This window comes from Acetobacterium wieringae (assembly GCF_001766835.1).
Lineage (GTDB): Bacteria > Bacillota > Clostridia > Eubacteriales > Eubacteriaceae > Acetobacterium > Acetobacterium wieringae.
Map to the genome: position 1 here is coordinate 1 of NZ_LKEU01000010.1, position 115,343 is coordinate 115,343.

Genomic DNA, 115,343 nt, shown 5'->3' on the forward strand with positions numbered 1-115,343 from the left:
AGATTTCATTCCCCCGAAGGGTCATTCCATCTCGTCTCGTTCGACTTGCATGTGTTAAGCATACCGCCAGCGTTCGTCCTGAGCCAGGATCAAACTCTCAATAAAAAGTTTGTATTTAAAGCCGTTAAGCTTTTAAATGCTGTCTCATTTTGAATAAAGCGTATTTTATACTCTACCGAGTTAATGTTTTATAGAGTTCATCTCTCTGTTTCTATTTAGCCGCATTCACCCTCGCGGATGTTTTGGCTGTTTTACAGGTTTTATGGTACTATTCTCTTTTCTATGACCGTTGCCACTCCGTCGTTTTTTAAGTGTTTCCGACTGAAGAAGCTTTTCTATTATATCGTCGTTTCCTGTGATTGTCAAGCTGTTTTTTGAAATTCTTTTTTGTTGTTTTCTATGTTGCTGTGTTTTCGTTGCCGCTGTTTTTGACGACTTTGTTAGTATAAAGACTTTTCAACTCTTTGTCAATAAGTTTTTGAAAAAATATGTCTTTTATTTTACTGTTTATAAAAGACTTTTTCGAGCCGAAACATCCTAACCAGTTTATCTCCATCAGTGAGATTAATAAAGGATCCAAACAATATAAAAATCAGTCCAACCCCGATATTTAAGGTAATCGCTTCTCCCAGGATTACCAGTGCAAAAATCGGCGCAACCATCGGTTTAATGAAGAACGCTACTGAAGCTGTCGACGGGCCAGCGACTTCAACGGTTTTTAGATAAAAGTAATAGCCGATCCCCGTCACACAGACACCCAAATAAAATAACAATGGTGCGGTTCCCAGACTAACACCTTGAAAAACTGGTTGTCCACTAGCAATCAACATAATCAATAATACCGCCGAACCCATCAGAAAACTAAAACTGTTCTGAGCCACACCACCGATTACACCAATTCTTTTTTTGCCATAGGCAGTGTACAGTCCAAAGGCAATCGCTGCCACCAGAGTCATTAATAAAAACCAGATATTATTTTCACCGGAGATGAACTTTTGGGGGTTCATCACAATGATCAAACCGACGATACTAATGGTCAAGGCGATCGCCTTTTTTTTCGTGAATTTTTCATGGACGATAAAATGGGCAAAGACCATCGTAAAGACCGGATTGATCGAGAATATTAGCGCTGCCAGACTGGCGTTAATCCCCATTAAGCCAATCTGAAAAAGTACCATGCTAAAGCAGATACAGATTAAGCCCAGTGTAAAGAGATACCCCAGGTCACTCGTGCTGAGTTTAATCTGTTTTTTCTTGAGATCACTGATCGCAAAGGGCAACAGAAAAAGTCCTCCAATTAAGAAGCGGATAAAAGTCAGCTGAATGGGATTAAATGTAGCTCCCCCAATTTTTAGCGCAACTTCCATCGATCCGAACAGCATTCCGGTTAAAAAAACATAGAGATAGATTTTCTTCATTATTTCCTCGTTTCATTTTTTGTTATTGCCACCTGTACCTGGCCGCTATTTTTTGTGTTTATTTAAACGGTTGGTACCGAATGTTGAACCGGCAGTTTAAAGAAGGCTTCATAGGGCACATAGTCATTCCCATAGACCTCCACATAAACCATCACTTCCTGACTGGGGTTTTTCAACCCGAATGCTTCCTGAGATCCCAAACTCGATGCCCCAATCGGAATTTCCTGAGGATAGGACATTCCAGTCACTGGATAGGTTTCTGCAATCTCGCCATTTTCATCGATCACATAAAAGCTGACTGATGAAATATATAAATCCATCACATCTTTTTTATGGCCAATGTTTGTATAGTCATAGGTCAGTACCACTACCTGGTCCGGATTTATTTCTGCATACTCATTTCGATAGTCTGTCTCATTGGCGGCTTTAAACGCCAACGAAAAATCCCCGTCAACTGTCCATGTTTCGCCGGGACCATAAATCCTGGCTGGCTCCTGGGTCAGCGTTTCTTCGCTTTTTATCTGCTCTGAGTAGTCATAATCATACTGGCTTTCTTCTTCATCCATCAGAAAAGCAACACCAAAAAAGATCCCAGAAATAATAACAATACTGATCCAGATGATTGCAAACACCCCTGACTTTCGAGGCGACTTTATTTTTTTATCTTTTTTTGTTTTCCCGTGAATATTGCTATTTCCCCAGACATCTTTGTCTTTTGATTGTTTTTTTATCTCAACTTTCCTTTTGCCCCAGGATCTTTTCTCGTCCCAACCGTATTCCATGTCATCTTCATTCTTGGTCATCAAGCCATTTACCAGAAACACAATTCCCGCTAATACCGCATACACAGTCGTAACTGCCGTCATACTGTCATTTCCTGCAAACAGAAACGTAACAATGGCACATCCAAAATAAAATTTTGCGGCCGTCAACAAAATTTTACGATCTTCATTATTTATTGATGCAACCCCAATTGTTCCGGCGATGAGCAACAAAGACAGCCCAGCCAACCATCCATAGGCATAAATATCCGGATTTTGAGCTGAAAAGTCCAGACTTCCATTAACCATGGACTGGTAAATAAAAGCAAAGGTCAGCATCATCGCAATGACACTGGTCAGCAATTTTGTAAGCTTCATTTTATCTCTCCTTACACGTTTGTTAGCAAATGGTACTTCCCGATCAATTCCACCGTGGACTCGACAATCGTTGCGGTCATCCCCCAGATCACATCCTCTTTATAAGAATAGAAATTTATCTCATAGCTACCTTTAACCCAGGGATAGTTCTTTCCGCCAGGAATACATTCATAGGGAAAATCCTTTGGTTGTTCGTGACTCAAATGATTAAAATACTTTTTTGGTGCATGCTCCTGAAAATATCGGACTGGTACAGTAAATACATCGGCTACTTCTTCATGACTGAAACCATAATTATAATCTCTTAGTATCGCAATAAACGGATGGATCATCATATTAAATGGCGAAATAAAAACATCTCCTGGTCCCAGTATTTCGATTTGCCCACGATCCACCAACAATTCTTCCATGGTTTCCCGGATTGCCGCTTCCTGGGGCGTTTCACCTTCTTCCAGTCGTCCACCCGGAAAACAGATTTCACCTGGCTGACGATTCAATGTCGCAGAGCGTTTTTCAAAAAGTAATGCCGGCCCTGTTGCAGTATCCACCAAAATCACCAGTACCGCATACTGACTGAAATTTCGTTCGCCAATCATTCCCGGGCGGCGGTTGTAAAAGTCTTCTCGTTCCAATTTATTCCACCTCAACACTCTATTTAAACTGTGCTTGATTATTATAACACTACCAATTCGTCTTCTTTTATTTTATACGTTCTATTCTAACATAGAATCGCACCCTTGAAAATCAACCGTTACAATCGCAATTGCAAAAAGACTTGCATTACCTAGAAGTTCTATGTATAATACAAGCATACCTAATAGATCTATGTATTCAGGAGGTTATTAATGAATGTATCAAAGGATTTAATTGCCGCCTCGGCAACCCCCTTTATTCTATCCATTTTAAAAGAGAATGACAGCTATGGCTATGCGATTATCAAGAAGGTTAAAGAATTAACCGGAGACGAACTCGTCTGGTCCGAAGGAATGCTTTATCCGGTTCTTCATCGTCTTGAAGAAAAAAATTTTATCGAGTCGTATTGGAATAATTCTGATGGTGGCCGGAAGCGAAAATATTATAAACTTAAAGAGGAAGGACTGGTTGAACTGGAAGTACAAAAGAAACAATGGGAAATTATCCATACTGCCCTCTCTAAAACCTGGTTTGAAATTATCAACAAGGAGGTCTGCTTGCCATGTATGATTTAGAAAAAAACGTCCACGCCTGGAGTGACTGCCTGAGAAGTCAGGGGCATTTTAAGGAAACGGACATTATTGAATTGGAAAGCCATCTGCACGATGAAATTGAAGATCTGATTAACGCTGGATTATCAGCCGAAGAAGCCTTTTTAATCAGTGTAAAACGTTTTGGCGATAGCCATTTGGTTTCCCGGGAATATTCTAAAGTAAATACCGAAAATCTCTGGAAACAATTGATGCTAGAACCCGAACCCACCGGCATTTCAAGCGAAAACAAGCGCACTATCGGGCTGGTCATTCTGTTCTCGTTTCTGGCTGGCACCTTTTTCAAAATTCCGGAGCTTTTCGGTTATAGCTTCAACGACCCCCAATACCAACTGTTTTATTTCAAAAATTTGAGTTTTTTCATCCTACCATTGATTGCCCTGTTTTTTCTATATAAAAACAAAGCGAATTTGAAAATGACCGCCGTGATTTTAGGCATTTTTGCCGGTGCAGCCCTCCTGATCAACGCTTATCCTTCGTATCCCCCAAATAGTACCGAGTTACTGACCGCCCTGCATCTGCCATTATTTTTATGGCTCGTCACTGGGGTTGCCTATCTCGATATACAATGGCGTAGCAGCCAGGGACGGATGAATTTTATTCGTTTCACCGGTGAAGCCATAATCTATGGCACCCTTATTTTTTGTGGACTTATCGTTTTGGCGATGTTTACCCAGGCGATGTTTTTTGCCATTCAAATTGATGCCAGTTGGTTTATTCAGAATTATTTGATTGTCTATGGAGCCGCTGCGGTGGCGATGATCACCGTCTATCTGGTCGAGATCAAGAAGAGTGTGGTCGAAAATTTTGCTCCGATTCTGGCCAAAATATTCAGTCCGCTTTTCCTGTTTATCATGCTTGCCTTTCTGCTGGTTCTGGTCGTTTCCGGGAAAAGTCCTTTTATGGAAAGAGATTACCTGATCGCCTTTGACTTTATGCTGGTATTGGTTCTGGGATTGGTTCTTTACACCATATCGGCCCGAAATCCCTACGCCAAAAACAAGCTCTTTGATTATCTGAATCTGGCCCTGATTGTTGTCGCAATGATTATCGATGCGGTCGCCTTATCCGCCATCCTCTTGCGCTTATCCGCCTTTGGAATCACCCCAAACAAACTGGCGGCACTGGGCGAAAATCTGATTCTGTTAATTAATCTGGCCGGTTTGGCTTGGCTTTATGGCCGCTTTTTCGCTAAAAAAATTGATTTCACCCAAATCGAAAACTGGCAGACATCCTATCTCTATGCTTATGCCATCTGGTTGGCTATTGTCGCCTTTATTTTCCCGATTGTTTTTGGCTTTAATTAGCCACCTGCAGCTCACTGATTCAATTGAATCAGTGACTAAAAAAACTGACCAGCCTGTCCGGATGGGATGGCTGGTCAGTTTAAATTAATATTTATTTCTTATCATTTTAACTTAACAGGATCAAACCTGCACAATTGCAAGCATAATGCAACACGTGTTTTTCGATGAACTGGATCAGTTAAGCAATTTACCGACTTATTTCAGCGCATCCAATCCCGCTTGAGCAACGGTCATATCTTCAGCCACGCTTCCGCCACTGACGCCGATTCCTCCAATGATCTTACCGTCTTCGACGATTGGGAAACCACCCCCAAATACGACCATTCTGCCTTTGTCACAGGACGCAATTCCAAAAAGCTGACCAGCTTCTTTAGCTAGCTCTGCGGCTTGATCAGTACCCATCTTAAGCGCTACTGCAGTATAGGCTTTATTTGTGGCAATGTCCATGCTGGCCAATAAAGAATCTTCCATTCGGTTAAACAATACCATGTTTCCGCCTGCATCACAAATTGCGATAACCATAGGCACATCAATTTGGATCGCTTTTTCAGCAGCCGCTTCTGCCATTTTCTTTGCCATGTCTAAAAATTTCCCTGTTTTTGTCATTTTTTTCCTCCACTTTCTTAGTAAGCATTCTTTTTTTACTTTCCTGATTCAACTCATGTATGCTCATAGTATACCCATAAAAACCATTTATTATCAGAAGCCGATTAAAAAAGAATACTCATGCCTAAGCTTAAGCAATTCTTGTGCCAACAAAAAAAAGACAATATTTTACCATGAATTTGACATTCCGCATCAAAAAATGTTCATTTTATACGCAAATTACCGTTCGTTTTGCTAACACTTGTTCACTTTTAAATCACTTTCGATGCAGCACGACTTTCGGACAACCCTCAAAAGCCTTGTCACTGATTTCCTCGATGGTCGCTGGTAAATAGACATCCACTAAATTATTACAGTCTTTAAACGCCCAGGAAAGAATTTTTCTGGTTCCCTCATTGATTCTTACCGTTGTTAGTTGATCACACTGATTAAAGGTAAACGAAGCAATCCGGGTCACACTTCCCGGTATTTCGATGTCTTCAATCCCACAACGGGTCATGGCATATTGCCAAAAATCTCTAAGGTTAGCTGGTAGTTTGACCTGCTTCAGGTTTTTACACCCATCAAAAACAAAACCACCAATCTCGATAACCGTATCCGGAAACTCAACCCGCACCAATTCTTTATGGCCTTTAAAAATGTCATCGGCAACAATTAATATATCTTTGTCCGCAGGAATAAGCGCTTCTTCACCCTCACCTTTTGCCTCCGTCAGACACATGCCAAAATCTTGCTTTTTGTAATAATATTCATACATAAAATTTGCTCCTCTTCATTCGTTTTTAAATTTGTCACTCACTATAAAATTCAAATCAACTCACATCATTAAGCGGTAAGCATTTATATTCTTTTGTGAGTATAGCATAAAACGGTTTTGAATAAAATATTTATGCTCAGTTCGTTTTAAATCATATTTATAATTGCTATTGACAAGCAAACAAACTTGCATTACAATAGCACTATGGTTAGTTAGTCAACTAACTAACCAATATTCCGAAAGGGGGTATCCCTTTGCAAATAAATTTTGAAGATGAACGGCCGATCTTTGTTCAAATTGCCGATGGCATTGAAGACGCCATCTTAACCGGAGCGTTTGAGGAAAGCGGTCAGATTCCATCCATAACTGAATTGTCGGTCAGTTATAAAATCAATCCGGCCACGGCGCTCAAAGGCATCTCGATATTGGTTGATGAGGGTATTATTTTTAAAAAACGCGGTGTCGGGATGTTTGTCGCTCCCGGTGCAGTTTCAAAACTGCGGGACAAACGCAAAGAATTATTCTTCGATCATTATATTAAAAAACTCATCGAGGAAGCAAAAAAATTAGGTATCACCAATGAAGAAATATTGGGAATGGTAGAAAGAGGTTATCAGGAATGAACGGAATAGAAATAAATGATGTAACAAAAGGATTTGGAGACACATTAGCTTTAAATCAGGTAAACCTGACATTTGAGCCCCACAAAATATATGGACTATTGGGTCGAAACGGCGCTGGAAAATCGACGCTTTTGAATATTATCACCAATCGGCTCTTTGCCGACAGCGGCCAAGTTACCATCGATGGTCTGGTAAGCGTTGAAAATGATATGACCCAAGGGCTGCTCTATCTGATGTCAGAAAAAAATCTGTATCCCGAGAGCATGACCTGTAATGAAGCCTTCAAGTGGACGAAACAATTTTTCAAGGATTTTGATTTGGACTATGCACTCAACTTAGCCGGGCAATTTAAACTCAACACCAGGAAAAAAATCCGCTCGTTGTCGACTGGTTATACTTCCATTTTTAAAATCATCATAGCCCTTTCGGTTAACACCCCCTATGTCTTGTTTGACGAACCGGTTTTGGGCCTGGATGCCAATCATCGGGAAATGTTCTACCGGTTATTGATTGAGAAATATAGCGATAATCCATTCACAGCGATTATTTCCACCCATTTAATCGATGAAATCGCCAATCTGCTGGAGTATGTCATGATTATCAAAAACGGTGAAATTCTGGTGAATGAATCCTGTGAAGCTTTATTAAGCAAGGGTTGCTCCGTTACCGGAGCAATCACACAAGTGGATGCCTTTATTGCCGACAAGGAAGTGATTGGCGCCGATGTACTGGGCGGATTAAAAACCGCCACTATTATTGGATCTCTTGATAAGCGTACCGTGCCTGATGGAATTGAGATTACCAATTTAGATTTACAGAAATTATTTATCAAACTAACCAATGAGGAGTAACGTAATGAAACTACATGCAATTTATAAATATCAGCTTGCGGATCACCGAAACGCTGTTTTAATCTTCTGTGCCGTCATCCTGGCGGTGATGGCGCTGGTTCCGATGCAAATCACCTTTTCATCGGATATCCTGACGACGAATCAATCCAGCCAAATAGCCGGTCTCGATATGGCACCCGCCGTATTTCTGTTCGTTTGCGGCCTGAACGCTTTTAAGGAAAATTTTCTGTTTGCCCTGCAAAACGGTATCTCCCGAAAATCTTTATTTGTGAATCGGATCTACGTCGCCGTAACATTGGCTGTGACGATGGCCTTGTTTTCACTGCTGCTATTGGCGCTTGGAAAGTTAATTGATTCGCCATCAAGCGGCATTGCCTATTCCAGTTTATTGAGTATGATCTATCAATCCACAGGAACTATTCAATTTAGCGGTCTATCTGAATATCTTATCAGTTTTCTTTTTCTGACGGTGCTTTTTATTGCTGCGCAAGCCCTCGGTTATTTTATTACCGTCGCCCTCTATCGGATGGATAAAAAACAGAAAATCTCTTATATCGTTGGTTTTTATATCATCGTCTTTGTGGTCTTGCCACTCATCGATATGTTCATCTCTGGCCAGATATCAACCATCCTGCTGAAGTTTTTAGACATGGCCATGGGTGTTTCCGCCCATAACCCCTTTATCGGCATGTTCTCCTTGCTAATTTTTAGTATGATCGCAACTGGATCAACCTGGGTACTGATTAGAAAAATCGGAATTAAGAATTAATCAAAAAAAGTAGTCGTGATGGTTCATTTTATCTGAGACCAGCACGGCTACTTTTTTCATTCGTTTCGTTCGTATTTCTAAAAAAACGCTTTCCATGCTGGCAGTTGACGCATCATGTTCTCCACCGCCTTTTCTGCAACAGCTTTGTCAAGTCCCTGGGTTTTGATGGTAAAATTTACCAGACTCTGTTTTTTTTCTTCAAATGATTGCATCGAGCCATCTTCCTTTGCGCAATAGATACAGTACGCCTTACTGGTGTCACCCATCGCAAAGTCGCTTTCTTTCTTCATCGGCATTCCGCATGCTATACAAGTTTTCATCTGTTTCCTCCTTTTATTTTCTAATTAATTTTATATAGTTCAAAATCAATTCATCTTTATGGTCCGTAAGCACTGACCCAGCTGCAAAAAGATAGCTATTGGTCAGATAATAGTGTATCAAACCTAACCAACTGTTAAAGACTATGTGCATCGGTATTTCTTTGATGGTCTCTTTTTCCTGATCACGCTCAATCACCTGATTAAGATGAAATGAAACCACTGATTGGATATTTATGAACACATACTTTGCTTCCTGAGGCAGAACATTAATCTCGGAAATTAGCCGTTTATAAAAATCTTCATACCGGATCAGAACACTAATATGGGCCGCCAAAAAAGTCTCCAGACTTTCATCCTTTTCCGCGAGAAGGTGAAACTGCGCATTGATTTCTAAACCAAAACGTTCAAGCAGGCAAATAATGAGATTCTCTACCGTTGGAAAATGAACAAAGATGGTACCATGGGAAAGATTAGCCGCCCTGGCTATTTGATTGGTCGTAGCACTAAACCCTTCACTTGCATACACTTGGTAGGCGGTATCCAAAATCAATTTTCGGGTTGCCTCTTTTTGGATTTGACGTTTCGTTTTCATTTCACTGACTCCAAACTCATTGACTTTGCACTTATTGTAATTGTTTTTGTCCACGATGTCAAGGACTTACTTTTTTTTGTTGAGTTTCTTCAAAAGTTTAAACTGATCAAGGTTAGATTAGCTGCTGTTATGTTATTGTATAGGCAGGTAAAAAAAATGAACTATTTTTTAGCCATAACTAAAATAAAAATGATATGGAAACCGAAACGATGAGCCATTTAAAGCAAAAATTAAACCAGATACCCGCACTTCCAGGTATTTATAAGATGTTGGATTCCACTGGTCAAATTATCTATGTCGGAAAAAGCAAATGCCTGAAAAAAAGAGTACAATCCTATTTCACTAAATCCCCCAAGCAACCCAAAATTGAACGGATGGTCTTTTTTATTGACGATGTCGATTATATTGTCACCGATACCCATTTAGAAGCCCGACTGCTGGAATGTCAGCTGATCAAGGAGCTCAAGCCTTATTTCAATTCACAAATGAAAAATGACCGGCGCTATTTCTATCTCAAACTTGCCAAGTCAGGAAACTCTCATACGCTGTCCATTGTACTGGAACGAGAAGATGATACTTTTGGACCTTTTCGAAGAAAACAATTGATTCAAACAATGATCGAGGTGTTTACGCATCTCTTTCCCATTGTTCAAGATACAAATCGTTTTACTTTTAAATACCACACGCTGCCCGAGGTCATGAGTCCAGACGATTTTTTCAAAAATCGGGAATCCTTAAGCCAGGTTTTTTCAGATGAGAAAAAGATGCAGCGTTTAATCAATCAATTGACGCTCTGCATGAATAAAGAGGCTACCCAGTTTTATTACGAAAGAGCTTCTCATTATCGTGATCTTATCTCGGGACTGACTTATATTAATCATGTTCTGCATGATTATAAACAGCTCGTAACAAGCGATATCCTTATACGGATACCGGTTCGTGATGGCCAAAAACTCTTTTTTGTTTCAAAAAGTAACATCATCCTGAAAAAATATTTTTCGACACTTACACCGGCTGAAATTGATACCTTTTTCGATGAAGGCCTCAAGACAAAAACTAAATTTGCCTGCAAATGGGACGAAAAAGCCAATACTGATTTTCAGAACATCCTCTTTTCAGAACTTCAATCTTTGCCAGAAGAGTGTATTTTAAAAATATTATAACGCTCTCACTATTTCAATGTGCTTAAGACTTCCAAACATGTGTTAGGGGTTAAGTTTCTACTTTTTCACAATAAAAAACAAGTGGTTATGTTTGATCAGAGAAACCGATCATTCTAACCACCTGTTTTTTTGTAACTCAGTTTAGACAAACAAATTTAATGCGAACGTATAAATTCCCGTGCCAACCTCACTTCAGTCTGGCAACACCCGAATCCACTGCTGCCTGGTATACGGCCTCAGCCACCGCTTTTCCTACCCGGGGATCAAAGGCTGGTACAATAATATAGTCAGCACTTAATTCATCTTCCGCAATCAAGTCAGCAATGGCTTTTGCCGCAGCAACCTTCATCGCTTCATTGATGTCACTGGCTCTGGCATCCAATGCTCCTCTGAAAATACCCGGAAACGCCAGCACATTATTAATCTGGTTGGGATAATCCGACCGTCCGGTTCCCACCACCCAGGCCCCGGCCTGAATGGCCAGTTGAGGGTCAATTTCCGGATCGGGATTGGCCATCGGCAGGACAATAGCATTTTCAGCCATGGTCTGAATCATTTGCTCCGTGACGATACCCGGTGCTGAAACCCCGATAAAAATATCAGCGCCACTGATGGCGTCGGCAAGAGTCCCTTTCTTGTGATCCTTATTGGTCATCTCAGCGATTTCCTGATGAACCCAGTTACTGTACTGTTCGTCTTTTGAGAGGATACCCTTGCTGCTACAGGCGATGATATCCTTAACCCCCATATTGAGAAGCATCTTGATAATCGCCGATCCGGCTGCTCCGGCGCCGCTCATGGCCACGGTTACCTGGTCCCATTTTTTACCGACAACCTTTAATGCATTCATCAACGCTGCCGTCGTCACCACTGCCGTACCATGCTGATCATCATGAAAAACCGGAATGTCCAGCTCCTTTTTTAAACGTCTTTCAATCTCTGCACATCTGGGCGAGGCAATGTCTTCCAGATTAATACCACCAAAAACCGGTTCAATCATCTTAACCGTCTTGATGATCACTTCCACATCTTTCGACGGTATACAGATCGGGAAAGCATCCACGCCGCCAAATTCCTTAAACAAAACCGCTTTTCCTTCCATCACCGGCAGGGCGGCTTCCGGGCCAATATCGCCCAAGCCCAACACTGCCGAACCGTCAGTGACTACGGCCACCATGTTGCCCTTACCGGTATACTTATAGACATCTTCTTTATTTTTATGAATCATGCGGCAGGGCTCCGCTACCCCTGGGGTATAGGCCACTGACAGATCGTATTTTGTTTTGACCGGAACCTTGCTGTCAATACTCAGCTTACCCTGCCATTCTTCATGCAACTTTAGTGCTTCTTCCTGAATTCCCATTGTAATCTCCTTTTTATTCACCAATCATTTCTTCTTTTTATCGATATCTGTTTTCTTTCTCAATTGATTTTTTGTTTTATTCCGATGGTTTTGTCACTTGATTTCCTCCGTCATGCTTATCATTTTGTGTTTATTATACCATTTCTCCGATTATAACATTTAATATTATAACAAACTGTATCGTTTTTTGTTCTTTGACTTTGAATCCAAGCTACTATATAATAATTTCATTGAGATCATATCCTGATGAACTTCTTTCGCCAAATGGTGCGATTGATGAATTCTCACAGCAACGATTGTTTGTTTGATCTTAAAATCACTTATCTCAGGAGGCACAAATGTCAATTTTCACACTGATTATTCCAGTTATTGTCGTATTGTTGGTTATCTCCCTGCTAATGATGAGCTATGTCAAAGCGCCGCCCGATACGGCCTATGTCATATCGGGTATCAAGCGGCGGGTCATTATCGGTAAAGCGGGAATCAAGATTCCTTTTCTTGAACGCGTTGATAAACTGGATCTCAAAATGATGTCTGTCGATGTCAAAACCGGGGAATCGGTACCAACCAATAACTTCATCGATGTAATGGTGGATGGCGCGGTAAAGATCAAGATCGGTTCATCGCCAGAGGCCATTTTACTGGCTTCCGAGAATTTCTTGAACCAATCAACTGATTCAATCATTCCTCAGGTTAAAGATGTCCTTGAGGGAAATGTCCGAGAAATCATTGGCTCACTTGACCTCAAAGATATGTTGACCGACCGAAAATCCTTCTCCGAAAAGGTGCAGGAAAACGCTGTTCCGGATCTTAAACGGATGGGTCTTGAAATAATTTCCTTCAATATTCAATCAATCCGCGATCAGGCTGGCGTGATTGAAGATCTTGGTACCGAAAACAAATCGCAGATCAAAAAAGGCGCCGCGATTGCCCGCGCCAACGCCGAGAAAGAAGTTGCGATTGCCGAATCAGAAGCTGCTAAAATTGCCAACGATGCCAGAATAAAAGCCGATCTGGAAATTGCCCAGAAAAATACCGATCTGGATATCCGCAAAGCCGAATTAAAACGTCAGTCTGATCTGACGAAGGCCCAGGCCGACGCCGCTTACCAAATCGAGCAGGAAGAACAGCGAAAAACAATTGAGACAAAGACCCAGGAAGCCAATATTATTAAACAGGTAAAAGAAATTGAGTTGGCCGCCAAAGAAGTTGAAGTTCGCGAACAACGATTAAAAGCAGAGATCAACAAAACTGCCGATGCTGAACGCTACCAGCGTATCCAAAAAGCTGAAGCCGAATTATTTGAGAAACAAAAAGATGCTGAAGCAAAGCTGTTTATTGCCACCAAAGATGCTGAAGCCAATCGATTAGCGGCCGAAGCTGATCGCTATGCCAAAGAGCAGGAAGCTGCCGCCATTGAAGCCCGGGGTTTTGCCGAGGCTGCCGCCATCAAGGCCAAAGGTCTGGCCGAAGCTGCCGGAATTGATGCCAAAGCTGAGGCAATGAAGAAATTCAGCGATGCCGCCATCATGGAAATGTACTTCAATGCCCTTCCCGAAGTTGCCCGCAATGTTGCTGCTCCACTTAACAACGTCGATCGCATTACCATGTATGGCGATGGTAATTCTACCAAAATGGTCAAAGACATCGTCAATACCATGTCCCAAGTGACCGAAGGAATCTCCGAAAGCACTGGCATTAATCTGCAGTCGTTGATTTCGGGATTCTTAGGCGGCAAAATGGCAACACCGACTGAAACCCCCACTATAACTGTCAGTACAACAACTGCAGCCGCAGATAGTGAACCGTTTAGCCCGGATTTATCAACTGAGCTTATGGCCCAAATCCAACCCGTACCTTCAGAAACCAGCACCGTAGACCCGGAAGATGAAGTCTAATTCCGGTATTTTGGATAAATTTTTCACGATTCAGGAATTAATGCGCTCAGGTCTGGTACTTCCCTTTGCTACAAGCGCATTTCACCAAAGAAAAGCACCTGCGTTTGGTGCTTTTCTTACTAAATGGTAGCATAACCTTATCGTTAGAATGATCCATTAATCCATATCAGGGGGTATCTCTATCATGGACACTTCAACCTTTTTCAGTAATCTGTTTGCTTTAGAAAATTCACCAATTGCCTTATTGTCCCTTTTTGTCGGCGGCGCCTTTTTAACGATCCTATTCGTTTTTGTGATCTACTATGTCGTTTTTCGGGTAAAACATGAACCACCAGAAAAAATCAAGCGCCCAACTATCGAATCCCCTTCCCAGGATCTTGTGATGTTTGACGCAGCTGAAAATCCCAATTTATCAGCTCTTCAGGATCGCAACATTGCGGAACAGGCAAGGCTTCAAAAACTAATCGGTTTATTAAAAACTGCCAAACGGCGGGAATCGCTCTATTCGCAGGAGGTCATCCTCGAAGATCTGGAAGCGGTTATTTCAAAAGTTCGGGATAAAATCAGCAAAGAGCCAGACCTTCAGGTTTTTCCGCAATATGCCAGTCATCATGCTGAAACCGCCATTCAACTCCTGAACACCTACCTTGACTTAGATCGCACCCCAGATGATTCGATGGAAAACATCAACAAGATCAGAAATGAAATCATCGCGTCCTTTCCGCCACTCCTTGAATTTTATCAGGATTATTTAAACCGTTTGTATGATGCTCAGTATTTTGATGTGGCCAGTGATGTTGAGGTGGTCAAGTCGATTTCTGCAGACAAGCAGGATTTTTTGAGGAAGTGATTTAATCTCTGAGTGCGCCAGGGACTGTCAAAAGGAAACATCACTCATATCGTTTTCCTCTTTATTTTTATTGAGATCTCATTAGTATTGTAATCACTTTCATTAAGAAATGAGGTGATGTCAATTGGACATAAAATAAGAGGCATGTCTCAAAAAGAACTTGGTATCAAATCTGGATTTTCAGCCGCTACTGCCGATGTTCGAATCCGACAGTATAAAAGCCATAAAATGATTCCAAAAGAAACTAAGTCAAATGAGATTGATACTACTCTAGAATTAGATGTATCTCCACTTAAAGATCATGACATCTATTCTAATTTGGATCTGATGCAAATTTTATTTAAATCGGAGGAAAATCACGGACTGTTAATGGAAAAAGAAACTAATCGGTATGTATCTGTCATTTGACGAGTCCCACCCATTGTTTCGTTACATCTTAAAAGCTATGATGATTAAAAACTATTTCAGAATACTAAAAAACGAGGTAAACTTACATGAATTTTAACAATGTATACAATTTCAGAAATCCTATAAGACATTTTGTTAATATTGATTCTCTAAATTACCCAAGCGATATTACTACATTTCCCATAAGTAATTTATCATGGACACTTCCGATTCCGTTCAAAATACAAAAAGAAGGAGAAAAGTTCCGTACAATAAAACTCCCTAATCCAATAAGTTTTAAGTGTGCTTATCATTATTATTCTTCTTTGCCAAATTTTTTAGATCTACGTTTAATTGACCCCGATCACAAAAGATTATCTGCAAATCTTGATACTGGTGATTTTGTTTCAGGAGAATATGATCGGCACTTAAATAATGATTTTATGAATCTCTGTTTATATGATTCTCTTCTAAAACTAGACATAGAGGAGTATTACGGGAAAATATATACTCACTACTTAGAATTAAACGGCTTAGAAGATTTTGTTCTAGCAGGTTTAAATAACGGACGTACTGGTGGCATAATCATGGGAAATTATCTTTCTTTATATTTTGCTGAAAGTATGTTGCAAAAAATATCTGCAGATTTTAAAGTTAAATTGACTGCTAAGAACATTCCATTTCACTTTGAATATTTTTCAGATGATTTCTATATCTTCTGTAACTCGAAAGATATCAATTTGATTACTACCATTTTTGATGAAACCTTACAGTCTTACGATTTTAAGCGAAACGAGAGTAAACAAGAAATTTGGACTTACGAAGATTACAATAGTTATAACCTTTTAACACGGTATTGGAAATCTATTATACGTCACTGGAATCTTGAACTTTTAAAAGACTATGAAATAGCGAACAACAAGAAAACTACTGTTTCACATACACTTTCATTTTTAAATCAAATCATTTACAGAATTTCATCTTTATCTGATTTAAAAAACAAAAAATCACTAATTGTTAACTTTTTTAAGACAAAACATTTCCAAGAAACAAATTTTAACGAATATACTATAAAATTATATGATTATCATCAATTGTGCTTCCTATTAAGTCTAGCTCCAGAATCACTTTTGTATACTTCTCACATTTTTAATACTATGAACTCTTTCAATAACGAGCTGATTAAAGAATTTTTGTCATTAAGATATAAAGCCGCTTTAGAGTCTCCATTAAATGATGTTCAGCTTTATTATTATTATGCAATCAAGTCCTATGGTTTTTCTGACTTACTTTCCTCAATGTCATCCTTGGTAATGAATTCAGAAAATCAAATACTTATATCCTATTACCTTAAAGATACTTTATTCAGTCAAGATGAAATCATGGCTCTAAAATTATTGGAAGCTGAACAGTATTGGTTTCAAAATTATCACTTAATTCTCTATTCCCCAGACCTTGTGTCTGATTTAGGTAATAGTATTGCGAAATATTTGGTTCCCAAAAATGCCATATCAAAAACTGCAAAAGAAGATACATATAAAAATTTCTACAGTGATAATTTAACATCTGGAATTGCACTAATACAAGAAATTCAAGATGTCACAAGTAATATACAATCCTATCTTTCATTACGTCATCAGGAAACTGCTGTTGATTTTACTCATTCAGATTCTGAAGATGATATTGATTCTGTAGAGATATTAAGCCTATAAATTATGCCGATTGCTGACGTAGAAACTGGGAAGTCGCTTATTTAGCACTTTCTAGCGTTTGTTTCTAGTGTTACAGAGCGCATTTATCCTACCGGGCAAAGTGATTTATTCTGTAACCAAAATTCTTCCCATGGAATCAATATAATAATTTCAATAATCTCTCTTTTAAAAATTGTGGTAATTACAAGGCTTCGAGCCACATTATGAAGAATAAAAAATGACCTCGGAATGAGAAGTTGGACGACTCATTTCAAGGTCATTTATCATACTTTATTTTATTGGAAAGGCTAAACGATTTTGTCCCAAACAGGATAAATCACTTTGCCTTTTAACATTATTGTTATTCCCACTCAATCGTTGAAGGGGGCTTGCTGGTAATGTCATAGACAATCCGGCTGACATGTTTTACCTCGTTAACAATTCGGGTTGAGATGCTTTCCAGCACATCATACGGGATGCGTGCCCAGTCGGAAGTCATACCATCAACCGAGGTGACGGCTCGCAGGCCAATGGTATAGTCATAGGTTCGTTCATCACCCATAACACCAACACTGCGGTTTCCCGGCAGCACGGCAAAGTATTGCCAGATTTCTTCATCCAGACCGGCTTTGGCAATCTCATCTCTAAAGACAAAATCGGCTTCTTTTAAGATATCCAATTTTTCTTTGGTGACCTCGCCCATCACCCGAATGGCCAGACCTGGCCCCGGGAAAGGTTGCCGCCAGACCAGATCGTGATCCAGTCCAATTTCTTCACCGACGGCCCGAACCTCGTCTTTAAAGAGGTTTCTAAGTGGTTCAATCAGTTCGAAATTGACATCATCCGGTAATCCGCCAACGTTGTGATGACTTTTGATGACCGCTGCGTTTTTGGTGCCGCTTTCAATCACATCCGGATAAATGGTTCCTTGAAGTAAAAAGTCGATGTCGTTTAATTTACCTGATTCTTCCTCAAAGACCCGGATAAACTCTGTCCCGATGATTTTTCGTTTTTGTTCCGGATCACTGACACCAGCTAATTTACCAAGGAAACGATCTTCACAGTTCACCCGGATAAAGTTCATGTGAAAGCGGTTTTTAAAGATCGCTTCAACCTGATCGCCTTCATCTTTTCGAAGCAGGCCATGATCAACAAAGATACAGGTCAGCTTGTCACCAATGGCCTGGTGAACCAGAGTCGCTGCCACTGACGAATCAACGCCGCCGCTAAGGGCACACAGCACTCGCCGGTCACCGACTTGTTCTTTGATGGCTTCAATCTGTTCCTGGGCAAAATTATGCATGGTCCATAACCCTTCGCAGCCACAGACATCATAGATAAAGTTATTTAAAACTTCTTTACCGTATTGGGTGTGTTCCACCTCAGGATGGAATTGAACCGCATAGAGCTTGCGTTCATGACATTCCATGGCCCCGGTCGGACACGAGTCGGTGGTGGCAGTGATACAAAATCCTTCCGGAATGGTCTGGATATAGTTGGTATGACTCATCCAGCAGGTTGATCCATCCGGAATATTTTTAAACAGCACCGAGTCTTGTGAAAAATTCAAGGCCTTTTTACCGTACTCCCGAATATCGGCTGAGTCGGTAACCCCTTTTAGCTGTTCCGCCATCAGCTGAGCGCCGTAGCAGATCCCTAAAATGGGAATGCCCATGTTATAAATTTCCGGATCACATTGGGGAGCTCCTGCTTCATGAACACTGGAAGGTCCGCCGGTAAAGATAATCCCTTTGGGATTTTTCTGGCGAATCTCATCGGGGGTGATGTCATAAGGAACAACTTCTGAATACACTTTAGCTTCACGAACCCGTCGAGCGATCAGCTGATTGTATTGTGCTCCGAAATCCACTATGAGAATGATCTCATCTTGATAATGCTTTTTTATCATAAATTCTCCTAAAATTGAGCGCTATTGTAGTTGGGTGATTCTTTGGTAATGGAAATATCGTGCGGGTGACTTTCAATCAGACCGGCACTGGTTATTTTCATAAACTGCGATTTTTCTCGTAGATCCTTGATGGTCGGGGTACCACAATAGCCCATCCCGGAACGAAGGCCACCGACTAATTGATAAACGGTATCGGCCAGCGGTCCTTTGTAGGGAACCTTACCTTCAACCCCTTCAGGCACCAGTTTTTTCTGGCCTTCCTGGAAATAGCGATCCGAGCTGCCGTCTTTCATGGCCCCTAAAGAGCCCATGCCACGGTAGGTTTTAAAGCTTCGGCCCTGATAAATGATGGTTTCTCCCGGACTTTCATCAGTACCAGCAAAGAGACTACCAATCATCACCACATCAGCTCCAGCTCCAATGGCTTTTACGACATCCCCGGAATACTTGATCCCACCATCGGCAATTACCGGAATATCATATTCTTTGGCGACTTCAACCACGTCCAGAATGGCCGTGATTTGCGGAACCCCAATCCCGGCAACAACCCGGGTTGTACAAATGGAGCCGGGGCCAATCCCGACTTTAAGAGCATCCACACCAGCCTCGATTAAATCTTTAGCAGCAGCACCGGTAGCAATGTTACCAACAATCAGCTGTACATCAGGGTATTTTTCCTTGATCGCTTTAACCGTTTTAACGACCCCAATGGAGTGACCATGGGCGGTATCCACGACGATGACATCAGCCTGAGCTGCTACCAGAGCATCGACCCGTTCAAAGGTGTTGCTGCTAATGCCTACGGCACCACCAACAATCAGTCGTCCTCGATAGTCTTTAGCGGCATTCGGGTATTTAATGCTTTTTTCGATATCTTTAATGGTGATCAAACCCTTAAGATTATTTTCGGAATCCACAATCGGAAGCTTTTCGATCTTGTATTGTTTCAAAATGGCTTCAGCTTTTTCCAGAGTGGTGCCCTCTTCCGCTGTCACCAAATTATCTTTTGTCATGGCGTCTTTGATTTTCTTTTTCGGGTCACTTTCAAAACGCAGGTCACGGTTGGTGATGATTCCCACTAATTTTCCTTCGATGGTAATCGGAACACCAGAAATTCGGTAGCGGGACATCAGTTCCAGCGCATCGCCAATATTATGTTCCGGCGACAGGAAAAACGGATCAACGATAACCCCGTTTTCTGAACGCTTTACCTTATCAATTTCAAACGCCTGTTCTTCAATCGTCATATTCTTATGAATAATCCCGATACCACCTTCTCTGGCCATGGCAATGGCCAATCGTCCTTCGGTGACCGTATCCATGCCGGCGCTCATAATGGGAATATTCAGGGCAATTTTCTTTGTTAGACGGGTGCCGGTGTTAACATCTCCTGGCAACACTTCGGACTTTCCTGGGATTAACAATACATCATCAAAGGTAATGCCTTCCTTTAATATCTTCTCCAACCTTGTACTCCTTTCAAATTTAACATTCGCTTAGATACAAAAAAAGCAGACAATTGGCCATTGCTTTTCATCTGCTTCATGTATGTTCTGTAATCTTATATTATGCTGTTTAGTCTAACACAATTTGCTTAAATGTGACAATGATTATTTTTTTGGTAACGTTATCTTTTCTTGATTCTGACAATTTTTAAGACTAAAACAATAATAGTGAGGGATTCTCCATGTCAGCCTTAATCGCCTGGAGGAATTTTGCACCATCGACCCCATTGGCCACCCGTTGATCAAGATTCAGACTGATTTTCATCACTGACCGAACCACCGGTTCACCCTGGAAAATCCGGATTCGTTGAACCACTTCGCCAACACTGAGAATGGCACTGTTCGTCGGGTTGATGATGGCAGTAAATTCCCGGATCCCATACATCCCCAGGTTTGAGATCGTAAAGGTGCTGCCTTCCCGTTGCTCGTACGAAAGATGTTTGTTTTTAACAGCTTTTAAAAGATCACCCCGGCTTTTGACGATTTCCACAAAGCTCATCGTCTGCGTGTCTTTGATCACCGGAACAATCAAACCCTCTTCGGATTCCACTGTCAAACCCATATTGACATAATCCTGGGGCACGACGATTGCGTCTTCCCGCCGGGCGTTAAGAAGCGGATGTTTTACTAATGCCCGGGATGTTGCCAACAGCAGAAAATCGGTATAGGTACAGCGGTATTTAGCCTGCTCCTCAATTTTTTTGGTAATCTTCTTGCGGAGATCCTTGATTTCAGTCATATCAATTTCAGTCGTTAAACTGATGACTGCTGTTTCTTCCTCGCACTTAATCCGATATTTTCTGATTATCCTGGATCGAACCCCATGGCTCCGATTATTCTTCGCCCGACTGATTTCATTAGTGACAAGCTCTTCCGCTTCCCCAGGCAGTTCTTTTGCTACTTCACTAACTTGCTCTGCTGGTGCTTGAAGCACTTCGTTGCTTGCAATGCTTTGTTCCGTTGCAACAACCGCCGATTCTGATCCCGGATTTTGCGTGTCAACGGCTATCGATTGATCTTGGATCTCAGAATCTGCTGTTTCCAAAGAAATTGAAAGCTCAACTTTTTCGGATTTACTATCCGTGTTTTTCTCAGGTTCCTGTTTTTTTCTTGATAACCCCCGGGATTTTTTATTTTTTTTACCCAGCGCTTCCTGCTCATTTTCACGAAGAAGGTGCATTGGCGTTGGCTTGACAATGATTTCTTCCCGGAGTGGTTCTGCTTTAAGATCAACAAACGGGACAAAATCCAGCTCTGAAATTTTTGTAACCACATCCGTATCTTTTTCTTCCTTGCCTATATCATTGGCATCCACAAAAGGAACAAAGTCCAGCTCCGGATTCGGTAGCCTTTCGACTTTCTGATTCATCTCGCTCAGTTTTTTTCGGGATTTGGTTTTGTTGACCGGGATTTCTTCCAGCTTTCCGGGTGTTGTAAACAGATTTCTGGGATTTCCGGCTATTTTATCCAGACTGGTACCGATCACCACCGGTTCTTTTGACTTGTAGTCAAAGGTTCCCGGTTGAATAACCACCAGTTTTTTCACATCATCAACTTCAACTCGACCATTTGGTCCGGTTCCAGTGGCCTTTTCAATGTCCACCTTAAATTCCCGGGCAATCCGTCTGGCCGCCGGGGTCGCCCTGACCTTCCCCACCCGGGGATCAGACTCCGTCATTACTTCCTGCGGATCTTCAATCATTTCATCATTGATGATGCCTTGAATGGCTACAGTTGGTTGCTGCTTTATCCCTTCCTTAATGGTTTCTTCCAGATTTCGTTCCAGTTCTTCAATGGCGGCCGTTAGTTTTTCTTCCAGATTTTCTTCCTGTTGACTATCGTCACAACGCTCTGCTTCTTGATCTACCATTTTTTTACCTGCCACTACGTCTGTTTGGCCGGTTTCTTCGTTATCAGCATTTACTTCTGACAACGCTTCCTCACTTTTTTGATCATGTTCCAGGGTCGCTTCTTTAATCGTTTCGGCATTTGTCGAGTTTTCTATTGTCATATCCAACGTCTCTTTCGGTAAGATTATTTCATTTTCCATCATTGAGTCCGCTCCCTATTCCCGATTCAGAAGACGATAGACGCTATGAACGAAATCATTGCGCTGGGGCACCGCAGCTGACTCTAATTCCTGATTAAAGGGAATCGGAACATCCAGGCCACCCAGACGGACAATCGGCGCTGTGAGATAGTCGAAGGCTTCACTCTCAACGACTCGCGCGACAATTTCGCCACCGACCCCGCCGGTTTTAGTAGCCTCATGGGCAACAATCAGACAACCGGTTTTGATAACCGATTCGATGATCGGTTTCATATCCATGGGATATAAGGTCAGGGGATTGAGAATCTCCACCCGAATTCCTTCCTCTTCTAAAAAATCAGCGGCTTCAATGGCTTTAGCCAGGGTGGTTCCATAGGCGACGATGGTGACATCTTTCCCGGGCCGCTCAACGATGGTTTTTCCGATTTCCAGGGTATACTCCTCGTCAAGGGGAACCAGACCCACCGAATCGTAGAGCATCTTATGTTCAATAAAACAGACCGGATTGTTATCCCGGATGGCCGCTTTGATCAGGCCTTTGGCCTGAGCCGGGGTTGATGGGGTCACCACCTTCAGTCCCGGTACATGGCATAACCAGGCTTCCAGGCTCTGACTGTGCTGAGCCGCACCACCAGCGCCGGAACCGGCTGGCAATCGCAATACCATCGGCACCTGGGACTGGCCGCCAAACATGTAGCGCATTTTAGCGCCCTGATTCACCAGAGCATCCAAACCCAGGGTGATAAAGTCCATAAACATAATCTCGCAAACCGGGCGCAAGCCGGTGGTTGCCGCCCCCACGGCGGTTCCGACAATCGCCCCTTCAGAAATCGGGGTATCCAGAATTCGCTCTTCACCAAACTCTTCCAATAAACCTTTCGAGACTCCAAAGGCGCCACCATAAACACCAATATCTTCACCTAAAAAAATGACATCCCGATCCAAACGCATTTCTTCGGTTATCCCCAGACGGATGGCATCGCGGTAGGTCATTTTTGTCATATCATTTGTTTTCATTCTTCAACCTCTCACGCATATACATCTGCTAAAATTGTATCAAGCTGCGGTGATGGACTTTTTTTAGCAAATTCCACCGCCTGTTCAATGGAAATAATGGCTTCATTTTCCATTTTTTGAATCTGCTTTTCAGTAAAGATCCGATTTTCCCGGAGGTACTCTTTCATCTTCAACAGCGGATCTTTTTTTCGCCATTCCTTTACTTCCTGTTCTTCCCGATAAAGCTGTTTATCACTTTTGGAATGGCCACTGAAGCGATAGGTTATAGCTTCAATCAGCACCGGCCCCTTCCCGGCTCTGGCATAACGCAACGCTTTCGTAACGGTATTATAAACATCGAGAAAATCGTTACCGTCAATGGTGAGACCCGGAATGTTATAGGCTTCGCTGCGGTCAGAAATATTCTCAACATTCATGTGGTTTTCGACCGGATTTGACATCCCGTATTGATTATTCTCGATGAAAAAAACCACCGGCAGCTTCCAGATCGAGGCCAGATTCAGGGATTCATGAAAACTGCCCGTATCGGTGGCACCGTCCCCGGCAAAGCACAATACAACCTTCCCAGTCTTCTGGTATTTCTGCGTCAGTGCCGCCCCACAGGACAGGCCAAAACCGCCACCAACCACACCATTGGCCCCCAGATTGCCATTTTCGACATCAGCGATGTGCATTGAACCGCCTTTGCCCTTGCAATAGCCGGTTTCTTTCCCCAGACATTCTGCCATCATCAGATTGACATCCAGGCCAAAGCCAATCGCCTGAGCGTGACCCCGATGACTTAATGACACCAGATCGCCTTCTTCCAACGCCAGACAGGCCATCACCCCAGCAGCTTCCTGACCCATAGCCAGATGAACCGTACCATGAACCTGACCTTTTTCCTCCAGTTCCCCCAGCTTTTCTTCAAAAAATCGGGCCTGATTCATTTTATAATACATTCTTAATAGAAGTTCTTCTGATAATTCAATCATGGTTTCCTCCACATTTTCACTATTTATTTTTAAAAAGGTGAATAACCCTTAGCATTTTGTTTCATACTTTTCCATTATATCTTTTATTCCCCAATAAATAAAGAATGAAGCGAAAAACTGCATAAAATAACAGCATTTTTCACCTCATTCTTTATTTCTATTAATAAACTTTTAATTTTTTTGCCTGATCATTGGTTTTCGGCCATTCGTTTAATGATCGATTCAGCGATGGTTAAATCCTCCGGGGTGGTGATTTTGATATTGGTATAGTCACCAACCACGATTTTAACCGGAACCTTCAGCCATTCCACCAGAAAGGCATCATCTGTCCCGGATACTCCCGATTCAAGCGCTTTTTGATGGGCCTCTTTGATCAGATCGTAGTCAAAGGTTTGGGGGGTTTGGATTTCCACCAGATAATTTCGATCCGGGGTCGCTTCGACAAAGCCATCGTCACTTATCACCTTGATGGTGTTTTTGGCTGGCACCCCCACCACCGTCGCTCGATACTTAATAGTTTCTTCAATGCTCTTGCAAATGACCGACTCGCTGATCAGTGGCCTGGCGCCATCGTGGATCAGGACAATCCGGGTCTGCTGATTCACCGCCTTTAGTCCGGCATAAACCGACTCCTGCCGGGTCTCGCCGCCAGCCACTAATTTGATCTTGCTATAGGAATAGACCCCGATGACCTGATCCTGACACAGCTGCCGCTCTTCAGGATTGATGACCAGCACAATTTCGTCGATCAGCGAACATTTTTCAAAAACGTCCAGGGTATGGGCTAAGATCGGTTTTCCGTTTAACTGCAGATACTGTTTGCTGACAGATGCCTTCATCCGCCGACCCAATCCAGCAGCAGGGATGATCACACTGGTTAACACGTTTTCCATATTTGCCACCTTATCATTCATTATTCACTTAACACGTTTAGTCACTGACAACCTCCCGGTTATGCCTGCGTTTTTGCCGACTGATGCTTTGCAATTTTTCTACAGTGCATTTAATACCTGCGCCACTTTCTGATTATCGGTTCTCAAAATTATTTCCCGTTGCTCAGGCGTCTCCAGCCTTGATTCCAATCTGATTTCCAACCTGGGTTCAAACGCTTCGTCCAAGACCAGATCCGGCCACTCCAGCAACAGCGTACACCCCCGGCTGAGGTAGTCATCAAAGCCCATCTCATAAAGCTCATCGGGATCCTGAAGCCGGTATAAATCAAAATGAAAAACCCGGGGTGGATTGCCATATTCGTTGACAATGGTATAGGTGGGACTGGTAACCTCATCCGAAAGACCCATACCGGCAACAAAGCCTTTTGAAAACAAGGTTTTTCCAGCACCCATTCCACCCTGTAAAAAAATAATCAGGGGGAAGCGCATCGCTTCCCCCAACTGTTTACCAAAATCATAAGTATCCTGGCTTGATTTTGTAATGATTCTTTTCTCAAACATCTTAATCAACCTTTTCTTCGGATCCCGTCTTTTCGTTACTAAAATCAATGATCTCTTCGTCGCTGTTGTCATCAATAATTTCATAATCCACTTCAACGACATCCTGATTCTCAATCCGCTTATTCCCGGGGAGAACCACTGCCAGGAGAATATAGACAATGATGCTGAGGATTCCCGGCACGAATCGGAGCACAAAGGGCAACAGGAAAAGCCCTCTGAAGACCCAGGGTGAAATGTTGCAGTATTCGCCAAGACCAGCACAGACACCGGCCAGAATGGCCCTTTTTTTACTTTTCACTAATTGTTTTTTCATTATTATTCCATTCTTAAACGTTACTCTTGACGGTAGGTTGCCATAAACCGTTCCAGCCGATCCATGGTTTCAATCAGATCTTCAGGGTGTGGTAAAAAGACGATTCTGAAATGATCCGGGTGAGGCCAGTTAAAACCGGTACCCTGAACCATCAGGACATGTTCTTCTTTTAGAAAATCCAGGGCAAACTGGACATCACTGGTGATATTAAACATTTCGGTATCAATTTTAGGAAAGACATAAAATCCGGCCTTGGGTTTGACACAGGACAAGCCCGGAATCGCATTGATCCGCTTACAGACAATCTCCCGCTGTTCATAGAGCCGTCCGCCGGGCTTGAGCAGGTCATTCATGCTCTGATAGCCACCGAGTGAGGTCTGGATCGCATGCTGTCCCGGAACATTGGAGCACATTCGCATATTGGAAAGCATCTTGATGCCTTCGATATAGTCCTTTGCCCCCTCCTTATTGCCGGTTAAAATCATCCAACCGACCCGATAGCCAGGAATCCGATGGGATTTGGACAAGCCGTTGAGGGTTACCACCAATACATCTTCGGTGAGCGTTGACATCGGGATATGAACATTATCATCATAGAGAATCCGGTCATAAATTTCATCGGCAAAGATAATCAGATCATTTTCCACCGCCAGATCAACGATTCCCTCTAAAATTTCCCGGGGATAAAGGGCGCCAGTGGGATTATTGGGATTGATGACGACAATCCCCTTGGTATTGGGGGTAATCTTACTGGCAATATCCGAAAGATTGGGATTCCAGTCGTCTTCTTCATCACAAGTATAATAGACCGCATTGCCACCCGACAGGTTGACGGCAGCCGACCACAGCGGGTAATCCGGTGCTGGCACCAGAATTTCGTCCCCGTTGTCCAAGAGCGCCTGCATACAAAAAAGAATCAGTTCGCTGACCCCATTACCCAGAAAAACATCATCGACCTTCAGATCCATCAGTCCCTTGGTCTGATAATGCTGAACCACGGCCTTTCGGGCCGAAAAAATGCCCTGGGAATTACAGTATCCTTCAGCGGTTTTCATGTTATATTTAATATCCTGAATAATTTCATCCGGGGCATTTAAATTAAAGGGGGCTGTATTGCCCGTATTGAGCATAATAATGTCAATGCCGTCCCGCTCCATGCGATCCGCCTCTTCGACCACCGGTCCTCTAATATCATAACAAACGTTGTCCAACTTCTTCGACTTTTTCACAGCTTTCATCACTACACTCAACTCCTTTAATATTAAATTTTAGATAAGACTACTCCAATGTACGGTCCTTTTTCATTTTTTCGATGATGTTGCGGTAGCCTTTGCCGTGTTTGAGGCAGCGGTTGACCCGGCTGATGGTGGCCGAACTGGCTCCGGTCAGTTTTTCGACATCAATAAAGGTTTTTCCCTGGGACAGCAAGTAGGCAATTTCAAAGCGGTGAGCCATGTCTTCGATTTCTTTGATGGTACACAGGTCTTCCAGTAACAGATTACAATCCTCTTCGGTTTCAAGGGCTAAAATCGCCTGGGCCAGGACTTTTCTTTTTGCATTTGCTTCCATGGAGATTCCTCTTTCATTTCTTGTTATTCATCTGGGATGATAAAGAAATTTTCTTCCTAAAAAATTTTATCCATTGACACTTAATCTTATCTTTAGTGTATAATATGTTATCATAACACATTGCTGTAAATAAATAAATTGAAAGGTTGAACTTTATGAAATTATATAATACCTTGACCCAGCAGAAAGAAACCTTTGTCCCGATTGAAGCGGGCAAGGTGCGGATGTATTCCTGCGGACCGACTGTTTACAACTATTTTCATATCGGCAACGCCCGTCCCTTCATTGTTTTTGACGTGCTCCGCCGATTTTTGGAATATACCGGCTATGAGGTCACCTTTATCCAGAATTTTACCGACGTCGATGACAAAATCATCAATCGCAGCCACGAAGAAGGGATTTCGCCGGGCGATGTTTCTGAAAAATACATCCAGGAATACTTCACCGATGCCGATGCCCTGGGCATCAAACGGGCCTCGGTCCATCCCAAGGTTAGCGAGCACATGCCGGAAATCATTGAAATGATCAAAACCCTGGAAGAAAAGGGACTGGCCTATAACGTCGATGGCAATGTCTACTACCGTGTCGATGCCTTTAACGATTATGGTAAATTGTCCAAACAATCCATTGATGATTTAAAATCCGGTGCCCGAATTGACGTCAATGACGAAAAAGAAAGTCCTCTTGATTTTGCCCTCTGGAAAAAGAAAAAAGACGGCGAACCCTATTGGGAAAGTCCCTGGGGTCAGGGACGACCAGGCTGGCACATTGAATGTTCGGCGATGTCCAAAAAACATCTCGGTGAAACCATTGATATTCACGGCGGCGGCCAGGATCTGATCTTCCCCCACCACGAAAATGAAATTGCCCAATCGGAAGGCTGCTGCGGCAAACCCTTTGCCAACTATTGGGTCCACAATGGCTACATTAATATCGACAACGAGAAAATGTCCAAGTCCAAGGGCAACTTCTTCACCGTCCGGGATATTGCCAAAACCTTCGATCTGGAAGCGGTTCGGATGTTTTTACTGATGGCCCATTACCGCAGCCCGGTCAACTTCAGCGAACCGCTGCTAAAACAGGCCGCCAGTGCCCTGGAGCGTTTATATACCGCCAAATTCCAGATGGACTTCCTGCTGGAAAATGCCACTGCTAAGGCAGCCACCGAAGCCGAGCAGGTTTGGATTGATTCCCTGGCCAAATACAAAAACGATTTTATTGCTGCCATGGACGACGATATCAACACCGCCGATGCCATTGCCGTAATTTTTGAGCTGGTTCGGGATTTAAATTCCAACCTTGATGCCACTTCTTCCCAACCGGCAATCATGGCTGGCCAGAATACTTTTGCCGAACTCACCGGTGTTTTAGGGCTGGCGGTAAAAGAAAAAGAAACCAATCTGGATGAGGCGGTAGAAGATCTGATCGCCCAGCGCCAGGCCGCCCGTAAAGCCAAGGATTTTAAGCGGGCTGACGAAATCCGCGATGAACTGCTGGCAAAAGGCATTGTATTGGAGGATACCCGGGAAGGTGTTAAATGGAAAAAAGCCTGACCCTTACCCCCGAACCCACCGAAAATCTCAAAACTATAAAGGCCACCATCGAAAAAAGCTATACCATCGAACAGGCCGCTGCCATGAATCCCCTGGCTTTGGCCTATCTCGGCGATGGGATATATTCCGATATGATTCGAAAATATCTGCTTGGCTGTGGTCACCAGAACGTCAACTTCATGACCAAAACCTCCATCCACTATGTCCGGGCCAGTGCCCAGGCCCAAATCATCCGGGAACTGCTGCCAGAGCTTACCGAAGCCGAGCAGCGGATCTTTAAACGGGGCCGTAATACCGCCTCTCAGGTTCCCAAGAATGCCAACCCGTCTGACTACCGCTATGCCACCGGGTTTGAAACCCTGATTGGCTACCTTTTTCTTTGCGGTGAGACGGAGCGGATGAATGCCCTGATTGTTCAGAGCATTGCGATCATCAATCAAAGCCTCAACTAACAAAAGATCTGCATCAGGCCAATGCCTGATGCAGATCTTTTCGTTTTTATTGCATTAGTTTTGTACGGTGACCGGAGCCGCCTCCCAGGTATCAAAGATGGTTCGCTGATACCACCGGAACATAAACAGTTCGTAAGCCAGACAAACGATTTCCGAGATGAAGAATCCATACCAGAGCCAGTCCAGACCGCCAGCCTGAGCCAGCAGGTAAGTAACCGGCAAGAGCACCACCATCTGGCGGATAAAGGAAGCAATCATACTGACATAAGCTTTCCCGATGGCCTGAAAACTGACACTGAGCATAATCGAAATTCCCGCCAACGGAAAAGCCAGACTGATGCTGCGCAGACAGTTCACCCCGATTTCCATCATTTCGGATGACGGATTAAAAGCCATCATAATCTGAGCCGGGAAAATCCAGAACAGTACTGTGCCTATGATCATGATCGAGAGGGCAGCAGTAATTGCGACCTTTAGGGTTTCATTGAACCGTTCCCGGTTTCTGGCCCCAAAATTAAAGCCGAAGATGGGCATGGCCCCCTGTCCCAATCCAAAGATGGGCATAAAGATGATCGATTGAATTTTAAAGTAAACACCGAAAACTGCCACCGCTGACATCCCAAATCCGGCCAGGATCAGATTGTATCCGGTAATCATCAGCGAGGCCAACCCCTGCATAATCGCCGCTGGCAAGCCGACTTTAAAGATGTCCTTGACGATTTCTGTTTCATAGTGAAACACCTGATAGTCCAGTTTGAGATATGACTTTCCGCTTTTAAAGACAATCAACAGCATATAAACCATCCCCAAAAGCTGACCGATGACCGTGGCAATGGCCGCACCGGCTACCCCCAGGGCAGGGAAACCAAACCACCCGAAAATCATAATCGGATCCAGAATAATATTGGTCACCGCACCAATAATCTGGCCCACCATCGGTTGGATCATTTCACCGGTTCCCTGTAAGGTTGAAAAAGCAGCCTGAGTAATAAAACTACCAAAACAAAACACCGTAACAATCATCAAATAAGCGCGACCCTGAGCAATGATGTTGGCGTTATCGGTGAACAGACTGATAAACGCTTCCGCCGTAAAGAATCCCAGGATTCCCAACCCGGCGGCGATTAAAACCGCCAATAGGAAACCATGCTCAGCCACGTTGGCCGCCTCGCTGTTTTTATTTTGACCCAGCCGCCTGGATATGGCTGAATTAATCCCAACTCCCAGGCCCACAAAGCAGGAGATAATAATCATCTGAATCGGAAACGCCAGAGAAACCGCCGTTAGCGCTTCTTCCCCGATTTGTGCCACAAAGATACTGTCGACAATATTATATAAAGCCTGAATCATCATCGAAATAATTGCTGGTATGGACATTGAAAAAAGCAGCTTGGGAATGGGAACGACGCCCAATTTGTTCCTTTTTTCTGTTTTTGTGTCTTTCATAGGGCACCTCCTCTGATTTTTTCTAACTATTGTATCAAAAAACCCGGATCCAAGGACAATGTCAGCCTCACACCCAGGTTCCATTTAAGATCTAATTACTTCTTCTTTTTAGAAATTTCTACTTTTACTTTACGTTCTTTGATTATTTTGCCGTTTAGTTTCTTTTCGACTTTTTTAGCTTGCTCTTCATCCACATCGACAAAGGTAAACTTGTCATACATGTCAATGTTACCCACTGCTGACGATGGAATTCCGCATTCACCGCAGATCGCTCCCAGAATATCCCGTTTTTGGGCATGATCCTTTTCACCGACACTGATAAACAACCGTTTGGTTTTTTCTGGGCCAGCCCGACGAGAACCACCATCTCTGGATCCGCCATCACGACGGCTGCGTCCATCCCGACCATCCCGGCGAGGACCACCATCATTCCGTCTGGGACGTCGTTCGACAGTATTAAGATCTTCAGCTTCTGACAGCGGTAACTGGGCCTGCAACAACACAGCAGCAATGGTTTCGGCCGTATATCCTTTTTCAACCAGTTCGTCAATAATTTTTAAATAGGTATCCAGACTGCCCTTTTCAGTACCTTTATCAGCCCGAATCTTAAAACGTTCGTGGAAATGGGCAATTTTAATATCATTGATGACTTCACTGGTAGGAATCAGATCCCGTTCGATACTTTTTTTAGTGTAATCGGTAATCTTCTTGAGTCTGAACTGATCTCTTGATCGTGCCAGGGTCAGGGAAATTCCGCTTTTTCCAGCCCGGCCGGTTCGACCAATTCGGTGCACATAGTATTCTTCATTATCCGGTACATCATAATTAAAGACGATATCAACGTCATCCACATCAATACCCCGGGCCGCCACATCGGTTGCCACCAGGATATTTAGTTTACCGCGACTGAAATCTTTTAATACCGCCATTCGGGACATCTGGCGCATGTCACCATGAATCTTATCGACTGAATAACCCAATTTTTTCAGATCATCGGTGATTTCATCGACATATTTTTTGGTGTTACAGAAAATCAGTGATCGCTGGGGTTTATACACATCCAGCAAACGGGTTAACGCTTCAAACTTATGGTGATCGCTGATATTGAAGTATTTCTGCTCAATGCTGGTTGCGACCATGGTTTTTGGCGAAATTTCGATCATTACCGGATCTTTCTGATAGGTTTCAGCAATTTTTAAAATCGGTTTTGGCATCGTTGCTGAGAATAACACCGTCTGAATATCATGGTCAATTTCATCGAGAATCAGTTCGATATCTTCCCGGAATCCCATGTTTAACATTTCATCCGCTTCGTCCAGTACCACCATCGAAACATCACTCAGTTTCAGTGTTTTTCGACGCATATGATCCATTACCCGGCCGGGGGTGCCAACAACGATCTGAACCCCGGATTTAAGGTCTCTGATTTGACCTTCAATGGACGCCCCTCCGAAAATCGGCAGAACTTTTACGCCTTTCTGGTATTTTATTACTTTTCTAAACTCGTCTGAGACCTGTACTGCCAACTCACGGGTTGGGCATAGAACTAAAACTTGTACTTTCTTTATGGAAGGGTCAAGCTTTGTAATGGCTGGAATTGCAAAGGCAACAGTTTTTCCTGTTCCGGTTTGCGATTTTCCAATGAGGTCTCCTCCCATCATCAATTGTGGTATCGCTCGCTCCTGGATTTCGGTCATTTCTACAAAGCCCATTTCTTCGATGCCTTGCAGTAGTTGTTCATTAATTTCTAATTCTGTAAATTTCATTTAGTATCCTTTCTCGAATATATAACATCTTATTTTAAACCAAACTAAAGAATAAAGCAAGTTTGTTTTAGATTCATTAAGAAATAGTGCTTCTGTTTCATGTGGTATTTGAATTATTTCCGGTTTTGCACCTTTGTATAAAATTTCTGGCCATCAAGTATACGAATAGTGTATAATATGGTTATACACATATCATGTGTTTATCTTATTCGTTCATACTGAGTTTATGAATATTTTTTGGAGGAAACACGATGTCTACTTTTGGTACCCGATTAAAACGACTACGCATTAATAAGGACATGACCCAGCAAGATTTTGCTGAGCATTTTGATTTAAACAAGAGCTCAATTTCCAAGTATGAGAAGGATAAAAACCTTCCTGAAAACCAGTTGCTGGTTGAAATTGCCGATTATTTTGATGTATCGGTTGATTATCTGCTTTGTCGGACTGACAATGCCACATCTCTCAATGATGCTAAACTCAAATCTGAGGGTTCATTAAACTCAGCTGAACAATTAGTTAAACCATTGGATATGAAAGACCTGCTGGGGCTGTTCGGATACGCCATGACCAGCGAAGAAGGCAAGCGGGAAATTCTCGATTTTATTAACTTCAAACACGAAGTTTTGCTCCAACATTACGCCAAAAAAGAATCCTAAAAAAAGAAGCTGTTTTCGGACAGCTTCTTTTTTTATCAACTTAACCGATTGGTTCCATTTTTTCCAGGCTCTTAAGCCATTGGGTTGCATGAGCATCCGAGGGCATCCGCCAGTCACCCCGTGGCGAAAAGGAGACCGACCCGACCTTGGGTCCATCGGGGAGACAGTTTCGTTTAAACTGCTGGCCAAAGAAACGGTGATAAAAGTTTTTCAGCCATTTAAAAATGACTGCCTTTTGATAGACGCCGTCAAAGGCCTTGCAGGCCAGAAAATAGACTTTTTCCGGTGAAAAACCATGACGAACCATTTGATACATGAAGAAATCGTGAAGTTCGTATGGTCCCACGGTTTCTTCAGTTTTCTGGGCAATTTTTCCATCAGCATCAGGCGGCAGCAGTTCCGGAGAAACCGGGGTCGCCAGAACATCATAAAGAATTTTGCGAATGTCTGCTTCGGGCGAATGGTCGGCCACCCACTCCACCAGGTAGCGGATCAGGGTTTTTGGCACACTGGCATTGACACTGTACATCGACATATGGTCGCCATTATAGGTGGCCCAACCCAGTGCCAGTTCCGAAAGATCCCCGGTCCCAATAACAATTCCCCCCAGTTTATTGGAAAGATCCATCAGAATCTGGGTGCGTTCCCGAGCCTGGGAATTTTCGTAGGTGACGTTGTGAAGATCAATGGGGTGGCCGATATCCTTAAAGTGAGCGGTACAGGCCGCCACAATCGAAATTTCATGGAAACTGGCACCGAGACCCTTAATCAGGGCTACGGCATTGTCGTAGGTGCGGTCAGTGGTGCCAAAGCCCGGCATGGTGACGGCATGAATTTTTTCCCGGGGAATACCAAAGCGGTCACAAACAGAGACACAGACCAGCAGCGCCATGGTGGAGTCCAGTCCCCCGGAGATCCCCACCACCATCGGGGCGTTACCGATATGAGCCAGGCGGGTCGCCAAACCAATGGTTTGAATATTAAAGATTTCTTCACAACGTTCACTGCGACGGTTGGGATCTGCCGGAACAAAGGGCTGCGGGTTGACCTCCCGATCAAAATCATTGGTGCCCGAAGTTTCAAAGGTAATGGTTCGGTAAAAACGGTTATTAAGCAGATCCACCGAATCGCCAAAGCCATGCTGCATTTGGCGGTCATGATTGAGTGATTCCACATCAATATCGCAAATCAGCAATTCATTACCCAGGTTAAATTTGGGCAGTTCTTTAAGTAGTATCCCCCGTTCACAGATCATCGCATTACCACCGAAAACCAGATCACTGGTGGATTCCCCAAACCCTGCTGAGGCATAGAGATAAGCTGCATTGCAGCGTCCGGATTGGGAGCGGATCAGTTCCCTGCGATAATCACTTTTGCCCACCACCTCATTGCTGGCAGAGGGATTAAGAATCACCGTGGCACCAGCCAGAGCGTGAAAGCTGCCCGGTGAGATCGGCACCCATAGGTCTTCACAAATTTCGACGGCCACCACAAATTCTTCCCGATGAACATGCTTAAACAGCAAATCCGTCCCAATCGGAACCGCTTGGGAACCGATTGGAATTTCTGTCTGATTCAATGATTTTGCCGAAGCAAACCAACGTTTTTCATAAAACTCCTGATGATTGGGAATATAGGTTTTGGGCACAATCCCCAGAATTTTACCATCGTTTAGCAGCGCTGAACAATTGTACAAACTGCCATTAATGGCCAGGGGCAGACCCACCACCAGCAGCATTTTTTTTCCGTCTGACCATTGGCACAGGCTGTCCAGAGCCTTGACGGCGTTTTTCTGTAGCTCCCGCTGAAAAAACAGATCACCGCAGGTATAGCCGGTAATCCCTAACTCCGGAAACAACAGCACTTCCACGCCCTGATCCCAGGCCTTTTCTGCCAGACTAATCATTTGCCTGAGGTTATATTGGCAGTCTGCCAATTTAAGTTTGGGAACAGCGCAGGCTGTTCTAAAAAAACCATATTTATGCATTTAATTCACCTTGTATCTTTTTAATTTTCAACGTAACTGTTTGAATGACCTTCATTATATCCCCATTTCAGCTCCAAAACAATCATATTTTATTTTCCACAGCCTGTGTCTAATCAACTATTTTTTATTAACAATTGACCTGTTCATTGTTTTCCCATTACATTGGCGCTATTGGGGGGTTCTCCCAATAGTCAACAAGGTTATCCACATTGTCCACAGGTAAAACCAATGTTCTCCACAGCTTTATCCGAATCCTATCCACATTTTGTAAGTTATCCACAGTTTTTCTGTTAATATATCTTGTGTCTTCACCCATAAAAAAAATCAAGATCTGGGATCTTGATTTTTTTATCCACTATTTTTTTGTGGCTAAAGCAGCTTTGACGAAACTCTGAAACAGGGGATGCGGTTTGTTTGGTCGGGATTTAAACTCCGGATGCGCCTGAGTGGCCACAAACCAGGGATGATCCTTGATTTCAATCATCTCAACAAGCACCCGGTCAGGTGACATCCCTGAGAAAACCAGCCCTTTTTCTTCTAATTGGGGAATGAAATCATCATTCACTTCGTAGCGATGACGATGTCGTTCGCTGATATTTTTCTCGCCATAAGCTTCCATGGCTTTGGAGCCTTCCAACAATTCGCAGGGGTATAATCCCAACCGCATGGTGCCGCCCATATCAATAATTTTTTTCTGCTCTTCCATCAGGTTAATCACCGGATAAGGCGTTTCCGGATCCAGTTCAATGCTGTGAGCTCCGGTAAGTCCGGCTACATTACGGGCAAACTCAATGACAGCTAACTGCAGACCCAAACAGAGTCCTAAAAAAGGTACCTTGTTTTCTCGAGCATATTGAATGGCGTGGATCTTGCCTTCCACCCCGCGGTGACCAAAGCCGCCCGGAACAATGATGCCGTCCAGATCTTTGAGCACCCGGTCAACATTCTCTTCATTGATGTCTTCGGAGTGAATCCACTTGATGACTACTTCGGAATTATTGCCGATCCCACCATGACGCAGGGCCTCAGCCACCGATAGATAGGCATCGTGAAGTTCCACATATTTTCCGACTAAGCCGATGGTTACCTTGTTTTCCAGACTTTTAGCCTTTTTTACCAGATCTTTCCATTCGGTCAAATCCGGTTCTTTGCACTCGATATGGAGTTTTTCACAAACCAATTCGGCCAGGCCTTCTTTTTCAAGCATTAAGGGCACTTCATAAAGTTCAGCGGCATCCATATTAACAACCACCGCTTTTTTATCGACATTACAGAACAGTGAAATTTTCCCCTTAAGGCCTTCTTCGACCTCTTTTTCAGAACGGAGCACAATAATATCCGGCTGAATCCCGATACTTCGGAGTTCTTTTACCGAATGCTGGGTCGGTTTTGTTTTCAGTTCACCAGCTTTTCCCAAAAAAGGCAGCAGGGTTACATGGATGTACAAAACATTTTCAGCCCCCAGATCGCCCTTGAATTGTCTGATCGCTTCCAGATAAGGCAGGCTTTCAATATCACCCACGGTGCCGCCGATTTCAGTGATGACGACATCGGGATGACTATACTCCGTGACCCGCAGGATACCATCTTTTATTTCATCGGTAATGTGAGGAATAACCTGAACCGTTCCGCCCAGGTAATCGCCGCGACGTTCTTTTGAGATAACATTCCAATATACTTTTCCGGTGGTGACATTGCTGTACTTGGACAGGTTTTCGTCGGTGAATCGCTCGTAGTGACCCAGATCCAAATCGGTTTCGGCGCCATCATCAGTCACAAAAACTTCCCCATGCTGATAAGGACTCATCGTTCCAGGATCAAAATTTAAATAAGGATCAAATTTCTGAATCGACACTTTAAGCCCTCTGGACTTAAGCAGCCGTCCCAATGAAGCACTCGTAATGCCCTTTCCTAAAGAAGATACTACACCACCAGTGACAAAAATATACTTTGTTTGCATTAATTTACCGACTCCTTTTTCTTTTACATTTTCGTATTATTTCAACAAAAAAATCACTGCAAAAAATGAGTTTTTTTTTTGCAGTGATGCAATTAACAATACTACTAGTTTAACAGTTTTTTTATAAAATACAATAATAATTTTGTTTTAACTATCAACTTTTTTATGATACCATTTTTTTCTTAAAGAATAAAGAAAAAAACACAAATAAAATGACACAGCGAACCCAATATTACAAAAATGTGAAATAATTCGTGAAAGCCGAAGTTCTTGCCGAAGTTTGGCTTTTTGACGGCGTAAATCACCCCGCCGATGGTATACATGACCCCACCGCCAACCAGCAGCACAAAACCCGGCCGAGGCAAAGCCTGATACAGCGGCCCTAACACAAATAGCGCAAACCACCCCAGAAAAATATAGAGACCGGTGCCCAGCCACCGGGGCATATTGATCCAGGCCACTTTAAGAATAATCCCGACTAGAGCCACCCCCCAGATTGCCACCATCATCGCTACCCGCATGGTTCCCGTTAAGCAAAGCAGACAAAATGGGGTATAGGTTCCCGCAATCAGAATAAAGATCATGGCATGATCCAGTTTTTTCAGATGCAGAATTTCTTCCTTACTGCCATATGATGCATGGTATCTAAAGCTGGTGCCATAGAGGCAGATCAGTCCCACTCCAAAAGCCAGTACCGAAATGAGTGTCAATGGGGTCAGATTATCCTTTGCAACAATTAAAATCAACATCGCAATAATGCCAAAGATGGATAATATTGCACCAATTAAATGGGTTAATGCATTCATCGGTTCTCTAAACTGATTCATATTTTGTCCTTTCTGTTACTCAATCATTCGCTTTTATCACTATACCATACTTTTAAAATTTTGTGAAATCAGGTCTCACATCACAAAAACACCTATTTCAATCATGCAAAGATCAAAACAGGTGTTTATCCAACCAAAATACTATTATCCTACCTGTTTCGAACTGTTACCTCATCAAAGTCATCGTGGGTGGTCATTTGACCAGGTGGAATAATACAAAAGCCCTCCTGCCACTGGCCGGTTACCAATTTTTCAAGCGGTGAAATGCTCCCCTGATCAACCACCACTTCCAGTCCGATGAGTTCACCAATATCATTCACCCGGGACAGCGAATTATCGACTGAGTAGGCGCCAGTATCAATCAACATCAGGTTTTTATAGTTCCGAAACATAATATCCATGACTTTCCTGGCCCGACTTTCGCCGTACTTTTCCCGGTTATGCGCAAATTCTTTATCAAGGGACTTTCCCCCCCGCAACCAGCCCTCAGTCAGGAAATAGGTCGATGTTCGAATCCGCTCCAGCTCTTCTTTTTCTGAAAGCAGGATATCAATGCAATCCCCATAACGGGGAATAATCAAAGTGGCCGTGTTACTTTTTAAGCCCAACAATCCATTGCCGCAATTGCCATAGGCAAACAAGAGTTGATCATATTCCTCTTCAGCTTTGTCTATTTCTTCCTGAAGGGCGTTTTTCAATCGTTCCGGAGAGTCATGGAGCATATTGGACATCCAGACAGTCTCCAATTCTACACTGTTTTTTTTCAATGCCAGTTCAACCTCATCCTTGATGGTTTCGCAGGCAATTAATAATCGCTTCATTTATTTTTTACACCTTTTTTCTGTTTACGCTTTCAAGCATATTATTTATGGACTATTTTTCTGCACTATTTCCAGTATAACCAAGAATCCCTGTTTTTCAAGAAAAAATACAGATAAAATTTCCCCTCGATAATTTTTTGTCGGCAACCGACTTTATGTTATAATATCATCGTCAATTAATCTTAATATTAGGAGAAGAAAATGGATAAAAGTATGTTCCGAAAAGAAGTTCTGGCACGCCGTAAAGAAATTTATTGTGCCGATACCGATGCAAAAATTATCGAACAATTCCTGGATAGTGATCTTTATAAAAACGCCGATTGGATTATGGCCTATGTCAGCTTTGGCACTGAAATCTATACCCATGATTTTATCAAAAAAGCCCTGGCCGATGGTAAACACATCGTGGTTCCCATCTGTAACATCGAAGATCATACCGTTACCCTGTCAGAGTTGATTAATTTTCCCGAAGATCTGGAAGAGGGCCACTATGGAATCCTCGAAGTTCGTGCCGAATGTATGCGAATTGTCGATCCTAAAAAAATTGATCTCGTGATGGTTCCCGGTTGTGCCTTCTCACCCTCCGGCCACCGGATGGGCTTTGGCGGCGGCTATTATGACCGTTTTCTGGAAACTGTCAGTGACGATTGTATCACTGTTGCACTGATTCGTGAAGACTTTATTTTTGACAAAATCCCCATGGAAGAGCATGATAAAAGCGTCCAATTCATGGTTACCGAAAAATGTGTCAATTGTTGTCCAATTCAGGAGGCCTAATTTAACATGAACGTTACCGAAGCCATCAGCTACATTGAAGCAACCCATAAGTTTGGCACCCGGTTAGGGCTGGACAGCATGAGACTCCTACTGAATGCCATGGACAACCCCCAGGATAAGCTTAAATTTATTCACATTGCCGGTACCAACGGCAAAGGATCCACTTCCACCATGATCGCCACCGTCTTAAAAACCGCCGGATACAACACCGGTCTGTTTACCTCTCCCTTTCTGGAAGCCTTTAATGAACGGATCCAGTTAAACAATGAACCGATTGATGATGACAGTCTGGTCGCCGCCACTACCTTTGTCAAGGAACGGATCGAAGTGCTACTGGAGCAAGGCGAACCCCACCCGACCGAATTTGAAATGGTGACCGCCGTTGGTCTTCAATACTTTTATGAAAAACAGGTGGACTTTGTTGTGCTTGAAGTTGGAATGGGTGGAAGACTTGATGCCACCAACATCATCAAAGATCCATTGGCGGTAGTGATCATGGGGATCAGCAATGATCACACCGACTACCTGGGAAACACCCTGGCTGAAATTGCCTATGAAAAAGCTGCCATTATCAAAGAGGGCTCTGATGTCGTTGTCTATCCTCAGGATCCCGAAGCCCTAAAAGTCATTCTTGACTTTGCGGAGTCCAAAAATGCCAATACGGTTTTGGTTAACCCCGATGACATTTCAATTCTAAGCCATACCACCCACAATCAGACCCTGAAATATCGGGGTGATCATCTCTATCTGGATGGCTTCTCCTTAAAACTGCTGGGTGATCATCAATCCCTGAACTGCCTGACCGCTCTGGAAGTCATTGCCCTACTGATTCGCAAAGGCTATTCAATCAACTCCAGTCAGATAAAAAAAGCGCTGGCTAATGTTGTTTTTCCGGGGCGTTTTGAAATTTTTCGGGAAAATCCGGTGATCCTCATCGATGGTGCCCACAACAGTAATGGGATCCAGGCCTTTGTCAATAATATGAAGCAATATTTTCCCAACCGCACAATCAACCTGTTTTTCGGAATGCTGGAAGATAAGGACATTGAAGAATCCTTATCTTATCTGGTGCCCATCGCCAGCACCATTCACACCCTGACGCCTAACAGTGACCGGGCCATGCCAGCCGATAAAATGGCCGCATTAATCAGCACTAGCTATGGCAAAAGCGTCGATTTCTACGACAATATGGATGATGCCGTAAACAGCATTAACCTGACCCGAACAAACGAGGTCAATGTATTTGTGGGTTCCCTTTATATGATTGGTGAAGCCCGCACCCTGATCCGGAAAAATTTACTATCAAACTAAGTTTAAAATTTTCACAACATTAATTAAAAAGTAGGGGCGATCTCGGATCACCCCTACTTTTTTTGTGAGGTCACTCTTTTTATTATTTCAGTGCGCAAGTCAGCAATTGGATCACCGCTGCTTTATCCGGAGCATGAAAGAGCTCGTTGCGAATCACCGTGGCATGGGGAAGACCTTTGGTATAGGCCGCCAGATGTTTACGCATTTCCCGGAGTCCAGCCTCCTCGTTTTTTAGCAGCCCCAACAAATCAATGTGTTTAATGGCGACCTGGACCCGTTCTTCAGGCGTCGGTTTGGCGAGCACTTCGCCGGTATCTAAATAATGCTTAATTTCCCGAAAAACAAAGGGGTTACCAATGGCTGCCCGACCAACCATCAGCCCATCGACCCCGGTTAATTCAATGGCCTTTTGGGCCGCTTCACCACTGTTGATATCGCCGTTTAAGATGATCGGAATCCCGGCATTTTTTTTGACCTCAGCAATAATCTCCCAATTGGCCAAACCGGAGTAATAGGCTTCCCGGGTGCGGCCATGGATCGTTAGGGCCGCCGCCCCGGCAGCTTCCACCCCCTCGGCGATTGCCCGGATATTGATGCTCTGATCATCCCAGCCAATACGGGTTTTGACAATCAGCGGCTTCTGGGAGGCCTCTGCCAATGCACTAACCACCGCAAAAAACAACTCCGGTGTTTTTAACAGGGCTGAGCCTTCGCCATTTTTGGTAATCTTGGGGGCCGGGCAACCGGCGTTAAAATCCAAAAGGGCATAATCGGTGGCATTAATATAATCCCTGACGACCTGTGCCAGAATATCCGGATCGGAGCCAAACAGTTGGATTCCCGCCGGTGCTTCCTGCTCACAGGTCAGCATTAAATCAGCCGTCTTGTGATCCTTATAGTATAGACCCTTACCGCTGATCATTTCTGAAAAAACCACTCCAGCCCCAAACTCTTTGGCCATCAGCCGAAAAGGCAGGTTGGTGTAGCCAGCCATTGGCCCCAAAAAAAGAGGGGTTTCAATTGAAACATCCCCAATTTTCAGAACGCTATTTTTTTGTTCACATGCAGATTTTGTTTTCTTCATTGATTCTGTTTACCGGAAATTCTTATCATGGATAATCTTCAGCCCTTTAAGGGAAAGTTGGGGATCATAAACGTTAATGGATTTTGTTTCCTGGTAAAACAGACGACCATACCCACCGGTTGCCACCACCTTCATATCCTTAACGCCGGTCTCTTTTTTAATCTGTTCAATGATATACTCCACCTGACCAATATAACCATAAACCAAACCCGCCTGCATACTGGTTACCGTATCACGGGCCAATATTGACGACGGTTTTTTAATTTCGATATTGGGCAGCTTGGCGGCATTTTTCCACAAAGCATCAATGGAAATCTGAATCCCCGGGGTGGTTACTGCTGCTGCAAAAGCCCCTTCTTTGGTGACATAATCAAAGGTAGTGGCCGTTCCAAAGTCGGTAACGATTAACGGTCCGCCATAAATGCTGTAGGCAGCTACCGCATCAACGATCCGGTCAGCTCCAACTTCCGATGGATCCGAGGTATTAATGGGCATTCCGGTTTTAATACCCGGCCCCACCACCATCGGTTCCACCCCGATATATTTTTTTATGCCATTGATCAGTGAGTACATGATGTTTGGCACTACTGACGCAATAATGACACTGCTGATTTTGTCCACCGATATTTCTGAATTTCTGAAAAAGGATTTGATCAGCACTCCGTACTCATCCGAGGTTCGCGGTGTTTTGGTGACAAAGCGCCAGGAATAGGGGATTTCATCGCCGATCAGAACTGCCAGTTCCGTATTTGTATTTCCGACATCAATACCTAAAATCATGTTTCCTCCTAAAGATTGGTTTCCAGTTTTTTTGCAACCTTCTCGTTGAAGCGGGCTTTATCCACAATAAAACGCTGATGAATCGCTTCGCCAATTTTTTCCACGCTATCCCATGCATCGATATCAAAATTCAAGGCCCGTTTTTCAATCGATACCAGCGTCGCCTTAATCCGAATTTCGACTCCCACTGGTGAAGCTGATAGATGTTTTAATTCGATGAAGGTTCCCACGGTGGTACTGTTATCGGGTTGAGTCGTTTCCACCCCTTCAAAGGCTGTATTCTCCATCCAGGCTACCAGTCGGGGCGTGGCCAGCACCGCTTCGCCGCCACTGCCTAAGGCCAGGGCCGTATCTTCTTTATTTACAAAAAATTTCTTTTCAAAACTGGTTCCAACTTTCAGTTCTTCCATTTGATCCTCCATGTCTTTTTGTCAAATTCAACTGATTACATAGTTGTATTTTAACATCTTATCTTAAAAAAAGCCGTTATATGAACGGCTTTTTTACTTGTTAATTATTCAATTTCAGCTTCTATCTCAACTTCTACCATTTTTTCTGATTCCGGCTGTTCTTCAAACAGCGCTTTGAATTCTTCACCGGTGACGGTTTTATCTCTCAGCAGGCGAGTGGCAATCTCTTCGAGCTTTTCCTGATGTGTTTCCAGAATCGAGCAGGCCCGTTCAAAAGCATTTTCCACAATCATACGGATTTCCTTATCAATGACCGCTGCAACTTCCTCACTGTAATTGCGGGAACGTCCCAGATCCCGACCCAGAAAGACTTCGCCGCTGTCAGAATGTCCAAAAGTCATTGGCCCCAGATGCTCACTCATGCCCCATTCCGTTACCATACTTCTGGCAATCTTGGTTGCTCGTTCAATATCATTGCTGGCGCCGGTGCAAATATCATCCAGAGCGATTTTTTCAGCCGCCCGTCCACCCAGCAGACCGCAGATATTTTCCAACAACTTACTTTTACTCATATGCTGACGATCATCATCCGGCAGTGACAAGGTATAACCAGCTGCCATCCCCCGGGGAATAATCGAAATCTCATGAACCGAGTCACAATTGGGTAAAAGATGCATGACAATCGCATGTCCGGCTTCATGATAAGCCGTGATATGTAAATCATCCTCGTTGATCACTTTGCTTTTCTTTTCAGGACCGGCAATCACCCGTTTGATGGCTTCTTCCAACTCGACCATAGTAATCAATTTACCACTATGTCTGGCCGTCAGAAGGGCAGCTTCATTCATCAGGTTTTCCAGATCTGCCCCGGTGAAGCCCGGTGTCCCTTTGGCAATGGTAGCCAGATCGACCTCAGGTGCCAGGGGTTTATCTTTTTTATGGACATTGAGAATTTCTTCCCGACCTTTTACATCCGGTACACCAACCGTTACCTGGCGGTCAAAACGCCCTGGTCTCAGTAAGGCTGGGTCAAGAATATCCGGACGGTTTGTAGCGGCAATAATGATAATGCCTTCGTTGATACCAAAACCATCCATTTCAACCAGTAACTGATTCAGGGTTTGCTCCCGTTCGTCATGTCCGCCACCCAGACCAGCGCCACGATGTCGACCAACCGCATCAATTTCATCAATAAAAATGATACAGGGGGCGTTTTTCTTGGCATTTTCAAAAAGATCCCGAACTCGGGACGCTCCGACCCCAACAAACATCTCGACAAAATCCGAACCACTGATGGTGAAAAACGGCACTGCCGCTTCACCGGCCACCGCTCTGGCCAGAAGGGTTTTCCCAGTACCCGGAGGTCCAACTAATAAAATCCCTTTGGGAATCCGGGCGCCCAATTTCCGGTAGCGATCCGGAGCTTTCAAGAAATCAACAACTTCTTCTAACTCTTCTTTTTCCTCATCGGCACCAGCGACGTTTTTAAAGGTCACCTTGGTTTCCCCTTCAACGTGAAGTTTTGCCCGACTTTTTCCAAAGGACATTACCTTCCCGCCGCCACCGCCAGCCTGTTGGCTGAAGACAAGAAAAAACACCACCATTAAAACAATCAACACCACTGATGGAATTAAGGAAATCCACCAGGAATCCTGCTGCTTGGTAATGGTTACTTTCACATCGTTTTTCAAAATATACGGTGTTACCTGTTCGTCTATTACATATTGCGGTACCACTGCCTCAAATTCTTCGCCACTTCGTAGAACGCCGGTGACATTTGAGTTGTTTATTTCCAGTTCTGCTACCTGATTATTCTCCAATTGGGTAAGCAGCTCACTATAAACAATCGTTTTAACCTCTTCTTTCATGGGGTTTAAAAAGGTTACAGCGACAATAATGATCAATAGAATTACTAAATAAAACCCAATCATCTTAAGGTATTTATTCAAAAAACATCACTCCTCTCATGTTCAAATTCTTCTTTTTTCCACTATGCTTATTCATATACTTCTCGTTTTAAAATCCCAATAAAGGGAAGATTCCGGTACTTTTGAGCATAATCCAATCCGTATCCAACTACGAATTCATTGGGTATTTCAAAGCCGATATAACCCGCTGTTCCCGACGCTCCGGTTTATCCAGTAGCGAACAGACCTTCACATCCGCGGCCCCCAGACTTTCAAAGCGATTCAATAAATATTTCAGGGTATTGCCAGTATCAACGATATCTTCAATCAGCAAAATACTCCGGCCTTTGACATCCATCGATAGATCCGCTTCCAGTTGAACAATTCCAGAGCTCCGGGCTTCGGCGCCATAGCTGGAGGCTTTTAAGAAATCAATCTCCAATGGAATCGGAATTTTTCTAATCAAATCGGCCATAAAAACCGATGATCCTTTCAAAATACCAATCAAGATGGGATACTTTCCCCGGTAATCTGCGGTAATCTTTTCTCCAAGTTCTGCGACACGCTTTTCCAATGCCTTTTCATCAACCAAAATTTCCTGAATATCGGCTATCACATTTTTCTCCTAACATAAGGTATGTTACCCTAATTATTTTTTTTGTATCATCATTGGCCAAAAATCGTTGATTGATGGCATAGCCCAAAATCCATAAGACCTCGTTGTCCACCACCAGTAGCGGAATTTCATTTCTGCGATTGCGATCGATTTTCTTGTCAATAAAATATTTTTTTATGGATTTTTTTCCCAGTAGACCGGGAGGATAAAAATAGTCTCCTGATTGACGACTACGCAAAACCAATATGCCTTTTATTTTATCATAATCAAAATATTTTTCACAATGATTTTCCACTTCTTTCGAAAAAAAACACCTTTTATCCTTAAATTCAGCCGGAGTAACCCGTTTCGTTTCGACGATCAGATGCTCTTTAGCAAATAGGTAGGTTTTGTTTTCCAGAATCGGTTTGGGTGTTATAATAACATCTGTCTGCTTTTCTTTTTTTGATACCATAACCCGATCATAACGGCGGCTAACTTGAATGTCATGCGGGAAGTGGATTTCCCAGATCGTTTTGTCGCTCTTTAATAAACTATAAAATGCAGTGATATGATTGTACTCAATTTCCTTTAAACTACCCTTAAATTTAAAAATAGCCCGCCGTAAAATTTCTTTCTGAACCACCGGTTCCTCACCCAACCACACGTCACGATTAATAACTACCCGGTTTATTTCAGAAGCCAGAATCCGATCTTCAATCAGATCCACATATTTCTCAAAAAACGCTTCATATTCATAGGCAATTTTTGTAAATTCATTAAAATGGACTTCCGCCCGGGGATTGATTTCTAAAACCATCGGCATAATATCCAAACGGATTTTATTGCGGGTATAGTCTCGCTGAAAATTGGTAGCGTCGGTTCGAAAAGCCAGCTCATGAATTTTACAATACGCCAGAATTTCTTTTTTCTCCAGACACAGAAAAGGCCGGATATATAAATTGTCCCGACTGGATTTTATGCCCGAAACACCCTTGACCCCGGTACCCCGAATCAGTCGCATCAGCATCGTTTCCGCCTGATCATTGATATGATGGCCCATCGCGATCCGATTATAACCATGGGCTTCTGCGATGACACTAAAAAAGTCGTAACGTTCTTTCCGTCCCGCTTCTTCTACTGATATTTTCTCGATTCGTGATATTTGCCGGATATTTCGTTGTCGCGAAAAGAAGGGAATGTTCCGCGCTCGACAAAATTCTTTTACAAACTCTTCGTCGGCATCAGCGGCAGCTCCCCGAAGACCATGGTGAAGATGAGCCACACCGAGGGTTATTTCAAATTGGTTGGCATATTTGTCCAAAAAATACAATAAAGCCAGCGAATCTGCTCCACCGGATACGCCGATGAGAACATGATCGCCAGCCTCTAAAATTCCCTGTTCTTCAATGTATTGAATTACTTTTTTCTCCATGGTTTCACCACTTCAATAAAATTCTCGATTCTAATTTTTTAACAAAAATAGATAAAAAAAATGGTGGTCGCAACAGGGCTCGAACCTGTGACCCCCTGCTTGTAAGGCAGGTGCTCTCCCAGCTGAGCTATGCGACCACGAAATAATCTGGAAACTATTCGGTTGTGATGATACAAATTAATTGGTGACCCCTAGGGGACTCGAACCCCTGTTACCGCCGTGAAAGGGCGGTGTCTTAACCGCTTGACCAAGGGGCCACTGATTTATTTTTTTTATGGTAGCGGCGAACGGAGTCGAACCGCTGACACTACGGGTATGAACCGTATGCTCTAGCCAACTGAGCTACGCCGCCATGAAAAAAAAGGATTTGTATATTTGGTTGCGGGAGCAGGATTTGAACCTACGACCTCCGGGTTATGAGCCCGACGAGCTACCAAGCTGCTCCATCCCGCGATGTGAGTAATTGAGCAAGTTTATCAAGTGACCATTTTAAAAAGTGGTGCCGAGGACCGGAATCGAACCGGTACGGTCGAAAGGACCGCAGGATTTTAAGTCCTGTGCGTCTGCCAGTTCCGCCACCCCGGCACTTTTTCGTCCGTCCCCTTGCTCAAGGGACAAGTGTTATTATACGCCCATCCATAGATAATGTCAAGCTTTTTTGAAAAAAATATTTCTATTTATTTTCCATGACAAAATGGCGGTATGCTGCGCCTTCGAGGTTATCATAATCACAGACGGTAAAAACAGTTTCCCCGGTGATTTTAAAAATATTCAAAAGTAAAAAAGCCCCGGCTAAAATAATATCAGCCCGTTTGGCTTCCAGCCCCACCATATTTTGTCGCTCCTTGATGGTTTTACTGGCTAAACTATCAATCATACGTTCCAGCTCATCTTTAGTAATGGTACTCTGATGAACCATTTCACTGCAATAGGTCTTCAGTTCCTGTTTGATCGTTGATAAACTGGTGGCCGTTCCACCAATACCAATGAGTTTATAGGGTTTGGTCGGCAAAAATCCATGTGTCTTTTTTTCAAACTCGGCATAAATTTTCTCATTCATCCGCTCCAATTCCTGAAAGGTTGGTGGATCAGAAAAAATAAATTCTTCGGTACAGCGAACACAGCCCAGATTAATACTCATCATTCTTTTTATTTCATTATCTTCGCCATAAATAAATTCGGTACTACCGCCACCAATGTCAAAAATCAGAATTTTTTCTTCAAAGCACTGAGACACCCCAACAAAACCAAGCTCTGCTTCAGCTTCACCAGAAATCACCTCAATTTCGAATCCCAGTTTTTCTTTAACTGCCTCAAGATAGGCCGCTGTATTATCGGCGTCCCGCATGGCACTGGTACCAAACAAATAAAACGCTTCCACCCCATAATCGGCGGCGATATTTTTGTACTCTTCCAGGGCTTCCATATTTCTTTTTTCGGCATCGGGATGAAGCCGTCCGGTTTGATTGACTCCCTGGCCCATCCGGGTATAACGAACCGATTTGTTGACCCGCACCAGTTTTCCCTGGTCATTTCGAAAAATCAGCATTCGGGTGGAATTAGTTCCTATATCAATCACCGCCAGATGGCGTTTTTTTTCTTTTCGTTCAATCAAATCAAGTTTACTACCATCTAAATTACTGTTGCATTTATTGTTCAACTGTTTGCCCATCGCTTTCTGCAGCATCTTTCTGGGTTTCCACAATGACGATGGTTTCATCCGGATAATATAAACCTAGATATCGCCGTGCAAAATTCTCCACATAATTCTTGCTGCCCATCTGTTTAACCTGTTCATCTAATTGATTACTTCTTATTTTTTCATTTTCGATTTCTTGGCTAATTTGGATCTTTTGCTGATCCAACTCATAGATTTTTATGGCATTGGCCAGATAGATGTAGACGGTAAACAAAATTGTCCCGATAATTGCCAGGGCAATGATGATTCGACGTCTGATCAGGTTTCTCGTTTTTTCATTCATCTTCGCTTCTTCATTTCCGGCAGGCCTGCCCTACAATTCCCGATACATATCTCCTGCTTTATCTTTAGGAGCATGTTCCAGGCATTCAAGAACCTCCACCTTTTGTTCTCCGTCACCATAACGGATGGTAATAATATCTCCGGGTTTCACCTGGTCACCCGGTTTAGCCACCTTGTCGTTAATGGATATCCGCCCGCCGTCACAGGCGTCTTTTCCCACGGTTCGACGTTTAATAATTCTGGCGTTTTTTAAATATTTATCAATTCTCATGTAGTCCTCATTATTCTAAATCAAAAAGCTTAAAACTAAAACCACTGATAAAACAAAAAGCCAGAGCATCGCCCCGGCTTCTGTAACTTTGCTTACTTATTTACTTCATCCTTAAAGCCTTTACCCGCTTTAAAGCCAGGGGCTTTAGAGGCTGCTATTTCGATGGGCTCTTTTGTTCGTGGGTTAAGACCTGTACGTGCTGCACGTTCTCTAACCTCAAAGGTTCCAAAACCTACTAATGACACCTTGTCTCCATTTTTCAAGGTATCTACCACTGTGTCCAAAAAAGCACCTAATGCTTTTTCTGAATCTTTTTTTGATAAACCCGACTTTTCTGCCATTTGGGCAATTAATTCTGATTTGTTCATTTTTTCCTCCATCTGATAGTTTCCAGTATTCTATTGTAATATTATAAGCGTGTTCACCAGCAAATTACAAGTTTTTTTTGCTTTTTTCGGCTTTTTCCACTATTAAAGCCCTTTTGACCGATTCCAGGCCTCATCTAATTCCTCAAAAGTATAGTCATTTAGTGATTTATTCTCTTGACTGGCAACTTCTTCCATTTTTCCAAAGCGCGCAATGAATTTTTCTGTCGCCTTTCTTAATACCAGTTCGGGCTGTAATTTGAGTAATCGGGATACATTAACCACTGAAAAAAGCAGATCTCCCAGTTCTTCAGCAACCTTTTGGGGATCATTTTCCGCCATTGCTGCTCTTAGTTCAAGGGTTTCCTCATCGATTTTTTCCAGGGCAGCCGTTGGCTCCGGCCAATCGAAGCCGACTTTAGCCGCCTTCTTCTGAACCTTATAGGCCTCCATTAAAGCCGGCAGAGCTTTGGGAATTTTTTTCATTTCAGATGCCAGTCCGGGATTTTCCTGCGCAGCTATCGACTCGCCCTTTTCCAGCCGTTTAATGGCATCCCAGTTGGTTTCGACCTGATCCGGATCAAAGCTGGCCTTGTCGATAAAAACATGGGGATGGCGCCGGATCATTTTTTCATTGATTCCAGCAATCACCTGGTTGATGTTAAAACGACCGGCCTCACTGGCAATTTCAGCATGGAAGACAATCTGAAACAAAACATCGCCCAACTCTTCAGCCAGATTATCCCAGTCCTGATTATCGATGGCTTCCAGTACCTCATAACTCTCTTCCAGCAGATAGCTTCTCAAGCTTTCATGCGACTGGCTGCGATCCCATGAACAGCCTTCCTTTGCCCGCAGTGCTTTCATCAGCTCGACGGTGCCCTGAAATCCCTGATAGACATCAATTTCGGCGGGAATGAACAGGCTGGTCAAATGATTGATGTCATCGATGCGATCAAGTTCATAAAGGTAAACTTCCATTGATTTTTCAGCCCCGGGAATCCCGGAGTTAATCAACAAAACCACCCTTTTTTCCGGGTCATAGATTTCCATTAATTGGAGTTTGAGCTCCGAAGCCATATGTCGATCGTACACCTGGGTCACTAAGGTGCCAATTCGAGGATCCGGAGGATTTTTGAATAAATCAAAGGCATCAATGATTTTTAGCCCATTGATCGGATCCGCTTCCAGACTGTTGAGCGTCACGTCGACAAAACTCACCCCGGGATAAATCCGATAACTAATGCCAGCAGCTTTGGCTGCAACGATCAATTTCTCAACGGTTTTTTCACCAAACAGCGGGTTTCCGGGAACTGCATAAACCAATTTTTCATTTGTCTTGGCAGTCTCAATCAGAGTCGCAACGATTTGATCATAAACCGCTTCAAACGAGTTTTCCTGCTCATAATAACAGTCAAAACTTTGGTAAGTGATGGCTTCCTGCCGAATAAAATCCATCACCGGATGGATTGTTGTTCTAAAAAAATTAGGACTTGCGTCTTTTAATAACGTTAATGTTTCCAGGGTGATCTGGCCGGGACTACCCGGGCCTAATCCAACAATATCAATATGATGCATGTGTTTGTTTCCTTTCTTGATCGGTTATTGATGTCTGATCCGCCTTTTTTTACGACCGGGCACCAATCGCTCGAGCCAATGAAAAAAGCGAAGCAGGGTGCGACTTCCCGGCAATACTCTGATTTCGTCTGCCGTTATACCTTTGATTAAAACCAGCACAAAGGAGTAAATAAAGACACCAATGGATACCGCAATGATAATCCCCATAAATCCACCCAGCAGGGCTGCAATTCCCTTGTAGACAAAAAACACGGCAATTCCCATCACGATGGCAGCAACCAATGGTTTTAAGGCAGTGTGGATAAAATCCACCTTGATATGGGTGTAACGCTTAACCGAGGCGTAGTTGGCCGCTGTCAGATAAATAAAGGTAATCATGCTGCTGATGACAATCCCCTGAATATTGAAAAAGGGAATCGACAAAAATATCCAGCCGGTGATAAAGCGGATAATAATGGCCACCCCCAGATTGATCAGCGGAATGCGAAACCGGTCGATGGATTGAAGGATGCTCTGAAAGGTATTGGAAAGCATCATAAAAATCGTTGCATAGGAAAAGGTGCATAAAATAAAGCCCCCATAGGGTGATCCCGGAAAAAGCAGATCAAAAATGCCGTAGGATAGCACCGACAAACCAATACAGGAGGGAAAAGCGACCAACAGAATGACCCGGATCGCCAACACAATTTTTTGATTCATGGCTTTGCGGTCCCGCATCGCAAAGGATTCCGAAATCGCCGGGATCATTGCTACTGCCAGATTACCGCTAATAATCAGCGGAATGGTAATCAATATTTCAGCATTGGTAAAATCACCAAACATCATTGTGGCGGTAACCTCATCAATACCAGCAACCGCCAAGCGGGATACGTAGATAAACGAATCAACCGTCGAAAACATCGCTACCAGGGCCGATGTCAAGGTCACCGGAATCGAGATGATCACCAGCCGTTTCAGCAGGGCCCGGTTGGAACGCTGCCGTTTTTTGGTTCTTGTTTTAAGCAGCCGTTTATTTTTTGTTGCAAAATTGTAGTACAGATACGCTAAAAAAATAGCCGCCACCAGACCACCGGCAGTCGCCCCAAAAACCGCTCCACCGACGCCAAGGCCAATGCCAAATTGACCCACAAAAACCCAACATAGCAAAACACCCAGAAAAACCCGGACAATCTGCTCAAGAATCTGGGAAACAGCGGTCGGAGTCATGATCTGGAATCCCTGAAAAAAGCCTCGAAAGGCCGATACAAAAGCGATAAACAAAGGCGCCAGAGCAATGGCCACCAAAGCCGGATAGCTTTCTGCCGTCCAGTTTGCCGTTTCGATAATCCATTCCGCTCCAAAAAATAAAAATAAACTCGATAACGTCCCCAAAACTGTCAGAATCAGGATCGACAGCTTAAATACCCGATGGGCGGTGGCATATTCATTTTGAGCAATGCTCTCAGACACCATTTTAGAGATGGCCACCGGAAAGCCCACCGTCGAAACCATCAACAGCAGGTTATAGATACTGGTGACATTTCCGTAAATCCCATTTCCATAGCTACCTACCATCTGGTACAGGGGAATCTTAAAAAAGAGGCCCAGCAGCCGCGATAAGATCCCTGCCGCAACCAGGATACTGGCACCCTTTAAGTAATTTGATGTTCGCTCAGACATAGATAAACCTCTTTTTTACAGTGTTGCAAACACCCAATAGCGTTTTGCAGATTGTTTTTTATTATATCTTATCAACTATTCATACACAACCAAAAAGCACTGAAACTCAGTGCTTTTTGTGGGTTATGCTTAGATGATACTAGATTTTATTTTCATATACTTTGACATTTAATTCAGTTTTTAACTCTTCCAGATAAGCGTCAGCCGGAGTAACAATGTCGTTAATTTTTACTTTGAATTTGTTCATCAACTTGGTTTTAAGCTTATCAAATTCTTCCGTAACTTTTTCGCTTTTTAATGTTTCGGTTATTTCTTCTTTTTTATCTTCCAGACTCGGAGTTTCTCCATCTTTTTTATCATAGACATAAATGACATGGTAACCATAGTCGGTTTTAACTGGCTCGCTGACGGTATTGACATCCATACCAAAGGCGGCATCTGAGAACTCAGATACCATGGTTGACTTGGTAAACGCCCCCAGATCGGCAGCTTCCTGAATTCCCTCGGTGGTCTGGTATTTAGCCATAATCGCATCAAATTCTTCGACCGTTTTAGCATTTTTGGCTTCAGCGTAAACCTGATCCGCCAAGGCTTGCTCGCTGGCTAAAATATGTTTGGCGGAAACGGTGCTGGTATCGTAGGAAGCTTTGTTTTCATCGTAGTATTTTTTGATTTCGCCATCCGTCACTTTTACAGTACTTTCCAGATCTGCCTGTACTGCTTTAGAAACGGCTGATGCCGTGGCATCCTGTTTCATAAATTCTTTAAATTGAGCAATGGTCAAGAATTTTGTATCGAGAAACTGTTGCAGTGCTTCGTCCCCTGGCAACAGATAATTGATAAACGCTTCCTGGGTAGTCACATAGCTATCAATATTTGTCTGATCCGTTGTCAGTTTCTTTTCTTCGGCATACTGAGCCAGCGCTTTTTGTTCGGCAATGGTGTTAAAGATGGTTTCATTGGTTGTTTTCATGGTTTCATCATCAGTTTTAAGGGCCTGTTGCGTCTGATAATAGGTCAGTAATTCCTCGTTGGCCAACCGATAGTTATAAACATCTTTTTTTACTTCATCCTTACCAACGGTTCCAACAACTGTATTTAGCTCTTTACTGGGGTCCGCCTTTAAGGTGTTGTTATAATTGGTTTCCATGGTGTTGGCATAGCTGTAATCCAACAGGAATTTATTTAAAAATGCCTCGAAAGAAGCGGCATCCGTGTTATACGTTTCTAAAACAGAGGCATATTTTTCTTCGCCCAGGGTTGTTTTTAGTGATTCCAGCATACTGGTTGCATTGGCCGCGATCCCGGTTTCATCGACGGTCACCCCATCTTTTTTGGCTTTGGCGGTGAGGGTTTCAACCCGTACCAAATCGTCCAGGATATCTTTTTTCAACTGGGTCAGCTCTTTATCGGTGGGGAATGTCATACCACTGGCATCAAAATACATCTGGTAATATGCCATGTAGTTGTTAAAATTCTCTTTTAACAAGGGGGTACCATCAATAACGGCGATCTCCACCTTCTTATCCTGTTCAGGATTTACCTTAACCAAACTGCAACCTCCGGCAAAAAGACTGACACTGATAACACCAGTCAGCAACAAAGCCAGAATACGAGATTTCTTCATTTTTGTTGTTCTCCTCTTCTTTTATTAATATCATATAATTAAGACCTTGCCCAGTTTAACACACGACAACTGGACTTTACCTTAATTCTTCGCCGGAACCAGTTGGCCCAGAAATTCACCCAGGGCTTTGAGATAGGTCTGGTCCCGCTCATGTTTTAATACGATCCGCCAACGGATCTGATCGCCTTTACCGGCATTAAACTTAATATTATAGCGATTAAACAGTTCCTTCATCAGTTCCGGATCAGGAATGGGTATTTCTCTGGCACTGTCAAAGGTGAATAACACTGAATTGCCGCGCTCCCGGATTTCAGTCATTCCCAGCATTCGGCCCAGGTGTTTAATCATTGCCAGTGACATCAAGTTATAAACCCCATCCGGAATTTCCCCAAAGCGATCCAACAGTTCATCTTCCAGTTCGTCATAATCTGCCTGGGATTTGACATATGACAGCTTCTTGTAGATATCATATTTTAATTCCTCATCCGCAATATATTTTTCAGGAATATAGCTGCTGACATTGAGGTTGATTAATAGCTCGCTGGCTGAGAAATCCATTTCTTTTCCCAACCGTTCGTGGATGGCCTGATCCAAAATCCGACAATAGAGTTCATAACCGATGGTGGCCAGATTACCGGACTGGGCTGCTCCCAGAATATTGCCGGCGCCTCTGATTTCCAGATCCCGAAGGGCGATTTTAAAGCCCGAACCAAAAGCGGTAAAGTCTTTGATGGCTTTTAAGCGTTTCTGGGAAATTTCCGAGAGCACCTTGGGCCGATGGGTCACATAGGTATAACCCTGAACATCCGATCGCCCGACCCGTCCCCGGAGCTGATATAATTGGGACAGCCCCATATAATCACCATTGTCAATAATCAGGGTATTGGCATTTTTTATATCCAGTCCCGATTCAATAATGGTGGTGGTCACCAGAACATCAAATTCCTGTTCCAAGAAATCAACCATAATGTCTTCCAGTTCCTGACCAGTCATCCGACCATGGGCCACGACAATTCGGGCTTCCGGAACCAGTTTTTGAATTTTTCTGGACACTTCAAAGATATCATGAATCCGGTTGTGAACAAAATAGACCTGACCCCGCCTGGCCAGTTCCCGTTCAATCGCATCTTTGATAATGGCTTCGTTGTATTCCATTACGTAGGTCAGAACTGGTCGACGGCCCGCCGGGGGCTCGTCGATAACGCTCATATCCCGAACCCCGATCATTGACATGTGCAGGGTCCTGGGAATCGGGGTGGCACTGAGGGTAAGGACGTCGACATTTTCTTTGAGTTGCTTGATCCGCTCCTTATGACCAACCCCAAAGCGTTGTTCCTCATCAACAACCAGTAAGCCCAGATCTTTAAAGATCACGTCTTTTGATAAAAGCCGGTGTGTACCGATGATCAGATCCACCTGACCGGCAGCCAGTTGTTTTAAGGTTTTATCCTGATCAGATTTTGACCGGAAGCGGCTGAGCAGGCCAATGCTGACTGGATATTTATTAAAGCGCTCCAGCGCCGTCTGGTAATGCTGCTGCGCTAAAATAGTGGTGGGCACCAGAAAAGCTACCTGCTTGCCCTCCATCACCGCCTTAAAGATCGCCCGCAAAGCGACCTCGGTTTTACCATAACCGACATCCCCGCAGAGCAGCCGATCCATCGGTCGGGGAGATTCCATATCTTCCTTGATTTCATCCACCGCCTGAAGCTGGTCGTTGGTTTCCTCATGGGGAAATGAATCTTCAAACTCCTGCTGCCAGCTGGAATCCGGACCAAAGGCATAGCCCTTTAAATTCTGGCGTTTGGCATATAATGCAATCAGCTCATCGGCCATTTCTTCAACAGCCGCTTTGACCCGGGATTTAGACTTGCTCCAGTCATTCGTCCCCAACTGGTTGATCTTCGGCTTTTTCTCGCCGGTTCCCACATAAACCTGGATGGCATCGAGCTGATCCACCGGACAGTAAAATTTGGCTTCATTGGCATATTCAATGACCAATAAATCTTTAATCGTCTCATCGATTTTTAATTGTTCAATCCCCCGGTAGACCCCGATGCCGTGGGTATCATGAACTACAAAGTCCCCTTGATTCAATTGGGTAAAGGAATCGATCTTACGCCCCTTTTGACGGCGGCGCTTTTTCCGCTGGGTCGATTCTTTGATGATTTCACTTTGATTGATACAAATCAGCTTTTCATTTGTCAATTCAAACCCGCCACTGATTTCGCCAGTGACCAGCTGAACTCCCGGCAGGGCCTGATTGGTAAAGCGGTGAATATCCGCATCCGTCAATATTTTTTTTAGCTTTTCGATACCCGCTTCATCCTGGGCCCGTAAATGAATGATCGCATCCTGTTTGAGCTTTTTTTGAACAAATTCAATAAATAGCGGCATTTGACCTAAAAACGCATCGTTTTCTTTGACCGCTAAATCCAGGCTTATTCCTTTTTTGCCCCGGGACGTAAATAAATGGAGCTTTAACTGCGCCTGGATCTCCAGCACTTTCTCAATTTTTGAAAAAGAATTAAATTTGTTTTTTTCTTCTGAAAACATCAACTGTTCGTCCATCAGGGTCTGAAAATCACTGTGCAACTTATTGACAAAAACGGTCTGGGCTTCCTTAATGCGGGGCGGCTCATCCCAGATCACCAGCGCAGCTCCCAGATAATCGGTGAGCATTCCCTCAGACTTGATAAAGGCAAAGAGCGTTTCGTCGTGGCTTCCCGGATCTTCGTTGAGCCGTTCAACCAGCGTCTGATAACCGGGAATATCACCATAATTTTTTTTAATCTGCTTTTGGGCTTTTACGCGCTCATCATCCGCCAGAATAATTTCCCGCCCCGGAAAAATCGTCACCTGATTACGCGAGTCGGTTGATAACTGGGTTTGGGGATCAAAGGTTCTAAGCGATTCAATGGTATCACCAAAAAAATCAATCCGGTAGGCTTCCCCACCGGTCGTGGAGAACACATCAATGATCCCGCCCCGGCGAGCAAACTGGCCCCGGGCCTCGACCTGGGATACTGACTCATACCCCAATTCATAGAGGCGCTTCGTCAATTCAACCGGATCCCAGCTGTCCTCCACTGCCAGGGAAAAACTCAGCTCTTTAAATCTCTCTCGGGGCATTTGTTTTTTTAACAATGTTTCTGCGCCCATCACCACCACAAAATGGTCATCAGATAATAACTTTTCGAATACCCGCAAACGCTGATGATTAATTTCCTGACTGTGGACATCAGCAAAATAATCATGAATTGGCTCGGCCGGGAAATAAAGCACCTGATCCCCGAGTAGTCTCTCCAGATTCTCAGCTGTCTTCTGGGCCTGATAATCGGTTGCCGTAACATAAAGAACTCGCCTTGACTGCTGGCTTACAATCAGCCCGGTCAGCACTTCTTTAAAGCTGTTGTTAACATTAGAAAGATTAATGATTTCTCCCGGGGTCAGGTTATTCAAAATGGTTTGGATCGTTTCACCCTTTAACAGGTTTTGATAAAGTAATTCCATACTCTCTTCTTTCATTTTAAAACACGGATAGCCCGGGTTTTAAACCCGGGCCCCTGTTTTGTATTCTTTTTCGCACGTCTAAGTCCTGCTCTTTTATCGTCTTTTACTCTGATATTTCCGGTACATTGGATTCTTTAGTCTTATCTTCTTTAGATCTTTCAGTCTTTTTTCGCACATTGATCTGGTTCATCGCCAGATCAACACCCTGCTTGACAAAAATATCCACCCCTTTGGCCGCTTCCAACACGGCGTTTTCCATGGCTGGAAATTCGCTTTTAGGAAAACGTCCCAACACATAGTGCACCAACTCCGAACCCAGTCGGGGGCGGCCGATGCCAATCCGGATGCGGGGAAAATCGGGATTGCCCAGATGCTGGATAATCGATCGCATCCCGTTATGGGTTCCGGCGCTGCCCCGCTGGCGAATCCGTACATCCCCAATCGCCAGGTCGATATCATCATAGATCACCAGCAGATTCTCCAGCGGAATCTGATAAAAATTCATCAGCCCAGCCACGCAAAGTCCACTGTTATTCATGTAGGTAGTCGGCTTGGCCAGCATAATTTTATGCCCTGCTTCACGATAGACCCCGGTTAAGCCATGCTGTTCTTTCTTGGTGATGGCAATCCCTTTTTTATCACTGAGATAATCAAGGGTTTCAAAGCCGATATTATGCCGGGTTCCATCGTACTCTTTGCCAATGTTTCCCAATCCAACAATCAGATGCATTGCAAACCCTAAACGTATCTTCCCACAAAAAGCTTACTCAGTGATCGACCAAAATGGACATAGTCAATCGCCCGACCAAAAAGAGTTCCAGTGGATAAAATCTTTATCTTGTCGATCTGTTTTTCCTTGGGAATAATCAGGGTATTGAGGGTAACCAGTTCTTCAATAGCCGAATCCTGAATCCGCTGAATCGCCGGACCGGAAAACACCCCATGGCTGCAGGCCGCAAAGACCGAACTGGCGCCCAAATCAATCAGCGCATTAGCACCGGAGGTGATCGTTCCCGCTGTATCAATCATATCATCAATCATGATACAGTTTTTCCCTTTAACATCCCCAATAACATTCATAACTGCGGTTTCATTGGGACGGGGACGTTCCTTGTCGATGATCGCAAACGGGCAATTCAAACTTCTGGCCAGCTTTCTGGAACGCTTGACGCTGCCCACATCCGGGGAAACCACAACCATGTTTTCCAGTTTCTTTTCACGGTAATACTCTGTAATCAAAGCGCTACCGGACAAGTGATCCAGGGGAATATCAAAGAAACCCTGAATCTGGTTGGAGTGAAGATCCATGGTGATAACCCGGTCGGCTCCAGCGGTGGTTAACAGGTTTGCCACCAGTTTAGCTGTGATGGGATCCCGGGATTTAGCCTTCCGATCCTGTCGGGCATAACCATAATAAGGAATTACAGCATTAATTCGTCCGGCCGAAGCACGTTTCATGGAATCAATGAGAATCAGTAATTCCATCAGATTTTCATTTACTGGGGTTCCAGTCGACTGAATCACAAAAACATCGGCCCCCCGAACCGATTCAAAGACATTAACGCCGATTTCCCCGTCACTAAAGGAAACCACCTCAGCGTTACACAGCTGAACTTCTAAATATTCGGCAATTTCCTGTGCCAAAGCAATATTTGAGTTCCCAGCAATAATCTTAATTCCACTATACTTTCCATCCATGCGTTTCTTACCTCTTCTTAATTTTCTCAATTTTTCTATTATAAATGATGTGAACGGCTATTTTTTTAAATAGCCTACCTTGTTGACCTGTCGGGCTCTGGCAATCGCCAGACTATCTTCCGGAACATCGTCAGTGATGGTCGATCCGGCGGCGATATAGGCCCCCTCTTTTACCGTAACCGGGGCAATCAGATTCGTGTTACAGCCAACAAAGGCATCTTTTTCGACAACGGTTCGGTATTTTTTCTTGCCATCATAATTGACAAACACCGTCCCGCAGCCGAGGTTGACATTCTCACCAACATCCCCGTCCCCAATATAGGTCAGGTGAGAGGCTTTGGCGCCATCTGCCATGGTGGAATTCTTAACTTCCACAAAATCACCAACCTTGCAATGCTTACCAATCTGGCTTCCCGGCCGAATATATGCATATGGTCCAACGCTGGTGTACTCGTCAACGCTACTATCCAGTATTGTGGAATTCTGAATAGTAACATTATTCCCAATTTTTGCGTCAACTAACCGACTATTTGCACCAATGACACAATCTTTTCCAATTTTCGTCTGACCTTCCAGTATGACCCCGGGATAGAGCACCGTGTCCTGATCAACAATAACCCGAGCGCCAACATAGGTGGTGGCCGGATCGATAAAGGTCACGCCCGTCTCCATCAGTTTATTATTGATCCGTTTTCGCATCACTGCTTCAGCTTCAGCCAGCTGTACCCGGGAATTAATGGCCTGGATGTCTTCGGGATCCGGCGTCACATAGGTGCCGGTCGTTTTTCCCATTCTCCGCAGGATTTCAATAACGTCGGTGAGATAATACTCACCCTGAATATTGTCGGTTTTTAGTTCCTTAAGCGCCAGAATCAAACTCTGGGCATCAAAACAATACATCCCGGAATTGATTTCTTTGATCTGTTTTTCAACCGGAGTCGCATCTTTTTCTTCAACAATTTTAAGCAGCTCCCCGGCGCTGTTTTTGATCATCCGGCCATAGCCGCTGGGCTCTGCAAATTCTGCCGTCAACACCGTGGCGGCATAGCCACCGTTTTCATGGGCAGCAATCAGACCGGTCAGGGTTTCTGCTTGAATCAGTGGCGCATCGCCGACCAGCACAATCAGATTTCCCTGCAGTTCTTCAAAAAAAGGCAACGCCTGAATAACTGCATGTCCCGTACCCAATTGTTCCTGCTGGAAATAGGTGGCAATCTCTGGTGACAGGCTTGCTTTAACCTGTTCGGCTTGAAACCCAATAATTACGCCAATTTCTGAAATTCCTGAAGCCTTGCTGACCGCTATCACATAATCCAGAATATTCTCCCCACAAACCTGATGAAGTACCTTGGGCTTCTGGGAGCGCATCCGGGATCCTTCTCCGGCTGCCAAGATAATAACTCGTGAATGGTTCATATTATTCTCCAAACATTTATAATAATTAACAACAAAAAAAGGGAAACGCTTCCCCCTTTTTAACTTTTTTTGTTTAATTTTTATTCTTCTTCGTAATCTACTTCTAATTCAACTGCTGCTTCTTCTTCATTGGTTACTTGATTATCCTCTTCTATGGCCTTTTCGTAAGCGCGCAGGACACTTTCCTGCATTTCACGACGGGTACCCATGTTAATGGGATGTGCGATATCCTTGAATTCGCCGTCCGGCGTTTTTCGACTGGGCATCGCAATAAAAAATCCGCTTTGACCCTCAATTACCTTAATATCATGAACAACAAATTGGTCATCAAAAGTAACCGAGACAATCGCTCTCATTTTACCCTCTGGATACGTTTTCCGTACTCTTACGTCTGTTATTTCCATCTCGTAAGCCTCCCCTTTGAAATAAAGTCACATGTCTAGGTATATACTAACACAAATTCAACTATATTAAAACAAAAACCTTGAAATTTTTCCATTCTTACTTATTTTCTAAAAGGGTAAAAAAACAAATAATTTCTTTAATTTCAGGTACTGCCAATCGATTGAATTATAAAATGTGACATCAATCTTATTTCAATTTTCAGCTTTCTAAATGCAGAGAAACCCGCAATCCCGATTCCAGGTTTTCATCATCCATCCAAATCAGTGGCGTGAACTGTTCAACCAGTTTTTCCGCCGGGGATCGGGTCACAAAAATAACACAGATTCCCATTACTTCAGCACCCACCTCTTCCATCAGGTTGGTCATCCCCTTGGCGGTTCCGCCGCCCTTCATAAAATCGTCGATGACCAGCACTTTTTTATCCTTAAGATCAATCCGGCGGCTGAGATACATGGTTTTGATTTTATTGGAGGAGCCGGAAATATAATTGACACTGGTGGTTGCCCCTTCAGTTACCCGGTTGGAACGACGGATCAGCCCCATCGGCACATTGAGATAATGGGCCGTTTCCATAGCTGCCGGAATACCTTTAGTTTCAGTAGTGACAACATACTCAATCCCCATTTGACCATATTTTGAGGCAATGATCCGGCCAATATTTTTAGAATAGCGGGGATTTGAGAGGATGTCGCTGTAATAAACAAACCCCCCCTGAATTTTTCGGGCTGGCGACTGAAGCTGGTCAGCTATTTCTTTGAGGATGCTGACCTCCTCTTCTCTGGTGACCTGAGGATGATAAACCACCCCGCCAGATGCTCCGGAATAGGTTTCGACATAACCGGTACCAGTCAGTTCTATGGCATTTTTGACAATCGCCACATCTTCGCAAACACTGGATTTACCAGCCTCCAGCAAGTCGGTAAAATAATTATAGCTGAATACCTCGTTGGGATGGTCTGACAATATTTTTGTGATAACACTGATTCTTTCATTTTTTTTCATTTTCCACCTATGAAGGATTCGATTAAAATCCGAACATTATTCTCAATATCTATAATATTATTCATATTTCCGCAAAAGTGCAAGTTTTTTTTAATCTTTACTCAGCGGAAACACCTATGTTATAATTCGATTTAAAGTGTTTTTCCTGATTTTGGATGATATTTCGATTATTTCGTTCCCGTCCTTAACCAACAAGCGAACACTTACAACTAATTCATTAAGAAATGTTTAAGATTTTATCACCAAATAAAGGAGCTGATTATTTGAAATCACAACTAGAAAACAAATTCAACCGACCCATCAATAAATTATTCTTCATTGGAATTGGCGGGAGCAGCATGAGTGGCCTGGCTACGATGGCTTTGTCCCAAGGTTTTTCCATTGAGGGTTCGGATATGATTGCTTCCTCCTATACTGAAAAACTAGAAGGTCTGGGCATCACGGTTCATATCGGACACAGTTATGATAATATCCCCGCTGACACCGACTGTGTTGTTTATTCTGCGGCCATCCATGATGACAACCCGGATATGGTCAAAGCCACCGATTTGAATCTTCCCAAAATTGAACGTTCAAGTTTCCTGGGACTCTTTTCCCATATCTTTGATAAAACCATTGCGGTTTCCGGAACCCATGGCAAAACAACAACTTCCTCAATGGTTGCCTGTCTACTCCATCACGCCGGTCTGCGGCCCAGCCTGAGCATTGGCGGCAAACTTGATGAATTCGGCGGCAATGCCGTCATTGATGGCAAAGATTTTTTTGTAGTGGAGGCCTGTGAATATGTGGACAGCTTCCTGACAACGTCTCATTCCATTGGCATCATTACTAATATTGAAGAAGACCATCTGGATTACTTTAAGGACGGCATCAAACAAATCAAGGAGTCCTTTACTAAATTCGGTAAAATCCTGCCAGCTGATGGTCTGATGATTGCCTACGGCGATTCTCAGGATGTGCTGGACGTGGTGGCTGATTTAGCCTGTCCGGTGGTTACCTACGGTTTAAATAAAACCAACGACTGGTACCCTGCCAATATTGTTTATGATAAGGTCGGTAAGCCCAGTTTCGATGTCTATAAAAAGGGTGAATATTATGGTCACTATCAACTCATTATTCCCGGTGAGCATAATGTTCTTAACGCCCTTTCTGCCATTATTTGCGGGGATTTCCTCACCATTCCGTTGGAAACATCTGTTGCTGCCATGGCAAAATTCAGCGGTGCCAAGCGCCGTTTCGAATTCCGGGGGGAAGTCAACGGCATCAACGTTTATGAAGACTACGCCCATCACCCAACTGAACTAAAGGTGGTTGTGGATGCCTGTCTCAATTATCAGCACAACAAACTGTGGGTTGTTTTTCAACCGCATACCTATTCACGAACCTTCTTTTTCTTTGATGAGTTTGTCGATGCTTTTGCCAAAGCCGACTATGTCATTCTCAACGATATTTATTCCGACCGGGAAGGCAATGACTGGAACATCTATTCCGAAGATCTGCAAAAAGCCATTGAAGCAAAATATGGCATTCCGACTGTTACCATTTCGGCTTTTGAGGATATCGTCAAGCACCTGACTGACCACCTCTGCCCGAATGATCTGGTGCTGGTGGCCGGTTCCCAAACCATCAATCACGTCGCCTTTGATCTGGTGGATAAGTTAAAAGAGATTCATAATTCTTGACATTTCTTCCTAATAGGAGTATCCTAAAGAGAGTACTATTTTTACTTTAGGAGGCTTATATGGAACAGTATAATAATAAGGCCATCGCATCCATGGTTTTGGGAATCGTATCCCTGGTTTGTATCTTTTTGGGCTACTTTACCATTATTGGTATTGTCTGTGCCATTATCGGTTTGATCTTTGCCATCCAAATTCGCAAAGCCGGAGAGCTGGAAGGTTTTAAACCAAATGGCATGGCCACTGCCGGTTTAGTCCTCAACATCATCGGTCTGGGCTTGTGTGCACTGGCCTTTATTGCCTGTGTGGCCTGTGTCGGCATCATCGGTACGGCGGGTCTTTATTCCTGAGCATTAATTTTCTAAAAGGACGAGCATTCGTCCTTTTTTTATATCATGAGGGACGATTATGCATCCAATTATTCATTTCTTTAACGTTGCCATCCCTACCTTTGGCGTTTTATTTTTGCTGGGAACCGGCGCTGCGTTTTTATTGGGCGTCTACACCGCCCGAAAATATGGCATCACCACCATGGATGCGATGTTTTTCGGTCTCTTTGGGATCATCGGCGGCATCTCCGGGGCCAAAATACTCTACATTATTGTCGATTTACCCAACCTGCTCGCCAACCCCGAAACCGCCCTGATTCGCCTTGCTACCGGTGGTGCGGTGTTTTATGGGGGACTGATCGGCGGCATTCTGGGAGGCTATTTTTATACCCGTATTTATCATCTGCATACCATTCAATTTTTCGACATCGCCGTTCCCTGCCTGGCGCTGGCCCAGGCCTTTGGCCGGATCGGCTGTTTTTTCAATGGCTGCTGCTATGGGATTCCCTACGAGGGGATCGGAGCCGTTTACTATCCAGTGGGGGCTTATCCGCCATCGGGAATCGGTCTGTTCCCAGCCCAATTGTCAGAATCAGTCTTTCTATTTATTCTGACGCTGGTTCTTATCACCGTGCTGTGGAAAAGCAACGTTCCTGGTCTGACCACTGGTGTTTACTTGCTCGCCTCAGGACTGTTTCGTTTTATCAATGAATTTTTTCGGGCCGATCCCCGAGGGGCCATCGGATTTCTCTCAACTTCTCAATTTATCAGCCTGCTCGTTATTGGTTTGGGCTTCTTATTTGTAATGAAGATCCCCCAGCAACTTTATGAAAAACAGATCAAACAATAGTTATTTAAATGACTTTAGGGTATAATGAGGATATTAGATTTTTAAGGAGGTTTTGTTATGCATATGTATGACGATTATCTGGGAGATATTTCTTCCCAGCCTGACAGTTTTATGGCAATTATGCCAGTTATTATGTCCGTTCTTGGTATTATTTTAGTCGTCAGTCTGGTGATCGGCCTGATCTGCTACGTTTTTAATTCCCTTGGTCTTTATACCATGGCCAAAAACCGAAATCTTGATAACCCCTGGCTGGCCTGGATTCCCTTAGCCAGCAACTATCTGATGGGCGAACTGATCAACGATGATGTTTCCATCAGTACCTGGCACATTCCTTATGCCAAGCTCTTTCTGCCGCTGATGGGGTTGGCTCTAACCGTGGTCATGACCATTCTGGGATTTATTCCCTATTTGGGGGCCTTTATGGGGATTTTATTATCCCTGGCGTTAAGCTTTTACTATTATGCTGCTCAATTCTGGCTTTACAGCATCTATGACAAGGATCACCGGGTGCTTTATCTGGTTCTCAGCATCATTTTCCCTTTCCTGGGACCGATTTTTGTTTTTATTATCCGCAATCGGGATGCCTACGATGAACGTCATCCGGAAGAAGTTATCGCTGAAACTTACGATTCCAAGTCAATCCTGGCCCTGACCCTGGGGATCTTCTCGATTGTCAGCTTTATCACCCTGATGGGTAGCGGCCTGCTGACCGGTGCTGTGGGCCTGATTTTTGGAATGATCGCCATGAAAGAGCGAAAGCTGCAGGGCCTGCCCACCGGAATGGCGATGGCTGGTTTGATTTGCTCCATCATCGGGATGGCCTTTACGGTACTGATGATCTTTGCCTGCATTGCCTGTGTGGGACTCGGCGGCATGGGCATGCTGGGTGGTCTGATGAACGGGATGTATTACTAATCGAAACGGTTCTTTAACTTTCATTTCTTGATTACAGCGAGGTGAATATTCAATGTCGCAACAACAGTATGGTCTGGTTCTCAGTGGTGGCGGTGCCAAAGGTGCCTTTGAAATGGGTGTCTGGAAAGCCCTTAAAGAATGTGATTATTCTCTAGGGGCTGTCATCGGAACCTCGGTCGGGGCCCTAAATGCTGCCATGATTGCCCAGGATGATTATGACATTGCCATGGAATTCTGGTCCAATCTCACCATCAACCAGGTGCTTGATTTAAATGAAATAATGACCAATACCTATGTTGATCAGTGGTCAAAAGAGAGCTTTGATGTTTTTCGCAATGGTTTTTTAACAGCGCTATTCTCAGACGGTTTGGATATTTCGCCATTGCGCGACAATCTGACCCGATTAATCTGTGAAGATAGCATCCGAAACTCACCGATTCGTTTCGGACTGGTCACGGTTGACATTACCAGTCTGAAACCACGGCAGTTGATGATTGACGATATTCCCCAGGGCCAGCTGATTGACTACCTGCTGGCCAGTGCTGCCCTGCCGATTTTTCAAAAACAAGAAATCGATGGTAAAACCTATCTCGATGGGGGATTCTTTGATAATGTCCCAATTAATTTTATGCTGGAACAGAATTTTTCTCAGATTATTTCAGTGGAATTCCCGGCTCCCGGGATGCGCAAATGGGTGCGGGATAATAATGCTGAGATCATTACGGTTAATAACTCCGAATTTCTTGGCGGGATCTTGAATTTTGATACCCGTCAGATTGAACAGAATATCCAACTCGGCTATCTGGATGCCATGAAAGTGTTTGGGGCACTCAATGGTAAGCACTATTATCTGAATACACAGAAAAGCAATACCTTTTTCAGAAAATTTATCGATACTTTGGGACAGCCGCTTTCAAATAAAAAACAGTTGCAAAAAATGCTGGCCTTACTTAACTTACCCGGTGCCGCCAGCCAACGTGACGTTTTGGACGCACTGGAAAATTTGTTAAAGAAAACATCGTTTAAAAATCAACCGCTTGGCCTTGGGATGCTGGAAATTACCGCAAAAAGCATGGGGGTACCCCGTCTGGAAAATTATTCCATTGATTTTTTCATCCAGGCTATTCTCAAAGAATTGAATCGCCTTCTGGATGAAAATCTCACCCTATTGGATAACCCCAAAATTATCGGAACTTTTTTAACCCCTTCTAACGGCAGTTATCTCCGCTACAATTTCATCACCTTTTATATCGTCTTTTTAAGCATCCGGGGTGATCTCAGTCCCGAGCGGATGTCGACCTTTTTGAGCAAATTTTCGCCGGATATTGCCCTCTCCATGATCACTATTTTCTACATCCATGAAATTATCAACCACTAAAAAAAGAGCTATCGCTCTTTGAGGTTGTCGATAAACTACCGTACCGACCAATTGTTAATCTGTTGTACGCTGCGGAATCGGACAGGCGATGCCGTGTCCGCTCCGATGCGTACAACATGATCTAACAATTGTCGGTACTGGGTTAGCTTTTTGACAGTCTGAAAGAGCTTTCGCTCTTTTTTTATGTACTAACGGCCGCAGCACTTTTTATATTTTTTTCCGGAACCACACGGACAGGGATCGTTGCGGCCCACCTTCACTTCGTTCACCACCGTTTTTGAACGCTTGTATTCTTTTTCCAGCTCAAGGCGTTCATCCTCGGTAAAAAAATTGTTCCATTCTTCCAAAGTATAAAGCCACTCAGCCGGCACTGCCAGCATATTTTTATAAAGTTTTGCAAAATCGATTTCCAGTCTGATTTGCGAATCCAGTTCAATCGATTCCAGATCAATGGGGGTTATCAGACTTTCGCTGATTCCATCCAAAAAACCCATGTATTGGGGTGGAACCATCTTGCTCTCGTTAGCCAGATCTTCAAACCGGCCTTCAACGACTGTGATTTTCTCACCCAGAATCTTCTGGTAGAGGACTTTTTCCTCAGCACAGTATTTTTCCCAAAAGGCATTTTGCTCTTCCTGAGTATTGCAATTCTCTTCGATGTAGTTCTTCCACGCTTCGTATAAACTCATTCAATTTCTCCTCATAGTAATCTAAGCATATTATATCCCAAAAACACCAGGAGTTAAACCATTTTCTGCTAAACCCCGCAATTACTTCACCAGTTCGATGGTGACGGGATTTACAAACGGTGGCTCGCTCATACCGACCTGATTTTTGATGGTCAGTTTAATCGTCTGACCCTTCTCCGGCACAAAATCAAGGCTGTCAAACCCCTGCATATTAACCCGGGCCTGATTAAAATTCTCATTATCCAACACCGTGACCAGCAATTCTGTGTCACTGACTTCGTCAATGGTAGCAGTAAAGCTGATACTATCCGCCAGTTCATCGTTTGTTGCCTTGGAATTGCTGTTACAGCCAACCAATAGCCCCATTGCCACAATAACTACGATACATAATCCAATTCTTTTCTTCATTTTATCCTCCTATTGAACCCTTCTTTGTTCATCAGCATTCAGCCAACACCTGTAATTAAGTTAAAGCAGTTGTTGATAATAATCCCATTCCAGTTTACAATGATTATATGATCAATACATGCAGAAAGGAATAATAAATTGAAAACTAACAACCCTGACCAAGCCCAGATAAAAAGCAGCCAACCTCAACACGATGAAGAATTGGTTCCCGTTTTGATACGCTATCTGAGTCTGACTTTAATCAGTGCGGCGATCATTAGTGTGTTATTAATTCTGATCCCCCTACCTATTTTAGAGGGCAACCCACTGATCAGCATTTTGTTTATATTTATACCCAATTTATTGGCTTTTATTATCATGTCCCGTCTCATTCGAAAAAAATTAAGCTATCTAAAGACGCTCCAAAAAGGATCTGAACGCGTTGCCACAGCAAACTTTGAATCTTATATCCCGCTACAGGGAAATAATGAGCTCACTGACCTTGCCAATAATATCAATTTGATTCAAGATCTGTATGAGGCTAAATCCAAAGCTGAATCCTTGGCTAAAATGGAAAATCATCATATCATCACCTCTGTTTCCAATAAAATCCACGCTCCCTTGTCTGGTATCATCGGATATCTCGAACGCATTCAGAACCCTGATGAACATGACGTCTCAAAAAAGGAAGCTTATTTAAAGATTGCTCTGAAAAAAGCTTATCAGGTCATCAATTTTATCGACGATCTTTTTGAGCACGCCTTCACTGACAATGGCAAGGGCTACTATCAGTTTAAAGTCTATAACGGAAAACCCCTAATTCATCAATTACTGAGCGCTTCCACCAAGGCTCTAGAAGAAGCGGGCTATGAGGTGATCCAGGAAAACTGTATTGAACGGGATTTTTCTTTATGGGTTGATCTGGAACAGCTGCAACGGATTTTTGACTATCTGACTTCCAATATTATTAAGTACGCCGACCCCGATAAACCCATTGATTTTGGATTGATCCTCAATAAAAACGAACTCTGTCTGATTCTGCGTAATAAAACCATTAATAATCCCGCCGCTGTCGGCAAAAAAATCATTGATGCTGAAGGTTCCAGTCTGGATTCCTGCCGAAAAATCATCACCCGCCATCAGGGCCGGATCGACTATTATCAGCTAAACCAGCTATTTAAGGTCGAACTGATTCTGCCGATTCATCAGTAATCATCCAAAGATTCAAGACTCTCATTCGGAGTCTTTTTTTATTGTCAAAAAGTCTTAAGAATTTGAGTAACTTGCTCTTCATAATTAACCATTATACTTAAAGTCATTGGTAATCATGTGTTTTGCTGTAGCAGCAGTTGAAAACACTAAATAAAATTATAAAAAGTGCTTGACAATCATCACGATTCGTATTATTGTATTAATTACTTAATACAATAATACGAATCGTGATAGCGACGAACTCGTTTTCCAAATCCCAAACCAAGAAACAAAGAAGGAGAAGTTATGAAGAAAAAAGGAATTATTTTATGTGTTGTGCTCGGGGTAGCCCTATTGGTTGGCGGGGGTGCCTATGTTTATGCCAATTCTCAGCCCGCCCCGGCGGTTGCGGTTAAAACCACCCCCCTTTCCAAGGCCACCCTGCAAAACACAATCTCAGCCACAGGCGTGATTGAAAGCTACACCAAGGTCAAAGTTAGTGATACCAGCAATGATAATATCGAAAAAATTTATGTTTCGGTTGGTCAATGGGTGGCTAAAGACGATTGGTTATGTCAGCTCTATAACAAAGCCGATGACAGCTACAGCTATGTGAAAGCCACCACCAGCGGAACCATCACAGCCATGAATGCCGTTAAAGGGAACCCTGCCAATGGTGAACTGTTTACCATTGAGGACACCAATGACCTGAAGGTTCGTGGCAAGGTTAAAGAAGCCGATCTGAATCACATCCATGACAATATGCCAGTACTGGTTAAAGCCGATGCCACCGGCGACAAGATCTTCCCGGGAAACCTGTCTAAAATCGCCCCCACCGCCATTAAAAGCGAAGCTGCTGCGAATGCAGCCGCCACCAAGGCCGAATTTGAAATTGAAGTTGATCTACCGGCTGACGTTACTGGACTAAAAATCGGAATGACCACCCGTCTAAACATTATCAGCGAAGAACGGGCGGATGTTTTCTGTGTGCCCTTTGAGGCGCTGGTGGTGAATGATGCCGGACAGACTTCAGTTTATGTCGCTAAAGAAAACCCTGTCGAACAAGGCTCCTATACCGTCGAAGCGATTCCGGTCACCACCGGGCTGGAAACCGATTCATTAATTGAAATCGCCGGCGATCAGCTCAGTGAAGGACTGGCCATTATTTCCCAACCACAAACCGTATCACCGGGAATGGCTGTTTCTGTGGAAGCCGGGGTCTAAACAATGCGCAAGAAAATTATTGAAATGCGGGGGATTGTCAAGACCTATTATCAGGGAACTCCCAACGAGCTGGAAATTCTCCATGGCATTGATTTGGATGTTTATGAAGGCGAATTCTTATCGATTGTCGGCGCTTCCGGTTCCGGCAAATCCACTCTGATGAATATCCTCGGAGCCCTGGATCGCCCCACTAAAGGACACTATTATCTGGATCATCTACCGATGGAAAATGTCAAGGACGATGGCTTATCGCAAATCCGTAATAAAAAAATTGGCTTTGTCTTTCAGACCTTTAATCTGATCCCCCGTTCCACCGCCTTAAAAAACGTCGCTCTGCCAATGCTATACGGCGGGGTGCCCCGCAGTGAACGGTCGCGGCGGGCGGCGGATTTGCTGCAACTGGTGGAAATGAGTGGTCGTTCCCATCACCGCCCCAATGAATTATCCGGTGGTCAAAAACAACGGGTGGCGATCGCCCGGGCGATGGCCAACGATCCGGCCATTATTCTGGCCGATGAACCGACTGGTGCCCTGGATAGCCATACCGGTCGTCTGGTTATGGACATCTTCCATCGACTCCATCAGGAACAAGGAAAAACCATTATTCTGATCACCCATAATGCCGAACTGGCTGAAGAAACCGAACGAACCATCCGTCTCCGGGATGGTTCGATCGTCGATAACCGTAAAAATAATCAATATCAATTGGGGGGCTACTATGAATCTGTTTGAAAATATTCGACTGGCCCTGGAGGGCTTGCGGGCCAACAAGATGCGGGCACTGCTTACCATGCTGGGGATTATCATCGGGATTGCTTCGGTTATGGCCATCTCCACACTGGGTTCAGCCATGACCGGATCGGTCACCAAAACCATGGATAAGATCGGCGGCAAGAATATTATGGTTTCACTGTCGCCTAAAAATTACGATACCCAATCCACCTTGCAGGAAGACGATCTGATTACCCAGGAAGAACTGGATGCATTTCGAAACACCTATGCCGATCAGATCAAGGCCATCAGCTTTTCGACCGGGATGGGCTCGGGGAGACTCAACAGCGGCTTCATCCATAAAGATGTCAGCATCACCGGCGCCAGCCCGGACTATGGTCTGGTTAACAATGTCAATCTGGTTCAGGGTCGTTTTATCAGCAACCGGGACATGGATGGGAACCGCAACGTCATCATCATTGATACGACGCTACGAAATAACCTGGTTGGTGTAGATGGCGACGTGATCGGTAAAGAAGTCCAGGTCGACACCAAGTCCACTAACGAAACCTATACGGTCATTGGCGTCTACGAAAAAATGGTGATTGACAATCCCTTGTTTTACATGGGTGACGATACCCGGGTCGAGTGCTTTATTCCCATCACGACCGCCAAATCACTGAATCCCGATACAGCCAACACGGTTGGTTATGAAAGCTTCACCATCATGGCCACTTCCAACACCGACTCCGCCGCCTTTGCTCAGACCACCAAAGATTATTTTATTAAGGGAATGAGTCCATTATCCGACTACACCATTGAGGCCCAAAGCCTGGAAGCCATTGCCAGTGAAGCCACCGGTATGCTCGGCACCTTATCCCTGGGTATCTCAGTAATTGCCGGTATCTCGCTACTGGTTGGCGGCATCGGGGTGATGAACATCATGCTGGTATCCGTCACCGAGCGAACCAAGGAAATCGGTATCCGCAAAGCTTTAGGAGCCCGTAATTCGGCGATCCGCAGTCAGTTTATCATCGAAGCGATGATTATCTGTCTAATCGGTGGAATCATTGGCGTTGGCCTCGGCTCCGTTTTGGGGATAACAGGCAGTACCCTGATGAAATTCCCATCAACACCACCCATTGGCCCAATGATCATTGCCCTTTGCTTCTCGATGGCCATTGGCGTCTTCTTTGGTTTTTATCCGGCCAATAAGGCCGCCAAACTGGATCCGATTGATGCGCTACGATATGAGTAGTTCCTCTGCTTTATCTGAATTGCGGATTTTTGCAAAATTGATCTGATAATTTTAAAAGCTTCACCCAAAGCTTCAATTCGAGCTATGGGTGAAGCTTTTATTTTTTGATCATTCGTTTTATGATCCTGACAGTATTTTTTTTAACCTAAGCCTCTCAAGCGCATTAATGATCTCATCCATCTCTTGATAATAAGCGGGAATCCTATGCCTTTTGATCATTTTTATTAACGCTTTTCCGTCTTCAGGGCTGTATTCTTCCCAGCCTTCATTGAGCGTTTCGCTTTCAATGATTCCTTCAATCACGATGCTTCCGTTTGGTCGCCGCTTAATAGTCTTCACCTGCCAGATAAAAACGGTGTCGGCGAAAAGGTATTCCGCCTTGCCGTCTGCGGCAAAGCTTGTCTCCTTGGCTGTCTCCACCTGCCAGTGGGACATGCGTGTCCTCAAGAGGTAATGAACGACCACGTCTTTTTCAAGCCGCACATAGCTACGCAAACGCATCTTTTTTGTATGCCAATAAATATACAACGACACACCCTTCACAAACACCAGGTTGATGAAGCACAGGAACGCAAATCCGACATCCCAGTAATATTTTGCCTCCGGGTTAACCCCAGTCTGCCAGATTCCGATCAGTATACCATCCACAGCAAACGACAGAAACAAAACCAGCAGCAGCCACGGAAGCCTTATGCGTCGATAGGCAACTGCGTCAAATTGGTATGTGTCCATGCTACTATCTTTTATCTGGTTGCATTTGACATCTAGTGTGGTCTCCATTTAATGGCCTCCGGTAAACCGGCTTTGGCGGCTTTGTTTATCCAGCGTCGGCCTTCTTCCTGATTTGGCGGTGTGCCGATGCCATAAAAAAGCAGTCGACCGGCACCAAACATCCCCCATTTGTCACCCAGCTCCGCTGACTTGCGATACCAGGCAAACGCCTGTTCTTCATCCTTTTCCACGCCATACCCGTTTTCATAGGCGTCGCCGATATTATACATGGCGCTGGCCTGTCCTTGGGCCGCCGCCTGGGTAAATAGATTAAATGCTGTTTTATAGTTTTGCCTGACACCACGCCCCTGGTGGTAGTAAAAGCCCAGTTTAAGCTGGGCATCACGGTGACCCTGCTCCGCTGCTTTTTCAAACCAGCAAGCCGCCTTTTTAAAATCAGGCGGTGTGACATCATATCCATAAATATAACCCAGCATGTACTGGCTATGGCTCGAGCCCTTTTGAGCGGCCTTGTGATAAAATTGCTGGGCTTTCTGCAGGTTTTTTTTAGTACCGTAGCCCCAATAATGGCAGTAAGCTGCCCATTCCCAGCCGAGGCTGTTATCCGCCTGCGCTGCCTGGTTAAAATATGAAAAAGCCTTTTGTCGATCCGGTGGGTTCGTACCGACGCCGTGTAAATGCATGGTTCCCAGTCGCACGAACGCATCCGTCTGTCCAAAATTTGCCGCTTTTTCAAAACAACTAACCGCTATCTCATAATTAAATAAGGTCTCATCATAGCCGTAAATCATCCCCATCATGTAATAGCTGTTATAAAGTCCATACTTGGCCGCTTTTTCATACCACCTCAAGGCTTCACACCTGTTTTTCAACACGCCTTTGCCTTCATACAAGCAGTACCCCACCAATTCCCAACCGCGGGGAACATCTTTCTTGGCGGCCTGGGTAAAATAGTTGAAAGCTTTTTCCTGATCCGGCATCATTTCTCCCGCACCGTCAAAGTACAAATTCCCGAGTTCAACCAGTGCCTGATCATCCCCTGCAGCCACCGCCAGCTCCAGGCTTTTTATTGCAAAATCTATCTCTGGTTTTTCAGACTTGTACAATGCTATGCCCAAACCAGTCATTAATTTTGCATCGACCATTTTGGCCGCCAGCAATAAATAATGAAGTGCTTTATTTGCATCTTTGGGCGTGTGTTTTCCTTTGATCAAGCATTCAGCCAGTGCGATCTGGGCGCTACCGATGCCCTTGTCGGCAAGCTCTGTGAGAATTGACAGGCCTTTTTTACTGTCCTGCGGTGTGCCATCATTATCCAGATATCGTCGTGCGACACCAATAAGCGGGGCGTGTTCACCATACTCGAGCGCTTTTTTCGCCCAGACTTCGTTGCGCTCAATACCATATTCACTTTTCTGCGCAAGCTCAAAGACAGCTGCCCGAAATCCTTTTTTTGCGGCCTTTTCCATCCAGCCGATGGCTTTTGCATGATCGATCGCCCCAACAAGACCGGCACCATGTAGCCATCCCAGCAGATACTCTGCATAGCCTTCCTGCACCGCCATCCAGCGCTCATCTTCATCGAAGCATTCTATTACATGAGGAAAGTCCGCAGACAGCGACTCAGCGTTTTCATCAGTAACTTCTTTATGAACCGCCAATGTGAGCAACCGGTAGGCCTCAGCATAATCCGTTAGCCCATTGTCTTTATCAATATGCAAGCAAGCGGCAGCAATTTGGGCGGGTGCGTAGCCATGGTCCGCCGCACGAAGATACCAAAAAAGCGCCTTTTCGTTGTCCCTGTCAACACCAAGCGCATTTTGATAAAGAATTCCAAACAGATATTCCGCCTGTGGGTTTATGCTTCTAACGGCAACCTCAAGCGCCTGTTTCGCATCCTCGTATTGGCACTCTGAGAGATAGTCTTTTGCGAGCTCCAGATACGCTTCGCTTTCAATTGTGAGCTCGATTGGGCCTGAAGGTAGATGATTCCAGTTTTTCATTGCTTCGTTCCTTTGGTATTCTGATGGGATAAAATTATTTCTTTGTAATCGACTAGATTCATACTAATCAAAAAATTTAACGAGCGGCCTTAATCCCATCTAAAGATTTCTCATCATTTCATAGAGCTTTCGGGCAGTGTTTACATTTCGTACCGTCATTTTTTTATAAAGATCGGTGCCGACAATTTTGGTCAAGCTGCTACGGGTGACATTTTTTCTTGCGACCGACCAGATAATTGCACCGGTGACTTGTAAGGCTGTATCAATACCGGGTTTGACAGTCAATTTTTCCATCACTGCAGTTTCGTCCAAGCCACTTTCCAAAAACAACACATCGCATTTCATGGAATCATCATTTTTCCAGTCAGCTGGCAAGATTTTCATTAAGCACTCAAAATCATTCAGACTGCGAATTAATACCGGAATATCCAGATCATACTCCCGATAAATCTCCTGACGCAATTTCTTTTCCAACACATCTTTGGTCTGGTGATCGACAAAAACTACATTGCCGGAATTAATATACGTCACCACCGATTCCAGACCTAAGCGAAGAAAGGTCTCTTTTAACTGTTTCATTCCGATTTTATTTTTTCCGCCCACGTTGATACCTCGTAATAAGGCAACATACACCATAATAATAGCATCTCCTTTTTATTGAGTCGCTTCGAATGGCTTTATTGTATCACTAAAGAGAAACAAATGATAGAAAAAAACGCCCAACAAACAGTCAGACGTTTAAAATCGCTATTCAAAAAAACACTTACACTCAAACTCTTAACCCCGTAAACAACCTGTGAAACTTTATTTATAAGACAGTGCCTAATAAATATAAAGTGTTCACATCTAGCTTAAACCTTCAGTAAAATATCATCACCCAAATAAGTCAGCAGTTTGAACGACATCATCAATGAAAATTTAATTTCACTATCTGCCAGTGACACTGCCATAATTTCCTCGATTTTTTTGATACGATATTTCATCGAATTGCGATGAATTTGAAAATACTGGGCGGTCTTGGTCACATTACCGTCGTTCTGCAGATGGATGATCAGATTATGGCAGTAATTTGTTTGGTACTTTTGATCGTAGTCCATTAAATCAGTTAATGCGCCACTGCAAAAGTCCTTTAAGCGGTTTTGATCCCCCGCCATTTCAAGCAAATAATAAAAGGCATACGCATCATAATAAAAAAGCTTCTGCTTGGGGTTGATTGAGACCCCCAATTCCAATGCTTTTATGGATTGATTGTAATGGTCTTTAAGCCCTGCCAACTCCGAAAAACAAGCGCTGACACCGGCATTCATCTGATTGCTGGTTAAGAATTCAGTCAGTTTACTTTTGGCAGTAGCCGAAAGGGCTTCTTTTCTGTCACATAGTAACAATACCGTAATTTTATTCTGATACAAAATAGATTTTTCAGTCCCCAGGATACGATTGATTATGCTTCTGATATAACTCAGCGACATTCTTTTTGCTGTGTTTAACTCCGGACTGACTGTGACCAGACAACAATATTTTTTTGCCTTTAAGCCTAGTTTGTTTCCCTGTTTTTTAATTGTTTCTGCTTTGGTGATTTTTTCTTCAAGCATACCAACCAGAAAATGCTCAAACTCGCCAGCCAACTGACCACTCCGAATCGGCTCTTTTTGCAGCTCATTGGCTACGATTCGGGACAGCCATTGCAGGAGCTCAAAATCCATTTGCGTAAAGACTTTGTTGGACTCCACCACAGCAACATGGCCGATATTGTCTCCATTGATTGCAATTTTTGTAGCCATCCAGCGGGTCGGAGCATAATCAAAATGTTCAATACAGGGGCTTTCGCTGCTATAGAGCCTTTCAAATACACCGCTATCATTAAGTTTTTTGATCCGTTCATAGGCTGCAAATTCTTCTTCCGATTTGGCGGCCGGCCAGGACGGATCACCAACTACCGCATTTTTATTAAACGCCAGCACATTGTAGCCCATATCGCTGACAAACATCGGATTTCCCAGCACCTGATAGCCGATATCAATGATCTGCTGCAGACCCCCGCATGATAATAAGGCCTCGGTCAATTTCGCTTTTTTGGCTTCGAAACGCCGTTTTTGTAAACAGTAGCCTCTAAGCTTATAATTTTCTTCCGGATCATCCCCAAAACTTTTCTCCCGAATTCGGTATGTATTTTTGCTGTCTTTACTATTTTTCATCTTTAACCTGCTTTAAACCGCATATTTTAGCTCATATTATACGCATTTAATGATAAAAATGCAAATTCATTCATTGTCATTTTGCAATAAATATACTTGATTTATTTTTCTTTATTGACATTGTTTTAACTGATATTCCTGATAAAATTAATTTAAGTAAACGATTTACAAAAAGAAAGCAGGTTTAAAATGAATTCCAAATACGCAAAGATCTTCACCCCGATTAAAATTGGTAATATGATGGTAAAAAATCGGATCGAAACCGCTCCGGCGGCGCCGCGGTTGGCTTCCCCGGAAGGACTGGTGACCCCGGAGCTGATCGAGTGGACCCGGGCTCTGGCCAAGGGTGGCGCCGGAATTGTCACTGTCGGAATCTCCATGGTCACCCCGCCCTTTGGACACATGAACGGTTTTTGTGTGAACATCGGCGATGACAACGTGGTCCCCGGTTTAGCGGTTCTGGCCGACACGGTTCATCGTTATGGCGCCAAAGCCTCCATTGAACTGGCAGGCTTTGCCATGGGACATGACATGCCTGAGGAAGGCAAATCACCCATTGACATGATGTCCCAGGAAGAAATAAATAACTGGATTAACCTGTTTGCCAATGCCGCCGAGCGGGCCATGAAAGCCGGTATGGACATGGTGCTGATCCACGGCGGCCATGGCATTCTCGTCAGTAATTTTTTCTCACCCCTCTTTAATCACCGCACCGATCAATATGGTGGCAGTATCGAAAACCGGGCCCGCTTTGCCTGTGAACTCTTCGATGCCATTCGCCGCAAGGTCGGCCATAAGCTGGCCATTGAATTTCGCCTGAGTGCCGCTGAACTGGTTCCCGGTGGTGTCGAACTGGACGAAACCATTGAATTCATTAAACTTATCCAGGACAAAATCGATCTGATTCATGTCTCCGCCGGGATGCTACTGGATGACGAAATGGTGCCGATCACCACCCAACCGACCTATCTAAAACGTGGTTATAATGCCCATTACGCCGCCAGTATTAAAAAAACCCCAGGCATTCATGTTCCAGTCACCACCGTTGGTTCCATTGATCTGGATCTGGCAGCCGATATCATTGAAAACAACGAAGCCGATATGTGTGCGATGATCCGCACCGTTATTGCCGATCCCGATAGTGTCGATAAAGCCCGTACCGGGAATGAAGCAGAAATCCGTCCCTGTATCCGCTGTGTGCTGTGCCTGAATCGTACTCATGGTATGGAACCGCTGCGGGTAGCCTGTGCCGTTAACCCCCAGGCGGGCCGGGAATGTGAGTTAAAAGATATCAATAAACTGGCGGATCACAAGAAAAAGGTGGTCATCATCGGGGGAGGGCCGGCCGGGATGGAAGCCGCCAGAACAGCCGGAGACCGGGGTCATGAGGTGGTTCTTTTTGAAAAAAACGACTGTCTCGGGGGGACGCTGCGATTAGCGGTTGCTCCGGATTTCAAGGCTGATCTTAAAAGCTATCTGGCCTGGGCAATCCGCATGACCAGCCGTCATTCCAATGTTTCGCTGCGATTATCCACCACGGCGACCCCTGAAAACATTCTGGCCGAGTCTCCGGATGCCCTGATTATTGCTGTCGGTGCCGAAACCAATATTCCCGCCATTCCCGGTTTGGACGGAAGCGATGTGGTTTGGGTCGGTGATGTTGAATCCGGAGCGGTTTCTGTCGGGCAAAATGTCGTCATTGCCGGTGGTGGCTTAACCGGATGTGAAACCGCTTTGGATCTGGCCCGAAAAGGAAAAAATGTCACGATTGTCGAAATGGTCAGTGAAAAGAAAATGCTTGAACCTTCACCAATTCCGATGACGGCTTTGCTGCAGCTGCTTAAAAAAGAAAATGTGACCATCCTGGCAGATCACAAACTGATTAAGGCCGGGGATCATACCGTTCTGATTGAAGAGAGTGCCGGTCAAAAAGAAATACCTTTTGACACCCTGATTCTTTCCCTGGGGGTCAAACCAAATCTGCCGGAAGTATCCAAATTTGCCAATCTGATTGATACGGTTATCTGTATCGGTGATTGCACCACCAGCCAGGGAACCCTTTATACCGCCACCACCGCCGGTTATAACGCCGGATTGGATATCTGATTACTGATTATCATTATTTCTTTTTTCGTTTCATAAAGCGTATCCGCACCTTCATCTCCGGACTAACCTGCCGCGATTCTATGATTTTCTGTAAGGCCTTATTATAGGTAAAGTCATCCAGATCGTTGGCCTTCAGATAAATCATCGTCATTTCCGGAAAAACTGTAAAACAGCTGGTTATGGCCCAGGCCACGGCCATTTTGACGTAGTAGTTGTCGCAGTCAATGGCATTGAAATTTCGAAACATCGGCTCCAGATATCGGTCTTCCACAAAATAAGTAATAAACATCACCACCCCAAAACGGATCTCATAAACTTCTTTTGACTGGAGGTAGGGTTGTAAAAACAGCCATACCTCCTCTTTATGTTTTTTTGTGAACTTCAGACCCGTACAGAAACTGTCACAAATTGACCAGTTGTCAATCTTGGGGATGAAGGATTTGATTAGTGCCAGCTGTTCATCCAGTTCCACGTCAAGATAACCAATTACCATTCCCTGGAGCAGAGTTTCTTCAAAGCTGTCATCCCGGGCGGTTTCCAGATAAGCCCGCCAGTCGGCTTTGGCAATCCGTTTGGCGATCTTCCGAAGCGCTGGCAGGCGTACCCCTAAGATCGTATCCGTTCCCGGTGTCAAACGACTGGAAAATTTTTGATACTTTTCTTCGGATAAAGCCACTAACTCATCTCGTAATTCTTTTTGATTCATGATCTGCTCTCCCTGTTATTTCAGACAAAACAAAAGCCCTTTGCGCTGGCAATCGTGATTGCCAGCGCAAATAGGCTCCTGCTGTCATTTATTTTAATTTCATTGGTAAGCCCGCTACCAGTAAATAGGCTTCGTCGGCTCGACCGGCCACCAGCTGATTCATCCGTCCGGCAATGTCCCGGAAATAACTGCCCAGTTTGTAAGCTGGCACCAGGCCCAGACCGACCTCATTGGAAACCACAATCAGGGTTTTATCCTGACAAACATCCAGCAGCTTTTCGACTTCCAGCTTGATCGCCGCTTCAATTTCGCCGACCGTCTCCATTGAACACGTATCATAATCGACCGGAAAATCGAGCATATTATTAGTCGTCATCACGGTCAGGCAATCAAAAAGGACGACCCTGGCTTGCTTAAAAATGGGATTCTCGGCAATTGTCTGAAAATCCTTATATTGTTCAATCGTGCCCCAATGATTCGGCCGCTGCGCCTGATGTTTGGCAATCCGGTCTTTCATGCCATCATCAAAGGCAATCGCCGTGGCAATATAAGCCACGGGCTGGCCTGATTCCCGGGCTAAATTTTCGGCATAGGTACTCTTGCCGCTGCGGGCCCCGCCGGTGACAAATATTAACTGTCCCATTACTCATTCCTCCAGTTTTTAAGAAAAGTCAACAGCTTGGTATTCTCTGCTTCTTTTTTGATCGCAATCCGAAAATAGGAGTCGTCAAGACCCATAAAATCTTCACAGGTACGCAGCGACATGCCTTCTTTTTCCAGGGCAATCTGCAGCTCTGCCACCGTGCCCTGTAACAGTCGGCAGAGATGAAAATCAGTCCCGCTTTGATAAACCTTGATGGTGTTAATCTGGCTCAAGGCTTCAAAAACCCGGTGGCGTTCCTTCTGAATATAGGTTTTGGTTTTGGCCGCATAGTCTTTTTCGTCATATACCCCGATCGCTGCAATCAAACCCAGGGCATTGATGGTCCAGGGCTCTTTGAAGCTTTCCATCTTCTTAATCATCGACGGTGTTCCGACCCCATGACCAATGCGGAGCCCTGGCAGCGCATAAAACTTTGTCAACGATTTGAGAATAAAGACTGACTGCTTTGCTTCTTTAACCAATGCCAGACTGCTGCTTTGCTCAGAAAAATCCAGAAAGGACTCATCCAGAAACCAGCTGATTTCTGGCGTTGAATGCTCTAACATTGCTCTGATAAAGTCACTGCTATAAACCCGACCAGTGGGATTATTGGGATTGCAGATAAAGACTGCCTGGGGCTCTTCTTTTTTAATCACTGACACTAATACTTCCGGGTCAATGGTAAACTGGTCTTTCTCTGATAAAACATGATGAGTGACCTCCCAACCGTAAAGCTTCAAGGCCCGTTCATATTCATTAAAGGTAGGCTGCACAATCAGTGCCTTTCCTGGCCCGATGCTGCGGGCAAAAAGATAGATCAGCTCGATGGCGCCATTGCCAAGAATAATGTTTTCAGGCAGTACCGCCAGATCAGCGGCAATCTTTTTTATCGCCGATACCCCAGTGATCTCCGGATATTTTACCAGCTCATCAATGCCAGCAATCAGTTTTTCCCGGATGCCCTGGGGTATTCCCAGAGGATTGATGTTGACACTGAAATCCAGCATTTTTTTATTCTCACCCTGATATCCGCCGTGTTTATTCATCGTGACGCTCCCATAATTTTAGTTTCGCTGCTTTTACCAATTGTCTTATAAAGAAAAGATAATCACCGCCATCAAGGTGGCAAAAACCATCAGGACAACCTCACTGCCGTACATGATCGTGATGGTTTCCCGGATATCGAGAATTTCCAGTGGGCTTTTGGGGTCACCGATAGTCGGCTTTTCCAGCACCTGTCCAAAATACTGATTGGTGCCGCCCAACTGAATACCTAAAAGTCCAGCCACCACCGATTCGGGGTGGGCCGAGTTGGGACTCTTGTGGTTGTGACGATCCCGTTTAAAAATACGACAGCCATCATTGAAAGTATAGCCCAAAAACATTCCGGCAACCAGCATAAAGATGCTGCCGATGCGGGCTGGAATCCAATTGATGAGATCGTCAAATTTTGCCGAAGCATAGCCAAAGTCCTTATAGGGTTCCTGGATGTAGCCGACCATTGAGTCCAGGGTGTTGGTTGCCTTATAAAGCATGACCAGCATCACGGGATTAAGCCAGGGCACCGGTATTAAGGCACCCAGCAGCAGATAGAAAATTGGTGCCAGAACCCCATCAATGGTATTTTCGGCGGTGGTTTCCACCGTCGCCCGGATGATTTCTTTTTCTTTGAGTTCCGAGGTATCCCGTCCCACCAGATAGCCAACCTGAACCCGGGAGACTTCAATATCGCCGCCCATTAAGGCGGTCATCACTTTTTGTACTTCAACTGCCAGGGTTTTAGCGGCCAGGGCGGTGACAATCAGATAGAGGTTAAAGAGGATGTAAAGATAAATGTTGATGCTGTACAAAAGCCACTGCAGCCCAAAAACGATTGCCCCGGTTAGGCCCAGCACTAAAAATAACAGCAAAAAGCCTTTGGCCTTGCGATGCTTGCCGTGATTCAGTTTTTTATTTAAAAAGCCGATGGTTTTACCGATGGCAATGATCGGATGGGGCAGCCAGGGAGGATCCCCGATCAGCCAATCCAACACCACGCCGATGAGGATCAGTAAAAACCAAAAGCCTCCCCCTAAACCCAGGGGAAGTCCTTCGATCAGATTCACTTTTCTATTTCTCCAATGATTTCCATTATTTTATTCATATCCAGATTCGCTTCCACTGTCTGGGCCAGCAAATCATACTGTTCTTCTTTAAAAGCCTTAAAATCAAAGGCCGCTGGGCCAGCTTCCAAATTCTTTTTGATCCGTAGCGCTTCAATGATTTTTTCCCGTAGGCCATCATTGTCAAAGATACCATGAAGATAGGTTCCCATGACTGTGCCATCTTCGGCAATCACGCCATCGATGGTGCCGTCATCAAGAATGGCAAACGGTTTGGCATGATCCAGCGCTTCGCTGATGCCCATGTGAATTTCGTAACCTTCCACTTCCATGTCAGCCAGCTCCATTCCCATGAAGTTCCCCTGAACCTTGCCAGCTGTCCTAACGGTCCGCTTTTCTGCTTCGATGGTGGTGACAATGTTTAACAGCCCCAAGCCTTCAATACTGCCCTTGGTTGATTCGACCTGGAAGGGATCGCGAATTTCTTTGCCCAGCAACTGATAGCCGCCGCAGATGCCCACAATCGGGACGCCGCAGTCATGAAGCCGATGGATTTCATCACCCATCTTGCTGTTAATCACGTGACAGGTGTCATCAATGGTATTCTTGCTGCCGGGAATAACCAGCAGATCCGGGTTGGCCAACTGTAACTCCCGCTGATTGCGATAGTATTCCACCTTGACATCGGGGTGCATTTCAAAGGCGGTGCAGTCGGTAAAGTTCGACAGATGGGGCAGATATACCACGCCAATCGTGATCAGACCTTCAGACTGATTATCAAAGCGTTCACTGACACTGTCTTCATCATCAATAACAAAGCGTTTGTAAGGAATGACGCCCAGGCAGGGCACATTGACCAGATCTTCGATCATTTTGATACCGGGTTTTAATAGTTCCACATCGCCCCGGAATTTATTGATGATAAAGCCTTTTATCCGGGCTCGCTCTTCCGGTTGCAGTAACATAATTGTACCATAAATCGAGGCAAACACGCCACCCTTGTCGATATCGCCAATCAGCACAACCGGCGCATCCACCAGCTCGGCCAGTCCCATGTTGACAATATCATTGTCCCGCAGGTTGATTTCAGCCGGACTGCCAGCCCCTTCGATGACAATGACATCTTTGTCTGCAGCCAGGGTGTCATAAGCCGAAACCACAATCTCCACCAGTTTGGGTTTATGGGCGTGATAATCCATGGCATCCATATTAAATTCGGCTTTTCCCATCAAAATGACCTGACAGCCAACATCGGAATTTGGCTTAAGCAGCACCGGGTTCATCTCGACCTGGGGTTCGATCCGGGCACACTCGGCCTGAACCACCTGAGCCCGGCCCATTTCTTTGCCGTCTTTGGTGATAAACGAATTAAGGGCCATATTCTGGGATTTATAGGGCGCCACCTGATAGCCGTGGTTATCGAGTATCCGGCACATAGCCGCAGTGATCAGACTTTTTCCAACTGACGACCCGGTGCCCATAAACATAATATTTTTTGCCATGATTTCTCCTTTTTCTCTATAAGCACAGTGTGCGGGCGATCACGGATCGCCCCTACGTTAAATTTCTAATACGATATCTATCTAAACCTGATTTCTTAATGATTCTTCAATGCGCAAACGACGGCGTCTTCAACGGACGTGATCACCCGGGGATAGGCGACGGCGGGTCGGCGGATAAATAAAATTTTTGCGTCAACCTGTCGGGCGGCAGCAACCTTTTCGGGGATGCCGCCAACGTCACCGCTGTCTTTGGTAACAACAAAGCCGATGTTATATTCTTTCATGGTAGCGACATTCATCTCCACCGAAAAAGGGCCCTGAAGCGCCAGGATATGCCGGGGCTTGTAACCCAGGTTTTCGCATTTTTTTAAGACTCCAGCCGTGGGCAGGACCCGGATATAGGTGCGATCTTTCGGCAGGCCTTCAAAGGCTTCCAGTTGTCGGCTGCCGGTGGTCAAAAGAATATTGCGGTCACTTTTTCCCATCGCGCCAATCAGATAATCCCGGGCATCTTCGTAGGTATGATAAGCGATAATATCGCTTCCCTCGTCAATATGTGATGATCTTTCCAGCCGGATATAATCGATATTCATAGCATCACAAGCCCAGATTGCATTTTCAGAAATTTCCCGGGCATAGGGGTGGGTAGCATCGATACAGAGATTGATATTATAAATGGTGATGGTTTCCCGCAGGGTTCCAGCATCCAATTGTCCTGAGATCTTTGTTAAGAGGGGATTTTCTGCGATCTGATCGGTGGCGATATTGGTCAGCGATGAATAGCAGACTTCTTTTCCCTCTTCAAGCAGAAGTTCAGTTAATATTCGGCTGTCAAGGGTTCCTCCCAATACCAGAATCAAAGCTGATAACCTCTCGGGGTAATCATTTTTAATTGATCCCGGGTTACATAGGTTTTGGAATTACCGATGATCACCATCGAAAACATATCAATCTCTGCTTCATTCATTTTTTTGAGGGTGGTGATCACATACGACTCATCTTTACGCTTGGCATTACGTACAATCCCCACTGGGGTTTCCGGCGCTTTATATTTCAGCAGAATTTCCTGAGCAGCTTCAATATTGTGGGGACGGCCCTTGCTTTTGGGGTTGTAGAGGGTAATAATAAAGTCCCCTTCACCGGCACAGTGCAGCCGTTTTTCAATGACCGCCCAATCCGTCAGCAGATCACTGAGACTGATCACGGCATAATCATGCATCAGCGGAGCGCCCAGGGTTGAAGCAGCGGCATTGGCAGCCGAAATACCAGGAATGATCTCAACTTCAACGTCACTGTTTTTTGCTTCCACAATTTCCAGCATGATCCCAGCCATTCCGAAAACACCGGCATCGCCGCTACTGACCAGACAGATTTTTTTGCCCTGTTCAGCCAACTCCAGGGCTTTTTCGCAGCGATCAATTTCCCGGCGCATCCCTGACGACATAACTTCCTTGTCGCCAATTAAATCGGCAATAATATCGATATAGGTTTTGTAGCCAACAATAATATCGGCATCTTCCAGGCTGGCTTTGGCCGCCTCGGTCATATGTTCATACAGACCGGGACCAATCCCGGTAACATAAATTTTGCTCATTTTTTCTCCTTTTATATACAAGGTTTTCAATTTTCATCCCGCCAGACCGACAGGGTAATACCGCCCAGTTTCTGTTTTTCCAGCAGACATTTTCCGAAGCCGGAGGCGACAAAGCCGCAGGGTTCGGAAACGGCGTAAAGACCGGTGGTTTTAAAAACAAAATCGGACGCTTCAAAACGACTTTGGACCATTTGCACCATTTCATTGGGGATGATCACCTTTTTTGCGGCAAAGAAGCTACAGGCTTCGATAATTCCCGGTTCATCTGCTTTCAGACCGATGGTAGCCAGGGACTTGATCCCTTTCTCGCTGAGATTCAAAGCGGCCAGTGTCTCTGTGATGGCCTGAATGATCCGCTCGCCCGGGGTATCCCGGCGACAACCGACCCCCAGTACCAGTTTTTTTGGCACCAGCTTGACGCTTGGTATTGGCAGATCAATTTTTTGGGTATCCAGCGTCGTAATGATCGCCCCGGCATATTGATTGATTGTAGTTAAATCCACGACTGTTTTAATGTTCTGGGGCAGCACCACCGCATCCAGATCACAGTTTTCCGAATTAACCAAAGCGATCGGATCGCCATTTAAAATCAGCGCCGTGACATCCTTGGCATCAGTAAAATTATCGATGGTGCAATGAATTTTTTGAGCCAGTACATCCACCGCCATGGTACCTTTAACATCAGTGCCGGTAGTAATCACCGCCTGGGCCGACAGCCGTTTGGCGACCAGCCGGGCAGCGTCATTGGCACCACCCAGATGGCCGGACAACAGACTAATGACAAACTCGCCATTGGTATCCATCACCAGAATCCCCGGATCGGAGGATTTATGTGCCAGATGGGGGGCAATCGCCCGAACCACAATGCCGGTTGCCATAATGCAACAGATGATCTGGTATTCCCCAATGATACTGCCCATAAAGGTAGTAATATCGGTGGTGATAATTTTTGTGGTTTCGTTGGCGTATTTTTCTTTGGTGTAGATCTGACATTCCCGGTCATCCAAATGTTTTGCCAACCGGTTCGCCAAAACCATGCCATCCTTTGACAGGGTGACAATGGCCCATTTTTCAGTTTTCACGGTTTTATTCAACCCCTTGACGGTATTCGTGGGTAAAGCTGGGATCATACAACTTGGATAAACTGTACTGATCGCCGAGGAAATCCCCCACTAAGATTTGGGCGGTCTTGGTAATATTTTCGTCCTTTACTTTCTGGGCAATGGTTTCCAGGGTTCCCATGACAATTTTCTGATCTTCCCAGGTTGCCCGTTGGATAATCGCAATCGGGGTGGTTGGGGCATAATGTTTCATCAATCGTGCCACCACATCGTCAATCATCTGAACCGACAGGAAGATACACATCGACGCCTGATGGGAGGCCAGATCTTCCAGCTTTTCTTTTTCCGGCACCGGAGTTCGACCTTCCAAACGGGTTAAAATAACGGTTTGGGATACATCCGGCAGGGTAAATTCTTTTTTAAGGGCGGCTGCTGAGGCCACAAAGGAGCTGACCCCGGGAATTACATCAAAGGGAATGCCCAGCTCGTCCAAGCGGTCCATCTGTTCCCGGATGGCACCATAAATAGAAGGATCACCGGTATGAACCCGGGCAATTTTCTTTCCTTCTTCCGTGCCCCGTTTAATCACGGCAATCACATCATCCAGGGTCATTGAGGCAGAATTAAAAATTTCGGCATCTGGCTTATGTCCGGCAATAATGGCTTTGTTGACCAAAGAACCGGCATAAATTATAATATCTGCTTCGTTGACAATTCGTTGACCCTTAACGGTAATCAGTTCCGGATCTCCTGGGCCTGCACCCACCATATACACTGTATTCATAAAATATTTCTCCTAAACTCTATAATGTCCCTACATTTCTGTAACGGGTTGTGCTTTCTTTAAATGATCTAAAAACATGTTCTGAATGCCGGTATATTCACCCAGGCCTTCCAGGATACATTCGACTTTAAACCGCTGTTCTTCAAGAACGGTTCGCCAGGAATCTTCTTCATCACTGGCCATGTCATTAATCGCATGATCACCGGCTACCAGCATAAAGTGTGCCAGATAAATCTTTTTATATTTCTTTTCCAGAAGTAACGGCACAATGTTTTCCAGTTCCGGGAAACCTTCGACCGTCCCCACATAAACATCCTCATGGCCCTTCATTTTAAACATATAATCCAGGCAGGGATAGGTGGAATTGGCGTGGTGATCGCTACCATGGCCCATATAAACCAGGGCTTCGCCTTTTTTGAGCTTGGGCATCTGTTTCATCACGATGTCCACCGTTTCTTCGTAATCTTCAACCGTGGTTAACAGCGGTCGGCCCAGGGTCAGGGATGCAAAGTCTTTTTCAAAGGCCTTCAGTTCTTTTAGGGTAATGTCATACTCATAACCGTTGATGATATGGGTGGTCTGACACTGCACGTGGGTATAACCAGCTGTTTTCAGCTTTTTAAGGGCTTCTTGCGGGGTATCCACGGATTCGTTGTCCCGGCTCTTCAGTTTGTTGATGATCATACGAGAAGTAAAGGCTCGATAAAAATCATGGTCCGGGAATGCTTCTTTTAAGCGGTTCTCGGTAGCTGTGATGGTTTTTTTTCGGGTCTCAGGGTAAGATGTACCAAAACTGATGACCAGTAACGCTTTTTTTTCCATTAAGTGGTTCTCCTATTTATGTTATTATTTCTATTTTGATTCAGATAAAGACAGTAATGCCTGGTAGTGATCTTCGATGGTTTTCTCAATGTCCGCTTTGGTGTGGGCGGCGGAGAGGAAAATACCTTCGAATTGGGCTGGCGGCATCAGGTTGCCAGCGTCCAGCATGGCTTTAAAATATTTGGTGTAGGCTTTGGTGTCCGAGGTCATCACGGCAGCATAGCCATCAATGGGGACATCGGTAAAGAAGCAGCAGGTCATCCCTTTGAAACGGACCATCTGGGCTTTGACACCGGTTTTTTCAATGTTGGCCTTAAAACCGGCTTCTAACAGCTTGGCGTTTTCTTCCATTTCGGTGTAAACCTCGGGATGATCCCGGAGGTAGGTCAGGGTGTTGAGTCCCATTTTCATGGCGATGGGATTTCCGGATAGGGTTCCCGCCTGATAAACACCGCCTAAGGGGGCTACGGTAGCCATAATATCCCGACGTCCACCGTAGGCACCAACCGGCATGCCACCACCAATGATCTTACCGAGCGTGGTCATATCCGGTTTAATATCCAGGACTTCCTGGGCGCCACCGTAAGCCAGACGGAATCCGGTAATGACTTCATCAAAAATCAATACTGTTCCTTCGGCTTCGGTAATGACCCGCAGCTCTTTCATAAAATCCAGATCGGGTGGAACAACGCCCATGTTACCGGCCACTGGTTCGACGATGATGGCGGCAATTTCGCCGGGGTTTTCGACAAAGAGGGCTTTGACGCTGGCAATGTCGTTATAGGTTGCTACTAAGGTATCTTTAGCTGTGCCCGGGGTCACCCCGGAGCTGGTCGGAACGCCAAAGGTCAAGGTACCGGAGCCAGATTTAACCAGCAGGCCATCGGCATGGCCATGGTAGCAGCCTTCAAATTTAATGATCTTATCCCGGCCGGTATAACCTCTGGCGACCCGCAGCGCACTCATCGTCGCTTCGGTGCCGGAGCTGACCATTCGCACCATTTCCATCGAGGGATAGGCTTCGGTGATCAGCTTGGCCACCTCAACCTCAATGGCAGTTGGGGCGCCAAAGCTGGTGCCTTTTTGCAGCATTTCCTGAATCCCGTCAAAGTAAACCGGTGAGGCGTGACCTAAAATCAGGGGCCCCCAGGAACAGATATAATCGGTATACTCGTTGCCATCGACATCATAAATTTTAGCACCCTGACCATGGTCAATAAAAACCGGTGGCATCTCCACTGATTTAAAGGCCCGCACCGGACTGTTGACGCCGCCGGGGATATATTTTTCGGCTTCGATAAATAATTGTTCTGATTTTTCTCGATTCATAATCTCTCCAATAATAATTATTTCACTATCGTGTAAAACTCAGGTGTTCGCTCCCAACCGTACCGACCAATGACCAAGGGGTCACAACATGATGTAACAATTGTCGGTACTGCGTTTGTCTTAAACAATCGATTCATGACTTATAAATGATTTGCTGTTATTGATAATCCTTCAGCATCGCCTGCAGTTCTTTGGCAAAATAGGTGATGATGATGTCGGCGCCAGCCCGTTTGATGCTGATCAGGCTTTCAAAAATCGCCCGGCGATCCATCAGATTGGCATCGACAGCATTTTTGATCATGGCATATTCGCCGCTGACCTGATAGGCGGCCATCGGTAAATAAGAAAGTTCCTTGCCCTGAGCGATGATATCAAGATACGGCATGGCCGGTTTAACCATCACAATGTCAGCTCCTTCATCGATATCCAGAACCATTTCTTTTAAGGCTTCCCGGGAATTGGCCGGGTCCATCTGATAGCTGCGGCGGTCGCCAAAGGCTGGGGCCGAGTTGGCGGCATCCCGGAAGGGGCCATAAAAACTGGAAGCAAACTTGGCCGAATAAGCCATGATCGGAATCGATTCATAACCGGCTCGGTCAAGGGTTTCTCGCATATGATCGATGCGGCCGTCCATCATGTCCGAAGGGGCGACCATATCAGCTCCGGCTTCAGCGTGGCTGAGCGCCGTTTTGCTTAAGGTTTCCAGGGTCTGAGCCCGGCGGATCTCACCGTTTTCTTCAAAGAAACAACAATGGCCGTCGCTCTTGTATTCACACAAACAGACATCGGTGATCACATACATTTCCGGATCAACCTTTTTAATCACTCGAATGGCTTCCTGAACCAGACCATCGGCCACAAAGGCAGGGGTAGCTTCACCGTCTTTTTCGTCAGGGACTCCAAACAAAATGACATAACGAATGCCCAGTTCTTTTAGCGCCAGGGTTTCCGCCCCGAGCATATCCAAAGACAGGTGGTACTGGTCTTTCATCGAGCCGATTTCTTTGCGCACTCCCTGTCCATCGACTATAAACAGCGGATAAACCACATCATTCATGGACAGCTGGGTTTCCCGGATTAAATTCCGAACCGCCGTATTTTTTCGTAATCGTGTTGGCAACATATTGCTGACCTCCTAATTTACTTCTAGTTATTTGCATGCACCGTACCGACCAATTGTTAATCTGTTGTTCGCCGCGGAATCGGACAGGCTCTGCCATGTCCGCTCCGATGCGTACAACATGATGTAACCAATTGTCGGTACTACTTCAGCTCTTTTACTCAAGTTTTATTTCTGTGAATCCTTCAAAATCGCATCCAGCATGCCCTGAATGGTATAGGTTTCGGCTTCGATATCGACAGTGATACCCAGCTCAACACATTTCTTTGAGGTCTGGGGCCCAATCGATACGCATTTTGCGGTGTTAATGGCATCAATATGGGCGGCGCCGATTTTTTCGACAAAAAACTCGACGGTGGTGGAACTGGTAAAGGTAATATAATCAATTTCTTTGTTATTTAACATTGCCAGCGGATCAACAGTGGCATGATCTTCGCGGATGGTTTCGTAGCTTTGAACCTCGTCGACTGGACAGATTTTTGACAATTCTTCGACCACATAGATCCGGGCATTTTTAGATCGGGGGATCAGCACCCGGCTGTCTTTAGTGAGCAGCGGCACCAGACCGCTGACCAGTTCTTCGCCGACATATTTATCCGGCACAAAATCGGCTTGCAGGCCCCGGGCTAAGAGGGCATTTTTGGTACCTTCGCCAATGGCGGTAATATGCAGGTTGCCAAAGGCTCGGGCATCTTTGCCACAGCGGGCCAACGAATCGAAGAAGACTTCCACGCCATTGATGCTGGTAAAAATAATATGGCTGTAGTCCTTAAGGCACTTCACCTTTTCGTCACAGGCGGCTTCGTTAATGGGGACAATTTTGATGGTTGGGAATTCAATGGCATTGCCACCCAACTCCGTGATCTTTTCAACCATTTGAGAACTCTGTTCCCGGGACCGGGTGACGATAATGTTTTTGCCAAACAATGGTTTTTCATCAAAGAAGCGCAGTTTTTGCCTTTTATTCACGACTTCGCCGACCACAATCAGGCTCGGCGCCGTGATTTTTGCTTCCGCGGCAATATCATAGATGGTGGTCAGGTTTCCGGTTACGACCCGCTGATAGGGGGTGGAGGCCCGATGGACCACAGCCACTGGCATTTCCGGATTCATGCCGTTTTTAACCAGTTCGTCACAGATCTTTTCCAGATTTTTAACGCCCATTAAAAAGACGATCGTGCCTTTGAGTTTGCCCAGCACCGGCCAGTCCAGATCTGATGAACCGTCGTAGGCGTTCGATTTTAAATGTCCGGTAATAACATGGAACGATGATACACAGTCCCGATGTGTAATCGGAATCCCGGCATAAGCCAGTCCGCCGATAACCGAGGTAATCCCGGGGATCACTTCAAAGGGTACCCCAGCGTCATAGAGGTCTTCCCCTTCTTCGCCACCCCGGCCAAAGACATAGGGGTCGCCGCCTTTTAAGCGCAGGACCAATTTACCTTCCTGGCCTTTTTGGACTAACAGGGCATTGATATCTTCCTGACGCATGGCATGGTTTCCCGCCCGTTTGCCGACATAGATAATTTCAGCATCAGCTCGGGCATCGTTTAAAAAGCTTTCATTAACCAGAGCATCATATACCACCACATCGGCTTTGGTCAAAATATCCTTGGCTTTAACGGTCAGTAGGCCGGGATCGCCGCAACCGCCTCCAGCCAGATAGACCTTTCCCGGTTTTTCATGCACTGCCTGATAACATGCTTTAGCTAATTGTTTTCCCAAATTTTCTGCCTCCTCAGGTGCACCTTTTATGGATCGGGTCACTACCCGACTCCCATCTTCCAGACCATACAGTCCGTATACTGTAATTTCTTCAGCTTCTATTTCACAAAATGCGCCAACGGGAATATGACAACTCCCGTTTAAGGCATTTAAAAAACTCCGTTCGGCGCTCATTTGAACAATCGTATTTTGATCGCTGATGACTGCCATCAGTTCGTTAACCGTCTGATTGTCTTCCCGGACTTCCACCGCCAGAATACCCTGGGCCGGTGCCGGAATAAAGGTGGTTTCCGGTAGTGCGACGGTGTAGTAGGCTGAGTCTTCCAAGCGGCCAATCCGTTTTAACCCGGCTGCCGCCAGAATGATGCCATCCAATTGCTGCTCCTGCATTTTGCGGATTCGGGTATCGATGTTACCACGAATACCCACAATTTCCACATCCGGCCGCAGTTTCTGCAGCTGAGCAATTCGCCGTTTGCTGCCGGTGGCCACCACAGCACCCTTGGGCAACTCATCCAGGGCAGTAATCCGATGGGGTGTCAGCAGGACATCCCGGGGATCCTCCCGAACCGGTGGCACCGTTAAGATCAGGCCTTCCGGCAGCTTTGACGGCATATCCTTCATACTGTGGATGGCCATATCGATCTCACCGGATAGTAGCGCATCTTCTAACTCCTTGGTAAACAAGCCCTTGTCGCCAATTTTATCAAGCGGTTTATCCTGAACCAGATCACCTTTAGTTTTAATAATCACCATTTCAAAGTTTACCTGCGGATGGGCTTTCGCCAGTACATCAATCAGCCACTGGCTTTGGGTGCGGGCCAGCGTGCTGCCCCGTGTTCCAACTTTTATATTCATTTATCCTATCTCCAATTGTCAGTTATTTTCCTAGTTTTGACCTGAGTTCCGCATTGGAACATCGGGACAAGGCTTTAAGTTCTGCGGTTTTTTCGTTCGGCGACCCATCGCCGGCTAAAACTGCCTGGCGCAGCAATCGCAATAAGGCGGTTTTTTCGGTGTAGCTGTCATCATAGTGCTCGGCCAACTCAGCAACAATCTGCTTCGTTAAGAAGGGACTTGCCCCTTCGGTACAGACCGACAGGGTTAAGTCCCCCCGGCGAATGACGCTGGGAAAAATGAAATCCGAATCATCGGGATCGTCGACCCGGTTACACCAGATTTTTTGGGCTTGACAGTCCTTTTTGATCTGCCCATTCAAGGCACGATTATCGGTTGCCGCCACCGCCAGATCAATGTCAGCCAACTGATCTTTGTGATAGCTGGCATAAATCAGGGTCAGCTGATTGTTCTCTGTTTTAATAATCCCCTCAGAAAAATCCGGACTCACAGCGATCACCTGCATGCCGTTTTCCAATAAGATGACAATCCGTCTGGCGGCCACCTTCCCGCCGCCGACCACCAGGGCCTTTTTATTTTTTAAATTAAATAACAGCGGTGTCATCATTTTGTTGATCTGCCAATGTTTTTTTGTCCTGAATACCCGGGAACAGGTAGGTCACGGTTTTTTCAATGCCAATAATTTCCTCTTCGCATTCCAGCGACTTCAGCTGTTTAATCGGCGGCATCACCATTTCCCTAAATTTAGAGCGGATTACCTTGGCCAGATAGACTTCTTCTTTTTCGGTCAGGTTTAATTTTCCGCAAAGGTTCTCAATCGTTTCCTCGGCCAGTTGCCGGGAGGTTTCGTTTAAATCCCGGACCATGTTGTCAACCTTGGCGTGCGTCACCCAGGACAACAGTCCATCGATTTCATCCTGAATTTCGGCTGCTATTTTTTCGGCGACTTTGACCCGATAGGCCATCTTTTCATCCATGATGTTTTTAAAATCATCAATGGTCAGCAGCGTAACCATCGGCAAATTGCCAACGGCTTCTTCGACATCCCGGGGCAGCGCCAGATCGATCACTGTCAGCGGTTTATGGAGCGGCTTCATTTCATCGGCTTTTAAAACAACATGGGGTGATGCGGTAGCGGTAATGATCACATCCATTTCAGGAATAATCGCATAGCGGTCTTCATAGTGGATCGTTTGGACGTTTTCATGAATCGCTTCGCACTGATCCATATTATGAAAGGTCCGGTTGGTCATGTAGGGATTCTGAAAGCCCTCGGCCTTCATATAGCGCAGTGCCAGCACGCCCATTTTTCCCGAACCGATGATCAGTATTTTTTTATCGCCATAATCTTTAGGATACTCCCGCTTGATATGCTTCACAGCGGTTGAACTTAAAGATAAGGGGGTTTCGGAAATTTTATAATCGGTTTTTACTTTTTTAGTAAAAGTGATCGCTTCGCGAAACATTTTTGTCAGGTATTTGCCACAGCCTTTAATTGCCTGAGATTTTTCCAGCGCATCCTTGACCTGGCCAAGGATCTGGTCCTCACCCAGAATCATCGAGTCGAGACCGGTGACCACCTCATAGAGATGAACCATCGCTTCCCGCTCTTTTTTGACAAACAGATAGGGCGCCAGTTCTGCTGATTTTTCGCTGAGATAAAAATCGGTTAAGATCTTTCCAGCTGCTTCAGGGTGGCGGGTTGACACATAGATTTCGCTGCGGTTGCAGGTCGACAGAATGATCACCTCGGCGATATCCTTTTCTTTTAAAAGGGTACGAATCGCTTCATTCAGGGTGCGATGGAGAAAAGCCCCTTTCTCCCGAATTTCTAAAGGTGTATCCTTATGATTAATGCCCGCTACTACCAGTTTCATCCGTTTGAACCTCCTTTTTCTGATTCCTGATCGCTTCTTCCAGAGCGGCAATACTGCGAAACCCTTTAATCCCCAGACACTGTTCCAGGCGAGTCATCGTCGCCTGTTCCAGACTGGCCGTTTCCAGGGCTTCGGTGTTTTTAAAAACGTCGGTGGTTTCACCTTCGACCAGTACCCCGCCATGATGGAGCACATAAGTATAATCACAAAATTCATAAATAAAATCCATATCATGGCTGGATAAAATAATCTTAATGCCTTTGGCCAAAGCGCCTTCAATAATCGCTTTAACCCCGGCCTTACTTTTAGGATCCAGTCCCAGGGTCGGTTCATCCATCAGAATGATCTCCGGTTCAACAGCTAACACCCCGGCCATGGCCACCCGTTTCTTTTGTCCATAACTGAGATAGTGAACTGGTCGGTCAGCCAACTGCGTTATGCCGGTCGCTTCCATGGCCGCCTGCACCCGCTGATCGATTTGCTCCGCTGCCATGCCCATGTTTCGCAGGGCAAAGGCCACATCGTCATAAATGCCGGAATAAAAGACCTGCTTATCCGATTCCTGGATGACCAGCCCAATCGATTTGCGAAATTCATAAAGTTTTTTTTTCTGATAGGATAAAGGTTGATCCTTAAAAAAAACGGTTCCCCCGGTGGGCTTGAGTAGCCCAATCAAGGCCGACATCAGGGTCGATTTGCCGGCTCCGTTTTCTCCGATCAGGGCGATGCAATTGCCCCGGCTGCCGTCAATCGACACCCCCTTGAGAGCGGTGGTGCCATCTGGATATTGATAGGTTAAATTTTCTGTTTTAATCATTTTTAAAACCTTTCCGATAGCTTACATGAAAGTCTCCCTGATATTGCTTAAGCTCCAGGGTTTTTGTCATTTCCTCGTAGCTCTGGATGGCCATGAGAAATAAATTGCTTAACATCATTGCGATGGATTGCAGTGCAACTCTTACATTACGGTAGCCAAACCGCAGTTCCTGCGCAGTTGCCATCAGTTTTATTTTGTCCCAGTAATCAAAGATGAAGCGGTAGGTTAAAATAAATATTTCTAAAAACGTATTACTAATGTGAGCTTTTTTCATGACTCCGGCGATCTGCATTACCGGGGTGGTGTAAATTAAAAAAAGCATACAGGAAACACCGGCCATAGCTCGGCAAAAAACCAGACTGGCCAGCACCAGATTGGTGGTGGTGATGCCGATGGTGAACTGGGAAAAGTTAACGGCCCATAAATAATCGCCGCCACCTTTTGAGATCGTAAACAATAACGCCAGGGCTCCGGGAATAACAAAGAGCGAATCAAAAATCAAGGTATGTAGATAAATCCGTACCGGAATTTTTGCCCACAGCAGGGTACAACCCACCATAACACCAAAAACCCCTGCCATATACAGGGGTTGATTGATAAAAAAGACTGACAGGAGCATGACCAATGAAACCACTACTTTGACAGTAGGATTGGCATTACTGAGTTTATTGGTATGGGCAAAACGATCAATCATGTCCGTCTCCTTCTAAAGATGCTGTTAATATTTGGCTAAGCTGATTTATCAGCCTTTTCATTTTTTTTCGATTTTTTATAAAGATAGAAAAAGCAGATTCCCAGTCCGCCGACGCCTAGCAGCTGTTGGAAATGAAACAGGTTTTCTTCCAGATCGCCGGGATCAAACAAACTTTCAAACCAGGGCACATAATTTTCATCGATTGTGGTGATAGCTGTTCCGGCGGCATCATCGGCTCCCGAAAATTCAGCGTCCGGCAAAGCAATCTGAGGGATAACAATCAGGGCGCCAATCAGCAAAACCAGAATAACTTTAGTTATCAGTGAGAGTTTCATTGGAAATAATCCCCTTTTCTTTATATTGGTAAATGGCATTAACTACCAGGACGGTTAAAATACCTTCGATAATGGCCAGCGGTATCTGGGTAATCGCAAAGATACTTAAAAACTTAACCATTGAAGCTGCAATCCCGCCAACCGGATCCGGAAAAGCCAGGCCCAACTGGATGGAAGTGGTTACATAGGTTGCCAGATCGGCTAAACACGCCGCCAGAAAAACGGTTAAGGCCTTCGGCACGTTGAGTTTTGACAAACCTTTGTAAATCCCATAAGCCACAAAAGATCCCACAATTGCCATTGAAAAGGCATTGGCGCCCAGGGTTGTCAGTCCGCCATGAGCCAACAGCAGCGCCTGAAACAATAGCGCAATGGTACCAACCACTACAGTGGCAAAGGGACCCAGTACAATGGCACCCAAACCAATCCCGGTCATATGTGAAGAGCTGCCAGTTACCGAAGGAAGTTTAAACGCTGATAAAGCAAAGGTGAACGCCGTGGCAATGGCTAACAGCACTTTTTGTTCGGGTTTATCTTTAAATATTTTTCCCACCTGATATAATCCAAATGCGATAAACGGTAGGGAACATATCCACCAGAAGACTGCCCAGCCAATCGGCAGAAACCCTTCCATGATATGCATGGCGTTGACTGGCTGTGATGCCAGAACGACCATAAAAAACACAATACCGGCAACGGTCATGGTTCTTTTTGCTTTTTTCATCTTAACGATCAACCTCCATATTTTTATAACCTCTTGAAAAAACCTTTCCGAAAAAAAAACCTTTTACCCACATTACGATGGGAAAAAAGGTTTCATCATTATACGTATTCATCAATTCGATAACTAAACGCCAAAGAACCAACTTTTGTTAATGTTACTAACTTCCCTTTTCCCTGGAAGGACACTTTAGTACATCATTTTAGTAGGTTTCCTGACTTATAGCGTTTATTCCCCTTGCCTTCCCAGACAATACGTGCCCAGTGACATATTAAGGAGACATAACTAATTACAGTGACCGGATCGTTCTGGATTCTAACCAGATTCCCTCAATGAAATTTTCATCCTAAATGATTTTTTACATTTCTTATTTGATTGTGTTTATATTATAACATGGATATGACAAAAGTACAGGTTTTTTTAGATGCCTTAAGGCTAAAAAACGGCTTTCCTGAAATCACTGCAGATAATTTTTTAGTTAGCGTTCTATCACTCGCAATCAGATCCCAAAAATGATACAATAGAGCAGCATATTTGTAATTCTTTAATGGTAAAGAGGTGGTATGATGAACAACATTAAATTCAAGCGAACCATACCGGTTGTGTTCGATTTATTAAATGCCGAAGATGATCCTGCCCAAATACTGTATTATCAAAATCTAATCACCTGTATGTGGGCGTCGCCCCTTTTATTTTTGGGCGCCCTGGCCAATATCATTGTTGTGTACTTTTTTTGGGGCGGCAATTTAGTTGAGGTTCTGTTAAACAGCGGGATATTTTTATTGCTGGGGCTAAGCTTTGAATTCATTTCCCGAAAAGAATTGACTATCAATTTATTTGATCATCTCGTTTCACTCACCCAATCCATCACTCTGGCTTTTATCGTCGTCCAATACTACCAGATTATCGGTCCGGCAGTATGGTCTGTTTCGTTTGTGATGATTATCCTTTCACTGATGCGATTAAAAATAACGATGCTTTATTACATTGCCATAACCACCTTTGTCTGCGGCTTGTATGTCACCTTTTTGTTGCCAGTTGACGGATTTCTTTTTAGCCCGGTTTATTTTTTAATTCAAAATCTGCTGTTCTGCTTTATTTTCTGCCTGGCTTCAGCAACTTTTTATCTGAATTTGAATCGCTATGATAAAGCCGTGGTTCGTCTGAATGCGGTTACTTCGCAAAAAGAAAAAATTGCCCGGCTCTACAAAAAACTAATCCTTACCAAAAAGACACTGACCGTTCAGAATCAGGAACTTCAGGCCTTCAATGAAGAAATAAGGAAGAACGAAGAGCGGCTCCATTTTCTGGCGTATTACGATGGTCTGACCGAGCTCCCTAATCGCAAAATGATTCTGGAACGCTTGCATCTACTCGTTAATCTTTCCGAAAATGAAAAGGCATCCTTTTTTATTGTCTTTATCGATCTGGATAATTTTAAAAAAATCAATGATACCATGGGCCATCTCTATGGTGACGACTATTTAAGGTATACTGCCAAGCGTTTGAAGGAGCTCGTTCATGAAGATGATTTACTTGGCCGATTGGGCGGCGATGAATTTGCCCTGATCATTCAGCGGAATATCAAAGAAGATGCTGTTTACAACTACGTGGAAAGCCTGCGCAATGAACTCTGTGATAAAATCAAAACCAGCTGCTCAGAATTTAAAGTCAGTGCCAGCTTCGGTATCTCGGTCTTCCCGCAGGATGGCAAGGATCCCATTGAGCTGCTTAACAGTGCCGATACCTCAATGTACAAGGCCAAAGAGCTGGGCCGCAATAACATTCAATTTTTCAGACCGGACATGAAAGAAGAAATTCTTAATAAGATTCAAATGGAATCCCTGCTCTTGAAAGCCTATGAGAATAAGGAATTTTTCATTGAGTATCAGCCTCAGTTTAATGCCGAGGATCATCGCATCCGCGGCTTTGAAGCCCTGATCCGCTGGGACTCCCCCCACTATGGCCGGGTTGCTCCGATGAACTTTATCCCCCTGGCTGAAGAAATGGGGCTGATCATCGGCATCGGCCACTGGGTGCTTCTGACCGCCTGTCATAAATTCAAGGAACTGGATATGCGTTTTGATCAGAATCTCTGCGTCTCGGTGAATGTCTCGGCGGTGCAAATGCGGGACAAAAACTTTGTCGACACGGTTAAAAACGTTCTTTCCGAAACCAGCATGGATCCCAGGCAGTTGGAACTGGAAATTACCGAATCCCTCTTTATCGATAACATCGAAGAAACCATTGACATGCTCAATGAAATCAAAGCGTTAAATGTCCGAATTTCCCTGGATGATTTCGGCACCGGGTTTTCGTCCCTGAGCTATCTAAGGCGGCTGCCGATTGACACCTTAAAAATTGACAAATCCTTCATTGATGATCTCTCCGATCAGGATTCCTCAATCCGCATTGTCGGCGATATCATTTCGTTGGGTCATAACCTGGATGCCCATATTGTTGCCGAAGGTATTGAAAACAGCACCCAACTGGACTATTTAAAAGCCAACAACTGCGATTGCATTCAGGGCTTTATGTTTGGCAAACCCATGAGCGTTAAAGACATGGAAGCACTACTTCAAAAAAATCCCCTGAAATAGGAAACGCACAAACTACCGTACCGATCAATTGTTAATCTGTTATTCGCTGCGGGATCGGACAGGCTCTGCCATGTCCGCCCCGATGCGTAGGGTCTGACCCCTAGGTCACAACATGATGTAACAATTGTCGGTACTAAGTTATCTTTTTTGATAGTCAAAAATCCCCTGAAATTGGGGATTTTTTAGTTGCCGCAGTTGTTCTTAATGGATCATCTTATAATATGATCTGGCGGTAAGCAGATAGACGCCGGTATAAACCAGGGCATAAACGACAACACCAGCCAGAGTGCATAAAAAGATCAGCGTTACGTTGGTCAGCCGGAAGGCAGCCAGCATTTTGGTGATCACCGGGAAGGCAAAAGCCACATGAACAATGGCACCGGCCAGGGGCAAAAAGAACACCATCAGAATCTGCTTACGGATGGTTTTTTTAACCTCGGTTTTATCCATTCCCACCTTCTCCATGATCTCAAACCGTTCACTGTCTTCATAGCCTTCGGAAATCTGTTTGAAATAAATAATTAAGACCGTTGCCATCATAAAGAGTGATCCTAAAAATACCCCCAGAAACAAAAATCCACCAAAAAAGAAATACAATTCCGTCAATGCTTCATACAGGTTTTGGATGTTGATATCTGGATTGCTCTGGGTTACCGCTGTCCGCAGATTAGCGGAAAAGGTGTTGAGGGTGTCCTCGTCCCCATCGAGATTAAACATCAGGGCATGGAGGGTGGTCTGGGGATCATCGTCGTTTTTCATGGTCTGATAAACGGCCTCCATAACTGCATCATCTTTGACAATCAGGTAGTAGGTTTGGCCCATATCCTGAGTCTTTTTAAAGTCCATTGGAATGGCTTCCAGCTGTTCAGTAATCAGATACTGCTGATCGCCAAAAACAATGGTCGCTTGGCCATAATTGTCACCCACCGAAAAGATCAGCATTTCATTTTCAGCCAGACTTTTGTTGCCACCGGTTAAGCGGTTATAGTCGTCCAAGGGAATCAGGGTTATGTTTGAGATCCTTTCGTAATACCTGGCATCGGTGCTTTCATCATCAACCATATCCTTCAGAAAATGACTACCTTCCTGAAAAGCTCGAAAACGAGCCAAATCAAAAGAAATTTCATCGCTACTCCTCACCATTAATTTTTCTTTTTCTGATTCAAGCAGCGCTTTGACTTCATCGAAGTCAGTGTTGCCTGCTTCGCCGATAATGCTGACATCCATGGGATAAAAATCCCGACGCATCCCTTCCTGACCGACATACAAGGATACCGTTGTCGACAGGGTGACTAACACCATGGTGCTCAAAATACAGATATTGGCCAGCCCCACGGCGTTTTGTTTCATCCGGTAAATCATCCCCGATACTGAAATAAAATTGCGGGACTGATAATAAAATTTTTTGTTCTTTTTCAGTTGTTTTAGCAGGGTAATGCTCCCGGAAATAAATAAGGCATAGGTTCCGATGATGACAAATACCACTGCCACAAAGAAAAGCATCAGTGCCTCTAGTGGTGTTTTAACCGACAGGGCAATTCCATAACCCGCCCCCAGGGAAACAAGCCCGATCACGGTAACAATCCAGGAAGATTTTGGTTCTTTCTCCCCATGCTGTCCGCCTTTTAGAAGATCGATGGGGTTTGAGAGTTTTACTTGCAAAAAATTTGTCAGGAGCGTCAAGCCAAAGATGACCAGAAACACCCCGGTGGTGATTAACAGCCCCCAATAATCAATATGAAAACTTAGGGGACTCTTGAAATGAACAATATTCAAAAGCAGTAAAAACAGCAATTTGCCAATCAGTATGCCGCCGATCAGTCCCAGACTCAGGCTGATCACCGTCACAAAGACGGTTTCATAAAACAACACCCGGGCGATATGCTTTTTTTCCAGACCCAGGATGCTGTATAAGCCCAGTTCTTTTTTGCGCCGTTTGATCAAAAAACTGTTGGTGTAAAAAAGAAAAATAACCGCAAATATACCAATCACAATGATCCCCAGAAAAAGAATGGTCTTTAAATTGATCGATCCTGGCATTTGATCGAGGCCCTTGTTACTGTGGATCGAAACCATGGTGTAAAAAGCAATGATCGATCCGATACAGGTTAGAATATAGGGAATGTAGGTATTTCCGTTCTTCTTGAGGTTAACCAGTGCCAGCCGGGGATAAAAGAACTTATTCACAATCCTCACCTCCCGACGCCAGCACCGACAATGTATAGGAGATTTTCTGATACATATCATCGTTGCTCATCGAACCCCGATAGATCTGATTGTAGATTTCGCCATCTTTAATAAACAAAACCCGATTGGCATGGCTGGCAGCTGCCACGGAATGGGTAACTATCAGAATGGTCTGTCCCAGTTCATTGATGGCTGAAAAAATCTTTAGCAGATTCATTGCCGCCTTGGAATCCAGGGCTCCGGTCGGCTCATCGGCCAGTACCAGCTTGGGCTGGGTAATCAACGCCCGGGCCACAGCCGCCCGCTGTTTTTGTCCCCCGGAAACCTCATAGGGAAATTTCTTTAATATTTCTTCGATGTTTAATCGTTTGGCCAACGGACCCAGTCGGCTGTTCATTTCCTGATAATTTTTTTGAGCCAGCACCAGCGGCAAAAAGATATTATCCTGAATCGAAAAGGTATCGAGCAGGTTAAAGTCCTGAAAAACAAAGCCCAGATTGTCCCGCCGAAAGGCTGAGATCTCACTGTCCTTGATGGTGACAATGTTCTTTCCATCAAGAAATACTTCGCCACTGGTAGGCTTATCCAACGAGGCCAGAATGTTGAGCAGGGTCGTTTTTCCCGAACCGGATTCCCCCATAATGGCCACGTACTCGCCTTGCTCCACCGAGAAGCTGACGTTGGATAGGGCCTGAACCTGATTTCCGCCAAAGCGGGTGGTATAAATTTTCTTTAAATTCTTTACTTCAAGTAATCGCATATTTTTTCCCCTGATCTTAGATTTATTTTATCGATAACCAAAGTATAACGAAAAAGAAAAGAGCCAGCCATCGCTTTGCCTTACATTTCGATTGTTAATCTTACACTTTTGTAAGATTGGCTTAGAGCGCTTCAAATCCTCGGGTTGCCAGATCAATGCTGACCCGGGTACCCTGCCCCACCTGGGAGGCTACCGTGATCGAATGCGAGAGCTTATTTAACACCTGCTGACACAGATAAAGACCAATCCCAGTGGATTTTTTATCCATTCTGCCATTGTAACCCGTAAAGCCCCGGTCAAAAATCCGGGCAATGTCTTCGGCTCGGATGCCGACGCCGGTGTCTTCGATGATCAAAGTTTTTTCTGCCTGGTGATCGAGATAAATGGAAATCTTACCCTGATTGGTGTACTTCAGCGCATTGGAAATAATCTGTTCCAGCACAAAGACCAGCCATTTTTCATCAGTCAGAACCCGGCAATCGAGTTCTGCCAACTCCAGCGATATTTTTTTATTGATAAAAATAATGCCATATTTTTTTACCGCCTGTCGGACCAGATCCCCCAGATCATACTCAACCAGCAGCAAGTCTGCGGACATGCTCTCCAGCCGTAAATACTGCAGCACCATCTCCACGTATTGTTCGATCTTAAAAAGTTCCTGCCGATAGGCACTGATCCGTTCCCGATCCCCCTCTTCGGTCTGCAGTAGCACCCCCATGGCCGAGATCGGGGTTTTAATCTGGTGGGCCCATAAGGTATAGTAGTCGATCATATCGGTTTGACGGTTATCAAACTGGGAGATCAGTTCAGCCCGACTCTCGGCCAGCACCCGAATCAGAGTTTGATAATTCTCTTCCAGTAAATCCCGGGGCTTTGGTAATTCCCCTACCCCGGCAGTGGCTCCGCTAATTGCTGCATTCAAACGCTGATGTTTTTGATAAAAGCGCCAAAAATCGATACTGGCAAAAACGACTGCCAGTGCCGTTACTAATTCGGCACTGTAAACAATCGGCTCCAGCGGCAGATAGTAGAGCGCATAGACCAGCGCATAGACCAGCATCATTAACACAAATGCAGCAATTACCTTGATCCGGCTTTTCAGGTAGGCCTTAAAAACAAATGTCATGTTCATCTTAGTCTCCAATCAAATAACCGACGCCTTTTTTGGTGGCAATAAAATCCGACAATCCGGCCTCATCCAGTTTTTTGCGGAGCCTGGCGATATTAACCGTTAGCGTATTGTCATCCACAAAGCAGTCACTGTCCCAGAGCCGTTTCATAATCACATCCCGGGAAACCACTTCGCCCTTGTTTTCCAGCAGAATCTGGAGGGTCTTAAACTCATTTTTACTCAGCTCCACTTTTTGATCCGCATAGCTCAGGCTGGCATCACCGAGATTCAAAATCGCACCTTTATGTTCCAGCAGGTTGACCTGACCCTGAAAGGAGTAGGTTCGCCGCAGTAGGGCCTGAATTTTTGCCACCACCACCGCCAGATCAAAGGGCTTTGCAATAAAGTCATCCCCGCCCATATTCATGGCCATGACGATGTTCATATTGTCACTGGTGGAGGAAATAAAGATAATCGGTACCTTGGAAATCTTGCGGATCTCGCTGCACCAGTGGTAGCCGTTAAAAAATGGCAGTGAGATATCCAGAAGCACCAGCTGGGGATCGTAAGTCACAAATTCATCCAAAATATAATGAAAATCATCGATAGTCACTGCTTCAAGTCCCCATTTTTCCAAATGATTTTTTAACGCATTTGCGATAATCTGATCATCTTCGATAATTAGTATTTTATACATATAATCCATCCAATCATTTTTTCACCGGCAGACAAAATACTCATGATCAAGGCGAAACACGCATGATTCGTTGCCAGTTATTCACTATTATAAAGCAAATCAAGCAGATTTCAAAATCCAACTGATTAGATTGTTCATATTTTTTAAAACTCGTCAATAACAACTATATAAAAATCCGGTAAATGGGTATAGATTTAATAACGACACGGTTAATTATTTGGATGATCAATTCCCTGCCATTTCTTAACTTTTGTAGCGCAGAATTTTTACGTGTTTCGATTCCAACCCGGACAAGGAGGGGTAAAAATGACTGATCACGAACACTCACCTGACCGCAATGACGCCAAATCAGCTCATGACGAATTAAATTGGGCTGAACTGGAGCGAACTGAGGTCGACTCAAATCAAAACCACTCATCACCAATTGTTCCACCACCAAAAAAAAGCAAAAAAAAATTGATTATCATCCTGGCAATTGTTGGCAGTATTCTGATTCTTGGTGGCCTCACTTTTTTCCTGTACAATCAGTTTGCCTCAGCCAATCTGACCAGTGAAGAAAAAATTGAGAAAACCACCGATCAGGATGAACTAAAAAAACTCTATGACGAACTGCTCAGTTCCTATGCAACCTCCGGAAAATCCGAAGCTGAGATTCTGGCCTTACTGGAACGGGCCGCCAAAGAAACCGGGGATCAAAGCTACATTCAAAACCAGGACAGCTATCTGGTTAAACCGCCCAGTTTCAACCTGGCTCCGGGCAGCTATGAGGGTACCCAAAACCTGGAAATCATCAAGGGTAACTCTGGTTATACGATTTATTATACCGTTGATGGCAATGTCCCCGACAAGACCTCGCCAAAATACACCAGTGCCATTCCCCTACCCCTTGGCGAAACCACGGTTAAAGCCGTCGCAGTGAGCGATAAAGGCTTTTCCAGTGCAACGATTGAAGGAAAATACATCCTGACCGCCCCCCAAGCCAATACCCAGTCTGTGCTAACCCCGGAAGAATTCATTAACAAAATCTATGGCGTATGGTATAAAACCGATTATGGCAATTCGTTGTCGATTTCTCAAACGACCTATACCGAGCACATCCCCAACCCTCTTAGCAATGCAACCAGTGATTATAGTGTTGTTTCAACCACTGATAACGGCGGGACCATCAAGGTTCTTAATTTTACGGTTGAAGGCTACAATGCAGGTGATATCCTGATTGAATTTGATTTTGGAACCCCTGGTGATAATCAGATGCGGCTCCGTCATGAAGGCAAACCCTGGTGGGACTATGCCGCTGCTGAATATATCGGTAGCGGTCAATATCATTTACCTTTCCAATTTGCCGGATCCGATATTATTACCCTGAATTAGCGCACTACTGCCAATACTAAAAACTCCCAGTCGTATGACCGGGAGTTTTTCTGGGTTACAGTTATTAAATTCTATTCCACACTCCAGGCTTCCACATTAGGAATGGTGTTTTCCTCGCCGCCATCGGTGGTGTAGGTATAGAGGTATTCAACGGTACCCCAGACCGTTACCATTTGACCTTCAACCAGCGGTGCTTCACCCGAATTCAAGCGATAATAGACCTGAACCATCTGATTGGGATCATCATTGACATCCATGATAAAATCACAGAAGTATTGCTGATTTTCATAATTTTCATAAACCTGAAAAACCCGTCCTGTCATCTTGACTTTTTTTCCAGTTTCATTTTTGGCGTTATCAACGATTTCGGCGTAGGATATTTCTGCGGTTTGCGCTTTAAACGGATCCAGGCGTACCTTTCGCTGAACCAGCGTCTCGTTATAGTAGCCCATATCAAAATCGCCTTCGTAAATCACCTCGCCATAATAGTTGTAAAGCGTACCCTGTCCGTCATAACGATTATCAGTGTAATTGCCATCATATATGAGATTCTTATTAAGATATTCTTGTCCCGGCCCATTTAACAAATCATTCTGGTAGTAGCCTTCCTGCATAAACCCATCTTCCCAGACAGTTTGCCCGCTCCCCTGAAAATGACCTTGTTCCCATTCGCCCTCATAGGTCCAGGCCACTTCATCCTCGTCGGAAACAGTAAAGACACCATTCCCCTGGGGTAAACCTTTGACCAATTGACCCGTATAAGTGCCGGTTTTCTCACCAAACGACAAGGCCAGAGTGATTTCCTGATTTTTTACCGACTCTGACTTGTTGCCAAAAATTCCCGGGATCAGCGAACAGCCCGACAGGAACACGACTAAACCAAGCATTGTCAGTAGCACCATTAATTTTTTCATTACTTAACCACCTCTTTTCATTTTATCAGAACTATCCTTTTACCACCAAAAAACTAATACTCCCAACCCCGGCTATTCATTTCTTCAATGGCGCTGGCCACCAAATCGACAAAGATCTCAAGCATTTGCTCGCCTTTTTTTATGCTGGCTTTTGTGGGGTCGCCAGTGGCCCCAGTGGCCGTGAGTTCCTTGATATCCCAGATAATGTCAACCTTTTCATTGATCTTAATGACATTTTCCGGTACCTGGGATACCGCATCTTCCAGCTTGACCAGTTCCGGGCGTAGCGCCATCATAATCGAGGTTTCGCCTTCACCGCCATGGCCCAGGCCGTTCCAGACTTCAAAGCGGTCACCCATAATCGGACCAACCTTGGTCCACCAGTCCGGCAGATACAAAAATTTTGCCTCCCGATGGCGATCCTTGACCTTATGGGCGGCTATTTCGAGCGCCGGAATATTACCGTCATGACCATTTAGAATATAAATGTGTTTGATGCCATTGTTAATCAGACTCTCAAAGATATCCTCGGCAATGGCAATCTCGGTTTCATAGCGCAAGGTGATTGACATCGGGTAAGAGTTATAATGAATCGAAGTCCCAAAGGGAACGCAGGGTAGCACCACCACATTGTTAAGCTTCTGGGCCACTCGTTTGGCCACCTCGGAGGGCACAAAAAAGTCCGGCCCAAGGCAACAATGCCAGCCATGGCTCTCGCAGGATCCAAAGGTCACAATGGCGGTAACCTGATCGGCATTTTTTAACAGCTCCTGAACTTCCAGGGCGGTCATTTCGTTAAGCATTACCTTTTTCATTATAAAATTCCTTTCAATCAAATTGTTTCTTAGACTTTTGCACAAGTGCCGTGAGCTTCGCATTCAGTTTCGCACGAAACAATTTTTACACTGTACGTCGTACAGGCTATCGCCTGTTCGCCTACACGTTACAAAATTGTTTGTGGAAACTAAACGCAAAGCAATTTTTGATCAACTCTTTTGAATTTTAGAATTGCTTAAATAGATTCTGATTTATATTTACCCACTTTTTCACCAGTCAGTTGTTGTGAATAAAGATTTTTATTAAATCCGGTCAGCTTCAACCAGTAGTTTCAGCTGGTCTAAAAAAGCTGCCATCCAGAGATTGTCCTGAAGGATGTATTCCGGGTGGGCCATGACTTCCTCCGGCCGCTGTACAAAATCACTGGGGATCATTTCATCGCCGCAATTTTTAATCAGATCTTTAATAATTGCCTGGGTATTTTCCAGATGAAACTGAAAGCCAAAAACCCGTTTCTGGTAGACGAAGGCCTGGTTTTGACAGGCGGCACTGGCTGCAATGACGGTGGCCTCCGGCGGCAACTCGACAAAGGTGTCCCCATGCCAGTGAAACACGACTGGATTGTCCGGGAAAAAGGCAAACAGTGGCGATGCTTTGGCTTCTTCAAAAAACGTGATCGGAAACCAACCGATTTCTTTTTGCTTATTTTTCACAACCTTCCCGCCGATGATATCCGCAATCAACTGACTGCCGAGACACAGTCCTAGGACTACCTTGTTGGCTTCAATAGCGGCTTTAATGAATGCTTTTTCGGCCTTCAGCCAGGGGTATTGCGCTTCTTCATAAATGTTCATCGGCCCCCCCATCACCACCAGCCAATCAAAATCACTCACCTCCGGCAGCGCTTCATCGTTATACAATTGTGTCGCAGTGACGGGATAATTGTTGGCTTGGGCCCATTTTAGAATACTGCCGGGATTTTCAAAGGCGACGTGCTGTAAATAGTGAATTCTCATCTGTGACCTTCCTATCTGAATAGTTATCAGTATTTTTTATAGCAAGTATACCATTTTCGGCGCTTTTTCAAAAATATTTTTTATTAAAAGAAATTTATTCCAATAAAAAAAGCGCATCCATAAGAAAATGCACTTCTTTTATTGGTGCTCAAATTTTTGGCCAGAAAAATCTAAGCAGAGGAATAATGTTTTCTATCAAAAATGTAAATTAATGAAAGCAAGGTAAATTCGGGGATGTCACACACCATCCCCGAGGAAGGGTATTAAATACTGACTTGGAGATGTCCCTTTATTCGAAGAGATTCTAAAATTGGCTAGGAGAAAGTAACCAACTGCCGGAAATCACACACTTCCCGGTTCGCTTGCGATCGTCACCGACGGCAAGACGAAAAAAAATCCTTCTCCAACGGAGAAGGATAAAAGAATCATACTTACAAATCTAAATATAATGCTCTTAAAGTCCTCTAAATCGGAGGTTGTTAAGAAATCACTACAAACAGGTCTTCTGGCTCAACAATCAACTTTCCATCTCCCTTCCCGCTAATTTCTTAACAGTGGCTATGAGACGGTCATCATGTTTTACAGCTGCGATTACAGCAAAGGATTTACACCTTTTTCCCTTGAATATAGGACAAGTTCACTATTTAATTGAATTCATTCTACACGAAAAACTGCTGCTTGTCAATAGCAGTTTTGCAGTAATTCCGAAACTATCGCAAGCTTACCGATCAGTTTCACATATACCGAAACTGTTGTTTACTTCACATCGCCGGTGATAATAAAAATTGGGTTGGCGGCCTTCAGCATCGTTAAACCACCGATGCCTTCGCCCCGGCTGATCCCTACCTGAATCAATTCCACATTCTGGAAATACTGGTTCATCAGGGTGGTGGCCTGGGCGGCGTTCTCCAGGGTAACGAAGTTGGCAATGACCCGGCCGCCGGGGCGGGTATTGGCCGTGCACCACTGGAACAGACCTTCCATATTACCACCGGAGCCACCGATGATGACCCGGTCCACTGGTTCTTTGATTTCGGCCAGTGCTTCCGGTGCTTTACCGGGAATAATCACCACATGGTCGGCGTGAAAATGTTCTTTGTTTTTTTGGACCAGTTCCAGCGCCGTTTCCTTGGCTTCCACGGCGTAGACCTTACCCTGGTCGGCGGCATAGGCCGCTTCCATGGTGAGACCGCCAGTGCCGGCGCCGATATCTACTACGACATCGCCAGGTTCAATCCCCAGCAATGAAATGGTCAGGATGCGGATTTCTCGTTTGGTCATTGGGGCCTTACCCCGAATAAAGGCCTCGTCTTTATATCCTGCTATCTTACTCATTGATTACCACCACGACTGCCAGTCCTTCCTCCTGATAGCTCAGGGCTTCTGCCACGGTTAGGCGGGTTATCTTTTCGTTGGGATAGGATAACTCCTCGCCCACATAAAGGATGCTGTTTTCACAACCGGCCGCTTGAAGGATTCCGGCAATGAATGCGGTATTATTATTTTTGTCGGTGAGAATGCCCAGCTTTTTATTTTCCGCCAGGGCGGCGGCTAAATCCTGATCCCGGCCGTGAAGGCTCATCAGTTTGGCATCCTCCCAACTGATGGCCAGTTTGGCAAAAAAATACTGCAGCGAACTGATCCCCGGGATACAGACGATGTCCTTTTCCGGCACCACTTTTTTGGCATAGGCCAACAGACTGTAAAAGCCACAATCGCCGGAAACTACCAGCGCGGTTTTCCGGCTCTGGTAGCCCTTAGCAACCTTTTCCATCAGCTCGCTCAGCGGGGTTCCCTTGCCGATAAAAAGCATTTCTTTACCACTGGCATCAAAGCTTTCGGCGTGGCGGGTGCCACAGAGAATCACTTCGGCGGCGGCAATTTCTTTTAAGGCGATGGGCAATATATAATCCGGATGTCCCGGTCCCAGTCCAATAATTTTTAATGGGTACATAATCGTTTCCTCAACTCTTCTGCGTCTTTGCTTTGTCCTAAAAAGCCATGGATCTTGGAAAACAGCACCACTTCGATATCAATAGTGCCATAAACCCGATCAGTGACTTTCTTCTTTACCACTTCGGCCAGCTGATTAAAATAGTCCGGCAGATTTTCGGCCAGGATTATATCGGTGGCTTCGTCGGTAGTTTTGGCGGCCATGATTTTTGCCATGGTATCCCGGGATGCACCCAGGATACCGGCATGGGCGGTCAGAATCTCCATCCGGCCATCAGCCACGCTGCTGTGGGTATTAAATATTCCGCCCGCTACCTTGACCAGCTTACCCAGATGGCCGATCAAAAGAATTTTATCAAAACCCATCCGTTCCGCCTCATCCAGCATAAAGCCGATAAAGTTGCTGGTCTTAACCAGCACATCTTCATTAAGCCCCAGTTCCTCCGAAAAATCTTTGCCATAGTTACCAGGCACAAAGATGATTTCTTTAAAGCCCTTGGCATGAAGCACCGAGAGTTCCAGTTTCAATGAAGCTTTCCAGGCCTCTTCGCTCATGGGTTCCACAATTCCGGTGGTACCGATAATCGACAACCCGCCTTCAATTCCCAGCTTGGGATTAAAGGTGCGCTTGGCCAATTCCACCCCCTGGGGAATTGACAGCTCTACCTGCCAGCCTTTGGGCAAATCGGACCGGTGCTTGACGGCGTCAGAATCCAGAACCGCACGAATTTCCTGGGTGATCATCTCTCTGGGAGTGGGATTAATGGCCGGTTGGCCCGGGGGGATGCTCAGTCCCACCGAGGTCACCGTCCCAACGCCAATGCCAGCAATAAAAGTGATCCCGGCCTGATCAGATGGGATCACCTTTGCAAAAATCTTAATGCCATTGGTCACATCCGGATCATCGCCAGCGTCTTTAACTACCGAACAGGACGCTTCACACTCGGAAAAAGTCTGATCATGGAGCACCAGATCGAGGGGCCAGCCTTTGGGCGTATTGATTTTTACCGTGTCCCATTTCTGTTGATTTAATAACATCAGCAGGGCGGCTTTGGCGGCCGCCGTGGCGCAGGAACCGGTGGTATAACCATAACGCATTATTTTGCCATTTTTTTCAACGGTTTTGTTAAACATCAACACCCTCCCTTACTGAAGGGGATAATTCTTTTTGATTAATAAGGTTGATAAGTAAGGGATCTTACCTTTTAATACCTCAATATCCCGAACCACCTGCTGGGTTTCCATGCCGATGTTGGACACCAGCACAAAACTTTTCTCCAGCCCCCGGGCTTCCAGCTCCGCTGCCATCCAGGCATTGTTGGCAGAAATTTTCATCACCACAATGTTCTGGTGGGCATCCAGGATCGCCCGGATTTCTTCCACCGGCTGGGTCATGGCCACAATCCCCAGTGATTCTTCGCCCTGGGTCAGGGGAATGTTCAGTTGGGCCCCCAGATTACAAAATGATGGCACCCCGGACAGGGTGATCACGTCAATATCCCGTTCTAACAAGTATTCCATCACATAAGAATAGGTGCTGAAAACCATCGGGTCACCCAGGGTAATAAAAGCGACATCTTTGCCCTGATTTAAGAGCACTTCAATTTCGTCGGCGTTTTGCTGCCATTGTTTTTCCAATGCTTCCCGTTCCTGAGACAGGGAAATCATCGGGAAGTTCATCTCAATCACCTTGGAAAGATCGGAAATGTGACTTTTAACAATTTCAAAGGCCACACTGGTGCTGCCCATTTTTTTTACCGGCGTAATCACTGCATCACAGGCATCCAGAACTTTAGCCGCCTTAACAGTAAGCAGATCCGGATCTCCGGGACCAACCCCGATACCATAAAAAATTCCTTTTTTTGATTCTGTCATCATCCTTACCATTCCCTTCCCAGTTGATAGAGCATGGCGTTAAGAATGGCCGCCACCACCGGGCTGCCGCCTTTGCGGCCGTTGATGCGGATGATCGGGCTGTCGATTTGATCCAGGGCTTCCTTGGATTCGGCCGCCCCGACAAAACCGATAGGAGCACCAATAATCAAGGCTGGTTTGGCAGTACCCCGTTTCACCTGTTCAATTAAAGTATAGAGCGCAGTCGGTGCATTGCCGATGGCAAAAATGCCAACGCTGTCATCTTTTAAGGCTTTTTCCATACTGACGGTTGAGCGGGTAACGCCCCGTTCTTTGGCTTCGGCAGCGACATCGGCGTCGTGGACAAAATTGACAATTTCAATGCCGTGATCGGCCAGGGCTTTTTTATTGACGGCGACCTGAATCATCCGGGTATCAGCGTAGATTTTCTTACCCTGTTTCAGGGCTTCCATCCCACTTTCATAGCCACCATTTAAAATTTCCAATAAATCGGCATACTCAAAATCGGCGGTGGTGTGAATAATCCGTTTGACCATTGGCGCAATCGCTTCCGGAAAAACCTTGTCTCCCAACTCTTCAGTAATAATCTCAAAACTACGCTCTTCTATTTCTCTCGGGTTGTTAATGTATTCCATCTTGTCTCACTTTCGTAAATGAATTTTTATTTATCGCATCAATCGATGCTCTA

At 44.7% G+C, this 115,343-nt stretch carries 106 protein-coding genes, 5 tRNA genes, 1 rRNA gene, 1 pseudogene and 2 riboswitches; of the genes and pseudogenes, 27 read left to right on the forward strand and 86 right to left on the reverse strand.

From position 1 onward, the window contains the following. From ACWI_RS00465 to ACWI_RS00480, 4 genes are all read right to left on the reverse strand, one after another. Window positions 1–105: ribosomal RNA gene (locus ACWI_RS00465) — 16S ribosomal RNA — on the reverse strand; the annotation flags it as partial. A 395-nt stretch (window positions 106–500) separates the two neighbouring features. Beyond that, complete coding sequence (locus ACWI_RS00470; RefSeq protein WP_070369481.1) at window positions 501–1,418, reverse strand: DMT family transporter; 918 nt, start codon at window positions 1,416–1,418, stop codon at window positions 501–503. Window positions 1,419–1,480: 62 nt separating this feature from the next. Then, window positions 1,481–2,557 (reverse strand): hypothetical protein, encoded by a 1,077-nt coding sequence (locus ACWI_RS00475; protein ID WP_070369482.1) that lies wholly within the window; start codon window positions 2,555–2,557, stop codon window positions 1,481–1,483. Window positions 2,558–2,568: 11 nt separating this feature from the next. Further along, complete coding sequence (locus tag ACWI_RS00480; RefSeq protein ID WP_084633412.1) at window positions 2,569–3,189, reverse strand: NUDIX hydrolase; 621 nt, start codon at window positions 3,187–3,189, stop codon at window positions 2,569–2,571. A 213-nt stretch (window positions 3,190–3,402) separates the two neighbouring features. On the opposite strand from ACWI_RS00480, the gene ACWI_RS00485 reads away from it, so the two are divergent. Together ACWI_RS00485 and ACWI_RS00490 are read left to right on the forward strand one after the other, a co-directional pair. Beyond that, complete coding sequence (locus tag ACWI_RS00485; RefSeq protein WP_070369683.1) at window positions 3,403–3,765, forward strand: PadR family transcriptional regulator; 363 nt, start codon at window positions 3,403–3,405, stop codon at window positions 3,763–3,765. Next, entirely contained in the window at window positions 3,753–5,108 is a 1,356-nt protein-coding gene (locus ACWI_RS00490) for a permease prefix domain 1-containing protein (protein WP_070369483.1), read from the forward strand. The genes ACWI_RS00485 and ACWI_RS00490 overlap by 13 nt, the downstream gene beginning before the upstream one ends. Before the next feature lie 195 nt (window positions 5,109–5,303). On the opposite strand, the gene ACWI_RS00495 is transcribed toward ACWI_RS00490, so the two are convergent. Together ACWI_RS00495 and ACWI_RS00500 are read right to left on the reverse strand one after the other, a co-directional pair. Beyond that, entirely contained in the window at window positions 5,304–5,714 is a 411-nt protein-coding gene (locus tag ACWI_RS00495; protein WP_070369484.1) for a GlcG/HbpS family heme-binding protein, read from the reverse strand. Window positions 5,715–5,970: 256 nt separating this feature from the next. Next, complete coding sequence (locus ACWI_RS00500) at window positions 5,971–6,471, reverse strand: leucine-rich repeat domain-containing protein (RefSeq protein ID WP_070369485.1); 501 nt, start codon at window positions 6,469–6,471, stop codon at window positions 5,971–5,973. A gap of 254 nt (window positions 6,472–6,725) precedes the next feature. On the opposite strand from ACWI_RS00500, the gene ACWI_RS00505 reads away from it, so the two are divergent. The 3 genes from ACWI_RS00505 to ACWI_RS00515 are packed head-to-tail and all read left to right on the forward strand — an operon-like array spanning window position 6,726 to window position 8,714. Then, the gene (locus ACWI_RS00505; protein ID WP_026396224.1) at window positions 6,726–7,094 is read left to right on the forward strand and encodes a GntR family transcriptional regulator; all 369 of its coding nucleotides are present in this window, start codon (window positions 6,726–6,728) and stop codon (window positions 7,092–7,094) included. Then, window positions 7,091–7,945, forward strand: a complete 855-nt coding sequence (locus ACWI_RS00510; protein WP_070369486.1) for an ATP-binding cassette domain-containing protein — start codon at window positions 7,091–7,093, stop codon at window positions 7,943–7,945. The genes ACWI_RS00505 and ACWI_RS00510 overlap by 4 nt, the downstream gene beginning before the upstream one ends. Before the next feature lie 4 nt (window positions 7,946–7,949). Beyond that, window positions 7,950–8,714: a hypothetical protein gene (locus ACWI_RS00515; protein WP_070369487.1), complete on the forward strand. Its 765-nt coding sequence runs from the start codon at window positions 7,950–7,952 to the stop codon at window positions 8,712–8,714. 77 nt (window positions 8,715–8,791) lie between these two features. Here ACWI_RS00515 and ACWI_RS00520 read toward each other — a convergent pair whose 3' ends face one another. Both ACWI_RS00520 and ACWI_RS00525 read right to left on the reverse strand, forming a co-directional pair. Further along, window positions 8,792–9,034 carry a zinc ribbon domain-containing protein gene (locus ACWI_RS00520; RefSeq protein ID WP_070369488.1) on the reverse strand — a complete coding sequence of 81 codons (243 nt, stop codon included), beginning with the start codon at window positions 9,032–9,034 and terminating at the stop codon, window positions 8,792–8,794. 13 nt (window positions 9,035–9,047) lie between these two features. Beyond that, complete coding sequence (locus ACWI_RS00525; protein ID WP_070369489.1) at window positions 9,048–9,626, reverse strand: TetR/AcrR family transcriptional regulator; 579 nt, start codon at window positions 9,624–9,626, stop codon at window positions 9,048–9,050. A 209-nt stretch (window positions 9,627–9,835) separates the two neighbouring features. On the opposite strand from ACWI_RS00525, the gene ACWI_RS00530 reads away from it, so the two are divergent. Then, the gene (locus tag ACWI_RS00530) at window positions 9,836–10,789 is read left to right on the forward strand and encodes a GIY-YIG nuclease family protein (protein WP_070369490.1); all 954 of its coding nucleotides are present in this window, start codon (window positions 9,836–9,838) and stop codon (window positions 10,787–10,789) included. Between the two features lie 187 nt (window positions 10,790–10,976). Here ACWI_RS00530 and ACWI_RS00535 read toward each other — a convergent pair whose 3' ends face one another. After that, window positions 10,977–12,152, reverse strand: a complete 1,176-nt coding sequence (locus ACWI_RS00535; RefSeq protein ID WP_070369491.1) for an NAD(P)-dependent malic enzyme — start codon at window positions 12,150–12,152, stop codon at window positions 10,977–10,979. Between the two features lie 338 nt (window positions 12,153–12,490). Between ACWI_RS00535 and ACWI_RS00540 the strand changes: the two genes are divergently transcribed. The 4 genes from ACWI_RS00540 (at window position 12,491) to ACWI_RS00555 (ending at window position 16,999) form a co-directional block, all read left to right on the forward strand. Continuing rightward, window positions 12,491–14,050, forward strand: coding sequence for a flotillin family protein (locus ACWI_RS00540; protein WP_242871551.1), 1,560 nt, complete (start codon window positions 12,491–12,493; stop codon window positions 14,048–14,050). 184 nt (window positions 14,051–14,234) lie between these two features. Further along, window positions 14,235–14,900 carry a hypothetical protein gene (locus tag ACWI_RS00545; RefSeq protein WP_070369492.1) on the forward strand — a complete coding sequence of 222 codons (666 nt, stop codon included), beginning with the start codon at window positions 14,235–14,237 and terminating at the stop codon, window positions 14,898–14,900. A gap of 117 nt (window positions 14,901–15,017) precedes the next feature. Further along, the gene (locus ACWI_RS00550; protein WP_139142300.1) at window positions 15,018–15,308 is read left to right on the forward strand and encodes a hypothetical protein; all 291 of its coding nucleotides are present in this window, start codon (window positions 15,018–15,020) and stop codon (window positions 15,306–15,308) included. Between the two features lie 86 nt (window positions 15,309–15,394). Next, the gene (locus ACWI_RS00555) at window positions 15,395–16,999 is read left to right on the forward strand and encodes an RNA-dependent RNA polymerase family protein (RefSeq protein ID WP_070369494.1); all 1,605 of its coding nucleotides are present in this window, start codon (window positions 15,395–15,397) and stop codon (window positions 16,997–16,999) included. Between the two features lie 340 nt (window positions 17,000–17,339). Here the strand turns inward: ACWI_RS00555 and guaA are convergent, their stop codons facing one another. The 10 genes from guaA to ACWI_RS00605 all read right to left on the reverse strand — a co-directional run bounded on the left by guaA (window position 17,340) and on the right by ACWI_RS00605 (window position 27,769). Next, entirely contained in the window at window positions 17,340–18,887 is a 1,548-nt protein-coding gene (guaA, locus tag ACWI_RS00560) for a glutamine-hydrolyzing GMP synthase (RefSeq protein WP_070369495.1), read from the reverse strand. Between the two features lie 8 nt (window positions 18,888–18,895). Further along, on the reverse strand, window positions 18,896–20,353 hold the full coding sequence (guaB, locus tag ACWI_RS00565) for an IMP dehydrogenase (protein WP_070369496.1): 1,458 nt from the start codon (window positions 20,351–20,353) through the stop codon (window positions 18,896–18,898). Window positions 20,354–20,546: 193 nt separating this feature from the next. After that, window positions 20,547–22,445 carry a 2-oxo acid dehydrogenase subunit E2 gene (locus ACWI_RS00570; RefSeq protein WP_070369497.1) on the reverse strand — a complete coding sequence of 633 codons (1,899 nt, stop codon included), beginning with the start codon at window positions 22,443–22,445 and terminating at the stop codon, window positions 20,547–20,549. A 12-nt stretch (window positions 22,446–22,457) separates the two neighbouring features. Then, window positions 22,458–23,444, reverse strand: coding sequence for an alpha-ketoacid dehydrogenase subunit beta (locus ACWI_RS00575; protein WP_341465143.1), 987 nt, complete (start codon window positions 23,442–23,444; stop codon window positions 22,458–22,460). A 26-nt stretch (window positions 23,445–23,470) separates the two neighbouring features. Then, window positions 23,471–24,433, reverse strand: a complete 963-nt coding sequence (locus ACWI_RS00580) for a thiamine pyrophosphate-dependent dehydrogenase E1 component subunit alpha (protein ID WP_084633414.1) — start codon at window positions 24,431–24,433, stop codon at window positions 23,471–23,473. A 188-nt stretch (window positions 24,434–24,621) separates the two neighbouring features. Further along, window positions 24,622–25,326: a 2-C-methyl-D-erythritol 4-phosphate cytidylyltransferase gene (ispD, locus tag ACWI_RS00585; RefSeq protein ID WP_070369686.1), complete on the reverse strand. Its 705-nt coding sequence runs from the start codon at window positions 25,324–25,326 to the stop codon at window positions 24,622–24,624. Between the two features lie 99 nt (window positions 25,327–25,425). Beyond that, on the reverse strand, window positions 25,426–25,887 hold the full coding sequence (gene tsaE, locus ACWI_RS00590; RefSeq protein ID WP_070369499.1) for a tRNA (adenosine(37)-N6)-threonylcarbamoyltransferase complex ATPase subunit type 1 TsaE: 462 nt from the start codon (window positions 25,885–25,887) through the stop codon (window positions 25,426–25,428). A 1-nt stretch (window position 25,888) separates the two neighbouring features. Further along, a complete protein-coding gene (locus ACWI_RS00595) occupies window positions 25,889–26,200 on the reverse strand; it encodes a PspC domain-containing protein (RefSeq protein WP_070369500.1) in 312 nt (103 codons plus the stop codon). Window positions 26,201–26,220: 20 nt separating this feature from the next. After that, window positions 26,221–27,438 (reverse strand): pyridoxal phosphate-dependent aminotransferase, encoded by a 1,218-nt coding sequence (locus tag ACWI_RS00600; protein ID WP_070369501.1) that lies wholly within the window; start codon window positions 27,436–27,438, stop codon window positions 26,221–26,223. A 40-nt stretch (window positions 27,439–27,478) separates the two neighbouring features. Continuing rightward, complete coding sequence (locus ACWI_RS00605; protein ID WP_070369502.1) at window positions 27,479–27,769, reverse strand: YerC/YecD family TrpR-related protein; 291 nt, start codon at window positions 27,767–27,769, stop codon at window positions 27,479–27,481. 155 nt (window positions 27,770–27,924) lie between these two features. Here ACWI_RS00605 and cysS point away from each other — a divergent pair, with 155 nt between their 5' ends. Beyond that, a complete protein-coding gene (gene cysS, locus ACWI_RS00610) occupies window positions 27,925–29,322 on the forward strand; it encodes a cysteine--tRNA ligase (RefSeq protein WP_070369503.1) in 1,398 nt (465 codons plus the stop codon). Further along, complete coding sequence (locus tag ACWI_RS00615) at window positions 29,307–29,774, forward strand: Mini-ribonuclease 3 (protein ID WP_084633416.1); 468 nt, start codon at window positions 29,307–29,309, stop codon at window positions 29,772–29,774. Before cysS ends, ACWI_RS00615 begins: the two co-directional genes overlap by 16 nt. A gap of 54 nt (window positions 29,775–29,828) precedes the next feature. On the opposite strand, the gene ACWI_RS00620 is transcribed toward ACWI_RS00615, so the two are convergent. Together ACWI_RS00620 and ACWI_RS00625 are read right to left on the reverse strand one after the other, a co-directional pair. After that, window positions 29,829–31,220, reverse strand: coding sequence for an MATE family efflux transporter (locus ACWI_RS00620; protein WP_070369504.1), 1,392 nt, complete (start codon window positions 31,218–31,220; stop codon window positions 29,829–29,831). Window positions 31,221–31,315: 95 nt separating this feature from the next. Next, window positions 31,316–32,986, reverse strand: coding sequence for a DEAD/DEAH box helicase (locus ACWI_RS00625; protein ID WP_070369505.1), 1,671 nt, complete (start codon window positions 32,984–32,986; stop codon window positions 31,316–31,318). 251 nt (window positions 32,987–33,237) lie between these two features. Here ACWI_RS00625 and ACWI_RS18350 point away from each other — a divergent pair, with 251 nt between their 5' ends. Further along, window positions 33,238–33,645 carry a helix-turn-helix domain-containing protein gene (locus ACWI_RS18350; protein WP_084633417.1) on the forward strand — a complete coding sequence of 136 codons (408 nt, stop codon included), beginning with the start codon at window positions 33,238–33,240 and terminating at the stop codon, window positions 33,643–33,645. Window positions 33,646–33,685: 40 nt separating this feature from the next. Here ACWI_RS18350 and ACWI_RS00635 read toward each other — a convergent pair whose 3' ends face one another. The 4 genes from ACWI_RS00635 to ACWI_RS00650 form a co-directional block, all read right to left on the reverse strand. Continuing rightward, window positions 33,686–35,632, reverse strand: a complete 1,947-nt coding sequence (locus ACWI_RS00635; RefSeq protein ID WP_070369506.1) for an NAD(+) synthase — start codon at window positions 35,630–35,632, stop codon at window positions 33,686–33,688. A 355-nt stretch (window positions 35,633–35,987) separates the two neighbouring features. Continuing rightward, entirely contained in the window at window positions 35,988–37,592 is a 1,605-nt protein-coding gene (locus tag ACWI_RS00640) for a CTP synthase (protein ID WP_070369507.1), read from the reverse strand. Window positions 37,593–37,774: 182 nt separating this feature from the next. Continuing rightward, window positions 37,775–38,419 (reverse strand): PAQR family membrane homeostasis protein TrhA, encoded by a 645-nt coding sequence (trhA, locus tag ACWI_RS00645; protein WP_070369508.1) that lies wholly within the window; start codon window positions 38,417–38,419, stop codon window positions 37,775–37,777. A gap of 149 nt (window positions 38,420–38,568) precedes the next feature. Beyond that, the gene (locus tag ACWI_RS00650; protein WP_070369509.1) at window positions 38,569–39,240 is read right to left on the reverse strand and encodes a DUF1638 domain-containing protein; all 672 of its coding nucleotides are present in this window, start codon (window positions 39,238–39,240) and stop codon (window positions 38,569–38,571) included. A gap of 201 nt (window positions 39,241–39,441) precedes the next feature. Between ACWI_RS00650 and ACWI_RS00655 the strand changes: the two genes are divergently transcribed. Further along, entirely contained in the window at window positions 39,442–40,017 is a 576-nt protein-coding gene (locus tag ACWI_RS00655) for a 5-formyltetrahydrofolate cyclo-ligase (RefSeq protein ID WP_070369510.1), read from the forward strand. Between the two features lie 6 nt (window positions 40,018–40,023). Further along, the gene (locus ACWI_RS00660) at window positions 40,024–41,328 is read left to right on the forward strand and encodes a bifunctional folylpolyglutamate synthase/dihydrofolate synthase (protein ID WP_070369511.1); all 1,305 of its coding nucleotides are present in this window, start codon (window positions 40,024–40,026) and stop codon (window positions 41,326–41,328) included. Between the two features lie 82 nt (window positions 41,329–41,410). Here ACWI_RS00660 and dusB read toward each other — a convergent pair whose 3' ends face one another. The 24 genes and pseudogenes from dusB to purR form a co-directional block, all read right to left on the reverse strand. After that, complete coding sequence (dusB, locus tag ACWI_RS00665) at window positions 41,411–42,412, reverse strand: tRNA dihydrouridine synthase DusB (RefSeq protein WP_084633418.1); 1,002 nt, start codon at window positions 42,410–42,412, stop codon at window positions 41,411–41,413. A gap of 9 nt (window positions 42,413–42,421) precedes the next feature. Next, window positions 42,422–43,192, reverse strand: a complete 771-nt coding sequence (locus ACWI_RS00670; protein ID WP_070369512.1) for a type III pantothenate kinase — start codon at window positions 43,190–43,192, stop codon at window positions 42,422–42,424. 8 nt (window positions 43,193–43,200) lie between these two features. Beyond that, entirely contained in the window at window positions 43,201–43,602 is a 402-nt protein-coding gene (locus ACWI_RS00675; RefSeq protein WP_070369513.1) for a thioesterase family protein, read from the reverse strand. Window positions 43,603–43,706: 104 nt separating this feature from the next. Beyond that, on the reverse strand, window positions 43,707–45,533 hold the full coding sequence (gene ftsH, locus ACWI_RS00680; protein ID WP_070369689.1) for an ATP-dependent zinc metalloprotease FtsH: 1,827 nt from the start codon (window positions 45,531–45,533) through the stop codon (window positions 43,707–43,709). A gap of 65 nt (window positions 45,534–45,598) precedes the next feature. Continuing rightward, window positions 45,599–46,125, reverse strand: a pseudogene (gene hpt / locus ACWI_RS00685) (hypoxanthine phosphoribosyltransferase). Further along, window positions 46,094–47,539 carry a tRNA lysidine(34) synthetase TilS gene (tilS, locus tag ACWI_RS00690; protein ID WP_070369514.1) on the reverse strand — a complete coding sequence of 482 codons (1,446 nt, stop codon included), beginning with the start codon at window positions 47,537–47,539 and terminating at the stop codon, window positions 46,094–46,096. Before tilS ends, hpt begins: the two are co-directional and overlap by 32 nt. A 61-nt stretch (window positions 47,540–47,600) precedes the next feature. Then, window positions 47,601–47,676: transfer RNA gene (locus tag ACWI_RS00695), tRNA-Val, on the reverse strand. Between the two features lie 45 nt (window positions 47,677–47,721). Then, window positions 47,722–47,796, reverse strand: a tRNA-Glu gene (locus ACWI_RS00700). A gap of 18 nt (window positions 47,797–47,814) precedes the next feature. Next, window positions 47,815–47,891, reverse strand: a tRNA-Met gene (locus ACWI_RS00705). 24 nt (window positions 47,892–47,915) lie between these two features. After that, window positions 47,916–47,992 (reverse strand) — tRNA-Met (locus tag ACWI_RS00710). A 44-nt stretch (window positions 47,993–48,036) separates the two neighbouring features. After that, window positions 48,037–48,124, reverse strand: a tRNA-Leu gene (locus tag ACWI_RS00715). Between the two features lie 88 nt (window positions 48,125–48,212). Further along, entirely contained in the window at window positions 48,213–49,226 is a 1,014-nt protein-coding gene (locus ACWI_RS00720) for a Ppx/GppA phosphatase family protein (RefSeq protein WP_242871552.1), read from the reverse strand. Then, complete coding sequence (locus ACWI_RS00725) at window positions 49,189–49,521, reverse strand: FtsB family cell division protein (protein WP_070369515.1); 333 nt, start codon at window positions 49,519–49,521, stop codon at window positions 49,189–49,191. Before ACWI_RS00725 ends, ACWI_RS00720 begins: the two co-directional genes overlap by 38 nt. Window positions 49,522–49,551: 30 nt before the next feature. Continuing rightward, complete coding sequence (locus ACWI_RS00730; protein WP_070369516.1) at window positions 49,552–49,791, reverse strand: RNA-binding S4 domain-containing protein; 240 nt, start codon at window positions 49,789–49,791, stop codon at window positions 49,552–49,554. Window positions 49,792–49,883: 92 nt separating this feature from the next. Next, window positions 49,884–50,171 carry an HU family DNA-binding protein gene (locus ACWI_RS00735; protein WP_014357319.1) on the reverse strand — a complete coding sequence of 96 codons (288 nt, stop codon included), beginning with the start codon at window positions 50,169–50,171 and terminating at the stop codon, window positions 49,884–49,886. A gap of 90 nt (window positions 50,172–50,261) precedes the next feature. Beyond that, window positions 50,262–51,734, reverse strand: coding sequence for a bifunctional methyltransferase/pyrophosphohydrolase YabN (gene yabN / locus ACWI_RS00740; protein ID WP_070369517.1), 1,473 nt, complete (start codon window positions 51,732–51,734; stop codon window positions 50,262–50,264). Between the two features lie 24 nt (window positions 51,735–51,758). Further along, the gene (locus ACWI_RS00745; RefSeq protein ID WP_070369518.1) at window positions 51,759–53,393 is read right to left on the reverse strand and encodes a putative polysaccharide biosynthesis protein; all 1,635 of its coding nucleotides are present in this window, start codon (window positions 53,391–53,393) and stop codon (window positions 51,759–51,761) included. 139 nt (window positions 53,394–53,532) lie between these two features. Next, the gene (locus ACWI_RS00750) at window positions 53,533–55,020 is read right to left on the reverse strand and encodes a peptidyl-prolyl cis-trans isomerase (RefSeq protein ID WP_070369519.1); all 1,488 of its coding nucleotides are present in this window, start codon (window positions 55,018–55,020) and stop codon (window positions 53,533–53,535) included. 81 nt (window positions 55,021–55,101) lie between these two features. Continuing rightward, on the reverse strand, window positions 55,102–58,533 hold the full coding sequence (mfd, locus tag ACWI_RS00755; RefSeq protein ID WP_070369520.1) for a transcription-repair coupling factor: 3,432 nt from the start codon (window positions 58,531–58,533) through the stop codon (window positions 55,102–55,104). Between the two features lie 103 nt (window positions 58,534–58,636). Then, window positions 58,637–59,263 (reverse strand): aminoacyl-tRNA hydrolase, encoded by a 627-nt coding sequence (gene pth / locus ACWI_RS00760; protein WP_070369521.1) that lies wholly within the window; start codon window positions 59,261–59,263, stop codon window positions 58,637–58,639. Between the two features lie 8 nt (window positions 59,264–59,271). Then, window positions 59,272–60,231 (reverse strand): ribose-phosphate diphosphokinase, encoded by a 960-nt coding sequence (locus ACWI_RS00765; protein WP_070369522.1) that lies wholly within the window; start codon window positions 60,229–60,231, stop codon window positions 59,272–59,274. 57 nt (window positions 60,232–60,288) lie between these two features. Continuing rightward, window positions 60,289–61,647 (reverse strand): bifunctional UDP-N-acetylglucosamine diphosphorylase/glucosamine-1-phosphate N-acetyltransferase GlmU, encoded by a 1,359-nt coding sequence (glmU, locus tag ACWI_RS00770; RefSeq protein ID WP_070369523.1) that lies wholly within the window; start codon window positions 61,645–61,647, stop codon window positions 60,289–60,291. Window positions 61,648–61,727: 80 nt separating this feature from the next. Further along, window positions 61,728–62,051, reverse strand: a complete 324-nt coding sequence (spoVG, locus tag ACWI_RS00775) for a septation regulator SpoVG (RefSeq protein WP_026394661.1) — start codon at window positions 62,049–62,051, stop codon at window positions 61,728–61,730. Window positions 62,052–62,250: 199 nt separating this feature from the next. Beyond that, a complete protein-coding gene (gene purR / locus ACWI_RS00780; protein WP_070369524.1) occupies window positions 62,251–63,054 on the reverse strand; it encodes a pur operon repressor in 804 nt (267 codons plus the stop codon). A gap of 263 nt (window positions 63,055–63,317) precedes the next feature. Here purR and murC point away from each other — a divergent pair, with 263 nt between their 5' ends. Genes murC through ACWI_RS00805 form a run of 5 tightly spaced genes read left to right on the forward strand, consistent with a single transcriptional unit; the run spans window position 63,318 to window position 68,205 of the window. Beyond that, complete coding sequence (gene murC / locus ACWI_RS00785; RefSeq protein WP_070369525.1) at window positions 63,318–64,736, forward strand: UDP-N-acetylmuramate--L-alanine ligase; 1,419 nt, start codon at window positions 63,318–63,320, stop codon at window positions 64,734–64,736. A 59-nt stretch (window positions 64,737–64,795) separates the two neighbouring features. Beyond that, window positions 64,796–65,083, forward strand: coding sequence for a DUF4190 domain-containing protein (locus tag ACWI_RS00790; RefSeq protein ID WP_070369526.1), 288 nt, complete (start codon window positions 64,796–64,798; stop codon window positions 65,081–65,083). A 58-nt stretch (window positions 65,084–65,141) separates the two neighbouring features. Next, complete coding sequence (locus ACWI_RS00795) at window positions 65,142–65,912, forward strand: prolipoprotein diacylglyceryl transferase (RefSeq protein ID WP_070369527.1); 771 nt, start codon at window positions 65,142–65,144, stop codon at window positions 65,910–65,912. A gap of 57 nt (window positions 65,913–65,969) precedes the next feature. Further along, window positions 65,970–66,827 (forward strand): DUF4190 domain-containing protein, encoded by an 858-nt coding sequence (locus tag ACWI_RS18355; RefSeq protein ID WP_084633421.1) that lies wholly within the window; start codon window positions 65,970–65,972, stop codon window positions 66,825–66,827. Window positions 66,828–66,879: 52 nt separating this feature from the next. Next, window positions 66,880–68,205, forward strand: a complete 1,326-nt coding sequence (locus ACWI_RS00805) for a patatin-like phospholipase family protein (RefSeq protein WP_070369528.1) — start codon at window positions 66,880–66,882, stop codon at window positions 68,203–68,205. A 188-nt stretch (window positions 68,206–68,393) separates the two neighbouring features. On the opposite strand, the gene ACWI_RS00810 is transcribed toward ACWI_RS00805, so the two are convergent. Both ACWI_RS00810 and ACWI_RS00815 read right to left on the reverse strand, forming a co-directional pair. Beyond that, window positions 68,394–68,894 (reverse strand): SEC-C metal-binding domain-containing protein, encoded by a 501-nt coding sequence (locus ACWI_RS00810; RefSeq protein ID WP_070369529.1) that lies wholly within the window; start codon window positions 68,892–68,894, stop codon window positions 68,394–68,396. Between the two features lie 81 nt (window positions 68,895–68,975). After that, window positions 68,976–69,302 (reverse strand): hypothetical protein, encoded by a 327-nt coding sequence (locus tag ACWI_RS00815; protein WP_070369530.1) that lies wholly within the window; start codon window positions 69,300–69,302, stop codon window positions 68,976–68,978. A 138-nt stretch (window positions 69,303–69,440) separates the two neighbouring features. On the opposite strand from ACWI_RS00815, the gene ACWI_RS00820 reads away from it, so the two are divergent. From ACWI_RS00820 to ACWI_RS00835, 4 genes are all read left to right on the forward strand, one after another. Further along, the gene (locus ACWI_RS00820) at window positions 69,441–70,493 is read left to right on the forward strand and encodes a sensor histidine kinase (RefSeq protein ID WP_070369531.1); all 1,053 of its coding nucleotides are present in this window, start codon (window positions 69,441–69,443) and stop codon (window positions 70,491–70,493) included. Between the two features lie 285 nt (window positions 70,494–70,778). Continuing rightward, on the forward strand, window positions 70,779–71,696 hold the full coding sequence (locus ACWI_RS00825; RefSeq protein ID WP_070369532.1) for an efflux RND transporter periplasmic adaptor subunit: 918 nt from the start codon (window positions 70,779–70,781) through the stop codon (window positions 71,694–71,696). Between the two features lie 3 nt (window positions 71,697–71,699). Further along, entirely contained in the window at window positions 71,700–72,428 is a 729-nt protein-coding gene (locus tag ACWI_RS00830) for an ABC transporter ATP-binding protein (protein ID WP_070369533.1), read from the forward strand. Next, on the forward strand, window positions 72,415–73,665 hold the full coding sequence (locus ACWI_RS00835) for an ABC transporter permease (RefSeq protein ID WP_070369534.1): 1,251 nt from the start codon (window positions 72,415–72,417) through the stop codon (window positions 73,663–73,665). The genes ACWI_RS00830 and ACWI_RS00835 overlap by 14 nt, the downstream gene beginning before the upstream one ends. A 117-nt stretch (window positions 73,666–73,782) precedes the next feature. On the opposite strand, the gene ACWI_RS00840 is transcribed toward ACWI_RS00835, so the two are convergent. From ACWI_RS00840 to ACWI_RS00855, 4 genes are all read right to left on the reverse strand, one after another. Further along, on the reverse strand, window positions 73,783–74,445 hold the full coding sequence (locus ACWI_RS00840; protein WP_070369535.1) for a hypothetical protein: 663 nt from the start codon (window positions 74,443–74,445) through the stop codon (window positions 73,783–73,785). Further along, complete coding sequence (locus tag ACWI_RS00845; protein WP_070369536.1) at window positions 74,430–76,400, reverse strand: tetratricopeptide repeat protein; 1,971 nt, start codon at window positions 76,398–76,400, stop codon at window positions 74,430–74,432. The genes ACWI_RS00840 and ACWI_RS00845 overlap by 16 nt, the downstream gene beginning before the upstream one ends. 99 nt (window positions 76,401–76,499) lie before the next feature. Then, the gene (locus ACWI_RS00850; RefSeq protein WP_070369537.1) at window positions 76,500–77,036 is read right to left on the reverse strand and encodes a DUF1697 domain-containing protein; all 537 of its coding nucleotides are present in this window, start codon (window positions 77,034–77,036) and stop codon (window positions 76,500–76,502) included. Between the two features lie 215 nt (window positions 77,037–77,251). Then, window positions 77,252–78,595, reverse strand: coding sequence for a helix-turn-helix domain-containing protein (locus ACWI_RS00855; protein WP_070369538.1), 1,344 nt, complete (start codon window positions 78,593–78,595; stop codon window positions 77,252–77,254). 189 nt (window positions 78,596–78,784) lie between these two features. Between ACWI_RS00855 and ACWI_RS00860 the strand changes: the two genes are divergently transcribed. Further along, window positions 78,785–80,701 carry an oxidoreductase gene (locus tag ACWI_RS00860; RefSeq protein WP_070369539.1) on the forward strand — a complete coding sequence of 639 codons (1,917 nt, stop codon included), beginning with the start codon at window positions 78,785–78,787 and terminating at the stop codon, window positions 80,699–80,701. Between the two features lie 13 nt (window positions 80,702–80,714). On the opposite strand, the gene ACWI_RS00865 is transcribed toward ACWI_RS00860, so the two are convergent. From ACWI_RS00865 to ACWI_RS00955, 19 genes are all read right to left on the reverse strand, one after another. Next, entirely contained in the window at window positions 80,715–81,407 is a 693-nt protein-coding gene (locus ACWI_RS00865; protein WP_070369540.1) for a DNA alkylation repair protein, read from the reverse strand. Between the two features lie 88 nt (window positions 81,408–81,495). Continuing rightward, complete coding sequence (cobU, locus tag ACWI_RS00870; protein ID WP_070369541.1) at window positions 81,496–82,050, reverse strand: bifunctional adenosylcobinamide kinase/adenosylcobinamide-phosphate guanylyltransferase; 555 nt, start codon at window positions 82,048–82,050, stop codon at window positions 81,496–81,498. Next, window positions 82,050–83,096: a pyridoxal phosphate-dependent aminotransferase gene (locus ACWI_RS00875; protein ID WP_070369542.1), complete on the reverse strand. Its 1,047-nt coding sequence runs from the start codon at window positions 83,094–83,096 to the stop codon at window positions 82,050–82,052. The genes cobU and ACWI_RS00875 overlap by 1 nt, the downstream gene beginning before the upstream one ends. A 45-nt stretch (window positions 83,097–83,141) precedes the next feature. After that, window positions 83,142–84,155 (reverse strand): adenosylcobinamide-phosphate synthase CbiB, encoded by a 1,014-nt coding sequence (gene cbiB, locus ACWI_RS00880; RefSeq protein WP_324251093.1) that lies wholly within the window; start codon window positions 84,153–84,155, stop codon window positions 83,142–83,144. Continuing rightward, on the reverse strand, window positions 84,152–85,654 hold the full coding sequence (locus ACWI_RS00885; protein ID WP_070369543.1) for a cobyric acid synthase: 1,503 nt from the start codon (window positions 85,652–85,654) through the stop codon (window positions 84,152–84,154). The genes cbiB and ACWI_RS00885 overlap by 4 nt, the downstream gene beginning before the upstream one ends. 95 nt (window positions 85,655–85,749) lie before the next feature. Then, window positions 85,750–86,514, reverse strand: a complete 765-nt coding sequence (gene cobK / locus ACWI_RS00890) for a precorrin-6A reductase (protein WP_070369544.1) — start codon at window positions 86,512–86,514, stop codon at window positions 85,750–85,752. Continuing rightward, window positions 86,511–87,248, reverse strand: coding sequence for a precorrin-3B C(17)-methyltransferase (gene cobJ / locus ACWI_RS00895; protein ID WP_070369545.1), 738 nt, complete (start codon window positions 87,246–87,248; stop codon window positions 86,511–86,513). The genes cobK and cobJ overlap by 4 nt, the downstream gene beginning before the upstream one ends. A gap of 26 nt (window positions 87,249–87,274) precedes the next feature. After that, window positions 87,275–88,330 (reverse strand): cobalt-precorrin 5A hydrolase, encoded by a 1,056-nt coding sequence (locus ACWI_RS00900; RefSeq protein ID WP_070369693.1) that lies wholly within the window; start codon window positions 88,328–88,330, stop codon window positions 87,275–87,277. Between the two features lie 4 nt (window positions 88,331–88,334). Then, the gene (cobM, locus tag ACWI_RS00905; protein ID WP_070369546.1) at window positions 88,335–89,093 is read right to left on the reverse strand and encodes a precorrin-4 C(11)-methyltransferase; all 759 of its coding nucleotides are present in this window, start codon (window positions 89,091–89,093) and stop codon (window positions 88,335–88,337) included. Window positions 89,094–89,123: 30 nt separating this feature from the next. Further along, a complete protein-coding gene (locus ACWI_RS00910; protein WP_070369547.1) occupies window positions 89,124–89,915 on the reverse strand; it encodes a sirohydrochlorin cobaltochelatase in 792 nt (263 codons plus the stop codon). Window positions 89,916–89,945: 30 nt separating this feature from the next. Beyond that, window positions 89,946–91,244 (reverse strand): glutamate-1-semialdehyde 2,1-aminomutase, encoded by a 1,299-nt coding sequence (hemL, locus tag ACWI_RS00915; protein ID WP_070369548.1) that lies wholly within the window; start codon window positions 91,242–91,244, stop codon window positions 89,946–89,948. A gap of 157 nt (window positions 91,245–91,401) precedes the next feature. Next, a complete protein-coding gene (gene hemB / locus ACWI_RS00920) occupies window positions 91,402–92,367 on the reverse strand; it encodes a porphobilinogen synthase (RefSeq protein WP_070369549.1) in 966 nt (321 codons plus the stop codon). Window positions 92,368–92,532: 165 nt separating this feature from the next. Further along, a complete protein-coding gene (gene hemC, locus ACWI_RS00925; protein ID WP_070369550.1) occupies window positions 92,533–94,950 on the reverse strand; it encodes a hydroxymethylbilane synthase in 2,418 nt (805 codons plus the stop codon). A gap of 22 nt (window positions 94,951–94,972) precedes the next feature. Further along, the gene (locus tag ACWI_RS00930) at window positions 94,973–95,557 is read right to left on the reverse strand and encodes a precorrin-2 dehydrogenase/sirohydrochlorin ferrochelatase family protein (protein ID WP_070369551.1); all 585 of its coding nucleotides are present in this window, start codon (window positions 95,555–95,557) and stop codon (window positions 94,973–94,975) included. Beyond that, window positions 95,535–96,827 (reverse strand): glutamyl-tRNA reductase, encoded by a 1,293-nt coding sequence (gene hemA / locus ACWI_RS00935; RefSeq protein ID WP_070369552.1) that lies wholly within the window; start codon window positions 96,825–96,827, stop codon window positions 95,535–95,537. The genes ACWI_RS00930 and hemA overlap by 23 nt, the downstream gene beginning before the upstream one ends. Further along, window positions 96,802–97,644 (reverse strand): energy-coupling factor ABC transporter ATP-binding protein, encoded by an 843-nt coding sequence (locus ACWI_RS00940; RefSeq protein ID WP_070369553.1) that lies wholly within the window; start codon window positions 97,642–97,644, stop codon window positions 96,802–96,804. The genes hemA and ACWI_RS00940 overlap by 26 nt, the downstream gene beginning before the upstream one ends. Continuing rightward, a complete protein-coding gene (gene cbiQ, locus ACWI_RS00945; protein ID WP_070369554.1) occupies window positions 97,637–98,338 on the reverse strand; it encodes a cobalt ECF transporter T component CbiQ in 702 nt (233 codons plus the stop codon). Before cbiQ ends, ACWI_RS00940 begins: the two co-directional genes overlap by 8 nt. Window positions 98,339–98,373: 35 nt before the next feature. After that, window positions 98,374–98,673, reverse strand: a complete 300-nt coding sequence (locus ACWI_RS00950; protein WP_070369555.1) for an energy-coupling factor ABC transporter substrate-binding protein — start codon at window positions 98,671–98,673, stop codon at window positions 98,374–98,376. Then, window positions 98,651–99,397, reverse strand: a complete 747-nt coding sequence (locus ACWI_RS00955) for an energy-coupling factor ABC transporter permease (RefSeq protein WP_070369556.1) — start codon at window positions 99,395–99,397, stop codon at window positions 98,651–98,653. The genes ACWI_RS00950 and ACWI_RS00955 overlap by 23 nt, the downstream gene beginning before the upstream one ends. A gap of 184 nt (window positions 99,398–99,581) precedes the next feature. Further along, a riboswitch (cobalamin riboswitch) is annotated at window positions 99,582–99,759 on the reverse strand. Window positions 99,760–99,957: 198 nt separating this feature from the next. Between ACWI_RS00955 and ACWI_RS00960 the strand changes: the two genes are divergently transcribed. After that, window positions 99,958–101,994, forward strand: a complete 2,037-nt coding sequence (locus ACWI_RS00960) for a putative bifunctional diguanylate cyclase/phosphodiesterase (RefSeq protein WP_084633423.1) — start codon at window positions 99,958–99,960, stop codon at window positions 101,992–101,994. Between the two features lie 201 nt (window positions 101,995–102,195). Here the strand turns inward: ACWI_RS00960 and ACWI_RS00965 are convergent, their stop codons facing one another. The 4 genes from ACWI_RS00965 to ACWI_RS00980 form a co-directional block, all read right to left on the reverse strand. Then, a complete protein-coding gene (locus ACWI_RS00965) occupies window positions 102,196–104,181 on the reverse strand; it encodes an FtsX-like permease family protein (RefSeq protein ID WP_070369558.1) in 1,986 nt (661 codons plus the stop codon). Continuing rightward, window positions 104,174–104,941, reverse strand: coding sequence for an ABC transporter ATP-binding protein (locus tag ACWI_RS00970; RefSeq protein WP_070369559.1), 768 nt, complete (start codon window positions 104,939–104,941; stop codon window positions 104,174–104,176). The genes ACWI_RS00965 and ACWI_RS00970 overlap by 8 nt, the downstream gene beginning before the upstream one ends. A 121-nt stretch (window positions 104,942–105,062) precedes the next feature. Then, window positions 105,063–106,073, reverse strand: coding sequence for a sensor histidine kinase (locus tag ACWI_RS00975; protein WP_070369560.1), 1,011 nt, complete (start codon window positions 106,071–106,073; stop codon window positions 105,063–105,065). Window position 106,074: 1 nt separating this feature from the next. Continuing rightward, window positions 106,075–106,749 carry a response regulator transcription factor gene (locus ACWI_RS00980; RefSeq protein ID WP_070369561.1) on the reverse strand — a complete coding sequence of 225 codons (675 nt, stop codon included), beginning with the start codon at window positions 106,747–106,749 and terminating at the stop codon, window positions 106,075–106,077. A 306-nt stretch (window positions 106,750–107,055) separates the two neighbouring features. On the opposite strand from ACWI_RS00980, the gene ACWI_RS00985 reads away from it, so the two are divergent. Beyond that, window positions 107,056–108,120: a chitobiase/beta-hexosaminidase C-terminal domain-containing protein gene (locus tag ACWI_RS00985; protein WP_070369562.1), complete on the forward strand. Its 1,065-nt coding sequence runs from the start codon at window positions 107,056–107,058 to the stop codon at window positions 108,118–108,120. 71 nt (window positions 108,121–108,191) lie between these two features. On the opposite strand, the gene ACWI_RS00990 is transcribed toward ACWI_RS00985, so the two are convergent. The 8 genes from ACWI_RS00990 to ACWI_RS01025 form a co-directional block, all read right to left on the reverse strand. After that, window positions 108,192–109,034, reverse strand: a complete 843-nt coding sequence (locus tag ACWI_RS00990) for an MORN repeat-containing protein (protein WP_070369563.1) — start codon at window positions 109,032–109,034, stop codon at window positions 108,192–108,194. Window positions 109,035–109,087: 53 nt separating this feature from the next. Then, window positions 109,088–109,849, reverse strand: a complete 762-nt coding sequence (locus ACWI_RS00995; RefSeq protein WP_070369564.1) for a creatininase family protein — start codon at window positions 109,847–109,849, stop codon at window positions 109,088–109,090. A gap of 264 nt (window positions 109,850–110,113) precedes the next feature. Then, the gene (locus ACWI_RS01000) at window positions 110,114–110,827 is read right to left on the reverse strand and encodes a type 1 glutamine amidotransferase (protein ID WP_070369565.1); all 714 of its coding nucleotides are present in this window, start codon (window positions 110,825–110,827) and stop codon (window positions 110,114–110,116) included. A 478-nt stretch (window positions 110,828–111,305) separates the two neighbouring features. Further along, window positions 111,306–111,494: riboswitch (cobalamin riboswitch) on the reverse strand. An 89-nt stretch (window positions 111,495–111,583) separates the two neighbouring features. Continuing rightward, on the reverse strand, window positions 111,584–112,162 hold the full coding sequence (cbiT, locus tag ACWI_RS01005) for a precorrin-6Y C5,15-methyltransferase (decarboxylating) subunit CbiT (RefSeq protein ID WP_070369566.1): 579 nt from the start codon (window positions 112,160–112,162) through the stop codon (window positions 111,584–111,586). Beyond that, window positions 112,155–112,781 (reverse strand): precorrin-6y C5,15-methyltransferase (decarboxylating) subunit CbiE, encoded by a 627-nt coding sequence (gene cbiE / locus ACWI_RS01010; RefSeq protein WP_070369567.1) that lies wholly within the window; start codon window positions 112,779–112,781, stop codon window positions 112,155–112,157. The genes cbiT and cbiE overlap by 8 nt, the downstream gene beginning before the upstream one ends. Further along, window positions 112,769–113,914: a cobalt-precorrin-5B (C(1))-methyltransferase CbiD gene (gene cbiD / locus ACWI_RS01015; protein ID WP_070369568.1), complete on the reverse strand. Its 1,146-nt coding sequence runs from the start codon at window positions 113,912–113,914 to the stop codon at window positions 112,769–112,771. The genes cbiE and cbiD overlap by 13 nt, the downstream gene beginning before the upstream one ends. A 12-nt stretch (window positions 113,915–113,926) precedes the next feature. Then, entirely contained in the window at window positions 113,927–114,658 is a 732-nt protein-coding gene (gene cobI, locus ACWI_RS01020; RefSeq protein WP_242871553.1) for a precorrin-2 C(20)-methyltransferase, read from the reverse strand. A 2-nt stretch (window positions 114,659–114,660) separates the two neighbouring features. Further along, the gene (locus ACWI_RS01025) at window positions 114,661–115,290 is read right to left on the reverse strand and encodes a precorrin-8X methylmutase (protein ID WP_070369570.1); all 630 of its coding nucleotides are present in this window, start codon (window positions 115,288–115,290) and stop codon (window positions 114,661–114,663) included. Between the last annotated feature and the right edge of the window lie 53 nt (window positions 115,291–115,343).

Excerpts from the sequence above, each read along its gene's own strand:
- ACWI_RS00540 (WP_242871551.1), top strand. The coding sequence starts at position 12,491 with ATGTCAATTTTCACACTGATTATTCCAGTTATTGTCGTATTGTTGGTT.
- ACWI_RS00545 (WP_070369492.1), top strand. The coding sequence starts at position 14,235 with ATGGACACTTCAACCTTTTTCAGTAATCTGTTTGCTTTAGAAAATTCA.
- ACWI_RS00535 (WP_070369491.1), bottom strand. The coding sequence starts at position 12,152 with ATGGGAATTCAGGAAGAAGCACTAAAGTTGCATGAAGAATGGCAGGGT.
- ACWI_RS00855 (WP_070369538.1), bottom strand. The coding sequence starts at position 78,595 with ATGAAAAATAGTAAAGACAGCAAAAATACATACCGAATTCGGGAGAAA.
- hemC (WP_070369550.1), bottom strand. The coding sequence starts at position 94,950 with ATGAATATAAAAGTTGGAACACGGGGCAGCACGCTGGCCCGCACCCAA.
- ACWI_RS00580 (WP_084633414.1), bottom strand. The coding sequence starts at position 24,433 with ATGATTGAATTATCAGAAGAACTTCTATTAAGAATGTATTATAAAATG.
- ACWI_RS00990 (WP_070369563.1), bottom strand. The coding sequence starts at position 109,034 with ATGAAAAAATTAATGGTGCTACTGACAATGCTTGGTTTAGTCGTGTTC.
- ACWI_RS00600 (WP_070369501.1), bottom strand. The coding sequence starts at position 27,438 with ATGAAAGCTGTGAAAAAGTCGAAGAAGTTGGACAACGTTTGTTATGAT.
- ACWI_RS00865 (WP_070369540.1), bottom strand. The coding sequence starts at position 81,407 with ATGAATCAAAAAGAATTACGAGATGAGTTAGTGGCTTTATCCGAAGAA.
- ACWI_RS18350 (WP_084633417.1), top strand. The coding sequence starts at position 33,238 with ATGTCTACTTTTGGTACCCGATTAAAACGACTACGCATTAATAAGGAC.
- ACWI_RS00975 (WP_070369560.1), bottom strand. The coding sequence starts at position 106,073 with ATGAACATGACATTTGTTTTTAAGGCCTACCTGAAAAGCCGGATCAAG.
- ACWI_RS00750 (WP_070369519.1), bottom strand. The coding sequence starts at position 55,020 with ATGAAGAAATCTCGTATTCTGGCTTTGTTGCTGACTGGTGTTATCAGT.
- ACWI_RS00660 (WP_070369511.1), top strand. The coding sequence starts at position 40,024 with ATGAACGTTACCGAAGCCATCAGCTACATTGAAGCAACCCATAAGTTT.
- ACWI_RS00570 (WP_070369497.1), bottom strand. The coding sequence starts at position 22,445 with ATGATGGAAAATGAAATAATCTTACCGAAAGAGACGTTGGATATGACA.
- tilS (WP_070369514.1), bottom strand. The coding sequence starts at position 47,539 with ATGGAGAAAAAAGTAATTCAATACATTGAAGAACAGGGAATTTTAGAG.
- ACWI_RS00815 (WP_070369530.1), bottom strand. The coding sequence starts at position 69,302 with ATGAAGAAAAGAATTGGATTATGTATCGTAGTTATTGTGGCAATGGGG.
- trhA (WP_070369508.1), bottom strand. The coding sequence starts at position 38,419 with ATGAATCAGTTTAGAGAACCGATGAATGCATTAACCCATTTAATTGGT.
- ACWI_RS00605 (WP_070369502.1), bottom strand. The coding sequence starts at position 27,769 with ATGGAAGCAAATGCAAAAAGAAAAGTCCTGGCCCAGGCGATTTTAGCC.
- spoVG (WP_026394661.1), bottom strand. The coding sequence starts at position 62,051 with ATGGAAATAACAGACGTAAGAGTACGGAAAACGTATCCAGAGGGTAAA.
- ACWI_RS00495 (WP_070369484.1), bottom strand. The coding sequence starts at position 5,714 with ATGACAAAAACAGGGAAATTTTTAGACATGGCAAAGAAAATGGCAGAA.
- ACWI_RS00675 (WP_070369513.1), bottom strand. The coding sequence starts at position 43,602 with ATGGAAGAACTGAAAGTTGGAACCAGTTTTGAAAAGAAATTTTTTGTA.
- ACWI_RS00510 (WP_070369486.1), top strand. The coding sequence starts at position 7,091 with ATGAACGGAATAGAAATAAATGATGTAACAAAAGGATTTGGAGACACA.
- cobU (WP_070369541.1), bottom strand. The coding sequence starts at position 82,050 with ATGGGACAGTTAATATTTGTCACCGGCGGGGCCCGCAGCGGCAAGAGT.
- ACWI_RS00550 (WP_139142300.1), top strand. The coding sequence starts at position 15,018 with ATGTCAATTGGACATAAAATAAGAGGCATGTCTCAAAAAGAACTTGGT.
- ACWI_RS00885 (WP_070369543.1), bottom strand. The coding sequence starts at position 85,654 with ATGGCAAAAAATATTATGTTTATGGGCACCGGGTCGTCAGTTGGAAAA.
- ACWI_RS00840 (WP_070369535.1), bottom strand. The coding sequence starts at position 74,445 with ATGGAGACCACACTAGATGTCAAATGCAACCAGATAAAAGATAGTAGC.
- yabN (WP_070369517.1), bottom strand. The coding sequence starts at position 51,734 with ATGCATCATATTGATATTGTTGGATTAGGCCCGGGTAGTCCCGGCCAG.
- ispD (WP_070369686.1), bottom strand. The coding sequence starts at position 25,326 with ATGGAAAACGTGTTAACCAGTGTGATCATCCCTGCTGCTGGATTGGGT.
- dusB (WP_084633418.1), bottom strand. The coding sequence starts at position 42,412 with ATGAAGAAAACAAAATCTGCATGTGAACAAAAAAATAGCGTTCTGAAA.
- hemB (WP_070369549.1), bottom strand. The coding sequence starts at position 92,367 with ATGTTGCCAACACGATTACGAAAAAATACGGCGGTTCGGAATTTAATC.
- pth (WP_070369521.1), bottom strand. The coding sequence starts at position 59,263 with ATGCATCTGATTGTTGGATTGGGAAACATTGGCAAAGAGTACGATGGA.
- cbiE (WP_070369567.1), bottom strand. The coding sequence starts at position 112,781 with ATGTACCCATTAAAAATTATTGGACTGGGACCGGGACATCCGGATTAT.
- cbiT (WP_070369566.1), bottom strand. The coding sequence starts at position 112,162 with ATGAGTAAGATAGCAGGATATAAAGACGAGGCCTTTATTCGGGGTAAG.
- ACWI_RS00995 (WP_070369564.1), bottom strand. The coding sequence starts at position 109,849 with ATGAAAAAGGTAATGCTTAACGAAATGACCGCCCTGGAAGTTCAGGAG.
- hemA (WP_070369552.1), bottom strand. The coding sequence starts at position 96,827 with ATGAAACTGGTAGTAGCGGGCATTAATCATAAGGATACACCTTTAGAA.
- ACWI_RS00735 (WP_014357319.1), bottom strand. The coding sequence starts at position 50,171 with ATGGAGGAAAAAATGAACAAATCAGAATTAATTGCCCAAATGGCAGAA.
- ACWI_RS01025 (WP_070369570.1), bottom strand. The coding sequence starts at position 115,290 with ATGGAATACATTAACAACCCGAGAGAAATAGAAGAGCGTAGTTTTGAG.
- ACWI_RS00950 (WP_070369555.1), bottom strand. The coding sequence starts at position 98,673 with ATGAAACTCTCACTGATAACTAAAGTTATTCTGGTTTTGCTGATTGGC.
- ACWI_RS00790 (WP_070369526.1), top strand. The coding sequence starts at position 64,796 with ATGGAACAGTATAATAATAAGGCCATCGCATCCATGGTTTTGGGAATC.
- ACWI_RS00765 (WP_070369522.1), bottom strand. The coding sequence starts at position 60,231 with ATGGATGGAAAGTATAGTGGAATTAAGATTATTGCTGGGAACTCAAAT.
- mfd (WP_070369520.1), bottom strand. The coding sequence starts at position 58,533 with ATGGAATTACTTTATCAAAACCTGTTAAAGGGTGAAACGATCCAAACC.
- ACWI_RS00845 (WP_070369536.1), bottom strand. The coding sequence starts at position 76,400 with ATGAAAAACTGGAATCATCTACCTTCAGGCCCAATCGAGCTCACAATT.
- ACWI_RS00745 (WP_070369518.1), bottom strand. The coding sequence starts at position 53,393 with ATGTCTGAGCGAACATCAAATTACTTAAAGGGTGCCAGTATCCTGGTT.
- cobI (WP_242871553.1), bottom strand. The coding sequence starts at position 114,658 with ATGATGACAGAATCAAAAAAAGGAATTTTTTATGGTATCGGGGTTGGT.
- ACWI_RS00650 (WP_070369509.1), bottom strand. The coding sequence starts at position 39,240 with ATGAAGCGATTATTAATTGCCTGCGAAACCATCAAGGATGAGGTTGAA.
- ACWI_RS00500 (WP_070369485.1), bottom strand. The coding sequence starts at position 6,471 with ATGTATGAATATTATTACAAAAAGCAAGATTTTGGCATGTGTCTGACG.
- ACWI_RS00810 (WP_070369529.1), bottom strand. The coding sequence starts at position 68,894 with ATGAGTTTATACGAAGCGTGGAAGAACTACATCGAAGAGAATTGCAAT.
- ACWI_RS00940 (WP_070369553.1), bottom strand. The coding sequence starts at position 97,644 with ATGATTAAAACAGAAAATTTAACCTATCAATATCCAGATGGCACCACC.
- cbiQ (WP_070369554.1), bottom strand. The coding sequence starts at position 98,338 with ATGATTGATCGTTTTGCCCATACCAATAAACTCAGTAATGCCAATCCT.
- ACWI_RS00555 (WP_070369494.1), top strand. The coding sequence starts at position 15,395 with ATGAATTTTAACAATGTATACAATTTCAGAAATCCTATAAGACATTTT.
- guaA (WP_070369495.1), bottom strand. The coding sequence starts at position 18,887 with ATGATAAAAAAGCATTATCAAGATGAGATCATTCTCATAGTGGATTTC.
- ACWI_RS00490 (WP_070369483.1), top strand. The coding sequence starts at position 3,753 with ATGTATGATTTAGAAAAAAACGTCCACGCCTGGAGTGACTGCCTGAGA.
- cobM (WP_070369546.1), bottom strand. The coding sequence starts at position 89,093 with ATGAATACAGTGTATATGGTGGGTGCAGGCCCAGGAGATCCGGAACTG.
- ACWI_RS00980 (WP_070369561.1), bottom strand. The coding sequence starts at position 106,749 with ATGTATAAAATACTAATTATCGAAGATGATCAGATTATCGCAAATGCG.
- ACWI_RS00530 (WP_070369490.1), top strand. The coding sequence starts at position 9,836 with ATGAGCCATTTAAAGCAAAAATTAAACCAGATACCCGCACTTCCAGGT.
- ACWI_RS00525 (WP_070369489.1), bottom strand. The coding sequence starts at position 9,626 with ATGAAAACGAAACGTCAAATCCAAAAAGAGGCAACCCGAAAATTGATT.
- ACWI_RS00485 (WP_070369683.1), top strand. The coding sequence starts at position 3,403 with ATGAATGTATCAAAGGATTTAATTGCCGCCTCGGCAACCCCCTTTATT.
- ACWI_RS00515 (WP_070369487.1), top strand. The coding sequence starts at position 7,950 with ATGAAACTACATGCAATTTATAAATATCAGCTTGCGGATCACCGAAAC.
- ACWI_RS00725 (WP_070369515.1), bottom strand. The coding sequence starts at position 49,521 with ATGAATGAAAAAACGAGAAACCTGATCAGACGTCGAATCATCATTGCC.
- ACWI_RS00730 (WP_070369516.1), bottom strand. The coding sequence starts at position 49,791 with ATGAGAATTGATAAATATTTAAAAAACGCCAGAATTATTAAACGTCGA.
- ACWI_RS00955 (WP_070369556.1), bottom strand. The coding sequence starts at position 99,397 with ATGAAAAAAGCAAAAAGAACCATGACCGTTGCCGGTATTGTGTTTTTT.
- cysS (WP_070369503.1), top strand. The coding sequence starts at position 27,925 with ATGAAATTATATAATACCTTGACCCAGCAGAAAGAAACCTTTGTCCCG.
- ACWI_RS00640 (WP_070369507.1), bottom strand. The coding sequence starts at position 37,592 with ATGCAAACAAAGTATATTTTTGTCACTGGTGGTGTAGTATCTTCTTTA.
- ACWI_RS00470 (WP_070369481.1), bottom strand. The coding sequence starts at position 1,418 with ATGAAGAAAATCTATCTCTATGTTTTTTTAACCGGAATGCTGTTCGGA.
- ftsH (WP_070369689.1), bottom strand. The coding sequence starts at position 45,533 with ATGATTGGGTTTTATTTAGTAATTCTATTGATCATTATTGTCGCTGTA.
- ACWI_RS00615 (WP_084633416.1), top strand. The coding sequence starts at position 29,307 with ATGGAAAAAAGCCTGACCCTTACCCCCGAACCCACCGAAAATCTCAAA.
- glmU (WP_070369523.1), bottom strand. The coding sequence starts at position 61,647 with ATGAACCATTCACGAGTTATTATCTTGGCAGCCGGAGAAGGATCCCGG.
- cobJ (WP_070369545.1), bottom strand. The coding sequence starts at position 87,248 with ATGAGCAAAATTTATGTTACCGGGATTGGTCCCGGTCTGTATGAACAT.
- ACWI_RS00635 (WP_070369506.1), bottom strand. The coding sequence starts at position 35,632 with ATGCATAAATATGGTTTTTTTAGAACAGCCTGCGCTGTTCCCAAACTT.
- ACWI_RS00520 (WP_070369488.1), bottom strand. The coding sequence starts at position 9,034 with ATGAAAACTTGTATAGCATGCGGAATGCCGATGAAGAAAGAAAGCGAC.
- ACWI_RS01000 (WP_070369565.1), bottom strand. The coding sequence starts at position 110,827 with ATGAGAATTCACTATTTACAGCACGTCGCCTTTGAAAATCCCGGCAGT.
- cbiD (WP_070369568.1), bottom strand. The coding sequence starts at position 113,914 with ATGTTTAACAAAACCGTTGAAAAAAATGGCAAAATAATGCGTTATGGT.
- ACWI_RS00620 (WP_070369504.1), bottom strand. The coding sequence starts at position 31,220 with ATGAAAGACACAAAAACAGAAAAAAGGAACAAATTGGGCGTCGTTCCC.
- ACWI_RS00910 (WP_070369547.1), bottom strand. The coding sequence starts at position 89,915 with ATGGAAAAAAAAGCGTTACTGGTCATCAGTTTTGGTACATCTTACCCT.
- ACWI_RS00985 (WP_070369562.1), top strand. The coding sequence starts at position 107,056 with ATGACTGATCACGAACACTCACCTGACCGCAATGACGCCAAATCAGCT.
- ACWI_RS00575 (WP_341465143.1), bottom strand. The coding sequence starts at position 23,444 with ATGACAAAAATGACCTACCGCGATGCCATCCGTCTGGGGATAACCGAA.
- ACWI_RS00825 (WP_070369532.1), top strand. The coding sequence starts at position 70,779 with ATGAAGAAAAAAGGAATTATTTTATGTGTTGTGCTCGGGGTAGCCCTA.
- ACWI_RS00670 (WP_070369512.1), bottom strand. The coding sequence starts at position 43,192 with ATGATTTTAGGTATTGATGTCGGAAATACAAATACGGAACTGGCAGTT.
- ACWI_RS00595 (WP_070369500.1), bottom strand. The coding sequence starts at position 26,200 with ATGAAAAAACAATTAGTGAAAAGTAAAAAAAGGGCCATTCTGGCCGGT.
- ACWI_RS00805 (WP_070369528.1), top strand. The coding sequence starts at position 66,880 with ATGTCGCAACAACAGTATGGTCTGGTTCTCAGTGGTGGCGGTGCCAAA.
- ACWI_RS00835 (WP_070369534.1), top strand. The coding sequence starts at position 72,415 with ATGAATCTGTTTGAAAATATTCGACTGGCCCTGGAGGGCTTGCGGGCC.
- hemL (WP_070369548.1), bottom strand. The coding sequence starts at position 91,244 with ATGAATCGAGAAAAATCAGAACAATTATTTATCGAAGCCGAAAAATAT.
- ACWI_RS00850 (WP_070369537.1), bottom strand. The coding sequence starts at position 77,036 with ATGGTGTATGTTGCCTTATTACGAGGTATCAACGTGGGCGGAAAAAAT.
- purR (WP_070369524.1), bottom strand. The coding sequence starts at position 63,054 with ATGAAAAAAAATGAAAGAATCAGTGTTATCACAAAAATATTGTCAGAC.
- ACWI_RS18355 (WP_084633421.1), top strand. The coding sequence starts at position 65,970 with ATGCATATGTATGACGATTATCTGGGAGATATTTCTTCCCAGCCTGAC.
- ACWI_RS00475 (WP_070369482.1), bottom strand. The coding sequence starts at position 2,557 with ATGAAGCTTACAAAATTGCTGACCAGTGTCATTGCGATGATGCTGACC.
- ACWI_RS00930 (WP_070369551.1), bottom strand. The coding sequence starts at position 95,557 with ATGATGACACCGCTGTTATTTAATTTAAAAAATAAAAAGGCCCTGGTG.
- ACWI_RS00860 (WP_070369539.1), top strand. The coding sequence starts at position 78,785 with ATGAATTCCAAATACGCAAAGATCTTCACCCCGATTAAAATTGGTAAT.
- ACWI_RS00795 (WP_070369527.1), top strand. The coding sequence starts at position 65,142 with ATGCATCCAATTATTCATTTCTTTAACGTTGCCATCCCTACCTTTGGC.
- ACWI_RS00830 (WP_070369533.1), top strand. The coding sequence starts at position 71,700 with ATGCGCAAGAAAATTATTGAAATGCGGGGGATTGTCAAGACCTATTAT.
- ACWI_RS00655 (WP_070369510.1), top strand. The coding sequence starts at position 39,442 with ATGGATAAAAGTATGTTCCGAAAAGAAGTTCTGGCACGCCGTAAAGAA.
- ACWI_RS00960 (WP_084633423.1), top strand. The coding sequence starts at position 99,958 with ATGATGAACAACATTAAATTCAAGCGAACCATACCGGTTGTGTTCGAT.
- ACWI_RS00625 (WP_070369505.1), bottom strand. The coding sequence starts at position 32,986 with ATGAAATTTACAGAATTAGAAATTAATGAACAACTACTGCAAGGCATC.
- ACWI_RS00970 (WP_070369559.1), bottom strand. The coding sequence starts at position 104,941 with ATGCGATTACTTGAAGTAAAGAATTTAAAGAAAATTTATACCACCCGC.
- ACWI_RS00875 (WP_070369542.1), bottom strand. The coding sequence starts at position 83,096 with ATGAATAAACACGGCGGATATCAGGGTGAGAATAAAAAAATGCTGGAT.
- tsaE (WP_070369499.1), bottom strand. The coding sequence starts at position 25,887 with ATGTTTGAGAAAAGAATCATTACAAAATCAAGCCAGGATACTTATGAT.
- ACWI_RS00720 (WP_242871552.1), bottom strand. The coding sequence starts at position 49,226 with ATGCTGCAGAAAGCGATGGGCAAACAGTTGAACAATAAATGCAACAGT.